Below are 99,103 nucleotides of genomic sequence, written 5' to 3' on the forward strand. Positions count from 1 at the left end.
GTGGCGATCTCGTCGGTGGAGGAGCGGGTTCGCTGGGCCAGGCCGCGCACCTCGTCGGCCACCACGGCGAAGCCGCGACCCGCTTCGCCCGCGCGGGCGGCCTCGATGGCGGCGTTGAGGGCCAGCAGATTGGTCTGGTCGGCCACGGCCTTGATCACGTCCAGGACGCCGCCAATGCGGTCGGCGTCCTGCCTGAGCGACGCCATGGTGTCCTGGGTGGTATCCACTTCCTGGGCCAGGTCCTCGATCTGGGTGACCACCTGGCCGACCGTCATGTCGCCCTCGCGGGTCTTGGACGCCGCTTCCCGTGCGGCTACCGAGGCCTGGCCGGCGTTGCGCGCCACCTCGCCGATGGTGGCGGTCATCTGGTGCATGGCCGTGGCGATCTGTTCGGTCTCGACCTTCTGCGCCATGGCGCCGGCCCGGGTCTGCTCGGTGATGGCGGAAAGCTCTTCGGCCGCGCTGGCCATCTGTACCACGCCGTCGCGGAGTTCGCGGATCAGCTCGCGCAGGTTTCCGGTCATGCGTTGCAGGGCGCTCTGGAGCACGCCGAGTTCGTCCTGGCGGTCGACCGCTACTTGCACACTCAGATCGCCGCTGGCGACCTGCTCGACCAGGCGTATCGTCTCGCGCAGGGGCGTCACGATGGAGCGGGTGATGATCCAGGCCGTGGCCAGGCTGAGGGCGATGATGGCGAGCAGCCAACCCAGCAGCGAGTGCTGGGCGCTGCTCATGTCGGCCTTGCGCAGTTGGCCTTGAACCGCCTTGAGTTCGTTGCTGATATCCGCCAGCGTCTGGGTGGTCTGGTCGAGGCCCTTGCCTGCCTCGACCGCCTTGGCCTGCAGTTCGACCATATGATCGAAGTACTGGGCGTAGCCTTGGATGCCACCTTGCAGCGCCTGGAACTGGTCCGTGGGCAGGAGGCTCTCCACCTCCTTCAGTTTGGCGCGGACCTGGTCCAGGCTCTGCCTGACGCGCTGCTCCTGGTTGGCGCTGGGGGCGGCCCGGTAGGAGCGCGATTCCAGCCGCATCCGCTGGCTGGCTGCGAAGAGTTCGCTGAGTTGCTGTTGGGCGGTCGGGTGTTCTGCCTCTTTCTGCGTCGCCGCCAGCGTCTTGAACCGTTCAGTCAGGTCGTCGCCGAGCTTGCCTCCGGCATCGCGGCTCTTGGTCTGTTCTGCCGAGAGGGCCACCCGGTCTCGCTGCAAGGCGCGATAACGCTGGAGCGACTCCTGCGCCTGCCGGGTGAGTTCCTGATTGCGCTTAACCTTGGAGGCGTTCGCGACACTCTCCAACTGGCCGGCGAAAAGATCGATGCTCTTCAGCCACTGGGTCGCCTGCTCCGGGGTATCGTCGAGCGCGAATGCCTGGCCCTGGATACGCATGTCTCGACTGTAGAAGCCCAGCAGGTCGATGGCCTCGACCCGCAGGCCGCGCCGATTCAGGGAGTCGATGCCATTCCAACCGCTGTAGGCGATTAACAGCGTGGGAATGATGAGCAGGATAAAGCCCAACAGCAGCTTCGAACGGACGCTGATATTTTTCAGTTGCATGACAAAACCCTGGCCGCGATGCCGCAGTCGATAGGAAGTAAAGAGGTAGGTGGGAATAAATAGGAAAGCGGCGAAGTGTGTCAATGTTTTTTGTTTTGCCATTATTGCCAAGTTGGCTTTCTAATTCGCCGAGCAATATCGAATTCTTGTCGAGACTCATTGTGGCGAGTTAGTTTGTATAGCTTTTTTCCTCTAACGATTCGTGATTAAAGTATTTCTATATAGATAAAGGTCCAATGAGCAGGATGCGCGGCTTGGATGGCGGGGCTTGCCAGGTAAATACCTGCAGAACTTCTGTTCATTCGATTACTATTGAGGCAGGGGCCTGTCCATGAACTAGGTGGATACCGGGTGCAGCCTGATAGAACCCTGGGATATCGTCAGACTCAATAGAGGTATTCCGCCTCGTCTCCGGCAAGGTCTTCAATGTCCGTCACTGATCGCCGCCATGCCTTCCTCCAGCATCCGGGCTTCTCGCGACTCTTCGCGCCGGGACGCCTGACCCTGGGTTTCCTGCTGCCCCTGGAAGGCTATCCCGACGATCCCATGCCGACCCTGCGCGACCATGCGCGCTTGGCGCGGCTGGCCGACCAGCTGGGCTTCGCCGCGCTCTGGGCGCGCGACGTGCCCTTCTACGATCCCGGTTTCAACGACGCCGGCCAGGTGTTCGAACCCTTCACCTATCTTGGCTATCTGGCTGGTATCACCCAGCACCTGACCCTGGCCACCGGCAGCGCCGTCATCACCCTGCGCCATCCCCTGCACCTGGCCAAGATGGCGGCCACGGTCGACCAGCTCAGCGAGGGTCGCCTGGTGCTGGGGGTGGCCTCCGGGGATCGGCCGGTGGAGTACCCGGCCTTTGGCCTGGAGAGCGAATTCGAGCGACGGGGCGAGCGCTTTCGCGATGCCTTCGAGATGTTCCGGCTGGCCGGCGAGACGAATTTCCCCTTGGGTGAATTTCGCCGCTTCGGTGATCTACAGGGCGTGGCCGATCTGGTGCCCAAACCGGTGCACGGCAGGATTCCGGCGCTGGTGACCGGACGCAGCCGGCAGACGGTGGACTGGATCGCCGCCAAGGCCGATGGCTGGTTCTACTACTTCGTGCCCGCTGAACACGTTCCGGCCCTGACCCGGGTGTGGCGCGAGGCGCTGGACGAGATCGGCGGGCGCGAGCTGTTCAAGCCCTTCGCCCAGGGGCTGTTCTTCGAGCTGGCCAGCGACCCGGCCCAACCACCGCGCCCGATCCATGCCGGGCTGTCCTGCGGTCGGCGGGCCCTGGTGGACTACCTCGGCCAGTTGCAGGAAGCCGGGGTCAATCACCTGGCTCTTAATCTGCGGCCTTCGCGGCGCCCGGCCAGCGAGGTCGTCCAGGAGCTGGGAGAATTCGTGCTGCCACATTTTCCGTCTCTCTCCTGACGCTCGGCACAAGACGCTGACCGAAGGTGTGAAGCCAGGTAACACTTGTCTGGCTAACGATCTGTCCTCGTCGCCTTTCGCCTGGCGGATTTCCTCGTGGCGGGGGTTCAACCCAGTAGCAACCCTTGGCCTGATCTCTGCATAGTCTTGCGATCTGTTACCTGGCTGCTGGTGCAACCAGATCGACGGTAGAACCTGTCGGGTTGCACTTGGTTGCACTTTTCTGTCGGGCGGCGCTAAGCTGCGCCGAATTTCGACGCCTTATTGCTTGAGGACCTGCGCATGGCCACCACCACCACCCTGGGCGTAAAGCTCGACGAAGCCACCCGCGATCGCCTCAAGGAAGCTGCGCGCCGTATCGACCGGACCCCGCACTGGTTGATCAAGCAGGCTATCTTTACCTACCTGGAAACCCTGGAAAGCGGTGCGACCCTGGCCGATCTGCAGGGTATCGCCCAGCGGCTGGCCGAGGGTGACAACGAGGCTGTCGAGGCCCTGGCCGATCCGGTCTACCAGCCGTTCCTGGAATTCGCCGAGAGCATCCTGCCGCAGTCGGTGCTGCGTTCGGCCATCACTGCCGCCTATCGCCGCCCGGAAGAAGAGCTGCTGCCGTTGCTGCTGGAACAGGCACGCCTGCCCGCAGCCCAGGCCAAGGCCACCCATGAGCTGGCCCATCGCATCGCCGAGAAGCTGCGCAACGCCAAGGGTGCAACCGGGCGCTCCGGAATGGTGCAGAGTCTGCTCCGCGAGTTCTCGCTGTCCTCCCAGGAAGGCGTGGCCCTGATGTGCCTGGCCGAAGCCCTGCTGCGCATCCCCGACAAGGGTACCCGTGATGCCTTGATCCGCGACAAGATCAGCACCGGCAACTGGCAGCCGCACCTGGGCAACAGCCCGTCGCTGTTCGTCAATGCCGCCACCTGGGGCCTGCTGCTGACCGGTCGCCTGGTGTCGACCCACAACGAAGCCGGCCTCACCAGCTCGCTCAACCGTCTCATCGGCAAGAGCGGCGAGCCGGTGATCCGCAAGGGCGTGGACATGGCCATGCGCCTGATGGGCGAGCAGTTCGTCACCGGCGAGACCATCGCCGAGGCCCTGGCCAACGCCAGCAAGTTCGAGGCGAAGGGCTTCCGCTACAGCTACGACATGCTAGGCGAAGCGGCCCTGACCGAGGCCGACGCCCGCCGCTACCTGGCCTCCTACGAGCAGGCCATCCACTCCATCGGCAAGGCCTCCCACGGTCGCGGCATCTACGAAGGCCCGGGCATCTCCATCAAGCTCTCGGCGCTGCATCCGCGCTACAGCCGCGCCCAGTACGACCGGGTGATGAGCGAGCTCTATCCGCGCCTGCTGGAGCTGACCCTGCTGGCCAAGCGCTACGACATCGGCCTGAACATCGACGCCGAGGAAGCCGATCGCCTGGAGATTTCCCTGGACCTGCTGGAGCGGCTGTCCTTCGAGCCGCAGCTGGCCGGCTGGAACGGCATCGGCTTCGTCATCCAGGCCTACCAGAAGCGCTGCCCGCTGGTGATCGACTACCTGATCGACCTGGCCAAGCGCAGCCGGCGCCGGCTGATGATCCGCCTGGTCAAGGGCGCCTACTGGGACAGCGAGATCAAGCGCGCCCAGGTGGAGGGGCTGGAGGGCTATCCGGTCTACACCCGCAAGGTCTACACCGACGTGGCCTACCTGGCCTGCGCCCGCAAGCTGCTGGCGGCGCCGGAATCCATCTATCCGCAATTCGCCACCCACAATGCCCACACCCTGGCGGCCATCTACCAGCTCGGCGGGCAGAACTACTACCCCGGCCAGTATGAATTCCAGTGCCTGCACGGCATGGGCGAGCCGCTGTACGAGCAGGTGGTGGGCAGCGTCAAGGACGGCAAGCTGGCACGGCCGTGCCGCATCTATGCCCCGGTGGGCACCCACGAGACGCTGCTGGCCTACCTGGTGCGCCGGTTGCTGGAAAACGGCGCCAACACCTCCTTCGTCAACCGCATCGCCGACCACTCCATTTCCCTGGACGAGCTGGTGGCCGATCCGGTGGTGCAGATCGAACAGCAATCCACCAGCGAAGGCGCCATCGGCCTGCCGCATCCGCGCATTCCCCACCCGAGCGCCCTGTATGGCGTCGAGCGGCGTAACTCCAGTGGCCTGGACCTCTCCAGCGAGCACCGCCTGGGTTCGCTGTCGGCCGCGCTGCTGGCCAGTGGCAACACCGCCTGGGAAGCTCGCCCGCTGCTGGGGCGCGCCAGCGAGCCGGCCATTCCGCAGCCGGTGCTCAATCCGGCCGATCGCCGCGATCGTGTCGGCCAGGTGAGCAACGCCACCCGCGTGGATGTCGACATCGCCCTGGAAGAGGCCCTGGCCGCCGCGCCCATCTGGCAATCCACCCCGCCCGAGCAGCGCGCCGCGGCCCTGGATCGCGCCGCCGAGCTGATGGAGGCGCAACTGCAGCCGCTGATGGGCCTGCTGGTGCGCGAAGCCGGCAAGACCTACGCCAACGCCATCGCCGAGGTGCGCGAAGCGGTGGACTTCCTGCGCTACTACGCCGCCCTGGTGCGCCGTGACTTCGCCAATGACAGCCATCGCCCGCTGGGCCCGGTAGTCTGCATCAGTCCCTGGAACTTCCCCCTGGCCATCTTCGCCGGCCAGATCGCCGCAGCCCTGGCCGCCGGCAACACCGTGCTGGCCAAGCCGGCCGAGCAGACCCCACTGATCGCTGCCCAGGCCGTGCGCCTGCTGCTGGAGGCCGGCATCCCCGAGGGCGTGCTGCAGTTGCTGCCAGGCGAGGGCGCCACCATCGGCGCCGCCCTGGTCAACGACGTGCGGGTCAAGGGCGTGATGTTCACCGGCTCCACCGAGGTGGCCCAGATCCTGGCGCGCAACATCGCCGGGCGCCTGGACGCCCAGGGCCGGCCGATCCCGCTGATCGCCGAGACCGGTGGCCAGAACGCCATGATCGTCGACTCCTCGGCGCTGGCCGAGCAGGTGGTGACCGATGTGGTCGCCTCCGCCTTCGACAGCGCCGGCCAGCGCTGCTCGGCCTTGCGCGTGCTCTGCGTGCAGGACGACGTGGCCGATCGCGTGCTGGAAATGCTCAAGGGCGCCATGGCCGAATGCCGGCTGGGCAACCCGGAGAACCTGGCCATCGACATCGGCCCGGTGATCGACGGTGAGGCCAAGGCCACCATCGACAAGCACATCCAGACCCTGAAAGGCAAAGGCCGCCGGGTGCACCAGGGCGGTCGCGTGGAAGGCGATGCCATCCACCGCGGCACCTTCGTCATGCCCACCCTGATCGAGCTGGAAAGCCTGGCCGAGCTGGGGCGCGAGGTCTTCGGGCCGGTGCTGCACGTGGTGCGCTATGCCCGCAAGGAGCTGGACAAGGTCATCGACCAGATCAACGCCACCGGCTACGGCCTGACCTTCGGCGTCCACACCCGCATCGACGAGACCATCGCCAAGGTGATCGAGCGGGCCCATGCCGGCAACCTCTACGTCAACCGCAACATGGTTGGCGCGGTGGTCGGGGTGCAGCCCTTCGGCGGCGAAGGCCTTTCCGGTACCGGTCCCAAGGCCGGCGGCCCGCTGTACCTCTATCGGCTGCTCAGCACCCGTCCTGATGGCGACCCGGCCGTGGCCCTGGCCAAGGGCAGCGCCGGTGACACCGAATGGCAGGTACGCGAGGCCCTGCGGCAACAGGCGGGCAATCCGCTCGCGGCGCTGCAGGACTGGGCCAGGCAGCAGGGGCTGGGCGAGCTGGAGCAGGCCTGCGTCCGCTTCGCCGAGGAATCCCTGAGCGGCCTGACCCGCCTGCTGCCGGGCCCCACCGGCGAGCGCAATAGCTACAGCCTGCTGCCGCGCAGCCGGGTGCTGTGCCTGGCGACGGACGAAAGCGACCTGCTGCTGCAACTGGCCGCGGCCATGGCGGTGGGCAGTACCGCCCTGGTCGAGGAGGGCCACAAGGCCACTCTCAATCGCCTGCCGCAAGCGGTGAGGGCGCGGGTGCAGGTGGCAGTCGACTGGCGCAAGGACGAGGTCGCCTTCGAAGCCGTGCTGCACCACGGCGACTCCGATCAGTTGCGCCAGGTCTGCCAACAGGTGGCCAAGCGCAACGGCCCTATCGTCGGCGTCCAGGGCCTGGCCCGCGGTGAGACCGCCATCCCGCTGGAGCGTCTGCTCATCGAGCGCGCCCTGAGCGTGAACACGGCGGCGGCGGGGGGCAATGCGAGTCTGATGACTATTGGATGAGGCGCACTGTCTAGACTTGAGGCGCGACGCTTACCTCCCGGACATGCGCTGAGTCCCACATGATCCCGGTCGTTCCCTTCCTGAAGGCGACTGGGATTTCTTTGCCAGTCCGCACTTATTTGATCGTCTTGGCAGCAGGTTGCAGGCGGTACTGTTAGAGTCGGAACGCGCTGGCTCTGCGCTTCGGTTTCCAGCTGGTATTTGCATGCACTACAACCATAAGACGGATCTCGAGCAGGCGCTGGCCGCGTGCAAGGGCAGCTTTCTAGCGGTCGGTTTCTTCAGCCTGTTCATCAATCTGCTACTGCTGGTGCCCGCGTTCTACATGCTGCAGGTGTATGACCGAGTGCTCACCAGCTATAGCATCACCACGCTGATCATGCTGACGCTGATCATGCTGCTGTTGATGGCGACCTATGGCGCTCTGGAGTGGGTGCGTTCGCGCATGCTGATCCGCGTATCCACCCGGCTCGACCTGTTGCTGAACCGCCGTTTCTACGAAGCGAGCTACCAGCAAGCCCTCTACAGCGGCGGTGCCCTGGCTTCGACGCAGGCGCTCAACGATCTGACCGGGTTGCGCCAATTCCTCACCGGTCCGGGACTGTTCGCCTTCTTCGACGTGCCCTGGCTGCCGCTCTACATCGCGGTGATGTTTTTCTTTCATCCATGGTTCGGCGTCTTCACCATCCTCGGTGCCTTGCTGCTGCTCGCCCTAGCCTTCGCCAACGAGCGACTGACCGGCCGTCACTTGGCCGAAGCCAACCAGGAACATGGCCGGGCTACGCAGTTCACCAGCAAGAACCTGCGTAACGCCGAGGTGGTGACGGCCATGGGCATGCTACCCAGTCTGTTCGAGCGCTGGCGCCAGCGTAACAACCGGGTACTGGCGCTGCAGGCGAACGCGAGCGAACGGGGCGGCGCCCTGAGCAACCTATCCAAGACCCTGCGCATGATCCTGCAATCGCTGATCCTTGGTTTGGGTGCCTGGCTGGTGATCGATCACCAGATCACCCCGGGTCTGATGACCGCGGGTTCCCTGCTGCTGGGTCGTGCCCTGGCGCCGATAGATCTCATGATCGGTAGCTGGAAGGGCTTCGTCACGGCGCGCGGCCAGTACGAACGCCTCAATGCCTTGCTGCGCCAGATACCGGCCGAGCCGCCACATATGCTCTTGCCCGATCCCGTCGGCCACCTGGCCGTAGAGCAGGTCTTCCTGACACCGCCGGGGGCCAGCCAACCCGTGCTTAAGGGGCTGAGTTTCAACGTGGTTGCGGGGGCATCGGTAGGTATCCTAGGTGCCAGTGCCTCCGGCAAGTCGACTCTGGCCAGGGCGCTGCTGGGCATTTGGCTGCCGCAGACCGGCAAGATTCGTCTCGACGGCGCCGACATCGCCCAGTGGCCACGACATGAGCTAGGTCCTCATCTCGGCTACCTGCCCCAGGACATCGAACTCTTCGAGGGGAGCATCAGCGACAATATCGCCCGTTTCGGCCCGGTTGATCCCAAGGCGGTGGTCGAGGCGGCCGAACTCGCTGGGGTGCACGAAATGATCCTGCGCCTACCCCAGGGGTACGATACGCTCATCGGCGCCCAAGGTGGGACCCTGTCCGGCGGTCAGCGGCAACGGCTTGGCCTGGCTCGTGCGGTGTACGGCAAGCCCCGGCTGGTGGTGCTGGACGAACCCAATTCGAACTTGGACGAACAGGGCGAACGCGCCCTGGGGATCGCCTTGGCCCGGCTCAAGCAAAGCCAGACCACCTTGCTCATCGTGACGCACCGGGTCAGTGCCCTGGCCTATGTCGATCATCTTCTGGTACTCAACGAGGGGCAGATCGCGCTGTCGGGGCAACGCGATCAGGTGCTGGCACGACTGCAGGGCCGTGCCGAGTCATCGGCGCCAGCCGCGCCGGAGGGGCTACCCGGTAGCGAAGCCCGCGAACCTGGACGGGAGGCATGAGGTGTTGAAGCATCCTGCCCTTATCCAAGCCGAAGCCGAGGGGCTCAAGGTATCCGACCGCTCCATCCGTTGGCTCGGTTTCGCTATCCTCTTCGTAGTATTCGGCCTCGGTGGGCTCTGGGCAGTCCTGGCGCCGCTGAGCAGTGCCGTGCTCGCGCAGGGCTCGGTGATCGTCAAGAGTTCGCGCAAGACCGTGCAACACCTGGAGGGCGGTATCCTGAAGGAGTTGCGGGTCAGCGACGGCGACCGGGTGCAGGCGGGCGAGGTGCTCATGCGGCTCGACGATACCCAGCCCCGTGCGCAGCTCGAGATGGCGCGGAGCCAACTGATCGCGGCCCAGGCGCTCGAAGCTCGACTGATCGCCGAGCGCGATGACCGGCCCGAGATCGCTTTCACCGACAGTGATTTCGCCATCGACGACAGGCGCGTGCGTGAAGCACGCAGCAGCGAGCTGCAGGTGTTCCAGGCGCGAAGGGCGGCTCGACTGGGTGAGATCGAGGTGCTGCGCAGTCGTGGTATCGAGCTTGATCAGCAGATCCTGGGACTCGAGGCGAATAGCCAAAGCAAGCTGGGCCTGGCGAAGTCCTACGCCAGCGAGATCAAGGATCTGAGCGAGCTGCTCAGGCAGGGATTCGTCAGTAACGAGCGGCTGCGCGATCAGGAACGCAGCCTGTCCCGACTGCAAGCGGAGATCGCCGACCAGCGTTCGGCCATTGCCCGTGCCCGAGTACAGCGGGGTGAAGCGCAACTGCAGATGCTGCAGATCACCCAGAAGTTCAGGTCCGAGGTCGCCAATCAACTGGCCGATACCCAATCCCGTATCTATGAGCTGCGTGAGCAACTGCGGGCCTTGCAGGACAGGCTCGACCGTACCCTGATCAGGGCACCTGTGGCTGGCCGGGTGATGGGGCTAGCCGTCCATACCCTGGGTGGGGTGATAGCCCCCGGTAGCCAGTTGCTGGACGTTGTTCCAGGTGGAGCGGACCTGCTGATCGAAGTGGAGATCCAGCCGAGCGATATCGATCGGATCGCCCTGGGCAAGCCTGTCGAGATTCGCTTCAGTGCGTTCAAGAGCGCGACTACGCCTATCCTGGAAGGAGAACTGGTCTATGTCTCCGCTGACCGATTCACCAATGAGAAGACCGGCGCACCCTATTATCTGGCACGGGTAGCCCTGACCGACCGTGGCCGCCAGGAGCTGGGGCGCCGCGAATTGATGCCCGGCATGCCGGCGGAAGTGCTCATCACCACCGGTGACCGTACCCTGCTCAACTATTTGCTCAAGCCTGCTCGCAACGCCATGGCGCGTTCGATGATCGAGGAATAGGGCGATGTTCCAGCGAACGTTGCTGCGATGGGGATTGGTCGTGTTCCTGCTATGCGCCGGACCGGCCGGTGCCGCCACGCCGGTCAATGATGCCGATGCCCTGGATATCTGGCAGCTGTATCAAGGGGCCGTTCAGTCCGATCCGCGCATCCTCGGGGCGGATGCGCAGATCCAGGCCGGGGCTGGTCAGGAGCGCAGTGCCCTGGGCCAATTGCTGCCGCAGCTCAGGGGAGGCGCCTCCACCAGCCGTATCAGCCGCGCCGAAGGCCCCCAGACGCTGCACTATGATGGCCAGACATACAACCTGAGCCTGACCCAGGCCCTTTACAACCCTGAGGCCTGGCGCGGCTTCAAGAAGTATGCGGAGCTCACTCGGCAGTACCGTTCTCAAGCGGAGGATGCGCGTATCCAGTCCGCTGCCGATCTTGTCCAGCGCTACTTCACGGTCTTGGCCGCGGAAGACGAGCTGGCGCTGGCCCAAGCCGAGCGTGAGGCGACACGCCGCAACCTCGAGCGGGTCTCGGCCTTGTTCGAGCGTCAGTTGGCGACCATCACCGACCAGTTGCAGTTGGCGGCACGGGTCGACAGCCTGGAAACCGAGGAAATCGAGGCCAGGAACCAGATTCAGGTCGCCCGCGAGGCACTGGCCGAGTTGTTCGGACGCGAGGTCTACCAACCACTCAAGAGGATCGATGAGCAAACCCTGTTCACTGCCCTGCCAGGTTCCGAGACGGACTGGGTAACGTCCGCGCTCGCCCACAATCCGGCGCTCAAGGCCCGGCAAAGCGCCCTGAACTCGGCCGAACAGGCCATCGATGAATCCAAGGCCGGCCATTTGCCCACCCTGAGCCTCGCCTTCGGCGCGCAACGCAGCGATTTCGCCTACGACAATGTCATCGCGCCCGACAAGGTCGATACCCTATCCGCCAGCCTGAATCTGCAGATTCCACTCTACAGTGGTGGATCGGTCAGTGCCCGCACCCGCGGGCTGTACGGTTCGCGGGATGTCGCCGAGCAGGACTACGAGGCACTACGCCGCCAGGTGGTCAAGGAGACCAAAACCGCCTATCTCAAGAGCAATGCCAATCTGCGGAAGATCACTTCAGCGCGCAAAGCATTGGAGTCGGCAGTCAAATCCAGGGAAGTGACCGAGAAGTCCTTCGCCTATGGCACCGTCACGGCGGTCGATGTCCTCAACGCCGTGCGCCAGGAGTATCTCGCTCGGCGCGATTATCTGCGGGCGCAGTACGACTTCGTTACCAACCAGCTAGTATTGCTGCGTTGGAGTGGCGATTTTTCCACGGTGGATATTCAAAGAATCAACAGCTGGCTGGCCTCACCAGTCCTGGCGAGCAAGCGCGCGGAAGGGCCATGACCGAACGTCATCATGGCCGTTGTTACACGCCGCCTGCGTTCGCTATCTAGGCCCCATACCCTTCCGGCTCTACCGGAAAGCTGTCAGCGTTCACCGCGATCAGCTTGTTCAAGCGCACGGGAATGGCCTTGGCCGCCGGCACCTTGCTGCCTTCGGCATGGTGCCAGAGCGGGATCAGGGCGTTGCATTCCGGGTAGTAGCCGCCGCAGGCGCCTTCCGGGATGTTGTAGGGGGTGACCCGCAGCGGTCCCACCTCGCGGCGCACGCCATCATCGGCCACCGTCGCCACCTGCACCTTGTCGCCTTCGGTCAGGCCCAGGCGTTCGATGTCGTTGCGATTCATGAAGAGCACCGCCCTTGTACCCTTCACGCCGCGGAAACGATCGTGGTAGCCATAGATGGTGGTGTTGAACTGGTCGTTGCTGCGCAGCGTCATCAGGGTCAGGACGTCACGCCCGCTCGCGGGCATGTCCGGATCTTCTTCCAGGCTGCGTGGCACGATGAGATTGGCCTTGCCGGTCTCGGTCTTCCACTCGCGCTTGGCCGCCGGCAGCGGGCGATGGAAACCACCCACCTCCCACATCCTGGCATTGAAGTCGTGGAAGATCTCTGGGAAGGAGCGGGCGATCTCGTCGCGGATCAGCCCGTAGTCGGCGACCCAGGCATCCCAGGTGACCTGGGGATTGTCCGGCAGGGTGGCCTTGGCCAGCCCGGCGACGATGGCTGGCTCGGACAGCAAGTCACCTTCCGGCGGTTCGGCCGCACCGCGCCAGCCGTGGATGCAGCCGGTGCTGTCCTCGGTGCTGTGGGCCTGCTCCACGCCGTGTTGGCGGTCGATCTCGGTACGGCCGAGGCAGGGCAGCAGGTAGGCCTTGTCCGCCGGCACCAGATGATTGCGATTGAGCTTGGTGGCGATCTGCACCGACAGGCGCAGGGTGCGCCAGGCCGGTTCCATCAGGCTGGTCTCGGGGATGGCGCGCAGGAAGTTGCCGCCCAGACCGATGAAAGCCTTTACCGAGCCATCGAGGATGCCTTCACAGGCCTCCACGGTATTGCGGCCCTTGTCGCGCGGTGGGGTGAAGCCGAAACGTTCGCCGAGCTGATCGAGCGGCGCCAGCTCCGGCTTCTCGGTGATACCCACGGTACGCTGACCCTGGACGTTGGAGTGCCCGCGCACGGGGCAGATGCCGGCGCCCGGCTTGCCGATGTTGCCACGCAGCAGCAGCAGATTGGCCAGCATCTGGATGGTTTCCACCCCATGGCGATGCTGGGTCAGGCCCATGCCATAGATGCCGATGACCTTCTGGCAGCGGGCATAGACGGCGGCGGCCGCTTCCAGGGCGCTGCGAGTCAGCCCCGACTGCCGCTCCAGCTGTGGCCACTCCTGGCGTTGCAGCCAGTCGCAGAAGTCGGCGAAGCCATGGCAGTGCTCGGCGATGAAGGCATGGTCGAGCACGGCTGGGCGGCCCTGTTTGCGCGCCTCGTCATCGGCGGCCAACAAGGCCTTGCACAGACCGGCGAGGGCGGCGGTATCGCCACCTGGCTTGAGCTGGTGGTACTGGGTACTGATCTGGGTCGGGTGGTCGGTCAGCATCTCCACCGGCGACTGCGGATTGACGAAGGTTTCCAGGCCGCGCTCGCGCAAGGGATTGAAGGTGATGATGGGCGCGCCGCGCTTTCGCGCCTCCTGCAGGTCGTGCAGCATCCGCGGACTGTTGCTGCCGGGATTCTGGCCGAAGAACAGCAGGCCGTCGGCTTGGGCGAAGTCGTCCAGGGTCACCGTGCCCACGGTCACGCCGATGCTCTTGGGCAGGGCCACCGAGGTGCTCTCGTGGCACATGTTGGAACTGTCCGGCAGATTGTTGGTGCCGTACAGGCGGGCATAGAGCTGATAGAGGTAGGAGGTCTCCAGCGCCGCCCGCCCCGAGGCGTAGAAGATCACCGAATCAGGATCCAGCGCCTTGAGTTCGGCGCCGATGTCGGCGAAGGCCTCGGCCCAGCTCACCGGGCGATAGCGGTCACTGGCGGCATCGTAGCGTAGCGGATGGGTCAGGCGGCCGACCTCTTCCAAGTCATAGTCGCGCCATCCACGCAACTCACTGAGCGAATGCTGGGCGAAGAATTCCGGTCCGCATCTCTTGCTGGTCACTTCCCAGGCGGTGGCCTTGGCGCCGTTCTCGCAGAATTCCAGCGGATGGGGCTTGCCGGGCTTGGCCCAGGCGCAGCTGACGCAGGCGAAGCCACCGTGCTTGTTCTGCTTGGCCAGCAAGGCGCCGGATTTGAGCGGTACCCGCTCGCGCAAGACGATTTCGGTCACCGAGCGGGCCGAGCCCCAGCCCCCGGAAGGGGCGTCATAGCGTTCAACCCTGGGTTTGCCGATCTTGCTCATGGTGCGCCTCACATGACGGTCTGGCGATGTGCCTGTAGGTCATGGGACGACGCCTCTAGCAGGAAGGTTCTGGCCGTCAGCCCGGCGGTGCGGCGAAGCCCAGCTGGCGCCAGCCTTCGTAGACCGCCACCGCCACGGTGTTGGACAGATTGAGGCTGCGGCGATTGGGCAGCATCGGCAGGCGCAGCCACTGTTCGGATGGCAGCGACTCCAGCACCTCGGCCGGCAGCCCGCGACTTTCCGGACCGAACAGCAGGGCGTCGCCCGGCGCATAGGCGATCTCGGTGAACGGGTGGCTGGCCTTGGTGGTGAAGGCCAGCAGTCGGGGCGGCTGCAAATCTGCTATACAGGCCGCAAGGCTGGCATGGGTCCGCACGCTGGACCACTCGTGGTAGTCCAAGCCCGCGCGACGCAATTTCTTGTCGTCCAGCGCGAAGCCCAGCGGCTCGATCAGGTGCAGGCGGCAGCCGGTGATGGCGCACAGGCGAATGACGTTGCCGGTGTTGGGTGGAATTTCCGGTTGGTAGAGGATGATGTCGAACATGAAGGGCTGGGCGCCTGGCAAAGCGCCTATGGTACTGCGCCGTGGGCGTGCCGTCGCGAGCGGGGCGGGACGGTGAGTCTCTGGCGCCGGCTGGTCGATGGGCTGTTGCGCGAGCGGCGCGCCCGTCAGGAAGAACTCGCGCGGGTGGAAGATCCCGACCTGCTCAAGGCCGAATGGCGCGCACAGCGCCAGCGGCTGACCCTCTGGCTGGCCTCGGCGGCGCTGGGCGCCGGCCTGTTCGGCATGATCATCGGCCAGTTGGTGTACCAGCGCACCCATCCCGATCCCTGGTCGGCCGAGGCGCGCCGTCCGGTCATCCTGGGCGTGGACTCCCGCCAAGACGCGGCGCGCTTCGAGTTGCTGATTACCGCCGACCGCTCGCTGTTCTACGAACGCTATCGCCCCGACGGTGCCCTCAGCCTGCGCCTGCCCCGGGCGCGCTGGGACGGTGGCGACCGCCAGGGCCGGGTGGGGCGACCGGGTGGCAGCTTTTCCTGGACGGTGCGTCAAGACGGCCAGGACCTGAAGGTGCTGCTGGTGGGGGTCGGTGGCGGACTGCAGGCCAGTGATCGTCTGGTGGAAGAGGGCGAGGATTGGGTACTGCACATTGAGGTCCCGCTGACGCCCTGAAATGCCCCGTTATCAGGCAAAAGCCGGCGAGGCTGCACCAGAGCTGAACGCGCTGTGGTACTGGGTGCGATGGGCGGCGAACCTTCCTTGATCGGCCTCGGTTGTCTCTGAAACTCGCCAAAAGAGCTCTAGCGCTGGGTTTCCGGCTTTTCGCGGGCAAAAAAGAGGCCATCACGTTCAGTGATGGCCTCAAGAAGAAAAGAGGGGATTCCCCAGCCTGCCTGTACCGAGGTCCCCAAAAGGGTAGTTATCTAGGATATTGCAGGAGGTGTGCCAAGTTTTGGGTTGGGTGGTTTTGGGGGGATTTTGTAGGTTCGGTTGAGCGCTGGCGAAGCCCAACGTTCGGGGTTGGGCTTATCACTGCCTAAGCTGATCATCGCGGTTTGCTGATGGTTTTATTTCGCCCCGCCCGGGCGAGTCACTTTTGCCAATCGCGGCAAAAGTAACCAAAAACGCTGTCCCCACGCTTCGGCCCTCCGCTGCGCTCCGGGTCCCCTCGCTCCGGCGCCGCTCCAGGGGTACGGCACGAAGGGGCCTCCTGCCCCTCGCGCCTTGCTCGGCGTCCTGCCTCGCATCCCCTTCCGCGACGCCTGCACTCGGCCTCACTGACGGGGACGGGGCGCCAGCCTGAGGCCGCGGTGTTTACAGGCAAAGCCAGGGCGATTTGTAGCGTGGAAAACTGCGCGGCGTTTTCCATTGGCAGACCCTCAACTGCGAAGCCCAGCGCCCATAGTTGCAACTGTCTTTATCGAACTTTATCGCGGCCATGGGCCGCTCCTACAAAAGCATCACACCTTGTAGGAGCGGCCCATGGCCGCGATTCCAAAGGCGTAAGGTTCGTAGTGGCGTTTTCTACGGGTGAGCTTGATCGGGAACAGGGGACAAGGCTGCGCCGTTGTCCACGCTACAGGTTGTCCACGTCTCTTCAACCAAAACTTTCAGGCTGGCGAAATCGCCCCGTTCAGGAGGGCGAACGCCAGTGTCGTGGAGTGGGTCGAGCCGCATGGATGCGGCGAGAGGTCCAGATGGGCCATGGACGGCCCATCTGGACCGACCCCGGAACGACGCTGGTGTGAGCGAAACGTAGCGTAGCGAAGTAACAGCCGCAGGCTGGCCCGAAGGGCGAGCAATGCGAGTCACCCGGAGCGAAGCGTAGGGCCGGATGGTCGGGGCAAGCGTTTTTGCTTACTTTTTTCGCGACTGAAAAAAGTGAGTCGCCCGGGTGGGCGAAACAAAAACCTTCAAAGCGCTCGATAACCAGCCCTGGCACCCAATAGCACAAGCCTTGGGCTTCGCCATCGCTCAGCCCAACCTACGGCACGGTAGAGAACCCTCAGTCCTCCCCCTCCTCATCCGGACCATCCACCTTCATGCCCAACTCCTTGATCTTGCGGGTCAGGGTGTTGCGTCCCCAACCCAGCAGGACGGCGGCATCGCGGCGGCGGCCAGCGGTGTGCTTGAGGGCGGTCTCGATCATGATGCGTTCGAAGGCCGGCACGGCATTGTCCAGCAGGCTGGACTGGCCACGGGTAAGGGCCTGGTCGGCCCACTGGCGCAGGGCCTGTTCCCAGTTGGCGGCGGGGGCGGCGTCCTGGGGCTGGTTGAGCAGCTCCGGCGGCAGGTCGTCGATCAGCACCTCGCGGCTGGAGGCCATCACCGTGATCCAGCGGCAGGTGTTTTCCAACTGGCGCACGTTGCCCTGCCAGGGCAGGCCCTTCATGTATTCCTCGGTCTCGCCACGCAGGGTCTTGGGCTCCACGGCCAGTTCCTGGGCCGCGCGCGCCAGGAAGTGGCGGGCGAGGGCGGGGATGTCCTCGCGGCGGTCGGCCAGGCGCGGGATATGGATGCGGATGACATTGAGACGATGGAACAGGTCCTCACGGAACTTGCCCTCGCGCACCAGGCCTTCCAGGTTCTGGTGGGTGGCGGCGATGATGCGCACGTCGACCTTGACCGGGGTGTGGCCACCGACGCGATAGAACTCGCCATCGGCCAGCACCCGCAGCAGGCGGGTCTGGGTGTCGGCCGGCATGTCGCCGATCTCGTCGAGAAACAGGGTGCCGCCATCGGCCTGCTCGAAGCGACCGCGGCGCTGGGCCGCGGCACCGGTGAAGGCGCCTTTCTCGTGGCCGAACAGCTCGGATTCCATCAGGTCCTTGGGAATGGCGGCCATGTTCAGGGCGATGAAGGGCGCCGCCGCGCGCGGGCTGTGGCGGTGCAGGGCGTGGGCGACCAGTTCCTTGCCGGTGCCGGATTCACCGTTGATCAGCACCGTGATGTTGGAGTGTGAAAGGCGGCCGATGGCGCGGAACACCTCCTGCATCGCCGGCGCCTCGCCGATGATCTCGGGGGTGCGGGTCAGGTGCGCCGGCTCGGCGAAGCCCTGTTGCTCCTGGGCGTGCTGCCCGGCGCGCTTGACCAGGGCCACGGCTTCGTCGACATCGAAGGGCTTCGGCAGGTACTCGAAGGCGCCGCCCTGGTAGGAGGCCACGGCGCTGTCCAGGTCGGAATGGGCGGTCATGATGATCACCGGCAGCCGCGGATGCATCTCGCGGATACGCGACAGCAGGTCCAGGCCGCTGGTACCCGGCATGCGGATGTCCGAGATCACCACGTCCGGCTGCTGGCGCCCGAGGCGGGTCATGACGCTGTCGGCGCTGTCGAAGGCGACGGTGGTCATGCCTTCTTGTTGCAGGGCTTTTTCCAGGACCCAGCGGATGGAACGGTCGTCGTCGACGATCCAGACGGTCTCCGAACGGCTCATGCGTGCTCCTCGTTATTCCAGCGGCAGGAAGATGCTGAAGGCGGTGTGGCCCGGATGGCTTTCACACTCGATCAGACCCTGGTGCTGGGTGATGATGTTCTGGGTAATGGCGAGTCCCAGGCCGGTGCCGTCAGGACGGCCGCTGACCATGGGATAGAAGATGGTTTCCTGTAGGTCCTGGGGGATGCCCGGGCCGTTGTCGGTGATCTCCACCTTGCACACCAGGCGATGGCGGTGGTGGCCGATGGTGAATTGGCGCAGGGTGCGGGTTCTCAGGGTGACCCGGCCCAGGCGCAATTCGTTCTGCTGGGAGATGGCTTGCATGGCGTTGCGCACGATGTTGAGCACCGCCTGGATCATCTGCTCGCGATCGATCATCAGGTCGGGGATGCTCGGATCGTAGTCGCGCACCAGATTGATCAGCCCCTGGCTCTCCGCTTCCACCAGGCTGCAGACCCGCTCGAGCACCTCGTGCACGTTGGTGATGGCCAGCTTCGGCAGCTTGTTGGAGCCGAGCATGCGGTCGACCAGATTTCGCAGCCGGTCGGCTTCCTCGATGATGACGTTGGTATAGTCCTTGAGCGCCTCCTCGGGCAGCTCGCGGGCCAGCAACTGGGCCGCACCGCGGATACCGCCGAGGGGATTCTTGATCTCGTGGGCCAGGCCGCGCACCAGCAACTTGGTGGTCTCCTGCTTGGAGAGTTGTGCCTCTTCCTTGGTGATGCGCAGCAGTCGGTCGCGCGGATGGACTTCCAGCAGTAGCAGGGTGTTGTGGCGGTCCAGGATGGGGGTCACCGCATAGTCCACCGTGAGGCTGTTGCCCGAGGTGGAGACCAGCAGCGCCTCGCGCTTGGTGAAGGGATGGGCGTGGTCCACGGCCTGGCGCAGCGCCTGCAGGGCCTCGGGCGATTCGGTGAAGAGTTCGCTGATGAACTGGCCATGGCTGCGCTGACCGCTGATGGCCAGCAGCATCTCCGCGGCCGGGTTCATGTACTCCAGCCGCAACTCCGCATCCAGCAGGATGACCGCGGTCGTGAGGTTGTCGAGCAAGAGCCGGTGAATGACGTCGGTAGGCATGAGAGGCCACAGCGCTATAGGGACGATAGGAAAATGCAAGAAGCAAACCAAGACGCCCCGAGTTAGGGCAGATAGCTGTAACGTGCACTAACAGCCGCCGTCAGGCTCGGCGGCTTGGTCATGATTTGTATCAAGATGGTGCGGCGCAAAAAAACGCACCAAAAATATGCGCTACAGGAAGGGTAGCCAGGATTTCTTGGCTTCGGGCGGTTTCATGTCCAGCGGACACTCCGGACGCTTGCCCCAATCTCCCTCGGTACAGGGGTGCGCGCGGCGCTTCTGCTCAAGGGAGGGGCGGCGCAGATGGAAGGGCTGGGCCGGCGTACGCTCCAGCACGGTACCGTCGGCCGCGAGGATCTCTGCCACCAGCTGGTGGGTGCCGCGATCCAGGCCGCCCAGTGGGAATACCGGACTGCGGCCAGCCCCGGCTTCCTTGTCGTCCAGCAGCAGGCGATAGCTGTGGCCCGCCTGCAGCTCCGGCTCGCTGACCAAGCTGACGATGAGCTGGCCCTCCTGGTCGATCACGGTGGCATCGGGCTCGGGCACCAGGATGCGTAGCATCTGGTAGCGGAAGGGCGCTGCCTTGGGAGGCGGCACCGCCGCTGTGCTCGGCGTCGGGCTCAGTTTGCGGGTCGGTTGGCCCTGCTGATTGAGATTGTTGGTGGTCGTCACCGGCACCTTGGTGGCCTTCACACCTTTGGGTGGCTGATCGGTATAGACGCGATTGCCGTCCTTGTCGACGTAGCTGTAGACCGCCGCCTGGGCTGGCAGCAGGACGCAGAGCAGCAGGGCCAGGAGCAGGCGCATCAGCGGGCAGGACTGTTGACGCTGATGCGCTGCACGGTGACGGTCTTCTCGGCGCTGGTCTGGATCACCTCGCCCGTGCTAGAGAGCACCTGGGCCGCGAAGCGATGCTCGCCGCGCTCCAGGTTGGTCACGCCGAACCTCGTGCTCTGGCCAGGGCTGCCATAGGGCGCGCCATCCACCAGCAACTGCAGGCTCTGGCCCGGGCCCAGGGCCGGCTCCACGGATATCCCTACCGAGAAGGTGCCGTTGTTGGCGCGGATGGCCTCGTCGTCGGGCACATTGACCTCCAGCCGGTTGAAGGCCGGGCCGGCAGGTGTCGGAGCCGCAGGTGCAGTCGGCACGCTGGGGGCAGGGCGGGGGTTGCCGACGGTGTTGGTGGGCGCCACCTGCACCGGTTGAGCATTGGCCGAGGGCTGGTCGCTGAACACCGTGTTGCCTTCGGCATCGACCGACTTGTAGATCGCCGCCTGGGCAGAGCAGGCGAGGCAGAGCAGACAGCAGGCGAGCAGGCGAGGCATGGCGGAATCTCGGCCGGGCGATGATAGGCAAGGGTAGCAGGCGCGTGGCCGGCTCCGGTAGGCGGCGATGGCCCGCCGATCACGCTGCCACTTTTCGGTGCGTAATGAAAAAGGCCTCCCGAAGGAGGCCTCTTGGCGTTACCGCAGCGGGATCAGACGCTGTAGTACAGGTCGTATTCCAGCGGGTGCACGAAGGTACGCACCTTGATCTCTTCCTCGGACTTCAGCTCGATGTAGGCATCGATGAACTCGTCGGTGAAGACGCCGCCCTTGGTCAGGAACGCGCGACCGGCGTCCAGGGCTTCCAGGGCTTCCTTCAGGCTGCCGCAGACCTGCGGGATCTTCTTGCCTTCTTCCGGCGGCAGATCGTACAGGTTCTTGTCAGCGGCATCGCCGGGGTGAATCTTGTTCTGGATGCCGTCCAGGCCGGCCATCAGCAGGGCGGCGAAGCACAGGTAGGGGTTGGCAGCCGGATCCGGGAAGCGGGCTTCGATGCGGCGTGCCTTCGGGCTCGACACATAGGGGATACGGATGGAAGCGGAACGGTTACGGGCCGAGTAGGCCAGCATGACCGGGGCTTCGAAGCCGGGCACCAGACGCTTGTAGCTGTTGGTGGACGGGTTGGTGAAGCCGTTCAGCGCCTTACCGTGCTTGATGATGCCGCCGATGAAGTACAGGGCGGTATCGGACAGGCCAGCATAGCCTTCGCCGGCGAAGGTGTTCTTGCCATCCTTGGAGATGGACATGTGCACGTGCATGCCGGAGCCGTTGTCGCCGTACAGGGGCTTGGGCATGAAGGTGGCGGTCTTGCCGTAGGCATCGGCCACGTTGTGCACGACGTACTTCAGGGTCTGGGTCTCGTCGGCCTTCTTGACCAAGGTGTTGAACTGCACACCGATCTCGTTCTGGCCAGCGGTCGCCACTTCGTGGTGGTGGACTTCCACGACCAGGCCCATTTCTTCCAGGGCGTTGCACATGGCGGTACGGATTTCGTGGTCGTGATCGACCGGCGGGACCGGGAAGTAGCCGCCCTTGACGCCCGGACGGTGGCCCTTGTTGCCGCTTTCGAAGTCGGCGTCGGTGTTCCAGGAAGCCTGCTCGGAGAAGATCTTGAACATGGAGCCGGAGATGTCCGACTTGAACTTCACTTCGTCGAAGATGAAGAACTCGGGCTCCGGGCCGACGAACACGGTGTCGCCGATGCCGGTGGACTTCAGGTACTCCTCGGCGGCCTTGGCGATACCACGGGGGTCGCGCTCATAGGGCTGCATGGTGGAGGGTTCGATGATGTCGCAGACCAGGATCAGGGTCGGCTCTTCGGTGAAGGGGTCCAGGACGGCGGTGCTGTCGTCGGGCAGCAGGATCATGTCGGAGGCTTCGATGCCTTTCCAGCCGGCGATGGAGGAGCCGTCGAACATCTTGCCGTGGGCGAAGAAGTCTTCGTCCAGCGCGTCACGCGCCGGCATGGTGACGTGTTGCTGCTTGCCTTTGGTATCGGTGAAGCGCAGGTCTACCCACTTCACGTCGTTTTCTTTGATCAGTTGAACAGCCTTCGACATGGTTTCCTCCAGAGGAATTTCGGCCGGGAGCGGTTGGCAGTACTCCCGGTATCAGCTGTGCCCTTGAGGGGCGCTTCCGTACTGTCCGGTCGACGACCGGTAGGCGACGAAAAGCGCCCTATGCTGGCTCAGGGGCGGCTGCCTCACAAGAGAGCAAGTAGTATGCCAGTGCCCCTAAATGGGCTGGAGTGCGCTTCTGGTGTCTCTGACGCCGCTTTCAGGCCAGTCGATGTCGGATGTGTGCACTTTTTTGGTGCTAAAAATTGTCACATCGCACCTAAATAGAGCTGAGATGGATTTTGTCGGCTGGATTCGAGTGTGGGTCCATTTTCAGGTATGATCTTGGCCCTTTTCTTTCGCGTTACCCGCCTGCCGTCTCCGCTCATGAAGCTCATCATCAAGGTCTTTCCGGAAATCACCATCAAGAGTCGCCCGGTGCGCAAGAATTTCATTCGCCAGCTGGTGAAGAACATTCGTGTCGTGCTGCGTGATCTGGATCCGGACGTCCTGGTCGATGGCATCTGGGACAACGTCACCCTGGAAACCGCGGTCAGCGAGTCGCGTGCGCTGGCGGAGATGAAGCAGCGCCTGGCCTGCACCCCCGGCATCGGCCAGTTCCTCGAGGTGCACGAGTATCCGCTGGGCGACTTCGAGACCATCCTCGAGCTGTGCGAGCGCCATTTCGGCGAGCGGGTGCGCGGCAAGGTGTTCTCGGTACGCTGCAAGCGCGCCGGCCGGCACGACTTCTCCTCCATGGACGTGGAGCGCTACGTCGGCGGTGGTCTGCGCGAGCGCTGTGGCGGCGCCGGCATCGCGCTGAAGAATCCCGAGGTGAGTGTCCGCCTGGAGATCCGCGACCAGCGGTTGTTCATCATCGACGAGCACCATGAAGGCCTGGGCGGCTATCCGCTGGGCGCCCTGGAGCAGGTACTGGTGCTGATGTCCGGTGGCTTCGACTCCACCGTGGCCGCCTACCAGATGATGAGACGCGGCATGGTCAGCCATTTCTGCTTCTTCAATCTCGGCGGTCGTGCCCACGAATTGGGCGTGATGGAAGTGGCGCACTATCTGTGGGAGAAATTCGGTCGCTCCCAGCGCGTGCTGTTCATCAGCGTGCCCTTCGAGGAAGTGGTGGGGCAGATCCTCACCCAGTGCGACGACAGCCACATGGGCGTGATCCTCAAGCGCATGATGCTGCGCGCTGCCAGTCGCATCGCCGAGCAGTTGCAGATCGAGGCGCTGGTGACCGGCGAGGCCGTCTCCCAGGTCTCCAGCCAGACGCTGACCAACCTGGCGGTGATCGACAAGGCCACCGACACCCTGGTGCTGCGCCCGCTGCTGGCTAGCCACAAGCAGGACATCATCGACACCGCCCAGCGCATCGGCACCGCCGACTTCGCCAAGCACATGCCCGAGTACTGCGGCATCATCTCGGTGAATCCCACCACCAAGGCCAAGGCCTTGCGGGTGGAGCACGAGGAAGGCAAGTTCGACCTGGCGGTGCTCGACGCCGCCCTGGCGCGCGCTCGCTTCATCACCGTCGACAAGGTGATCGAGGAGCTGGGCAAGGACGTGCAGGTGGAAGAGCTGGCACAGCCCTTGCCAGGACAGATCGTGGTGGACATCCGTCATCCCGATGCCCAGGAAGAGGCGCCGCTGGAGCTGCCCGGCATCGAGGTGCAGGCCGTGCCGTTCTTCGCCCTGAACAGCCGTTTCAAGGAACTGGACGAGAGCCGCCAGTACCTTCTCTATTGCGACCGCGGTGTGATGAGCCGGCTGCACGCCCATCACCTGCTCACCGAAGGGCACGCCAATGTGCGCGTTTATCGTCCGGCCTAAGCAGCCGGGCCTGCTGGGTGGCAGTATCCGCCACCGCCCTCCCGACTCCTTCTAGCTCCCGGCTCCACGCCGGGCGCCGCGTTCGCGCCTTTGCAATCTCCGGCTGTCAGCCTCGTGGCTGAAGCTCCTTCATTTCTATACCGAGAACACCACTGTGATCGAGAATCTACGCAACATCGCCATCATCGCGCACGTCGACCATGGCAAGACCACCCTCGTCGACAAGCTGCTACGCCTGTCCGGTACCCTGGACCGCAAAGAAGCGGAAAACGAGCGGGTGATGGACAGCAACGACCAGGAAAAGGAACGTGGCATCACCATCCTGGCCAAGAACACCGCGCTGAAGTGGGGCGACTACAACATCAACATCGTCGACACCCCCGGCCACGCCGACTTCGGTGGCGAGGTGGAGCGCGTGATGTCCATGGTCGACTCCGTGCTGCTGGTGGTCGATGCCCAGGACGGCCCCATGCCGCAGACCCGCTTCGTGACCCAGAAGGCCTTCAAGGCCGGCCTGCGTCCGATCGTGGTGGTGAACAAGATCGACCGTCCCGGCGCGCGTCCGGACTGGGTCATCGACCAGATCTTCGACCTGTTCGACAACCTCGGCGCCACCGATGAGCAGCTGGACTTCCCGATCGTCTACGCCAGCGCCCTGAACGGCATCGCCGGCATGGACCACGAGAAGATGGACGACAACATGGATGCCCTGTTCCAGGCCATCGTCGACCACGTCCCGGCGCCCCAGGTCGATGTGAACGGTCCCTTCCAGATGCAGATCTCCCAGCTGGACTACAACAGCTTCCTGGGCGTGATCGGCATCGGCCGTATCGCCCGTGGCCGCATCAAGGCCAACACCCCGGTAGTGGCCATCAGCGACGACGGCAGCAAGCGCAATGGTCGTATCCTCAAGATCATGGGCCACTCCGGCCTGCAGCGCGTAGAAGTGGCCGAAGCCGAAGCCGGCGACATCGTCTGCGTCTCGGGCATGGACGAGCTGTTCATCTCCGACACCCTGTGCGATCCGCAGAACGTCGAAGCCCGTCCGCCGCTGACCGTCGACCAGCCCACCGTGAGCATGACCTTCCAGGTCAACGACTCGCCGTTCGCCGGTCGTGAAGGCAAGTTCGTCACCAGCCGCAACATCAAGGACCGTCTGGAGAAAGAGCTGCTGCACAACGTGGCCCTGCGCGTTGAGCCGGGCGAGTCGGCCGAGAAGTTCAAGGTCTCCGGTCGTGGCGAGCTGCACCTGTCGGTGCTGATCGAGAACATGCGCCGCGAAGGCTTCGAGATGGCCGTGGGTCGTCCGGAAGTGGTGATCATCGAGAAGGACGGCGAGAAGCAGGAGCCCTACGAGAACGTCACCATCGACATCGAAGAGCAGCACCAGGGCTCGGTGATGGAGCAGATGGGGCTGCGCAAGGGCGATCTGACCAACATGATCCCCGACGGCAAGGGCCGTATCCGTCTGGAATACACCATCCCGGCGCGTGGCCTGATCGGCTTCCGGAACAACTTCCTGACCCTGACCTCGGGCAGCGGCATCCTGACCTCGACCTTCAGCCACTACGGCCCGATCAAGGCCGGTGAAGTCAGCAACCGCCAGAATGGCGTGCTGGTCTCCATGGCCACCGGTACCGCGCTGACCTACTCGCTGGAAACCCTGCAGAGCCGCGGCAAGCTGTTCCTGGCGCCGGGCGACGAGATCTACGAAGGCCAGCTGTGCGGCATCAACAGCCGTGACAACGACCTGGTGCTCAACCCCACCAAGGGCAAGAAGCTGGACAACATGCGCGCCTCGGGCAAGGACGAAGTCATCGCCCTGGTGCCGCCGATCAAGTTCACCCTCGAGCAGGCGCTGGAATTCATCGCCGACGACGAGCTGGTGGAAGTGACGCCCAAGTCCATCCGTCTGCGCAAGAAGTACCTGAACGAGAACGACCGCAAGCGCTTCGAGCGCTCCAAGGTCTGATCGCCTTCCAGTAGTGCAGGAAAGCGCCTTCGGGCGCTTTTTTGTTGCCTGCGTGCCGGAGTCGACAGCCTCTTTATCGCGGCCCTGGTGGTCTGCCGATGCGGTCGTATCCCACGGATGCACGCTATACCTGCAGGAGCGACCGCCTCTATCGCGGCCATGGGCCGCTCCTATAGGTTCGATGTAGCTGTAGGAGCGGTCGCTACGGCGCACCGGCATGGCCGCGATGAAAGACGGTGTTCGGTAGCAGCTGTGTTTAGCGGGCGTTCCCTCACCCCAGCCCTCTCCCAGGGGGAGAGGGGGCAAAGCGGCCCTGTTGCCGCGATAGCCGCTCTGGGGTTGGCCTTGCTGCACTGCCATGAGCGTCACGCTCTTTTTGCGCGCGACGAGATACAGCGTCATAAAAACCGTCTAGCGTGAGGCTACGCGCTCTGACGCGTGCCCCAATAACAACAATCAAGGTGCAGGCATGACGCTTTCTCCCAAGCAACGCCTGCCGCTGGCCATCGCCCTGGCGACGGTCCTGGCGGCGACCGTACAGGCGGCTCCCAATCCCTACAGCGGCTTCACCGTGTTCGGCGACAGCCTGCTGGATGCCGGACAATTTCCCGATACGGCAGTGACTGGTGCCAGTCTCAGGTTCACCAATCGCGTCGGGCCCAGCTACAGCCCTGGAAGCGGCGCGGTGACCGGGCCGGTGTCGTCGATCCTGCTCGGCCAGCAGCTGGGCTTCGATGCCCGCACCCTGGATGCCTCGACTTCGCTGATCAATCGCCTGCTGGGCCTCAGCGACGGCGACAACTGGGCCACCGGCGGCTACACCACGGCGCAGATCCGCGACTCCATCACCGCCGCCAACGGCTCGGTGGTGGCGGCCAACGGCCTGACCCTGCGCACGCGCGACGGCTATCTGCCGGGCCTGGCCAGCCAGGGCCTGAGCCTGGATCCCAACACCCTGTTCTATATCAGCGGCGGTGGTAACGACTTCCTCCAGGGGCTGATCACCTCGCCGGCCACCGCGGCGGCGGCAGCCAATCGCCTGGCCGATGGCGTCGCCGCCCTGCAGCAGGCCGGGGCGCGCTATCTGGTGGTCTGGCTGCTGCCCGACATTGGCCAGACCCCGGCGCTGGCCGGCTCGCCGCAGCAGGCGGCCAGCTCGGCCTTGAGTCGGGTCTACAACCAGGCACTAGTCGCCCGGCTGGCCGGGATCGACGCCGAGATCATCGGCCTGAACGTGCCGCTATTACTCGCCGAAGTGGTGGCCGACCCGGCGCGTTATGGCCTGGCGACCGGGCAGAATCTTACCGGCACCTGCTTCAGCGGAGACAACTGCCCGCGTAATACCACCTATGGGCTGGGTGCGGCAGCGGCGGACCCGAGCCAATTGCTGTTCAACGATCGCGTCCACCCCACGATCACCGGTCAAAGATTGATCGCCGACTACGCCTATTCGCTGCTGGCCGCGCCCTGGGAGGTCAGCCTGCTGCCGGAGATGGCCCAGTCCACCCTGAAAGCCCATCAGGACGGCCTGCACCAGCGCTGGCTGGGCGACTGGCACGCCTGGCAGCCGGTGGGGCGCTGGCAGGGTTACGTGGATACCAGTGGCCGGCGGCTCGATGTCGACGACCAGCGCAGCACCGCGGGCGGCGATGGCAACGGCTACAGCCTGGACCTGGGCGGCAGCTATCGGCTCAGTGACGAGTGGCGGATCGGGATAGCGGCCGGAGTCGCACGCCAGCACCTGGAGACAGGTGCGGCCGATTCCGACTATCGCCTCAACAGCTACCTGCTCAGTGCCTTTGCCCAGTACCAGGGCGAGCGGCTCTGGGGCGATCTCACCGCCACCGGTGGCCGACTGGACTACGATGACCTGAGCCGCCGCTTCGCCCTTGGTCCGACCGTGCGTAGCGAGCAGGGCGATACCGACGGCGATCTGCGCGCCCTCTCGGCGCGGCTGGGCTACGACCTGGCGGCGAGCGGCAGTCCCTGGCACCTGAGCCCCTACCTGAGCGCCGACTATGCCCGGGTTCAGGTGGACGGCTACCGTGAACGTGGCAACGATGCCACGGCGCTGGCATTCGACGACCAGTCGAGTACCTCGCGACGCCTGGGCGTCGGCTTGCAAGGCCGCTGGCAACTTGCCCCGGCCACGGCGCTGTTCGCCGACGTGGGCCGCGAGCGGGAGTTCGCCGACCGCACCCGCGACGTGACCATGCGCCTGAACAGCGTCCCCGGGCTGGACTACACCCTTGACGGCTACCAGCCGGATCGCGACCGCACCCGGCTGAGTCTGGGCGTGGTGCAACAGCTGACGCCGGAGCTGACCCTGCGTGGCGGCTATACCTATGCCGGCGCCGGCGATGTGCGTCAGCAGGGGGTAGGACTGGGCCTGTCGCTGGACTTCTGACGCCCGTTCGGTCGAGCGACCGCCTGGCGTTGCGCCAGCCGGATTGGCCCCTCGCGACGGCTAGACCCGGCTAGGGTCGCCCAGGCGCTGGCGCTGCCAGTCGCGCAACTCGTCCAGGCGCCGCGGCGGGCAGACCAGGAAGCCTTGCAGGAGGTCGCAGCCGGCCTGTTGCAGGCAGAGTTGCTTGAGTTCGGTATCCACCCCTTCGGCGATGACCTGGGCGTCGCGGGCATGGCAGAAGGCGACGAGGGCGTCCAGGCTGGCCTGATTGCCAGGTTGGCTGAGGCGCTCGACGATGAGGCGGTCGAACTTGATGGTGTCGGCGGGATAGTCGGTGACCTGCTGGATGGAGGTGTAGCCCACACCGAAATCGTCGATGGCCACGCGAAAGCCCTCGGCCCGCAATTCATGCAGCAGCGCCAGGGTTCGCTCGTTCAGTTCGGCGGCGAAGGTCTCGGTGAACTCCAGTTCCAGACGCCCTGGGTCCACTCGGTGGTGACGTACCCGTTCGCAGAGGTAGGGCACGATATCGGCCTGCTCCAGTTGCGCGGACGACAGGTTGATGGACAGCACCAGGTCGTCGCCCAGGGCCTCCTGTAGCGCCGGATACTCACGGCAGGCCTGGTCCACCACCCAGCGGTCGATCCAGCGAAAATGCCCGTGGCGCTCGGCGATGGGAATGAACTCTGCCGGGGACACGGCGCCCAGGCGGGGCGAATTCCAGCGCAACAGGGTTTCGGCGGATCGCACCTGGCCGGCGCTGTCGACGGCCGGCATGTAGACGAGGTGAAATTCCTCGCCCGGATTCATCTGGCGCAGATGCTCGTCCAGCAGGTCCTGACGGCGTTGGCGCGCCGCCAGCTCCGCGGTGAAATGCACCAGGCGATTGCCACCTTCGCTCTTGGCCCGGTACAGGGCCAGGTCGGCCTGGGCGAGCAGGTCGGCCAGATCCAGCGGGGCCTCGGGGGCCGCCAGGCCGATGCTCAGGGTCACGGCATAGCGTCGTTCGCCGACCAGGGTGCCGCTGTCGTAGTGCCGTTGTAGCTGCTCGCCCAGGGCCAGGGCATCGTCGGCTGCCTTCCGGCCGCGCAGCAGGATGGCGAATTCGTCACCCGCCAGGCGGGTGAAGACCACCTCGTTGTCTTCCCGATAGGGGGTGACCACCAGTTGCGTCTGCTCGGCCACGGCCTGCAGCAATTCATCGCCCACCTCGTGGCCGAATCTGTCGTTCACCAACTTGAAATGATCCAGGCCGAAGTACAGTAGCGCGATGGTACGGCCATCCGGCTTTTCCCCCAGCCAGGACTCGCCCATCAGCTGGAAGTAGCGGCGGTTGCCGATCTGGGTGAGGACATCGGTACGCAGGGCCGTGCGCAACTGCGCCAGGATGCCCAGGTTGCTGTCGTGCAGGCGCTTCATGTTGGCGCCCAGGTGGCCGATCTCGCCGGGCTCACGGCTGTCTTCGAGCGCTTGGCGCTGGCCCTCCAGGACCTCGGTGAGCTGACTGTCCAGCCGGGCGATGGGTCGGGTGATATGCCGCCGAATCAGCACCACCAGGATCAGGATGCAGGCGAGGGTCACCAGCAGGCTGCCGCCGAAATAGACGATTGCCAGGCGCCCCAGCTGGTCGTTCAACCGTCGTGGGTCCGGAGTCAGGCGTACATAGACGTCTGGGGCCAGGCGCTGGACGGCGGTGGACCCGGTGGCCGGGGCGGGCGGCATACGGCTGAACTCCAGGGGCGCACCGTAGGTTTGCTCGAGGGTCCGGCGCAGCGCTTCCACCCGGTCAGGGCTGACCGCCAGTTGCAGCGTCATCGCCAGATCGCGCTGGCCGAGCAGTGGCGGACCGCTGGTGCTGGGTAGCAGCGAGGTGGTCGCCACGAGCAGCGACTGCCCCTGCTCATCGATGAGGTAGTCACGCCGCTCCAAGGCGCCATTCGGCTGACGGGCCAGGCGCTCGAGCAGTTGCCGCTGGGCCTTGCCCAGCTGCGCGAAGGGGTCGTCGCTGCGTTCGTAGTAGTAGACCAGGCTCAGGTCCGGGCGGACGATCGCCAGGGAAATCCGGGTGGGCGTATCGGTGCCGGCCAGTTGCTGGACGGCCAGTTGCAGCTGCGTCCCCAGGGCTTCGTTGCGATAGGGAACGTCCGGTTGCCGCAGGAAGTTGCCCAGCGCCGCGCTGTTGGACAGGGCATAGAGCAGGTTGCGGCTGAAGTGATCGTACTCGCGGTAGGTGGTTTCCAGCGCTGCCAGATCGTGGTTGAGCCGGGAGCGTTCGAGACCGATCACTGCTTCGCGCTGTACGGTGTAGCCCAGCCCGGCCAGCGTCAGGCAGCAGAGCAGCACGACCGGCAGGATCAGCAGCAGGGTGCGCCTATTCAGGTTCATGCCGACCTACCAGGGCGCTGCCGATTCGTTGCCGGGTCTGAAAGGTGTCGGGAGGCCCTTCGCTGAATATCTGGCTGCGGGCGAGCACCTCGCTGGGGGGGAACAGGCTGGGATCCTGGCGCAGCTCCGCGGGCAGCAGGCGCATGGCGCCGGCATTGGGCGTTGCCAGGTGCAGCTCCATGGGTGCCAGCACGGCGTTACGCGGCTCGTTGAGAAAGTCGATGAACCGCTCGGCGGCTGCCTGGTGGGCGGAGTTGCTGAGTATCGCCACGCAGTCCACCCAGAGCAGGCTGCCCTCGCGGGGCGTGGTGAAGCGCCAGGGCTGGCCCGGGGTTGCCGCATTGAGCAGGTGCTGGTCGCCGCTGTAGCCCAGTGCCAGGTCGATGCGATCGCTGTAGGCCGGGTTGTGTAGGGCGCTGACGACATACTGATAGGTGAGTACCGCCGATGCCTGGGCCTTGAGCAGGGCGAAACTGCGCCTGAGTAGTTCAGGATCGTCGCTGTTGATGGCGCCGCCCAGGGTGATCAGCGGGGCGACCAGCAGGTCGTCGTGGTCTTCGAGCATGGCGATGCGTCCCCGCAGGGCTGGCTCGGGCTGCAGCAGGGGTTGCCAGGAATCGGGTGCCTTGGCCAGGCGGTCGCTGCGATAGAGCAGGCCCAGGGTGCCCCAGACATAGGGCACGGCGTAGTCGCCGCAGCTGTGGCGCCAGCGGGGATCGAGCTCGGCCAGGTGCGGCAGGCGGCGTGGGTCGAGGCGAGTCAGCAGGCCGTCCTGGCCGAGGCGGGTGGCGCTGACCTCGTTGATCACCACCAGGTCGAGATCGGCATCACCCCGCGCCAGGGTGGCATCGCGCACATCGCTGCTGTCGAAATGGATCTCTTGCACGGCCGGATTGGCCTTGGCCCAGCGTTGCAGCAGGGTATCGCTGAAATAGCCTTCCCAGGTGTAGAGCCGCAAGGGTTCCGCATTCAGCTGGAGCGGCAGCCAGAGCAGCAACAGCAGCATCCGTCGTGGGCGCATCTTGGTCTTCCGGGCGATAGCGGGCGACAGTCGCGACGGGCCCCGCGCCTGGCGTGCACCGTCCTCCTATAACACTAGGAGCCTAGAAGAAAGTTTTTAGTTTATCGAAGAATAGACTTGGGTATGCAGATCGGCGCGGCTATAGGGACGCTCTCTGCCGGCGGCCAGGGTCCCCAGCTTTTGCATCAGGGTATGGGTTGGCGCGCGCTCGCCGTGCTGGACCAAGAGCAGGGGCAGCAACAGGCTGAAGACCACGGGCAGCTTCCATTTGAGTGACAGGTATGCCGGCTCTGGTAATAGGCGCAGACAGAGGGAAGCGACGGCCAGGCCGAGCACGGTCCCGGAGATGGCCTCGGAGAGTGAGTGATAGCCCAGCCTAACCCGCGAGTAGGACACCAGCACTGCTAGCACTGCGCCGAGGCAGAACGTCAGCCCGCGTTGTCCACGCTGGCCGAACACCAGCCAGGCCAGTGTCGGGAGTATGCTGGCGGCCTGCAGGGAATGGCCGCTGATACCGGTGAAGTCCAATTCGCGGCTGCCAATGCACCAGCCGAAGAAGGCGATCTTGGTAGCGGCGGTGAGCAGACAGGCACCGGCGAACAGGCTGAACCACAACAGCATGCCACGCACGCCGCTGCCCAGGGCCAGCAGGAGGCCGACGACCAGGGCGCCAGGTAGCATCAGGGTGGCGTCGCCGAAGTTGGTGATGAAGGGCCAGAGACTCATGCGCAGGGTTCTCACCCCAGGCGCGGGGGCGGCACCAGGGGACTACGGAGCAAACGAAGGCGCCCATGGTACTGCTCGTGCCGGCCCTGCGGCCACCGTCTGGCGGCGTTTCGCCCGCGGCTGGCCGTTTCAGTTCTGTAGCGGCGCCACCCCGGCGCGCTGGTGGGCGCGGGTCCAGGGGTTTTGCTCGTCGGCGAACTTCACCGCCAGGCGTTCCAGCACCCGTTGCGTCGGAGCGTTGGTGCCGTGCAGCAACAACAGCGGCAGGAGCAGCAGACTGGCGCCCAAGGCCGCCTGGCGCGGCTTGAGGACCACCTCCTGGCCGCGCAGCAGCCAGAGCAGGCTGGCGCTCGTGGCGTAGCCGATGGGCAGGCCGGTCACCACCTCGGAGACCGAGTGGTAGCCCAGTACCACCCGGGAGATGGCGATGAGCAGGGCGCAGACGGCACCCAGGGCGGCGGCAGTCAGGCGCAGCGCCGGGCTTGCCCGGCTGGCCAGCAGCCAGCCGAGGATCGGCAGGATGCTGCCCACCAGCATGGAGTGGCCGCTGAAGCCGGTGAAGTCCAGGTGCGGGATACCCAGGCCCCAGCCGAAGAAGGCGATCTTGGACAGGGCGACGCTAAGACTCGCGGCACCGAACAGGAGCAACCACAGCAGCGCCGCCCGCGCCGAGAGCCCGGCCAGCAGCCAGAGCGCGATGAGCAGGGCGCAGGGAAGCATCACCGAGGAATCGCCGAAATTGGTGATGAACAGCCACATAGATGAACGGCCTCCTGAAGCAGACGAGGCATTCTGACCCCCGCACACCCAGAGGTTGCATGCAGCGTGCCGAGCTGTGGACTGTCGCAAGAAAACGGCGGGACGTCTTTCGCAGTCCCAGCAAAAAGCCCCGGCACCTAAGGTGACCGGGGCTTTTTGCCGAGGGGGCGTATTACAGGCCGGCGGCGGCGCGCAGGGCGGCGGCGCGGTCGGTACGTTCCCAGGTGAAGGTGGTGAAGGTGTCGTCACCTACCGTGACTTCCTGCGGATGCCGGCCGAAGTGGCCGTAGGCCGCGGTGGCGCGGTACATCGGGTGGAGCAGGTCGAGCATGGTGGTGATGGCGTAGGGACGCAGGTCGAAGTGCTCGCGCACCAGCTGCACGATCTTCTCGTCGCTGACCTTGGCGGTGCCGAAGGTATTGATCGAGATGGAGGTGGGCTGGGCCACGCCGATGGCGTAGGACACCTGGATCTCGCAGCGATCGGCCAGGCCGGCGGCGACGATGTTCTTGGCCACGTAGCGACCGGCGTAGGCGGCGCTGCGGTCGACCTTGGACGGATCCTTGCCGGAGAAGGCGCCACCGCCGTGACGGGCCATGCCGCCGTAGCTGTCGACGATGATCTTGCGGCCGGTCAGGCCGCAGTCACCCACCGGGCCACCGATGATGAACTGGCCGGTCGGGTTGATGTGGAACTGGGTGTCCTTGTGCAGCAGTTCGGCGGGGATGACGTGCTTGACGACCAGCTCCATCACGGCTTCGCGCAGGTCGGCGTACTTGACCTCGGGATTGTGCTGGGTGGACAGCACGATGGCGTCGATGCCGACCACCTTGCCGCCTTCGTAGCGGCAGGTCACCTGGGACTTGGCATCCGGGCGCAACCAGGGCAGCAGGCCCGACTTGCGCGCCTCGGCCTGCCGCTCCACTAGGCGGTGGGAGAAGGTGATGGGGGCGGGCATCAGTACGTCGGTCTCATTGCAGGCGTAGCCGAACATCAGGCCCTGGTCGCCAGCACCCTGGTCTTCCGGCTTGCTGCGGTCGACGCCCTGGGCGATATCCACCGACTGCTTGCCGATGATGTTGACGATGCCGCAGGTAGCGCCGTCGAAGCCCACGTCCGAGCTGTCGTAGCCGATGTCGACGATGACGTCGCGCACCAGTTGCTCCAGGTCGACCCAGGCGGAGGTGGTCACCTCACCGGCGACGATGGCCACACCGGTCTTGACCAGGGTCTCGCAGGCCACGCGGGCGTGCTTGTCCTGGGTGATGATGGCGTCGAGCACGGCATCGGAGATCTGGTCGGCGATCTTGTCCGGATGGCCTTCGGAGACGGACTCGGAGGTGAACAGGGAATATTCGCTCATCGAACGGTTCCTAAATTACCAAGGGGTGGAGGCCCGAAGGCCGGTCGAGACAGCAGTTTGCTTGCTGGACATGACGCCCTTGGGCGCCGCTGTCCGCCCGCCACTGGCCGGTTGGCCTCATGACGGGGTGTTTCCCTGATCCGGGCGCGCGAATTGCCGCACCTGGATCTGAAAGCCGTTGCGCAGGCCGAGGTAGAGGCTTTCGCCGGCTACCAGGCCGGCGGCCTGGGCCCAGCGCGCCAGTTCGTCCTGGTCGAAGCCGAGCCAGAGATCGCCACAGGCGTCGCGCGCCCAGGCCTGGTCGTGGGGGCAGAGGTCGGTGATTACCAGGCTGCCACCGGGGACGATGCGGCTTGCCAGGCATTGCAGGGCCGCTGCCGGGGCGGCTAGGTGGTGCAGGACCATGTTGAGGACCACGCAGTCGGCCTGGGGCGTCGGCTCGGCCAGGGCATCGGCCAGGTGCAGTTCGACATTGCCGAGGCCGTCGCGCTGGCAACGCTGGCGGGCCAGTTCGAGCATCGCCGGGCTGTTGTCCACCGCCGCCACCCGGGCGAAGCGACGGGCCAGGTCCGGCAGGAAGGCGCCATCGCCTGGCCCCACTTCCAGGGCGCAACCGCGTGGGTCCAGGGCCAGGGCGTCCAGCAGGCTGAGCAGGCCGTCGCGATATTGCGGCAGGCTGGCGATGAGGTCCTGCTGGGCCTGGAATTTTTCCGCCACCCGGGCGAAGAAATCGCGACTCACCGAGGCACGCTGGGCATGCACCTCACCGATGCGCGCCTGGACGGCGGCGGGCAGCTCCAGGCTGTCCACCTCGTCGAGCAGAGCGGCGTGCAGCGCGCCGCCTACGCTGCCCGGGCGGGGCAGGGCGCGGCGATAGAAGATGGCGTTGCCTTCGCGGCGGGTGGCTACCAGATTAGCCTGGGCCAGCACCTTGAGGTGGTGGCTGATGCCGGACTGGCCGGTGGCGAAGATCTGCGCCAGTTCCAGCACGCCGAACGAGGCGCTGTGCAGGGCGCGCAGCACATTGAGGCGCAGGGGATCGCCGCCGGCCTTGCACAGGGCGGCGAGGGTGTCACCTGGGTCTCGGCCGAGCGCCGGTACACGTAGCTGCGTCATGGGGCGCTAGTCTAGAGACCCGTCCGGGCGCTCGCAAGAAAAGCATCAAAAAGTTTTGATACTTGTCTGACGAGGGTGGTGCGGACATACCTGCGAAGATGAAGGTAAGATGCCAACGCCATCCAGCTGGCGCCTAGCGTTTCCGTGCGGTAACTCCGGCAGCGCCAGCGCGTCAAAGATGCAAATTTCGTCCAGGGAGCGCCATCCAGGCCGTCTCATGTCCGTCCAGTCAGCGTCCTCTTCCGCGCCCGCACCCGGCATCCGCCTGGTGATCTGCGAGCACTGCGACTCGGTGCATCGCCTCGAACCCCTCGCGGCGGGCGAGCGGGCGCATTGCCTGCGCTGCGGCGCGCTGCTCTACCGCGCCAGCCGGCTCGACATCCAGGGGTTGCTGGCGCTGGCCGTCGCGGCGGCGGTGCTGTTCGTGGTCGCCAACGTCGGACCCATCCTGCAACTGAGCTTTCGCGGTCTGCACAGCGAGGCGACCCTGCTCGAATCCATCGTCGCCATGAGCAGCGGTTTCGCTGGGCCCATGGCCCTGGTGGTGGCCATGACCTTGTTCGTGGTGCCGCTGCTGCAGATCGGTCTGCTGCTCTGGGTGCTTGGTTTCGCCCAGGCCGGTCGCCGCGCGCCCGGCTTCACCACGGCCATGGTCACCCTGCATTACCTGCGGCCCTGGAGCATGATCGAGGTCTTCGTGCTCGGCGCCCTGGTGGCGGTGATCAAGCTGGCCGGCCTGCTGCACGTGGTGGTGGGCATGGGCCTGTTCGGCATGGTGGGGCTGATGGTGATCCTGCTGATCATTGCCAAGCGCGACCTGCATCCACTGTGGGACGCCGTCGGGGAGCGCCGCGCGTGACGGCGCCCCAACTGCCGCCGCGGGCGGACGAACTCGGCCTCTGCCTGTGCCACGTCTGCGGCAACGTCTGCGCGGCGCCGCACCGGCACAAGGCCGGCTGCCCGCGCTGCGGCTCGGCCCTGCACCGGCGCAAGCCGAACGTCTACGCCAAGACCTGGGCCTATCTCATCGCCGCGCTGATCCTCTATATCCCGGCCAATACCCTGCCGGTGATGTACACCGGTACTCTGGGCCGCGGTGCGGAAAGCACCATCCTCGAAGGGGTGATCGAATTCTGGCAGAACGGCTCCTGGGGCGTCGCCCTGGTGATCTTCATCGCCAGCGTGGCGGTGCCATCCATCAAGTTCCTGGTGCTCGGCACCCTGCTGGTGACCTGCCAGAGACACAGCGACTGGGCGATGGCCCAGCGTGCCCGGCTCTATCGCTTCGTCGAGCTGATCGGCTACTGGTCGATGCTCGACGTCATCGTGGTCGCCCTGGTGTCGGCCCTGGTGCATTTCGGTGCCCTGAGCTCGGCCGCGCCGCGCCTGGGCATCGTGTTCTTTGGTTTCGTGGTGGTGCTGACGATGCTCGCCGCGATGAGTTTCGATCCCCGCTTGATCTGGGATGCAGAGGTGAACGATGACGGACAGGCATGAACCCGACGCCCTGGCGCCTACCCCCGAGGTACGCCGCAGTCGCTGGAGCGTCTCGCTGATCTGGTTGGTGCCCATCGTGGCCGCCCTGATCGGGCTGTCCATGGTGGTGCACAGCTGGGCCTCGCGCGGGCCGACCATCAGCGTGACCTTCCTCACCGCGGAAGGCCTGGAAGCCGGCAAGACCCAGGTCAAGTACAAGAACGTGGTGATCGGAACGGTCAGCGACATCAAGCTGGCGCCGGATCGCAATCGCGTGATCACCACCATCGAGCTGGAAAAATCCGCCGAAGGCTTCGCGACCCAGGACGCCCGCTTCTGGGTAGTGCGCCCGCGCTTCGGCGTGAGTGGCGTCTCGGGTGTCGACACCCTGCTGTCAGGGGCTTTCATTGGTGCCGACATCGGCGATTCCACCGAGTCGCGCCGCGACTTCCGTGGTTTGGAGCAGCCTCCCGCGCTGATCCACGGCGCCTCCGGCCGGAGGTTCATCGTCACGGCCGACGACATCGGCTCGCTGGACGTGGGCTCGCCGGTCTATTACCGCCGTATCCAGGTCGGTCGGGTGGTGTCCTTCCATCTCAACCCGGATGGCAAGGGCGTCAGTGCGCAGATCTTCGTCGACTCGCCCTATGACCGCTTCGTGACCGTCAACACCCGCTTCTGGAACGCCAGCGGAGTGGATGTCTCGCTCAGCGCCGCCGGCCTCAAGCTCAATACCCAGTCGCTGGCCACCGTAGTGGCAGGTGGTATCGCCTTCGTCACGCCGGAATGGCCCAGGGATCCGCAGGAGGCCCAGGAAGACCAGAGCTTCACCCTGTTCGACGACCAGACCAGCGCCCTGGCGCCGCCGGATGGCGAGCCCTTCTATGTGCGGATGAGATTCCAGCAGTCGTTGCGGGGGCTGTCGACCGGCGCGCCGGTGGAGTTCCTCGGCATGAACGTCGGCCGGGTGGTCTCCCTGACCCCCGACTACGAAGACGCCCAGGACCGCTTCTCGCTGATCGTCGGCGCGGTCATCTATCCGCAGCGCCTGGGTGACGTCGGCAAGCGCATCGAGGCCAAGGATCGCGACGGCAAGCTGTTCGCCGGCTGGGTGGCCCGGGGCCTGCGCGCCCAGGCGCGGACCGGCAACCTGCTGACCGGGCAGCTGTACATCTCCATCGACTTCGTGCCCAGCGCGCCCAAGGTGGCCTTCGATCCCCAGGCCAAGCCGCTGGTGATCCCCACCGTCACCGGCAGCTTCGACCGCCTGCAGGAGCAGATGGCGGGCATCGTCAACAAGATCGACAAGATCCCCTTCGACTCCATCGGCAAGAATCTCGACAACAGCCTGGCGCAGCTCAACGGTACCCTCAAGCAGCTCAACGCCGGCGTCCTGCCGCAGCTGACCACCACCCTGATGGGTGTGCAGCAGCTCACCGGCAGCGCCAGCCAGAGTCTGGGCGCCGATTCGCCGGTACAGCAGAACCTGACCCAGACCCTGGAAGAGATGCAGCGCATGGCGCGCTCCCTGCGCGTGTTCGGCGACTACCTCGGCCGCCATCCCGAATCCCTGATCCGCGGCCTGGTGACCGATCCGCCGCCCAAGCTCGAGCCGGGCTCCCGCGATCCCGCCAAAGGAAAACTGCCATGAAGCGCCTGACCTGCCTGGCCCTGCCCCTGTTGTTGGCCGCCTGCGCCGCCAAGGCGCCGCTCAACTACCACACCCTGACCAGTGCGGCCGAACCGGAATCGGGTGGGCGCGCGGCGACCTTCCGCTTCGCCCTGCAGGGCGTCTCGGTACCGCCCCAGGTCGACCAGCCGCAACTGGTGATCCGCCAGGGCGATGGCATCGCCCTGCTGGAGAACGAGCGCTGGATTGCGCCGCTGGCCGATGAGATCCGCAGTGCCCTGTCCACCGATCTGTCCGCGGACCTGGGCACCCTGGACCTGGGCGACGCCCCGCGCGGCGCGGGCGCCCCGGTGCTGCGCATCAAGGTGGACGTGCAGCGCTTCGAGTCGATACCGGGACGGCGGGTGCAGCAGGACGCGCTCTGGACGCTGCGCCTGGCCGAACCCGCGGGCGAGCGGGTGCTCACCTGCGGCAGTCGCATCCAGCAGCCGGCGGGGACCTCCTACACCGAGGTGGTGCTCGCCCATCGCCAGGCGCTGGCGCAACTGGCCAGGCGGATCGAGCCGGTGGCACGCGCCTTCGTCGCCGACGGCGATACGGTCTGCCCGGCCGGCTGAGCGCCTGTTCAAAGTCGCGCGAGCTAGCGACAAGCAAGGCGAAAAGGCCTGAGGAAGCGGAGTTTACGAGTGGTAAATGAGCATTCCGAAGGCATTTTCAACGCCGCTTGGCCGACGCGCAGCAGCCTTTGAACAGGCTATGAGGCGACAGCGTCGATTGCTGGAAGTGCCCTGGCTGGGCCAGAATGACGGCCCCTTCGCTCTGCCTCTGCCAGGAGACACCGCAATGCCCAGCCGTCGTGATCGAGCCAACGCCATCCGCGCCCTCAGCATGGATGCCGTGCAAAAAGCCAACAGCGGCCACCCCGGCGCGCCCATGGGCATGGCCGACATCGCCGAGGTGCTCTGGCACGATCAGCTCAAGCACAACCCGGGTAATCCCAAGTGGGCCGACCGCGACCGCTTCGTGCTGTCCAACGGGCACGGCTCCATGCTCATCTATTCGCTGCTGCACCTGTCGGGTTACGACCTGTCCATCGACGATCTGAAGAACTTCCGCCAGTTGCACAGCAAGACCCCAGGCCATCCCGAGTACGGCTACGCCCCCGGCATCGAGACCACCACCGGTCCGCTGGGCCAGGGCATCGCCAACGCCGTGGGTTTCGCCCTGGCGGAAAAGGTCCTGGCCGCCCAGTTCAACCGTGACGGCCACAAAATCGTCGACCACCACACCTACGCCTTTCTCGGCGACGGCTGCATGATGGAGGGCGTCTCCCACGAAGCCTGCTCCCTGGCCGGCACCCTGGGCCTGTCCAAGCTGATCGCCTTCTACGACGACAACGGCATCTCCATCGATGGCGAGGTCGAGGGCTGGTTCACCGACGACACCCCCAAGCGCTTCGAGAGCTACGGCTGGCAGGTGATCCGCAACGTCGACGGCCATGACGCCGACGAGATCAAGACCGCCCTGGACACCGCGCGCAAGAGCGACCAGCCGACCCTGATCTGCTGCAAGACCGTGATCGGCTACGGCGCCCCGCACAAGCAGGGCAAGGAAGAGTGCCACGGCGCCCCCCTGGGTAACGATGAGATCCAAGGCGCCCGTGAACTGCTCGGCTGGCCCCATGCGCCCTTCGAGATTCCCGCCGACATCTACGCCGAGTGGAGCGCCAAGGAGCGCGGTGCCGCTGCCGAGGCCGAGTGGAACAAGCGCTTCGCCGCCTACGCCGCTGCCCATCCGCAACTGGCCGCCGAGTTCAAGCGCCGCATGGCCGGTGACCTGCCCGCCGACTTCGCCGAGCGCGCCGCCGCCTTCATCCAGGAAGTCGCCGCCAAGGGCGAGACCATCGCCAGCCGCAAGGCCAGCCAGAACGCCTTGCAATTCTTCGGCCCGCTGTTGCCCGAGCTGCTTGGCGGCTCCGCCGACCTCGCCGGTTCCAACCTCACCCTGTGGAAGGGCGCCAAGGGCGTCACCGCCGAGGATGCCAGCGGCAACTACGTGCACTACGGCGTGCGTGAATTCGGCATGAGCGCCATCATGAACGGCGTCGCCCTGCACGGGGGCCTGGTGCCCTACGGCGCTACCTTCCTGATGTTCATGGAATACGCCCGCAACGCGGTGCGCATGTCCGCCCTGATGAAGCAGCGGGTGCTCTACGTCTTCACCCACGACTCCATCGGCCTCGGCGAAGACGGCCCCACCCACCAGCCGGTGGAGCAGCTGGCCTCGCTGCGCTACACCCCCAACCTGGACACCTGGCGCCCGGCCGACGCGGTGGAGTCCGCCATCGCCTGGACCGCCGCCCTGGAGCGTCGTGACGGCCCCAGCGCGCTGATCTTCTCCCGCCAGAACCTGGCCCACAACCTGCGCGACGAAGCCACGCTGGGCAACGCCGCCCGTGGCGGCTACGTACTCAAGGATTGCGTGGGCGAGCCCGAACTGATCTTCATCGCCACCGGCTCCGAAGTGGGCCTGGCCGTGCAGGCCTACGAGCGCCTGACCGCCGAGGGGCGCAATGTGCGCGTGGTCTCCATGCCCAGCACCAGCGTCTTCGACCGCCAGAGCCCCGAGTATCGCCAGCAGGTCCTGCCGGTGGAAGTCGGCGCCCGCATCGCCATCGAAGCCGGCATCGCCGACTTCTGGTACAAGTACGTCGGTCTCGACGGCCGCATCATCGGCATGCACACCTATGGCGAATCCGCCCCGGCCGCCGCGCTCTTCGAGCATTTCGGCTTCACCCTGGACAACGTCCTGGCGGTGGCCGGCGAGTTGCTGGAGGACTAAGGCTCGCGGGTTGCAGTGCAAGAAGCCACGCTGATGCGTGGCTTTTTTATGGCTGACGTTCAGCGGAGGGATAGTTCGCGGTCCTCAGAACCTGTTCACGATCTCGCGAGCTAGAGCCAAACAAGGCCTAGGCGGCCCCACGAAAACACCTGAGGAAGCGGATCGGACCCGCGCCCGGGTTTGCGAGTGGTAAATGAGCATTGCGATGGGGCCGCCCAGGCGGGGCTGGCCTTCCAAGGTCTTTTCAACGCCGTTTGGCCGACGCGCAGCAGATCGTGAACAGGCTCTCAGGGATTCACCCTGATGTTCGCTCCCATCAGGGTGACGCCGCCCGCATCCAGCTGGACGAAGCTGCCGCCGGCCTTGAGGGTGAGATGGGCGCCGGCTTCCAGGACGATCTTCTGCCCGGACTGGCGCTGGATCTCACGGCCGGCTTCGACGAACAGGCCGGTGCCCAGACGCAGGTGTTGGCTGTCGCCGATGTTCAGGTGGTCGTCGGCGCGGATCTCGGTGCGGCGCTCGCCGTGGGTGATGCGGTGTTCCTCGGCGTGGAATTCGCTGTAGCTGGTGCCGCCGATGCGCTGGTGCCGCTCGTGGCCGATCTCGCTGCGGTGGTCGTGGCGGATGCGTTCGTCCCAGTCTCGCTGGGCATGGACGTGGATCTCCTCCTGGCCCTGGCGATCCTCGATGCGTACTTCGTTGTAGCCGCCACCGCCAGGGCTGCTCAAGGTCTTGAAAGAGCTACGGGTCTGGTCCTTGGGCAGGTCCAGCGGTGGACGGTGCTCGGCGTGGTAGAGGCAGCCGGTGACCAGGGGCTGGTCCGGATCGCCTTCGAGAAAGCCCACTAGCACCTCCATGCCGACCCGCGGCATGGCCAGGGCGCCGTAGCCATTGCCGGCCCAGCCGCTGGCGACCCGCAGCCAGCAACTGGTGCGCTCGTCGGCTTGGCCTGCGCGGTCCCAGTGGAATTGCACCTTGACCCGACCGAGGGCGTCGCAGTGGATCTCCTCGCCGGCCGGGCCGGTGACCACGGCGCTCTGGGCGCCGAACAGGCGCGGCTTGGGATGGCGCAGGGGCAGGCGGAAGGGCGCGCTCCAGGGGATGGCGGTGAAGGTGTTGCGATAGCCCTGGCGGAAGCCATCGTCCGGCAGCAGGCTGTCGTCGCTGCTGATGCGCTCTTCGAGCACCTGGGGCTGCCGGCCCTGGTGCCGGATCTCGGTCAGCAGCCAGAGCTGGTTCCAGTCGCCGCGGGGATGGCGTTCCAGGGGCAGGAAATGCCCACTCACCAGGCTGGGCTGGTCGCTGGTGCCGCTGGCCTGGTGGGCGTCGGCCCTCAGGCTTTCCAGGCGCCGGCCAGTCAGGCGCTTGCCGGTGTCGCGGTCGCTGAAGCGGCCGGGAAAACCGTAGTGCTCCAGGGCGGGCGCCAGGCTGGCGTGGGCGCTGCTTTCCAGGCGCAGGCGCGGTTGCCGGAAGTCATGATCGCGCAGGGTGGCGGCGCTGCTGCGGGTCCGCAGGCCGACGTCGAAGCGGCGGATGACGGGTTCGTCCGCCACCAGGCCGCTGCCAGGCAGATAGCGGGTGGCGCCCAGGCGGGGGAAGCCGGTGGCGTCGTCGCCGAACACCAGCACATGGCCGTCGGGGCGGTGTTCGTGGTGATAGTGCAGGCCTTCTTCCTCGCACAGGCGATTGAGGAAGGCCAGATCGCTTTCGCCGTACTGCACGCAGTAGTCGCGTGGCGGATAGACCGTGGGGCCGACGGCGAAGCGGTGGTCACCCTCGAGAATACCGTGCTCTGCGAGCAGTTGGGCGAGGATCTGCGGGACGCTGCGCTGCTGGAAGATGCGCGAATTGACGCGGTGGGCGAGGTAGGCGAGCCGCGGTACCAGGTCGAGGCGATAGCGGGTGAGGCGCTGGCCGGAATCACCCTGGGCGACGGCGGCGATCTGGCCATGGATGCCAGCGCCCGGGGTCAAGCCCAGGTAGGCGCGGCGGTGCAGCAACTGCTCCAGTGGCCAGTCGGGTCTTTCGCTGACCAGGTCGAGCTGGAAGCGGTAGGGCTGGCCGATGGCTTCGCTGCCGTCGAAGGCGAGAATCTGGAAATCGTGAGCGACGCCTTCCAGCGTCAGGGTGAAGGGCGGAGCATTGGCCGGGCTGAACATCGCATCGCATCCTTGCGAATCGAAAGCCCGGATTCTGCTCAGCGACTGGGCACCGCTTCAAGCGCTGGATGGCGCATTCTAGAGCGGTTTCACAGGCGAGTTCTTGCGCAGTGGCGGTCTAGAGTGCGGCGAACAGGTCACGCGGCGGCGGTAGCGCTCCTTCCAATTCCAGTAGGAGCTGCTTGGTCGGCAGGCCGCCCCCGAAACCGGTGAGAGCGCCGGATGCGCCGATCACCCGGTGACAGGGCAGCACGATGGGCAAGGGATTGCGGCCATTGGCGGCGCCTACCGCACGCATCGCCTGAGGTCGCCCGAGATGGCTGGCCAGCTGGCCGTAGCTCCAGGTCTGGCCATGGGGAATCCGCGCCAGGGCTTGCCAGACTTCCAGCTGGAAGGGAGTGCCGCGTGGCGCCAGCGGCAGCTCGAAGCGCTGACGACGCCCAGCGAAATACTCACCGAGTTGCTGGCGGGTCAGCTCCAGGATCGGATGGTCGCTGGCGATCCAATTGGCATCACGCTTGGCCAGATAGCGATTCTCGGGGAATTCCACCACGCGCAGGCCGCTGTCGTCGGCGGCCAGGGTGAGGGTGCCGATGGGGCTGTCCAGCAGGCAGTAGGCGATCATCAGGGCGACTCCTTGGCGAGGCGGGTGGGGACGGGTTCGGCAGGGGCATCGGCGGGTGCCTTCCAGGTGGCTTCGCGCCAGACCTGCATCACGCCGTAGGCGCGCCAGGGCCGCCAGGCTTCGGCGCGGGCATGGAGGGCCTTGGCGGTGAGGCGTTCGCCCGGCGGTGCCAGCCGTTTCTGCAGGACCAGGTCTTCCACCGGGCAGGCGTCGGGATGGGCGAGGGCGCGCAAGGCGATGTACTGCGCGGTCCAGGGCCCAATGCCCTTGAGCGCGATCCAGCGGCGGGCGAAGTCGTCGAGGGTGCGCCCGCTGTCGAAGTCCACCTCGCCGGCGCGCAAGGCCCGGGCTACGGTGCCCAGGGTGCCGGCGCGGGCGCGGATCAGGCCGAGACCGGTGAGGTCTTCCAGGGCGGCGTCGGCCAGGGCCTCTACGGTAGGAAAGAAGTGGTGCAGGCCCGCTGGCGGGCGGCTGGCGTCGCTGGCAGGTTCGCCCCAGGGGCGACCAAAACGCTGCACCACCCGGGCGGTCATGGTGGTGGCCGCCACCACGCTGACCTGCTGGCCGATGACGGCGCGTACGGCGATCTCGAAGCCATCCCAGCCGCTGGGCAGGCGCAGGCCGGGGCGCCGGGCCACCAACTCGGCCAGGGTCGGATCGACGGCGAGTCCGGCGGCGATGGCCTGGGGATCGGCGTCCAGATCGAACATGCGGCGGATGCGGGCCACCGCGGCCTGTAATTCGCCGGGGGCGGCGCCGTGGAGTTCCAGGCGTAGCGCCGGACTGCTGGCGTCCCAGGCCGAAACGCGCAGCCAGCCCGGTTGTTCGGGCGTGCCTATCACCCGGGCATAGCTATGATCATCCAGCACCTCGACGCCGGGCAGGGCATGGCCGCGGAGGAAATCCAGCTGGGCGCCGAAGTCGTAGGGCGGCCGATAGGCCAGGCGCAGGACCAGCACCGGCGAAGCCGCGGCCTGACCCTTGCGCAGCTGGCTGGGTGCCAGGCCGTAGGCGTCGCGAAAGGCGGCGTTGAAGCGTCTCAGGCTGCCGAAGCCGGCGGCCAGGGCCACCTCGGTGATGGGCAGGCGGGTCTCGCTGAGCAACTGCTTGGCGAACAGCAGCCGGCGGGTGGTGAGCACCGCCAGGGGCGCGGCGCCCAGGCGCTCGACGAAGAGCCGGCGCAACTGGCGTTCGCCGAGGTCGAGGCGGGCGGCGAGGGCGGGCAGGCCGCCTTCATCCAGGCCTTCGTCCATCAGCCGCAGGGCGCGGGCCAGGGTGGCATCGCCGCGTTGCCAATGGCCGCCGGCGGGGGAGAGTTCGGGACGGCACCTCAGGCAGGGGCGATAGCCGGCGGCTTCGGCGGCCGCGGCGCTGGGGTAGTAGTTGACGTTCTCCGGGCGCGGCGGCTGGGCCGGGCACACCGGCCGGCAGTAGATGCCGGTGGTGAGCACCGCGGTGTAGAACAGGCCGTCGAAACGCGGGTCGCGAGCGAGGCGAGCGCGTTCGAAGGCGGGAATGTCGGGGAAGGCGTTCATGGCGGCAGGTTAGCACCGCCCGGGAGAGGTGACTGGCCGTTTTCGGACGGGGTCGCTGAGGTAGAGGATTGGATTATCGCGGCCATGGGCCGCTCCTACGGGTGCATCGTGTTTCTGTAGGAGCGGCCGCATCGGCGGATCGCCATGGCCGCGATCAGGGATCAGCTCCGTAGTGTGGAAAACGGCGCAGCCTTTTCCACTGAGGACTTCGTCACGAGGGGCGCCCTCACCCCAACCCTCTCCCAGGGGGATAGGGGGCTTGCCGGAGCAGAGGGTTGGCTCAGAAATCCCAATCCTCATCCTCGGTGCTCACCGCCTTGCCGATGACATAGGACGAACCCGAGCCGGAGAAGAAGTCGTGGTTCTCGTCGGCGCTGGGCGACAGGGCCGCCAGGATCGCCGGGCTGACGTCGGTCATGCTGCTGGGGAACAACGCCTCGAAGCCCAGGTTCATCAGCGCCTTGTTGGCGTTGTAGTGGAGGAATTTCTTCACGTCCTCGCTCCAGCCGACGCTGTCGTAGAGGTCCTCGGTGTAGGCCACCTCGTTGTCGTAGAGGTCTTGCAGCAGCTCGTAGGCGAAGTCCTTGACCTGCTGGCGGCGCTCCAGGCTTTCCTTGGCCAGGGCCTGCTGGAATTTGTAGCCGATGTAGTAGCCGTGCACCGCCTCGTCGCGAATGATCAGGCGGATCAGGTCGGCGGTATTGGTCAGCTTGGCGCGGCTGGACCAGTACATCGGCAGGTAGAAGCCCGAATAGAAGAGGAAGGATTCCAGGAAGACGCTGGCCACCTTGCGCAGTAGCGGATCGTCCGCATGGTAGCGCTCGAGGATGAGGTCGGCCTTGGTCTGCAGATAGGGATTCTCCTCACTCCAGCGATAGGCTTCGTCCACGTCCGGCGTCGAGCAGAGGGTGGAAAAGATCGAGCTGTAGGAGCGCGCATGCACCGCTTCCATGAAGCCGATGTTGGCGATCACCGCCTCTTCGTGGGGCGTGACGGCATCGGCCAGCAGGGTCGGGGCGCCCACGGCGTTCTGGATGGTGTCCAGCAGGGTCAGTCCGGTGAAGACGCGGATGGTCAGCTGCTGCTCCTTGGGCGTCAGGGTCGCCCAGGAGGGGATGTCGTTGGACAGCGGGATCTTTTCCGGCAGCCAGAAGTTGCCGGTCAGGCGATTCCACACCTCCAAGTCCTTGTCGTCCTGGAGGCGGTTCCAGTTGATGGCGTTGATGAGCTTCAGGCGCGGCGCTTTGACGGGTGCGTTCATGATGATTTCCTCACAGGCTGCAGGACACGCAGCCCTGCACCTCGGTGCCTTCCAGGGCGGCCTGGCGCAGGCGGATGTAATAGAGCGTCTTGATGCCCTTCTTCCAGGCATAGATCTGCGCCCGGTTGATGTCGCGGGTGGTGGCGGTGTCGCGGAAGAACAGCGTCAGCGACAGCCCCTGGTCGACATGGCGGGTGGCCTCGGCATAGGTGTCGATGATCCTTTCCGGACCGATCTCGTAGGCATCCTGGTAATACTCCTGGTTATCGTCGGCCAGGTAGGGCGCCGGATAGTAGACGCGACCCAGCTTGCCTTCCTTGCGGATCTCCACCTTGGCGACGATGGGGTGGATGCTCGAGGTGGAGTGGTTGATATAGGAGATCGAGCCGGTGGGCGGGATGGCCTGGAGGTTGCGGTTGAACAGCCCGTGCTGCATCACCGAGGCCTTGAGTTCCTGCCAGTTGGCGCGGGTCGGCAGGCGGATGCCGGCGACCTCGAACAACTCGGCCACCCGGGGGGTACGGGGGGTGAAGTCGCCCTCGGTGTACTGGTCGAAATAGGCGCCGCTGGCGTACTTGGAGTCGGCGAAGCCCTGGAAGCTCTGGCCACGCTCGATGGCCAGGCGATTGGAAGCACGCACCGCATGGTAGGTCACGGTGTAGAAGTACAGGTTGGTGAAATCCAGACCTTCCGCCGAGCCGTAGTGGATGTGCTCCCGGGCCAGGTAGCCGTGCAGGTTCATCTGGCCCAGGCCGATGGCGTGGGAGGCGGCGTTGCCGGCGGCCACCGAGGGCACGCAGCGAATGTCGCTCATTTCCGAGACCGCGGTGAGGCCGCGGATGGCGGTCTCCACGGTGTGGCCCAGGTCCGGCGAATCCATGGTGCGGGCGATGTTCAGCGAGCCCAGGTTGCAGGAGATGTCCTGGCCGATGTGCTCATAGCCCAGGTCTTCGTCGAAGCGGCTGGGGGTGTTGACCTGGAGGATCTCCGAGCAGAGGTTGCTCATGTTGATGCGCCCGGCGATGGGATTGGCGCGATTCACCGTGTCTTCGAACATCAGGTAGGGATAGCCGGATTCGAACTGGATCTCCGCCAGGGTCTGGAAGAATTCCCGGGCATTGATCTTGCGCTTGCGGATGCGCGCGTCGGCCACCATCTCGGCGTACTTGTCACTCACGCTGATGTCGGCGAAGGGCACGCCATAGACCCGCTCCACGTCGTAGGGCGAGAACAGGTACATGTCGGCGTTGCGCTTGGCCAGCTCGAAGGTGATGTCCGGGATGACCACGCCGAGGGACAGGGTCTTGATGCGGATCTTCTCGTCGGCGTTCTCGCGCTTGGTGTCGAGGAACCTGAGGATGTCCGGGTGGTGGGCATTGAGGTAGACGGCCCCGGCGCCCTGGCGCGAACCCAGCTGGTTGGCGTAGGAGAAGGCGTCTTCCAAGAGCTTCATGATCGGGATGATGCCGGAGGACTGGTTCTCGATGCGCTTGATCGGCGCCCCGACCTCGCGCACGTTGCTCAGCAGGAAGGCCACGCCACCGCCACGCTTGGACAGCTGCAGCGCCGAATTCACCGCGCGCCCGATGGACTCCATGTTGTCTTCGATGCGCAGCAGGAAGCAGGACACCAACTCGCCGCGCTGGCGCTTGCCGGCGTTGAGGAAGGTGGGGGTGGCCGGCTGGAAGCGGCCGCTGATCATCTCGTCCACCAGGGACTCGGCCAGGCGCTCGTCACCGCGGGCCAGGCTCAGGGCGACCATGCACACCCGGTCCTCGTAGCGTTCCAGGTAGCGCTGGCCGTCGAAGGTCTTGAGGGTGTAGCTGGTGTAGTACTTGAAGGCGCCGAGGAAGCTCTGGAAGCGGAATTTGTAGGCGTAGGCACGCTCGAACAGCGCCTTGACGAAGGCCGGGGCGTATTGCTCCAGCACCGCCGCTTCGTAGTAGCCCTTGTCCACCAGGTAGCCGAGTTTTTCGTCCAGGTTATGGAAGAACACGGTGTTCTGGTTGACGTGCTGCAGGAAGTACTGCCGTGCCGCCTGGCGGTCCTTGTCCAGTTGCAGCTCGCCGTTGGGACCGTAGAGATTGAGCATGGCGTTGAGCGCGTGGTAGTCCGCGTCGCTGCCGGTCGGGGTCAGGCCTGACGTTGCCAAAAGTCGTTCACTCCCGTGCGCACCCGGTCGACGTCCTCCGTCGTGCCGAGCAATTCGAATTGGTAGAGCAGGGGCACCGCGCATTTCTGGGCGACGATGCGGCCGCCCAGGCAGTAACCCTCGCCGAAATTGGTATTGCCCGCGGCGATGACGCCGCGGATCAGCGCCCGGTTGTGCGGATCGTTGAGAAAGTGGATTACCGGCTTGGGCACCGCACCCTTGCTGCCGCCACCGCCATAGGTGGGCAGCACCAGGATGTAAGGCTCGCGGGCTTTCAGCGGTTCGGCGGCCGGGTCCTGGGGGATGCGCCGCGCCGGCAGACCGAGCTTCTCGACGAATCTGCGGGTGTTCTCCGAGGTGCTGGAGAAATACAGCAGCTCACCCATGGCCCTGGCCTCAGGCCACCAACTGGCCGAGCTTGTCCGGGCGGAAGCCGGCCCAGTGGTCGTCACCGGCTACCACCACCGGCACCTGGCGATAGCCCAGGGACTCCACGGTCTGGCGCGCCTGGGCATCCTGCTCGATGTCCACCACCTGGTAGGCGATCCCCTGACGGTCCAGGGCGCGGTAGGTGGCGTTGCATTGCACGCAGGCGGGCTTGCTGTAGATGGTGATGGTCATGGCTGACTCCTGTCGGTAGTGGGGCGAGCTCAAAGGAAAAAGCCTGTCGCCAGCAGGCGTTTGCCGGGGCGTCACGGGTCTTTTCCTTCGAGCGCGGCTTGGGCCTCAAGTTCGGTCCAGATACTACATATGGTGTTTTGTAATTTCTACAACACAACAAGTAGGGTTTTTGATCTGGGTCATGCCTTTGATCTATCGCCCTCGGATGACGGTTTTTGCCAGGCCATGGGCGAAGCGTCAGGTAGCCCCGCAACCCCTGGGACTACCTATAGGGCTTCCCTGCAGACCGCGATCCGTTGTCGCTGCGGCAGGCATGCCAGGCCAGGCGGCGAATTTCTTTCCTGTCTGCCAAGGAGAGCGCCTTTTTGTAGTGCGAAAGTCGACCTGACTACCCTGGCGACTCCCATTCGTCGCCGAACGCCCGCATAATCGGCCTTTCGCTAGCGCTCGAGTCCGGCCACGCATGAGTTCTGCCCGCTATCGCCTCGCTCTCAACGGCTACGGTCGCATCGGTCGTTGCGTCCTGCGTGCCCTGCACGAACGCGGTGCGGCGACGGAGCTGGCCATCGTCGCCCTCAACGACCTGGCTGATCGGCCCAGCCTCGAATACCTGACGCGCTTCGATTCCACCCATGGCCGCTTTCCCGGGCGGGTGGCGCTGGACGGCGAGCGTCTGCGCATCGGCGACCAGGCCCTGGAGATCCGCCGCGAAGCCGAGCCGGAACGGGTGGACTGGCAGGCGCTGGATGTCGATCTGGTGCTGGAATGCTCCGGCGCCTTCAGCACCCGCGCCGAGGCCGGGCGCTTTCTCGCCGCGGGCGCCCCCCGGGTGCTGTTCTCCCAGCCCATGGTCAGCGAGACGGATGTGGACGCCACCGTGGTTTACGGGGTCAACCAGCAGGCCCTGCGCGGCGATGAGACGCTGGTCTCGAATGCGTCCTGCACCACCAACTGCAGCGTGCCGGTGCTGAAACTTTTGCACGAGACCCTGGGTCTGGAGTACGTCTCCATCACCACGATCCACTCGGCCATGAACGACCAGCCCGTGATCGACGCCTACCATGCCGAAGATCTGCGGCGGACGCGCTCGGCGTTCCAGTCGATCATCCCGGTGGCGACCGGCTTGGCCCGAGGCATCGAGCGCCTGCTGCCCGAGCTGAGCGGCCGCATTCAGGCCCGCGCCGTGCGGGTACCCACGGTGAACGTCTCCTGCCTGGACATCACCTGCATCGTCGGCCAGGACACCACGGCCCCCGCGCTCAACGCCCTGTTGCGTGACGCCGCCCAAAGCGGGCCGCTGGTGGGTTTGATCGACTACACCGAATTGCCCCACGCCTCCTGCGATTTCAACCACGATCCCCACTCGGCCATCGTCGATGGCAGCCAGACCCGCGTCTCCGGTCCCCGGCTGGTCAACCTACTGGTCTGGTTCGACAATGAATGGGGCTTCGCCAACCGCATGCTCGACGTCGCCGGCCACTGGCTGCGCATCGCCAAGCCCACCTGAACCAAGCACAACTAAGGGATTGCCTGTATGTCCGTGTTGAAAATGAGCGACCTCGATCTGAAGGGTAAGCGCGTCCTGATCCGCGAAGACCTCAACGTCCCGGTAAAGGAAGGCCAGATCAAGAGCGATGCCCGTCTGGTCGCCGCCTTGCCGACCCTCAAGCTGGCGCTGGAGAAGGGCGCCGCGGTGATCGTCTGCTCGCACCTGGGCCGTCCTACCGAAGGCGAATTCAGCGAAGAGAACAGCCTGGCACCGGTAGCCGCCTACCTGAGCAAGGCCTTGGGCCGCGAGGTCCCGCTGGTGAAGGATTACCTGGACGGCGTCCAGGTCGAGCCGGGCCAGTTGGTGCTGCTGGAGAACGTGCGTTTCAACACGGGCGAGAAAAAGAACGCCGATGAGTTGGCGAAGAAGTACGCCGCCCTGTGCGACATCTTCGTCATGGACGCCTTCGGCACCGCCCACCGCGCCGAGGGCTCGACCCATGGCGTGGCCAAGTTCGCCAAGGTCGCCGCGGCCGGTCCGCTGCTGGCCGCCGAGCTGGATGCCCTGGGCAAGGCGCTGGGCAATCCGGCCCGTCCGATGGCGGCCATCGTCGCCGGCTCCAAGGTCTCCACCAAGCTGGACGTGCTGAACTCCCTGGCGCAGATCTGCGACCAGCTAATCGTCGGCGGCGGCATCGCCAACACCTTCCTCGCCGCGGCCGGCTACAAGGTCGGCAAGTCGCTCTATGAAGCCGACCTGGTGGACACCGCCAAGGCCATCGCCGCCAAGGTCAGCGTGCCGTTGCCGGTGGACGTGGTGGTCGCCAAGGAATTCGCCGAGACCGCCCAGGCCACCACCAAGTCGATCAAGGACGTGGCCGACGATGACATGATCCTCGACATCGGTCCGGTCAGCGCCCAGCAATTCGCCGACCTGCTCAAGTCAGCCAAGACGATCCTCTGGAACGGTCCGGTCGGCGTCTTCGAATTCGACCAGTTCGGTGAGGGTACCCGTACCCTGGCCCAGGCCATCGCCGACAGCGACGCCTTCTCCATCGCCGGTGGTGGTGACACCCTGGCCGCCATCGACAAGTACGGTATCGGTGAGAAGGTCTCCTATATCTCCACCGGCGGCGGTGCCTTCCTCGAATTCGTCGAGGGCAAGGTGCTGCCGGCCGTGGAAGTTCTTCAGCAACGCGCCCAGGAGTGATCGCCATGCGTACGCCGCTGCTCGTCTGCTCCGCTGTCCTGATGCTGGCCGGTTGCGCCGGTGGCAATGCCGACAAGGCCTGCGCGGTCTTCGCGCCACCGCCCGCGGCGGCGGCCACGCCCACGGCGCAGAACAGCGAGCGCGTCGATACGCTCAACGGCAACGCCAGTCGTCCCACCAGCGGTTGCGCCCAATGAAAGGGCGCTTCCTCATCCTCGGCCTGTTGAGCGCTACGCTGCTGGCCGGTTGTGCCGGGCGCGGTGGCCAGCAGACCGGCGGCTGGACCCACTGGGTTTGCGATTCCAAGGCGGCCTTCGATTGGCGCTACGTGGATCGCAGCCAGTCCATCGTCGACCTCAGGCTGGAAGGCGATGGCCTGATCCGCCACCTCAATCGTGAACCGGCCACCGACGGCCAGTCCTACACCGACGGGCTGGTGGCTTTCCATATCCGCGGCGACCAGGGACTCGTCTACTGGATCGCCGGCAATGACCTCATCGGTCGTGGCTGCCGGACGCCTTGAACGGGCGAATGTCTGCTGAACCGATTAATCCACGGCGGCCAGGGGTCGGCCGCTTGAACCCTGCCGGCCGCTCATGCAGGCTGGCGCCACCACCGCCTTTGTAGGGAGATAATCACCAATGGCACTCGTCAGCATGCGTCAGCTGCTGGATCACGCCGCCGAATTCGGCTACGGCGTCCCGGCCTTCAACGTCAATAACCTGGAGCAGATGCGCGCCATCATGGAAGCCGCCGACAAGACCGATTCCCCGGTCATCGTCCAGGCCTCCGCCGGTGCCCGCAAGTACGCCGGTGCTCCCTTCCTGCGGCACCTGATCCTGGCCGCCGTGGAAGAATTCCCGCACATCCCGGTGGTCATGCACCAGGACCACGGCACCAGCCCCGACGTCTGCCAGCGTTCCATCCAGCTGGGCTTTTCCTCGGTGATGATGGACGGCTCGCTCAAGTCCGATGGCAAGACGCCTTCCGACTACGACTACAACGTGCGCGTCACCCAGCAGACCGTGGCCTTCGCCCATGCCTGCGGCGTGTCCGTGGAAGGCGAACTGGGTTGCCTGGGCAGCCTGGAAACCGGCATGGCCGGTGAAGAGGACGGCGTCGGCGCCGAAGGCACCCTGGATCACAGCCAGTTGCTGACCGATCCGGAAGAAGCCGCCCAATTCGTCAAGGCCACCAAGGTCGACGCCCTGGCGATCGCCATCGGCACCAGCCACGGCGCCTACAAGTTCACCAAGCCGCCGACCGGGGACACCCTGTCGATCCAGCGCATCAAGGAAATCCATGCGCGCATCCCGGACACCCACCTGGTCATGCACGGCTCCAGCTCGGTGCCCCAGGAGTGGCTGAAGATCATCAACGAGTACGGTGGTGACATCAAGGAAACCTACGGCGTGCCGGTCGAAGAGATCGTCGAAGGCATCAAGTACGGTGTCCGCAAGGTCAACATCGACACCGACCTGCGTCTGGCCTCCACCGGTGCCATCCGCGAGTTCATGGCCAAGAATCGCAGCGAGTTCGACCCGCGCAAGTACCTGGCCAAGACCGTGACCGCCATGCGTGACGTCTGCATCGCCCGTTACGAAGCCTTCGGCACCGCCGGCCAGGCCTCCAAGATCAAGCCGATCTCTCTGGACGCCATGTTCGAGCGCTATGCCCGCGGCGAGCTGGACCCCAAGGTCAACTGATCCTGAGTCGCAAAAAAGCCCCGTTCGGGGCTTTTTTTTTGGGCCAGGGAAAGGCCTCAGGCCGACCGGCGCAGCGAGGGCTCGGCGGTGCCGGCGTCGGCCTCGGCCTGCAGACACCAGCGCGCCAGGTGCAGCCAGGCACGCTGGTGCAGCTCGCTCAGCGCCGGCAACAGGCCCGAGGTATGGCGATACACCGCGGAGAGCGAATCCTCGGCCAGATCCAGTCGTGGGCAGTGTCGCTGCAGGTGTTCGCCCAGGCTGACCTCGGCGATGGACGCCGGCAGGCGCAGCGGCGATTGCAGCCAGAACGTCACCCGGCGCTGGTGATCCTGCTTGGCGAAATCGCACAATTCGTTGATGCGTGGCGAGCCCTGCAACTGCCGTTGCAGGGTACGGTATTCCTTCACCAGCAGGCGTGCCTCGCGCAGGCGCTCCACTTCTGGATAGTGCTCGGCGAGGGTGACGAGCAACCGGTAGCACTCGCGTGCCTGTACCTGTGCCTGGCCGGGCAGATGCCGGGCGAGGGCCAGCTCGATGCGCTGGCGATACAGCGGCGCCAGCTGCTGCAACTGCTGCCGGGAAGGGGTCTGCCAGGTATCGATGGCGCGGTAGTCCTGCAGATGCTGTTGGTTGAATTCGCCCTCGCCGCGTACCGCCTGGGCCAGGCCGTGGATGTGCAGCTCCTCGTAGAAGGCCAGCAGGCAGCGGCGTTGAGCTTCCTTTTCCGCCTCCTGCCAGGCACGAGACATCTGCTCGGCCAGGCGCTGCAGACGCTCGCGAACGGCATTCGCGGCGAGGGCACGGGTCGGGCGATCCAGCGGCAGGTGCAGCGGCAACCAAGGCGAATCGGGCCAGGCGTGACCGCTCCACAGTTCGAGCTCCTCGCCGGCATCCCGCTCCAGCTCCGGTACCAGGTCGGCTACCGTGGCGCTCCGCTGGCCAGCCGCGGCGTAGCCCGCCTGGCGATACACCGCCTGGGTGAGGGCCAGCCCGTGGGACTCGTAGTGGTCCAGCAGCATCTGGGCCGGGCGTCGGTCATCCAGCAGCGGCGACTGCGCGAGGGCGTTCACCCAGCTGACCCGCTGCTGATCCGCCGGATGGCGCTGCCAGTAGCGACTGGCCTTGGGCGGGGTGAGCGAGTAACGCTCGGACTGCCTGGCCAACAGGGCTTCCACCAGTGCCAGCAGGTTCTCGGCGAGGCCCTGCTCTTGCCGCGCGGCGAGACTGCGGCGACGAGCCTCACGCCAGGCCTGGCTGGCACCGCGGCGGCGCAGTGCGGTCTGGCGAAAGTCGTCGCTGCCGCCGAGCCGGGCTTCGTAGTGATCGGCCCGGGCTTCCCGGCGTTGGCTCGCGGCCTGGGTGAGGCGCCGCGCCGCAACGAACAGCAGTCGCGCCCAGCCTCGCGCCAACCGCGGGTAGCGGCGCGCCGAACGGGCAGGGCGTGTCTCCTGCCCCAGGCGCTCCAGCCAGGCGAGACTGGTATTGAGCAGGCCACCGCCGAGGGCATCCAGCCAATGGACCTGGTGTCCGAGTGCATGGGCGAGGCTGGCCAGGTACTGGCGGATGGTCAAGGCGGGCAACAGCGGCAGGCCCAGGTACAGGGTGCGACCAGCCCCGCCGAGGCGGATATCCGCCTCGGCGCTGAGCAGGATGCGTCGAGGCGGGCGCACGCCCATGGCTTGGCAGAGGGATTCGACCATCCGCCACAGGCCCGGCTCCTGCGCTGCCGTCAGCGGCAAGGTGGCCGCTGCTTCTTCGCGCCGGCGCAGGAGCGGCAACAGGAAATCGGCAGTCAGCCAGGCACCCAGCAGGGCGGTCGGCAAGGCGAGGGTGCAGGCGATCAGGACATCCTGGTGCAGCAGGCCGACGAAGGCGTGCAGCGCAGCCAGGGCCAGCAGGAGGCCGAGCAGGCCGGGCAGCAGATAGAGGAGAGACAGCAGCACTGCGGTGCCGACGGCTGCCAGCAGTTGCAGCCGGTGTCCGAACGGGAAGGCCGGGCGTGGCAGTCCAGACGTCCGCAAGGCGGCCAGCCGCGCCTGCAGATCGAGATCCTGGGCGAGCGGCGGTGCTCCCTCGCGCTCTTCCAGGTGCACCTCGAGTCCGGCGTCGGTCAGGCGCTCGAGCCAGTCGTGGGCCTCCGCGGCGGACAGATCACGCTTGAGGATGCCCGTCGCCGGTGGAAGCAGTCGCTCGGCCTGTTCCGGGGTAAGCTTCAGGTGATAGAGCAGCCTGATCCTCAGGGTGTCGGCCGGGACATCGGGACGGCAACCGCCGCTGAGGTGGAGATCGTAGCGAGCCATGGGCAATCCTTTGCATGGTCGTCCGCCGGGGACGAGGTAGAAAACACCAGGGGTTTCTACCTGACTCCTGCAACGATTTTGCGTGCACAGCTCGCACTTATTCGGCTGGCGGAGGCTCTGGCGCGGTCCTTTTGCCGATTCGTGACCGATTAGGCGTTCGTGTCGGTCAAGACTTCCTCCATCCAGGCAACCATCCCCGGTCCGTCCATGTCCAGGCAGACCGTCACCAGCGGATTGCCGGACCAGCGCCCATCCTGATAGGCACGACCTTCCGGGGCGAAGAAGGTCTGGCCTTCCGCGAGTCCTTCGGTACCGACGCTCAGATGGCCACGGGCGGTGCGGAACAATTCTGGCCGGCGCAGGAAGGCGAGGGCGCAGCTGTCATGGGGATGGCAGCCGTCGATGTCCTTCACGCTGCGATAGAAATCGGCATAGAAGTCGTAGCTCTTGGCGAGTACCTCGCCCAGGGCCCCCTGGTGCGCGGCGATCCGCTGCAGGCGTGGCGGGTCGAGCACGGCGCGGTGGGTGGCATCCAGGCCAACCAGCGTCAGCGGCCAGGGCGCGGCGAAGACCCGGGCGGCAGCATGGGGGTCGGAGAAGATGTTGGCTTCCGCCACGGGCGTGACGTTGCCCGGCTCGACGATGGCGCCGCCCATCACCACTACCTGGCGGATGCGCTGGGCGACTTCCGGGTCCAGCGCCAGGGCGAGCGCCAGATTGCCGAGGGGGCCGACCGCCACCAGGGTGATCTCGCCCGGGCGCAGACGGCTCTGCTCGACGATGAAGCGCGCGGCATCCAGGGCTTGGGGCGTCCGGCTCGGCGCCGGCAACGCCTGATTGCCCAGGCCATCCTGGCCGTGCACGTGCAGGGCGTGGTTGCCCGCCGGCTTGACCAGGGGTTCGGCGACCCCGGCGGCGACCGGGACGTCGCGTCCGGCCAGCTCGGCGAGGAGCAGGGCGTTACGGGTCGCGGTGGACACCGGTACGTTGCCGAAGGTAGTGGTCAGGCCGATCACCTCGAAGGCGGGATCGGCGAACAGCAAGGCGATGGCCTGGGCGTCATCCACGCCAGGATCGGTGTCGAAGATGATGGGAAGGGACAAGGGATTTTCTCCGGCTCGAATCTTGTCCCAGGCTACCCGAGCCAAGGTGACGCCGGCCAGACCCGGACGGAAGGCACCAGGCGACCCAGGTCGAATCGAGCGAAGGTGAAGTGGCCTATTCAGGCTGCACGGCCGGCGCGGGCCAGCGGCCATGTATCACCTCACCCGAGCCGAGTCTTGCCGACGGCGAACGCGGGTGACGCGGCATACCTTCGCGCAGGGGCCTGGTGCGGCGAGCGTCACTCGGGCAGATCGAGCTCGCCCAGCGCATCCGGCTGATTGCGAAAGGCCCGGGCGAAGACTTCCCGGTTGCGGGCCATGAACAGACCCAGGTCTTCACATTGTTTCTCGGCAAGACCAGGTACGGCCTTGTCCAGCACGCTGGCGAGGGACTCGGCCAGCTCCAGCATCTTGTCGTGACGATCGGCTTCGGCTTTATCCATGAACAGGCGCTCCGGATCTCGGCTACTGCGATACAACACTTCGACGGCCATGCGTCACCTCGTATCCTGTATCTGTTTATATATACAGTATTCGGCTTTGTTCGGGATTGCAACCACGACCGTTCGGCGGGCACCGCCCGGGCACTCATGGCAATTTGCCAATCGTTCGACATTTCCACGCGGCAGCGAAATAGTCAGGGGAAACTTAAGGGCGCAAGCTGGTCTCTGAGTCTGGACTGAACGGGCATCCACGCCCGCCTTTTCCGGATCATCTCCGGCTCACGGAACGAGACCGCCCATGCCCAGCCGCCTTCGCCCTTCGCCCTCTGCCCTGTTCGGCCGGCACCTGCCCAACGAGGTGCAGGCGTGAGTTCGACCGTCATCATCCTGGCCATCACCGTCGCCAGCTTCCTGCTGGGTTTCCTGCGTGACCTGCTGATCGCCCGCCAATTCGGCGTGAGCTGGGAGGCCGACCTCATCTTCGTCGCGCTGATCCTGCCGGTATTCTTCGAAAGCTTCTTCGGCCTCGCCCTGCGCGACGCCATGATTCCCTATCTACAGCGCATCCGTGACCGCTGCAACGCCCAGTACGAGCAGGTGGGGCGCTGGCTGTACTGGCGCATCGGCCTGTTCGGCCTCTTGCTGTCGGTGATCGGGGTGCTGGCCAGTCCCTGGCTGATGCACGCCCTGGCGCCTGGCTGGAGCGATGAGCAGGTCGAGGCGGGCAAGCTGGTGTTCGCCGTCGGCACCCTGCTGATCTGCGTACAGGCCATCCTCTATTGCCAGGGCGCACTGCTCAACCTGGATCGTATCTTCATCCTGCCGATGACCCGGACGCTGATGCTGAACCTCGGCGCCATCCTGGCCATCGTCATCCTGCAGCCGAGCGGCATCAGCCTGTTCATCGGCATGCTGCTGCCCCAGGTGCTGCTGATTGTCATCCAGCACCGGCGCCTGGGCTACCTCGGCCAGCGCTCGGTGGCGATGGAAAAGCCCGAGGGCAGTCCCTTCGCGCTGACCTTCGCCCCGGTACTGCTCGCCGCCGGTGCCCAGCAAGGCTGCATGCTGGCGGAGCGCTTCTTCGCCTCGCTGCTGGCGGAGGGCAACATCACCATGCTGTCCTTCTCCTATCGCATCGTCACCATCCCGCTCACGCTCTATGCGCTGTCGATCCTGGCGATGATCTTCCCCGAGCTGACCCGCAGCTGGAATGAGGGCAACACCGACAAGTACGGCGCGCTGATGCGCAAGGCGCTGCTGGGCACCCTGCTGTTCCTGGTGCCGGCAGCGGTGGTGCTGTTCGGCTACGCCGAGCCGGTGGTCAAGGTGTTGCTGGAGCGCGGTGCCTTCGGTGCCGAGCAGAGCGCGGCGACCGCCACCCTGGTGGTGGCCTACGCCCTGGGCCTGCCCTGGATGGGGCTGGCGCTGCTCTGGGGGCGGGCGCTGCTCTCGCAGCAGCGGGCACGAACCTTCCTCTACGCCACCTTGGCCAGTTCGCTGATCACAGTGGCCCTGGATGCCTGCCTCTACAAACCCTTCGGTGCCCAGGGCCTGGCCTATTCCTTCACTACCGGGGCCTTCCTGCAGGCGCTGTTCATGGCGCTGGCGCTGTATCGCCACTCCCTGGGCGGTCTGCATCTGACCCTGCTGTTGCGCTGGTTCGGCGCCGGCAGCGCAGTGGCCCTCTTGAGTATCTGGTTGCCCAAGCCGGTCGGCCTGCTGGAGCTGATCGTCGGTATCGGCGTGGCCATGCTGGTGTTCGTGCTGTTGCTGCTGGCCCTGGGTGAGCGCGATCTGTTCCGTCGTGCCTACTGGGCCCGGGGCGTCAGTGGACCGGAGGGTGCCGAGCCTTCCAGATAGACGAGTTAAAAGTGGCGATCTGCAGCCATTGGTCGCTAAATGTCACGAAGTCTTGAATTTTTGAGGTGGCTTCGAGTCGCACGGAAAGAGTGATCCCAGTCAATAGAATTTCTGCTGGAAGCGTTGTTGTTCCATGTGCAAGAGATCGGACACGCAGTTGGGGTCGGCACTTCGCAAGGTGGCCTTGGTCGCCACCATCATTCTCTTAGAAAGGAATCGATCCTATGTCCTCCCCTACACCCGTCACCCGCATCGGTATCGTCGGTACCGGCATGATTTCTCGCTGCCTCGCGCGCCTGATCAGCCGTCACTACGACGACATGACCGTCACCCGCGTCCTGACCCGCCGTCCCATTGCCACGGTCACCGACTATCCGTTGCCCGAGGCGCTGACCCTGTCGGTGAACGAACTCATCGACCAGTGCGACCTGTTGGTGGAGTGCAGTGGCGACCCCTACCACGGCACCGAGATCATCGAGCGCGCCTTCGAGGCTGGCATCAAGGTGGTCACCATCAATGCCGAGCTGCAGGTGACGACGGGCTCCTACCTGGCGGGCAAGGGCTTCCTCACCGAGGCCGAAGGCGACCAACCCGGTTCGCTGGCCGCACTGCACGAGGAAGCGGTGCAGATGGGCTTCAAGCCGCTGGTGTACGGCAACATGAAGGGCTACCTGAACCATAATCCGACCCCGGAAGACATGGCCTACTGGTCCGCGCGCCAGGGTACCAGTGTCGACCAGACCACCTCCTTCACCGATGGTACCAAGGTGCAGATAGAGCAAGTCGTGGTGGGCAACCACTATGGCGCGACCATCACCCGCCAGGGCCTGGAAGGACTGAATTCGACCAACCTGCAGGACAGCGCGAACATCCTCGCGCAGATGGCCGAGCAACTGGGCAAGCCCATCGTCGACTACGTGATCCCGAGCGGCTACTCCGCGGGCGGCGTTTTCGTGGTCGGTCGCCATGACGAGGATCAGGCCGGCGCCATCGAGTACTTCAAGCTGGGCAAGGGCCCGTACTACGTGCTGGTGCGCCCCTTCCACCTGTGCTCCCTGGAAGTCGGCAAGACCCTGCGCCGCGTCATCGCCGGCGGCAAGGTCCTGCTCAACAACTCGCCCACGCCGACCCTGAGCGTGGCGGCGATCATGAAGAAGCCCATGGCCGTGGGCGAGGTCATCGAGCGTGGTATCGGTGGCTACAGCGTGCGCGGCGAAGCGGTGAAGATCGCGGAGTGTCCCGACCACCTGCCGATCGGCCTGCTCAAGCACAGCGTGCTCAAGCGGGCGATGGAGCCTGGGCAGATCGTCACCTTCGACGACGTCGAGCTGACGCCCAGCCGCGCCCTGGATATCGTGCTGCAACAGCATCGCGAGGCGATCCACCGGCAGGTGCTGGAAACCCAGCTCGGCGAGCCGGCCTGGAGCGCCGTGGCTGGTCTGGCCTCGGCCGCCGCTCTGCCCAAGGTGGCTGGCTCGGTGCTGTCCTGAGTCACGCGATGCAGTGAAACGAAGAAGGGGCCGCTCGGCCCCTTCTTTCATTGGGCGCTGTTGGCCGCCTCCCGCAGGCGCTCCACCGTGGCGGGTAGCTCGTCCATGTGGGCGATCAGCGCGGTCACTCCCAGCTTGGTCAAGGTCTCGCCGTGGGTCGGCGGGATATGGCTGGCACCGGTGAAGCCGATGACCCGCATCCCGGCGGCCAGGGCCGCGCGTACGCCGGTGGCGCTGTCTTCGATCACCAGGCAGCGCTCCGGGGTGACGCCCATCGTCCTGGCGGCGAGCAGGTAGACGTCGGGCGCCGGCTTGGGGCGCTCGACCATGTCGGCACTGAAGATATGCCCCGCCACCCGTTCGACCAGGCCGGCCCGGCGCACCGAGGCCTCGACGCCGTGCCTGAGGCTGTTGGAGGCCACCGCCAACGGCAGATCGATGCTTTCCAGGGCACGCTTCACCCCGGGGATGGGTTCGACACTGGTAACGATGAGGGTTTCGGCCTGGGCGCGCAGCTCGCTGAACAACTGCGGTGGCAGGGTGATGCCGAAGCGTTGCTCGACCAGGGCGAAGATGTCGCGGGTGGTCAGGCCGAAGGTGCCGTGCAGCAGGGCTTGCAGTTCGGCACGGGGTGCATGGGCGGCGAGGCCGTCGAGAACGACGCGCTCGGCGAGGATTTCGCTGTCGACCAGTACGCCATCGCAGTCGCTGATCAGCAGTTCCACAGGGGTGACAGTCATCGGTATTCCTTGCAGGGGGATTTCAGGATCTGGGCAGCGAGTCCCGCGTCGCTCGCCAGGGTGCTCGGGGCTGTTGGAAAGGGGCGGTTTCGCCGGTCACGGCAGGCGTGTCCAACCGGTCGAAAACGGGCCCGGCAGTGCCTTTCAGCGGGGTCGGCGGGGCTCGCCATGCAAAACGAATTCGACCTCTGGAGGGTAATCGCTTTTCCGAAAAATATGGCGTAGAGTTCGAGAACTGTGTTTGCTTGGGTCGCCGTCGATCGTGACCTGAGGCGGTAGGATCCATGTCCACCCCTTGCTGCTCGATTCTTGTTACTCCTTGCAACTCAGTCCCGGGCGCATGGTCTATGCAACGCATTGCCGCGCCAGCACCTGTCATAACAAACCCGTTATTCCAAGGAGCAACACCCGTCATGTCGAATCGTCAGAACGGCACCGTCAAATGGTTCAACGAAACCAAAGGCTACGGCTTCATTACTCCCGAGAGCGGTCCGGACGTGTTCGTGCACTTCCGCGCAATCGAAGGCAAAGGTTTCAAGACCCTGGCTGAAGGCCAGAAGGTCAGCTTCGAAGTCGTGCAAGGCCAGAAGGGCATGCAGGCAGAGCACGTACAGGTCATCTGACACCTGGCGTCGCCCGAAGCTCATGAAAAACCCCGGCCAGGCCGGGGTTTTTCATTTCCGGCGCCCGAAAGAGTCCTCCCAGGCGCCCTGCCGCCCGTCACTCCACGTTCTGGGCGCTCTTCTCGGGCTCCGTGGCCAGGGGCTTGACCCGGCGACCGGTTTCCCGCGAGGCCTGCAGGAAGATCCCGGCGGCCAGCATCGATAGGACACCGACGCTGATGAAGGTGGCGCGGAAGGCGGAGAGTACCTCGGCGTCGCCGTAGTCGTCCTGGAAACCGCCCAGCAGCGCCGCGGCGCAGGCCACCCCGAAGCTCATGGCCAGTTGCATCACCACCGACAGCAGGCTGTTGCCGCTGGCCGCCTGCTGGTCGTGCAGGTCGATGAGGGTAATGGTGTTCATGGCGGTGAACTGCAGCGAATTCACCGCGCCGAGGATGCCCAGGTGGATGAGCAGCCAGACGAAGGGCGTGGAAGGGCCGAGCAGGGCGAGGCTGGCGATCAGGCAGCCCAGCAGCAGGGTGTTGCCGACCAGCAGACGGCGATAGCCGAGGCGACCGATCAGCGGTCCCGCGATGGGCTTGGCCAGCATCGCCGACAGCGCCAGGGGCATCATCAGCAGGCCGGCCTGGGCTGGCGGATAGCCCAGGCCCACCTGGAACAGCAGCGGGATGAGAAAGGGCAGGGCGCCGCTGCCGAGGCGGGCGAAGAGGTTGCCGAAGATGCCCACCGCGAAGCTACGGATGCGGAACAGGTCGGGTGAAAACAGCGGCTGGTCGTGGTGCAGGGCGCGCAGCCAGTAGGCGACCATGCAGGCCATGCCGCCCATCAGCAGCAGCACCACCCGTACGTGGGGCAGGTGCAGTTCGCCGAGGCCTTCCAGGGCGACGCTGATCAGGACCATGGCGCTGCCGAACAGCAGGAAGCCCAGGCCGTCGAAGCGCTGCGGCAGTGGGCTGTGCAGATCGGGCAGCAGCCGACGGGTCGCCAGGCAGCCGAGGACCCCCACCGGCAGGTTGATCAGGAAGATCCAGTGCCAGGACACGGCCTCCACCAGCCAGCCGCCCAGCGCCGGGCCGGCCAGCGGGCCGATGAGACCGGGAATGGTGATGAAGCTGAGGATGCGCACCAGCTCGCTGCGCGGATAGACCCGCAGGATCACCAGGCGCCCTACCGGCAGCATCAGCGATCCGCCCAGGCCCTGGATGACACGCGCGGCGATCAGCAGGTTGAGGCTGGGCGCCAGGGCGCAGAGCAGCGAGCCGAAGGTGAAGAGGGCGATGGCGGTGAAGAAGGTTCGGCGACTGCCGAAGCGGTCGGAGATCCAGCCCGAGGCCGGGATCAGCAGCGCAACGGTGAGCAGGTAGGCGATCACCACCCCTTGCATGCGCAGGGGGTTCTCGCCAAGGTCGGCGGCCATGCGCGGCAGGGCGGTGTTGACGATGGTCGCGTCTAGCGACTGCATGAAGAAGGCGACGGCGATCAGCCAGGGGAGCCAGCGGGCCGTGGTGGAATCCAGGGTCGGGGTGGGCATGGTGGGTCCTTGTCGAGACGTCCGACTACCCGCACTCTGACTGCCGGCAGGCGCCAGGGTGCCCCGCGCCGACCGTCATTTCGCGGACTGCAGCAGCGCCTCGATCCGCTGGTCCTTTTCGGCCCAGAGCTGGCTGACCCACTGCTGGAAGTCCGCCCGGAAGTCGGCGTCTTCGCTGTAGTCACCCGCCCAGCGCGCAGGCTCCAGCGGTCGCGCGCGGATGTCGATGATAACGCGTTTCACCCGTCCGCAGATCAGGTCCCAGAAGCCGGGGACGCGACCGTCGGGATAGACCAGGGTGACGTCCAGCAGGGTGTCCAGCTGGTCGCCCATGGCGGCGAGGACGAAGGCCATGCCGCCGGCCTTGGGCTTGAGCAGGTGGCGATACGGCGAACCTTGCTCGGCATGCTTGGCGGCGGTGAAGCGGGTGCCTTCCAGGTAGTTGACGATGGTCACCGGCTGGCGGCGGAATTTCTCGCAGGCGCGCCGGGTGATGGCGAGGTCCGTGCCCTTGAGCTCCGGCCGGCGGGCGAGCTGCGCCTTGGTGTATCTCTTCATGAAGGGGTAGTCCAGCCCCCACCAGGCGAGCCCGAGGAAGGGCACCCAGATCAGCTCCTTCTTCAGGAAGAACTTGAAATAGGGCACCTTGCGATTGAAGGTCTCGATCAGTGCGGGGATGTCCACCCAGGACTGGTGGTTACAGATCACCAGGTAGGAGCGCTCTTGGCGCAGCACCTCGGCACCGCGGATGTCCCAGACGGTCGGCGTCAGGCGGGCGAAGATCAGCTTGTTGATCTCCGCCCAGCCCTCGGCGATGTTCATCACCAGCCGCGAGCAGAGATCGCGCAGTGACGTGATGGGCAGCAGCTTGATCAGCGCGAACAGCATCAACGGACCGATGAGGACGAGAGTGTTGAGCAGGAGCAGGAGGGAGACGGTGATACCGGTGAGGAGGTGCATGAAGGCTCTCGTCTAGAACTTGGGGCAATAGTCTTTAGCGTGACATGACGTTTTGCCATTATCGCACCGACGGGTGGCTACTGCCTGGACGCTACGAAGTGAACGCCATGCTGAAAAAGATTACCAGTGACCAGGTTTGCCTCGGCATGTACATCCATGGCTTCGAAGGAAGCTGGATCGACCATCCGTTCTGGAAGGCGCGCTTTCTGCTGCAGAACCCCCGCGACCTGGACAAGATCCGTGACAGCGCGGTAACGGCGGTCTGGATCGACAGCAGCAAGGGCCTCGATTACCGCTCGGCAGCGCCTGTCGGGGCGAGCGAGTCCCCCGTCTCGCCGGCGGCGACGCCCGCCGTGAGCTCGGCCGTAGCCGCGGCCGCTCCAGTAGCCGCCCCCCTTGCCGCAGCGCCCGCCGCGGTCCGTCTGGGCAGTTGCCAGCAGGAGCTGGCCCAGGCCGCCGAGGTCAGTACCCACGCCAAGTACCAGGTGGCGCGCCTGTTCCAGGATGCCCGGCTGGGCAAGGCCATCGACCTGGGCGAGATGGACGCGGTGGTCGAGCAGATATCGGCGTCCGTCCTGCGACATCCCTCGGCGATGATCAGCCTCACGCGGTTGCGCACGGCGGATGAATACACCTACATCCATTCGGTCTCGGTGTGCGCGCTGATGACCGCGGTGGCCCGGCAGATGGGGCTGTCCGCCGCCGAGGTCCAGGCCGCGGGTACCGCGGGCCTGCTGCACGACGTGGGCAAGCTGCTGACGCCGCCCGAGGTGCTCAACAAGCCGGGTCGGCTGACCGACGAGGAATTCTCGGTGATGAAGCGCCATCCCGAGCAGGGCGTCGCCCTGCTGCAGGAGTGGCAGGCCTCGGTGGAGACCATCGATGTCTGCCGGCACCATCACGAGAAGTTCGATGGCAGCGGCTATCCCGATGGCCTCGCCGGCACCCATATCAGCCTGCTCTCGCGGATCGCGGCGGTGTGCGACGTCTACGACGCCATCTCCTCGACCCGCCCCTACAAGACGGCCTGGAGTCCCGCCGAGTCGATTCGGCGCATGGCGGAGTGGACGGGGCACTTCGATCCCCAGGTGTTCCAGGCCTTCGTCAAGACCCTGGGTATCTATCCGATCGGCTCCCTGGTGCGCCTGAGCACCGAGCAGTTGGCGGTGGTCGTCGATCAGCATCCGGACAATCTGCTGACGCCCACGGTGCGGGTGTTCTTTTCCTCCCGCTCGCGGACGCCGCTGCCGCAGCGTCTGCTGGATCTCTCCCGCGCGCCGGCGGGTGAACGCATTCTGCGGCGGGAGCTGCCCGAGGACTGGGGCTTTCGCAATCTGGAGCGCCTCTGGCAGCAGGCCTAGCGCTTTCTCAGGGGCGGGTGGCCTGCAGCGACGGCCGGTCGCCATTGCGCGAGTACCAGGCGGCGATGCGCGGACAGTCGCTGCGCCAGGCCCAGGTGGGAATACGGAAGTCCAGGTAGCCGAGCAGGCAGGCCATGCCGATACCGGCGACGTCGAACTCGCCTTCCAGCTCGCCGATGGCGCCTCGCTCGAAGTAGTCCAGGGCGCGAGCGATCTTTTCCTGCTGGTTGTCCAGCCAGAGCTTCCATTGCATGCCCGGCGGCCGCATGAAGCTTTCGTAGCGGATCTGCACGGCGGCTTCCATCATGGCGTCGCACAGCGAGGCCAGGGTCAGTCGGCGCCAGCGTTCGGGGCCTTCGCGGGGGATCAGGGGCGCCCGCCCGTGCAGGGTATCCAGGTAGTCGAGGATGACCCGACTGTCGTGGAGGCAGGTGCCGTCGGCCAGGCGCAGGGCAGGGATCTTGCCAGCGGGATTGGTATCTATGACGTCCCGATTGGGATTGAGGGGCGTCTGCTGGACGATTTCCACCTCGACCTGCTCGATCAGGTCCGTCTCGTGGAGCATGACCACGACTTTGCGACCGAAGGGCGAGGCGGGGGTGTGGTACAGGATCATGGACATGGCCGGGCTCTCCAGGTTGCGGACTCTAGGCGCTGTCCGACAAGTGTCTGCGCTCGGTGATGCTTCGTTGAAAAAGGCTCCGGAATGCTCATTTACCGTCCGTAAACTCCGCTTCCTCGACCTTTTTCACCGCGCCTGACCTTCGCTCGACGACTTTTCGTACAGAACCGAACCCCGCCACTGTAAGCCTTCGGCCGCCGTGGGTGAAAGATGGGCTTGGTTTGAGTCGCTCGCTGACCGCGGTGTGCTCAGGCGCTGCCGGGCAGCTCGATATAGACGCCCAGGCCGCGCCCCTGCAGGCCTTCGCCCAGTTGCAGGCCGCCGCCATGGATCTCGACGATGCGCTTGACGATGGGCAGGCCGAGGCCGCTGCCGCCGTTCTGGCCGGCACCTTCGCAGCGATAGAAACGGGTGAAGATCATCTCGCGCTCTTCCGCGGTGACGCCTGGACCGCTGTCGCAGACGTCGATCCGCACCCGGCCCGGCGCACCGGCCCCGACCCGCACCAGCACCTGGCCGCCGCTGGGGGTGTAGCGGATGGCGTTGCCGACCAGGTTGGTGAGCAATACGCCGAGCCAGGTGGGAATGCCGCAGAGGCGGGCATCCTGGTCTTCCAGAACCAACTCGATGTTCTTGTCGATGGCCAGGGGCGCCAGTTCCGAAAGGGTATCCGCTGCCAGGGCACCGAGCTGGACCGGCACGAACTGTTCCTGCAGGGCACCGCTGTCCAGCCGGGCCAGCAGCAGGATCTGCTCCATCAACTGGCTGATGCGCTCGGCGCTGCGGCGGACCTGGACCAGGCCGCGGGCGTGGGCCTGGGGATCGCTGGATCTCAGGGCCACCTGAGTGTGGGTCAGCAGGCTGGCCAGGGGCGTGCGAATCTCGTGGGCGGCATCGCTGGTGAGTCGCCGCTCGGCCTCCAGGGCACCATCCAGGCGTTGCAGCAGGGCATTGATTTCCTCGACCAGCACCGCCGCTTCCTGGGGCACCCGGGCTAGCGGCAGGGGTTCCAGGCGCTGGGCGGAGCGCTGCTTGATCTGCGCCGCCAGTTGCCGCAGAGGTTCGAGGCCGCGGGTGACGCCGAGCCAGATGAGCGCGGCCAGGACCGGCAGGGCCAGGGCCAGGGGAAACAGGGAGCCGAGCAGCAGAAGGTTGATGGCGCCGCGGCGGTCGGCGAGGTTCTCGTAGATCCAGATGCGTCCGTCACCGCTGGTCAGGCGCAGGACCCGCCAGTGCTGTCCGGCGGCTGTCAGGCTGCTGAAACCGGGAGGTTGATCGGCCAGTCCGGGAGGCGCGCCCGGGGTGCCGAGACGCTGATCACCCGCCTCCAGCAGATAGCCCAGGGCATTGCGGCGTTTGAACAGCGGTAGGTCGGCGATGGCCGTGCGACTGCGCTCCAGCATGCGCGCCGCCGGCGGCAGGGTGTGATCGCTGTCTTCGCTGAGGGTAGCCAGGTGCAGGGCCGCCGCGCCGAAGTCGAGCATGTCTTCGTCGGCCAGGCGGTTCACCTGGCGCAGGACCAACTGGTAGGTCACCAGCGCCGCGATCAGCCAGCAGGCGAAGATCCCGCAGAGCAGCAGGGTCAGCAGCCGTCGGCGCAGCGAAGCGGCGGGGCTGTCGCTCATGCCGGGGGGCGCTCGGGCTGGTCGATGCCGTAGCCGATGCCACGGACAGTGCGGATCAGGCTGCTGCCGAGCTTGCGTCTGAGGTGGTGGATATGGACCTCGATGGCATTGCTCTCGACGTCGCCGTCCCAGCCATAGAGCGCCTGTTCCAGGCGGTTGCGCGAGAGCACCTTGCCCATGTTCTCCAGTAGCAGGCGCAGCAGGGCGTATTCCCGCGGCGCCAGTTCGACCGGCTGGCCGGCGAGGGTGACGCGGTGGGTGGCCGGATCGACCCGCAGGTCATTGTGCTCCAGCTGCGGCTGGGCCCGACCGGCACTGCGCCGGGTCAGGGCACGGACGCGGGCGAGCAGCTCGTCGAGATCGAAGGGCTTGGTCAGGTAGTCGTCGGCGCCGGTATCCAGGCCGGTGACCCGGTCGGTGACCTTGTCGCGGGCGGTGAGGATCAGCACCGGGGTGGCATCGCCACGCTTGCGCAGGCTGGCCAGGACTTCGAGCCCGGAGCGCCGGGGCAGACCTATGTCGAGCACCACCAGGTCGAAGGGATCGGTCTCCAGCGCGGCCTGGGCCGCCTGGCCGTCGGTGACCCAGTCGACGGTGTCGCCTTCCAGGGCCAGGCCGGCGCGGATGCCATCGCCCAGCAGCATGTCGTCTTCGGCCAGCAGTATTCTCATCGCGTTTTCCCAGGCGGTGGTGCGGTTTTACCGCTCCGGGCCTGCCGCGGCAAGAGCGGTGACCACCTGCGGCGGTCAGGTTCAGACTAGGCCGGAGCGCTTAAGGACGGATTAACGCTGGCGCGCTTCAACGGTGCTGGGCGCTGACGCGCCAGATGGTGTTGCCGACGTCGTCGGCCACCAGCAAGGCGCCCCGGCCGTCGTTGACCACGCCGACCGGTCGGCCCTGGGCCTCCTCCTTGGCGTTGAGGAAACCGGTCAGCAGATCGCGTGGCGGACCGCTCGGCTGGCCGTCCTGGAAAGGCACGAAGATCACCTTGTAGCCGCTCTTGGGATCGCGGTTCCAAGAGCCGTGCTGACCGACGAACAGGCCCTGGCGGAAGGCCTCCGGTAGCTGGGTGTCGGGGCTGGCGAAGGCCAGGCCCAAGGAGGCGGTGTGGGTACCCAGGGCGTAGTCGGGGGTGAGTGCCTTGGCCACCAGGTCCGGGCGCGGTGGCTGGACGCGGTTGTCGACGTGCTTGCCCCAGTAGCTGTAGGGCCAGCCGTAGAAGCCGCCGTCCTGCACCGAGGTGGCGTAGTCGGGTACGAGGTCGCTGCCGATCTCGTCGCGCTCGTTGACCACCGTCCACAGCTTGCCGGTGGTGGGCTCCCAGTCCAGGCCGTTGGGGTTGCGCAGGCCGGTGGCGAACAGGCGCTTCTCGCCACTGGCGCGGTCCAGCTCCCAGATGGCAGCACGGCCCTGTTCGATGTCCAGCCCGTTTTCGCCGACGTTGCTGTTGGAGCCGACGGTGAGGTAGAGCTTCTTGCCGTCACGACTGGCGATGACGTTCTTGGTCCAGTGGTGATTGATGCCCGCCGGCAACTCGGTGACTGTCACCGGCTGGCCGTCCAGGTGGGTGGCGCCGGGACGATAGGTGAAGCGCACCAGGGCATCGGCGTTGGCGACATAGAAGTCGTTGCCCACCAGCGCCATGCCGAAGGGCGAGTGCAGGTGCTCGGCGAACACCGTGCGGGTCTCGGCCACGCCATCGCCATCGGCGTCGCGCAGCAGGGTGATGCGATCGGCGCTGGGGACGCCGGCGCCGGCTTTCTTCATGAACAGGCCGGCGATCCAGTTCTTGAGGCCAGGAAAGTCGTCGCGCTTGGGCGCATTGCTTTCCGCCACCAGCACGTCGCCATTGGGCAGCACATAGAGCCAGCGCGGATGGTCGAGGCCGCTGGCGAAGGCCTTGACCTGGGTGCCGGCCGCCGCGGTAGGTGTCGCGCCCTGGGGCCAACCCACCGCATTCGCCACGTTGATCGTGGGCATGAAGGTCTGGTGCGGTTCCGGCAACGTCGGCGCGGGACCGAAGCTGGCCCCTTGCTGCAGTCGGGCGTGCTCGCCGCAGCCGAGCAGGGCGCTGGCGGCCAATGTCAGGCCCAGGGTACGAAACGCGAAGGGGGCGCGCAGGATCATGGCAGAGGCTCTCGCAAGGGATCGCAGGGTAGAGCCTGGTCCGGGGCGAACGTTCCGGAGGACCGTGCCCGGCCCATTTCACGGCGTATCAACCTGACCAGGCCTGTAGCAACAGGTTACAACTTGACCCGCAGAGAAGCTCGGGTCTCTTTTCGTTCGCAACCGTTTCGCTCGACCACCAGCGGTCGCAGAAAACCATGACTGGTCAGGAGGTTAGCTGGCCTGCCTCGCTCCAGGACGGGAGATGCCAGTAATCTGACGCAAAAGGCTTGGTTAAATTACTGTTTTTAAAGAGAAAAATTCATTCAAGCCAGGAGTTCGCGCGCCGATAGCTGCGTCAACAATGACGACGAAGTCGCGCCACGCGGCGCCGCAGGAGGACGCGGCCGCCTGAGCTCGCCCACGCCAGAGCCCGCTAGGTTGCGGGGGCGGGGATCCTTTTTCCCATAGGTGCAGTCATGCAATCCCTTACCCGGCGCTTGCGCCACTTTTCTCTGCGTCTTGCCGGTACCCTGGCACTGACCAGCGCGCTGTTCGGTTCGGCCCAGGCGGTCGAGCTGGTCGGTCTCAACTTCTCCGGTGCCGGCTTCGCCAGCCAGGTGCTGCCCGGCATGAACAACCGCAACTATGTCTTTCCCAGCGAACAGCACTTCAAGGACTGGAGCGCCAAGGGCATCAAGCTGGTGCGCTTCCCGATCATCTGGGAACGTATCCAGCCCAAGCTGAATTCGATGCTGGACCCGGACTATGGCGCCCTGGTCACCCAGACCCTCAACTATGCCCAGAAGTACGGTGTGCAGGTGATCCTCGATCTGCACAACTACGCCCGCTATCGCGGCGAGGTGATCGGCGCCGGTAAGGTCACCTACTTCAACTACTGGGACGTGATGTACCGTCTGGCCTTCCGCTTCGGCAAGCACCCGGCGCTCTATGGCTATGACATCATGAACGAGCCCCATGACGCCGTGGCCTTCTGGCCGACCGCGGCCCAGTACGGCATCAATGGCATCCGTACCGTGGACAACGTGCATCCGATCATCGTCGAGGGCAACGGCTGGTCCAGCGCTTCGCGTTGGCCGCAGTGGAACGATCCGCTGCTGGCGCTCAAGGATCCGGCGGACAAGCTGATCTTTTCCGCCCATGTCTATTTCGACGATGACGGTGGTGGTCAATACGCGAGCAAGGACATGAGTGGCTTCGATCCTCAGGTGGGGGTGAACCGGGTCAAGCCCTTCGTCGACTGGCTGAAGAAGAACGGCAAGCAGGGCTACATCGGCGAGTTCGGTGTGCCGGACGACGATCCGCGCTGGTTGGTGGCCATGGACAACATGCTGGCCTATCTGAAGCAGAACTGCATTCCGGCCAGCTACTGGGCCGCCGGCCCGGGCTGGGGCACCTACAACCTGGCGGTGGAACCCATCAACGGCGTGGACCGGCCGCAGTGGGCGACGCTGAAGAAGTACGTCGACAACACCAGCTGCCTACGCATCGGCCCCAATTAGCCGCTGCTGACCATGGCGGTCCCCCGGGTCGGCAGGCTACCCTTCGCTTTTAGAACGGCTCCCAACCTACTGCGCGTCCGCCAGACGGGCGCGTGCAGTGCTCGGAATCCCCATGTACCGCCTGTACATTGCGGTTCCTGCGCGCCGCGCGTATCCGTCTGACAGCCGCTCGCTACGTTTGCTGAGAGCCTGTTCATAATCTAGCGAGCTAAAGCCAAACAAGGCGAAAAGGGCTGAGGAAGCGGAGTTTACGAGTGGTAAATGAGCATTCCGAAGCCATTTTCAACGCCGTTTGGCCGACGCGCAGCAGATTTTGAACAGGCTCTTATCCGCTCTCTCAACCGTGCCAATCCCGAGGACCCCTCATGAGCCAGATACCCGCCGACCTGCGTTACGCCGCCAGCCACGAATGGGCGCGGCTGGAAGCCGACGGTAGCGTCACCGTCGGCATTTCCGACCATGCCCAGGAAGCCCTGGGCGATGTGGTGTTCATCGAACTGCCGGAAGTCGGCAAGCTCCTCGCCGCGGGGGATCAGGCGGGGGTGGTGGAGTCGGTCAAGGCCGCGTCCGACATCTATGCACCAGTGGGCGGTGAGGTGATCGCCGTCAACGAGGGCCTGGCGGATGCGCCCGAGCAGGTCAACGGCGAGCCCTATGGTGCCTGGTTCTTCAAGCTCAAGCCGCAGGATGCGACCGAGCTGGACAAGCTGCTGGACGCCGACGGCTATCGCCAGGCCAGCGAAAGCTGATCGACCCGCCCGGCAGCTGGGCGGTCAGTCAAAAAGAAACCCCGCGCGGCATGGCCGGCGGGGTTCTTTTTTTGCCTGCCCTTATTGGGTCAGGATGCGCATGGCCAGGTCACCATCGCTGGCCTTGAGGCCCGGCTCGGCGGCGCGCATGTCGCGCAGGGCCGCTTCCAGGTAGGGGCCGCGGATCTGGCCATTGCTGGCCAGGTAGGAGCTGGCATCGTCCTGGGTCGCAGCGACGATCTTGTGGTCGTCACGGCTGGTGGTATAGAACGAGCCGGAGGTGGCCCCCAGGGTTGCGGCATGGCGCCAGAACTCGGCATCCGCATGGGCGGCGGTGGCCGCGAACAGCGGCAGGCAGGCAAGGGGGACCAGGGCTAGCTTCTTCAGGCGCATGGATGAAATCTCCTTCTTGAGGTGTCCGTTAGAGAGCGAAGAGGTCCGACGAGTTCCAAGCCTTCATCGTCTCGCTAGCCCTGGATCATGCTGTGGATGCGTCGGGCCAGGGCGTCGATGTCGAAGGGCTTGATCAGCATGTCCATGTTCTCGCCGAGGAATTCGCCGCGTACCTTGGCGTTCTTGGCGTAGCCGGTGATGAACAGCACCTTGAGCTCGGGGCGCCGGCCGCGGGCGACCTCGGCCAACTGGCGGCCGTTCATGCCGGGCAGGCCGACGTCGCTGATGAGCAGGTCCAGCCGTTGCTCGCTCTCTATGATCGGCAGGGCGCCGTCGGCGTCGCTGGCCTCCAGCGCGGTGTAGCCCAGTTCGGCGAGCACCTCCAGCACGATCATGCGCACCGCGTACTCGTCTTCCACCACCAGCACGGTCTGGCCGGCTTCGGCGCGGGGGGCGGTCTTGCTCTCCGCTTGCTCGCTGGTCACCGGGCCGGTCTCGGGATGCCGCGGCAGATAGAGACTGATGGTGGTGCCCTGGCCCTGCTCGGTGTCGATGCGGGCGGTGCCGCCCGACTGCTTGACGAAGCCGTAGATCATCGACAGCCCGAGTCCGGTGCCCTGGCCGGCCGGCTTGGTGGTGAAGAAGGGTTCGAAGGCCTTGGCCTTGACCTCCGGCGGCATGCCGGTGCCGGTGTCGGCCACGCTCAGGCGGACATAGTCTCCTGGCGTCAGGGATTCGCGGGCAGCTGCTTCGGCATCCAGGCCGAGGTTGGCGGTGGCGATACGTAGCTCACCGCCGACAGGCATGGCGTCGCGCCCGTTGATCACCAGGTTGAGCAGGGCGTTCTCCAGCTGGTGGGCATCGCTGTGGGCGAGCCAGGCCACTGGGGCCAGGTCCAGGCGCAGGGCGACGTTCTCGCCCACGGTGCGCACCAGCAGGTCTTCCAGGGACCGGATCAGCTGGTGCACGTCCACCGGCTGAGGATCCAGGGTCTGCCGCCGGGCGAAGGCCAGCAGGCGGTGGGTGAGGGCGGCGGCGCGATCGGCCGAGTTGACCGCGGCATTGATGTAGCGATCCAGGTCCTGGGTGCGGCCGTTGGCGATGCGCAGGCGGATCAGGTCGAGGGCGCCGACGATGCCGGTGAGCATGTTGTTGAAGTCATGGGCAATGCCGCCGGTGAGCTGGCCGATGGCTTCCATCTTCTGCGACTGGCGCAGCGCTTCCTCGGTCCTTTCACGTTCGTAGATCTCGGCGATCAGGCGGGCATGGCTGCGACCCAGTTCCTGGGTACGCTCGACGATCCGCTGCTCCAACTGGTCGGTGGTCTGGCGTGCCTCGGTGATGTCCACGCCGCAACCGACCAAGCCGTGGAAGTCGCCGTCGACATCCAGCCGCGGCGTACCCTCCAGGCGCAGCCAGCGCCATTCGCCCTGGGCGTTGCGTACCCGCACCTCGGCGCGTAGGGCACTGTGGGTGGCGATGGCTTGGTTGAAGGCGCCTTCGAACGCCGGGCATTCCGCCTCCGGCAGCAGGGCGCTCCAGCCCTGGCCGCGCAGGTCGGCATCGTGCAGGTCGAATTCGCTGGCGAAGCGCTGGTTGACGAACTGCAACTGGCCCTCGGCATCGCAGGCCCAGATCAACACCGGGGCGCTGTCGGCCATCAGGCGGAAACGGCCCTCGCTCTCGCGTTGGGCGTCCTGGGAGCGTTGTCGGCAGATGGCCGACCAGAGCCGGTCGGTGACGTCGCGCAGGAATTGCACCTCGCCTTCCGTCCACAGCCGGGCGCGCTGGTCGTGGGCGACGAAGAGGGCGCGCAGGCGGCCATCCTCGTAGAGCGGGATGTCGACCAGCGCGGCGATCTCCAGGTCGAGCAGGTGCTGGGCATTGGCCTGGGCGCGGGGATCCTGGTTGACGTCCTCGATGACCAGCGGCGCCTCGCCATCCTCGTTGCCGAGGCTGTCGGGAGCGAGCAGCGGATAGGCCAGTGCCTGATCGAAACTACCGTTGGGTGTCCACACCTGCTGCAGGACGAAGGTGCCGCGGCTTTCGTCGAGCAGGGCATAACCGACCCGGCGCAGGCCGAGGCGTGCCCCCACCAGCTCCAGGGCGGCGGCCACCCCGGTGGTTTGCGGATCGCCTTCGCGCAAGCGGTCGCCCAGTTCGATGAGGGCATGCTGGCGGGCTTCCGCTTCGCGTCGCTCTTCGATCTGCCGGCGCAGCTGCCGGTTGGTTTCGCTGATGCGATCAGCATCCTGGCGCTCGCGGGTGATGTCGCGGGCGATGCCGAGCAGCCGCCGGTGCCCTCCCGGCTCCTGGCGCTCGCGTCCGCGGATGCTCAGCCAGACCGGCTCGCCCTGCCGCGGATTGCGCACGCGGAAGGTCAGGCGCAGGTCGTAGCCGCTCCCCTGGCTCTGGATGGCGGCGCTCACGTAGGCGCGTACCCGCGGCGCGTCGGCTGGATGCAGGGCGCGCAGCAGGGCTGCCCCGCGCAGGGTACGGCGCCGCTCCGGGGCGCCGACCAGATGGGCCAGGCGGGCGTCCCAGCTGATCAGGTCGCGGTCGATGTCGTAGTCCCAGACGCCCAGGTCGGCGACGTCCATGGCCAGGGCGATGCGCTGCTCGGCCAGGCGGAGGGCATCGGCCGCGGCGGTGCGCTCGATGACGATGCGGATGCGCTCGGCCACCTCGCGCACCAGGGCCACGTCGCCGATGGTCCAGTGGCGGGGCGTGTCGGCATAGAGGAACAGCAGCCCCACCAGCTTTTCGTCGGCCAGCAGCGGCACCACCAGGCCGGCGCGCACGCCGTGCTCCACCAGCAGCTCGCGCATCTCGCCCAGGCGCTGGTCCTGGGCGCTGTCCTCCACGCTGACGATGATGCCGCGGCGTAGTTCGCCCACCGCCGAGGTGTGCCAGTGCGCCAGGCTGGGCAGGTTGAGGCGGCGCGTGCGGTCGCCGGCGAGCCAGTCGCTGTCGATGATCAGACTGCCATCACGACCGACCCGGGCATAGCCGATGCGCTGCACGCCCAGCAGGTGGCCTAGGCTGTCGCCCAGCACCGAGGCCACCTCGCCGGTATGGGTCACACCATGCAGCAGGTCGCCCAGCTCCAGCAGGAACCGCTGGCGGTCGTGGCTGCGGATGCGCTCGCTGAGGTCGACGAAGGTGCAGATGGCGCCCTGTACCTCGCCGTCGCGCCAGAGTGGTTGGGCGCGCCACTCCACCGGGAGCAGACTGCCGTCTTCGCGCAGCAGGGCGTCGGCGGACAGGTGCAGGGTCTCGCCCTGGCGGGCCACGCGGCGCAACGCCTGCGCGCCGTCCTCGCTGCGCGCCGAGCCGAGGCGGGTGGTCAGGGGTTCGTCCAGGCCGTCGCGATCCTCGGCCAGGCCGAGCATCTGGCGGAAGGCGCGGTTGCACAACGTGGTGTGCCCTTCGCGATCCAGGGCGCAGAAGCCTTCGTGGGTGGATTCGAGCAGCAGGTGGGCGAAGGCTTCGCTTTCCTGCAGCGCCGTCTCGGCCCGCTTGCGACTGTCGATGTCCTGGGCCACGCCGACCCAGTGCTCGATCTCGCCGCTGGCGTTGGTGAAAGGCATGGTGCGGGTTTCGAACCAGCGATAGTGCCCCTGGGCATCGCGCAGCTGCAGTTCCAGGCTGCCGGCGACGCGCTGCTGGCGTACCTCGTTCCAGCGCCGTAGCAACTGCTGGCGCTGCTCGGGATGGATGGCGCCGGCCCAGAGATCGGGGTCGGCCGCCGTACGCTCGGGGCTCAGGCCGCTGTATTCGTACCAGTAGCGATTGGCGTACTCGAAGGTGCCGTCGGGGCGCGCGAACCAGATGATCTGCGGATTGACGTCCATCAGCGCCCGGTAGTGGGTTTCATCCAGGGTGCTGTGGCGTGCCGGAGGCAGCATCGCGCGGCGCGCTTCGAACAGTCGCAGCACCTGCCGCGCGAGACGCTCCAGGCCTTCCAGGCGCGCCGCGCTCAACTCCCGCGGCTGCCAGTCGAAGACGCAGAGGCTACCGAGGAGGATACCCTCGGCGGTGCGCAACGGGGCGTCGGCATAGAACCTCAGGCCCGCCGGATCGGCCACCAGCGGATTGTCGGCGAAGCAGGGATCCTGGCTGAGATCGACGATCTGCCGGGCTTCCTCGGTGGCGTGCCCTGGCTGGCAGAAGGACAGCGCCAGCGGCATGGTCGCGATGCCCAGCCCGCGCTCGGCCTTGAACAGCTGCTGGTGCTCGCCCAGCAGATTGACGGCGGCGATGGGTGTTTCGCAGAGGGTGGCGGCGACCTCCACCAAGTCATCCAGCGCCGGGTCCGGCTCGCCGTCGAGCAGGCCGTAGGCGGCCAGCGCCTCCAGCCGGCGACGGCTCAGCGCTGCCTCGTCGGCACCCTCTGCCGGGGTGTTCTCCAGGGTTGTCTGCACGGCTCGCTATCCTTGTTCCGCTCGCGGGGCGCTGATGAGGCGCTAACGTTCACTCTGGGGCGTGACGCGCAATACTTCTTCCACGGTAGTGAGACCGGCGGCGATCTTCTGCGCGCCCGACAACCTCAGGCTGCGCATGCCCTCCTTGAACGCCTGGCGGCGCAGGGCGGTGATGTCGGTATCGCCCGTCACCAGTTCGCGCAGACTATCCGAGAGGGTGAGGATTTCGTAGACCCCGGCGCGCCCCCGGTAACCGGTGTCGCGACATTCCGGACAGCCCACCGGCTGCATCGCGCCGGTAGGCAGCGGCGCGTTCCAGGGCTTGGTCAGTTCCTGCCAGGTGGCCGGGTCCAGCTCGGTGGGTGTCTTGCACGCCGGGCAGAGGGTCCGCACCAGGCGCTGGGCCATGACCCCGAGTACCGTGGCGCGGATCAGGTAGTAGGGCACCCCCAGTTCGATCAGGCGGCTCACCGAGCTGGGCGCATCGTTGGTGTGCAGGGTGGAGAGCACCAGGTGACCGGTGAGCGCTGCCTGAATGGCCATCTCGGCGGTCTCCAGGTCGCGGATCTCACCGATCATGATGATGTCCGGGTCCTGCCGCATCAGTGCCCGCACGCCGCTAGCGAAGGTCACCTCGATGTTGGGCTGCACCTGCATCTGGTTGAAGGCGTCCTCCACCATCTCGATGGGGTCCTCGATGGTGCAGACGTTCACCTCGGACGTGGCCAGCTGCTTGAGGGTGGTGTAGAGCGTGGTGGTCTTGCCCGAACCGGTGGGGCCGGTGACCAGGATGATGCCGTTGGGCTGGCCGGTCATGCCGGCCCAGCGCTTCAGGTCGTCGGCGGAGAAGCCGAGCTGGTCGAAGCTCTTGAGCAGCACGTCCGGGTCGAAGATCCGCATCACCAGCTTCTCGCCAAAGGCGGTGGGCATGGTCGACAGGCGCAGCTCCACTTCCTTGTCACCGGCCATGCGCGTCTTGATCCGCCCGTCCTGGGGCTTGCGCTTCTCGGCCACGTTCATGCGCCCGAGGTTCTTGATCCGGCTGACCACCGCCAGGGTGACCTGGGCCGGGAACTGGTAGACGGTGTGCAGCACGCCATCGATGCGGAAACGCACCGCCCCCTGCTCACGGCGCGGTTCGACGTGGATATCGCTGGCGCGCTGCTGGAAGGCGTACTGGAACAGCCAGTCGACGATGTTGACGATATGGGCATCGTTGGCGTCCGGCTCGCTGTCGCTGGCGCCCAGGTTGACCAACTGCTCGAAGTTGCCGACCCCGCTGGTCTTCTGCTCCACCGCCGAGGCACCGGTGACCGAGCGCGCCAGGCGAAAGAATTCCTGGGTGTAGCGGGTGATGTCGGCGGGATTGGCCACCACGCGCTTGATCGGCCGCTGCAGCACATGGGTGAGGTTGCTCTCCCAGCTGTGCACGAAGGGTTGGGCGCTGGCCACCGTCACCTCGTCCGGGCTCACCGCCACGGCGAGGATCTTGTTGCGCTGAGCGAAGGCGTAGGACATCAGCGGAGTGACCGAGGCCACGTCCACCTTGAGCGGATCGATGCGGTAGAAAGGCTGGCCGGAGTATTCGGCCAGCCAGCGGGTCAGGCTGTCCAGATCCAGCTTGCGCCCGGGGCGGGCGAGATCGTCCACGCTCTGCGCCGCCAGGAATTCCAGCGGATGCTGCTGCGGATTGGCGGAGCCCCGGCGCAGCAGCAGGCACTGTTCAGCGGTCTGCTGGTCGATCCGCTGCTGGCTGACCAGCTCGCGCAGGATATCGCTCAGATCGAGCCAACGGTCGGCGGAGGGAGAGGCTATGGCGGACATCTGGACTCCTGATTAAAGGTGGTCGCACTCGGGTTACGCCCGGTAATTGACCGGGGACGGCCACCCTGCCGTACCTTCAGGATGGCCATCGCCTCCAGCATAGCGACTTTACTTTAAGGAATCGCTCGCGGCCTTGTGCCATCAAGATGGACGGCTCGGAACGCCTGGCGTTCCTGCCGTCCGGCAGCTCAGACCAGGGCTTTCCAGGGTGCCAGGCCATGGACCAGGCGGGCCTGTTCGGCCACACCGGCGAGGTCGCCATGGGCGCTCAGCGGCGCCAGCTTGCCCAGCTCGCCATACAGGCGGTCGGCCTCGGGCAGCTCCAGGGCGCCACGCGCCAGGTGCAGCCACACCTGCATCCGCTCCAGGCGCGGCAACTGCTGCTGGATCAGCTCGGGCTCGGTGATGGCGCGCAGCAGCGGCAGCTCGGCGGCCTCCTGGGCCAACAGCCGCGGCAGCCACTGACCGAGAGCCGTAGCGCCCTGGCGCTCGCCACGACCGGTGCGACCCTGGGTCCAGGCGCGCTCATGCAGCCAGCGCGCGGCGCGCAGGGAGAACAGCCCCCAGCGCGGCTGCTCCAGCTCGGCGGCGAAGCGCTGCGGCGCCTGGCGGCGGGCGTCCTCGTCGTCCTGGCCGATCACGGCCAGCGGGCGCCACTCGGTGAGCAGCTCGTCGAGCGTCTGGCGCAGGTCGCGGCTGGTAGCCCGCGGGGCGGCCTGGCCGAGGCTGCCGAGCAGGGCGCGCAGATCGATCAGCTGATGCACCCAGTCCACCAGCAGGCGCCAGTGACCGTTCCAGCGATATTGCTCGGCCAGCCGCTGGCTGCCCGCCAGCAGGTGCCAGCCGAGGCGGGCGACGGCGTCGTCGAGTGGCGTTTCGGCGCCCAGTTCCGGCGCCGGCAGATACAGGGTGTAGCTCGAGGCATCGTGCAGGCGGTAGCCGCGCTCGGCCTTGCTGATGTCGCAGGGCATCAGCGGTAGCTCGGCCGCCAGTTGCTCGGCCAGCTCCAGCAGCGCCGCCGGTTCGCCCTGGCGCAATTCCAGTTCCACCTCGGCGATGGCGTCGCGCTGTTCGCCCGCACGTACCTCGCCCAGATCCAGTGCCACCTCGATGAGGGTGCGGGCCTTGCCGCGACCCCAGGCGATCTCCGCCGCGTCACGGACGAAATCGGTGTCGAACACTGGCTGCAGGCGGCGCAGGTCCAGCTCGGCCAGCTCCGCGGGCCAACAGCTGGCATCGAACAGCGAGGTGTCCAGGGTGGCGTCGGCCAGCGGCCATTCCCACTCGTTGCGCTCGGACAGCCCCGCCACGCTCTGGCCACGGCTCTTGAGCGTCTGGATGTAGCGGTCACCGTCACGCCGCACCCGCAGGGCGACCTTGGCATGGGCCAGGTCGCGGGTGTCGGTGTCGTAGTAGCAGTTGGACAGCTCGTGGCGCTGCCAGCCGTCCTTGCAACGCTTCTTGAGCAGCGGGTGGGCGCGCAGGGCGTCGAGGGTGGCCGCACTGGCGCGCAGCTTGATTTCGGTTTCTTTGGCCATTGGAGGATCCTGGCGCCGGAAGAGAACGGTCCGGCTCCGTGCCGAGCGCGTCATGACGACGGAAGGCGAGAACGTGGGCGCTAGTTTAGCCCGTCCCGGCCCCCGGGCGCATGAAGGTTTCATCCCAAAGCGGATGGCGCCATGATGGAGCCGTGTCCAGGAGACCCCCATGACCCTGCCTGCCCTCAAGTCGCTGTTCGCCACCCTGATCGCCGAGCCCTCGGTGAGCTGCACCCAGCCAGCGCTGGACCAGTCCAACGCCGGGGTGGTCACTCGCCTGGCCGACTGGTTCGGCGCCCTGGGCTTCGCTTGCGAGACCCAGGAGGTGAGCCCGGGCAAGTTCAACCTGATCGCCACGCTGGGCAGTGGTCCGGGAGGGCTGGTGCTGGCTGGCCACACCGATACCGTGCCCTACGACGAAGCGCTCTGGCAGGGCGATCCCCTGCGGCTGCGCGAGGCCGACGACCGCTGGTACGGCCTCGGCAGCTGCGACATGAAGGGCTTCTTCGCGCTGATCCTCGAAGCCGTGCGCGACCTCGATCCACGCCAACTGCGCCAGCCGCTGATCGTGCTGGCCACCTGCGATGAAGAATCCTCCATGGACGGCGCCCGCGCGCTGGCCGAGGCCGGTCGCCCCCTGGGCCGCGCCGCGGTGATCGGCGAGCCGACCGGCCTGAAGCCGATCCGCCTGCACAAAGGCATCCTCATGGAGCGCATCGATATCCTCGGCCAGAGCGGTCATTCCTCCGATCCGACCCTGGGCCACAGCGCCCTGGAAGCCATGCAGGCGGTGATGGGGGAGCTGCTCGAGCTGCGCACCCAGTGGCAGCGCGAATACCGCAACCCGTTGTTCCTGGTACCCCAGCCGACCCTCAACCTGGGCTGCATCCACGGCGGCGACAACCCTAACCGCATCTGCGGCCAGTGCGCCCTGGAATTCGACCTGCGCCCGCTGCCGGGCATGCAGCCGGACGCCCTGCGCGCTGTCATCCGCGGGCGGCTGCTGCCGCTGGCCGAGCGCTTCGGCGTGCGGATCGACTACCAGCCGCTGTTTCCCGCGGTGCCGCCCTTCGAACAAGCGACCGAGGCCGAGCTGGTGCGCCTGGCCGAGCGTCTCACCGGCCACCGCGCCGATGCCGTGGCCTTCGCCACCGAGGCGCCCTATCTGCAGGCGATCACCCAGGAGGTGCTGGTGCTCGGGCCCGGCGACATCAGCTGCGCGCACCAACCCGAGGAACACCTGGACCTGGCGCGGATCGCGCCGACCGTGAGTCTGCTGCAAGCCTTGATCCGCCACTACTGCCTGAGCGATGCGGTGGTCGCCCGATGAATTGGTCGGTCGCCCGGCGTGACTTTTTGTAAACTCCAGGTGGTCTACTGACGCCGATTGTCCATCTCTTGTCGAGGAACCTCCGTGCTGCGACGACGCTGAACGCCCTGCCTGCCTTCGTTCACCCTCACGCCCATCCACCAAGGGTCTTCGTCTCGATGCACGACTACGTCAACTGGCTCCGCCACGCCTCGCCCTACATCAACGCCCACCGCGACGCCACCTTCGTCGTCATGCTGCCCGGTGACGGCGTCGACCATCCCAACTTCGGCAATATCGTCCACGACCTGGTGCTGCTGCACAGCCTGGGCGTGCGCCTGGTGCTGGTGCACGGCTCGCGCCCGCAGATCGAATCGCGCCTGGTCGCCCGCGGCATCGAGCCGCGCTTCTACAACGACCTGCGCATCACCGACGGCCCGACCCTGGAAGCGGTGATCGATGCCGTCGGCAGCCTGCGCATCGCCATCGAGGCGCGGCTGTCCATGGACATGGCCGCCTCGCCGATGCAGGGCTCGCGCCTGCGAGTCGCCAGCGGCAACCTGGTCACCGCGCGCCCGGTCGGGGTGCAGGACGGCGTCGACTTCCACCACACCGGCGAGGTCCGCCGCATCGATCGCCGCGGCATCGGCCGGCTGCTCGACGAGCGCACCATCGTGTTGCTCTCGCCGCTGGGTTATTCCCCCACCGGCGAGACCTTCAACCTGGCCTGCGAAGACGTCGCCATGCGCGCGGCCATCGACCTGGGTGCCGACAAGCTGGTGCTCTATGGCGCCGAGCCGGGCTTGCTGGACGAACACGGCGCCCTGATCCGCGAGATCGGCCCACAGCAGATCGCCAGTCACTTGAAGCGTCTCGGCAGCTCCTACCAGGCCGAGCTGCTGGACGCCGCCGCCCAGGCGACCCTGGGCGGCGTGCGCCGTTGCCATATCGTCGGCTACGCCGAGGACGGTGCCCTGCTCACCGAACTCTTCACCCGCGCCGGCAGCGGCACCTTGGTGGCCCAGGAGCCCTTCGAGACCCTGCGCGAGGCGACCATCGCCGACGTCGGCGGCCTGATGGAACTGATCCGTCCGCTGGAAGAGCAAGGCATCCTGGTGCGTCGCTCCCGCGAGGTGCTGGAGCGGGAGATCGAGCAATTCAGCATCGTCGAGCGCGAAGGCCTGATCATCGCCTGCGCCGCGCTCTATCCCATCGCCGACTCGGCGGCGGGCGAACTGGCCTGCCTGGCGGTGAATCCCGACTACCGCCACGGCGGCCGCGGCGATGCCCTGCTGGCGCGCATCGAACAACGCGCCCGCGAGCGCGGTCTCGACACCCTGTTCGTCCTCACCACCAAGACCGCCCACTGGTTCCGTGAACGCGGCTTCGAGCCCAGCGGCGTGGAGCGCCTACCAGCGGCACGGGCGTCGCTGTACAACTTCCAGCGTAATTCGAAGATCTTCGAGAAGAGTTTGTAGGGCGGGCGTAGGTTGGGCTGAGACGCACCATCGTCGAAGCCCAACGCTTTTTGGCCTATCGGTGGTTTAACTGATTACCGAGTTCTGCGGATGCTCTTTGTTTCGCCCACCCGGGGAGTTACTTTTTGCAGTCACCAAAAAAGTAACCCAAAACGCTTGCCCCGATCATCCGGCCCTCCGCTGCGCTCCGGGTGACTCGCGTTGCTCGCCCTTCGGGTCAGCCTACGGTTGTTACTTCGCTGCGCTACGTTTCACTCACGCCAGCGCCGTTCCGGGGTCGGCCTACACGGGCCGTCCAGGGCCCGTTAGGCTCTTGCCGCATCCCTGCGGCTCGACCCACTTCACGACACTGGCGCTCGCCCTCCTGAACGGGGCAATTCGCCAGCCTGAAAGTTTTGATTGAATAACCCGTAGCGTGGACAAGGACGCAGCCTTGTCCACAGGGATCAGCGTTACGCACCAGTGGAAAACGCTGCGCGGTTTTCCACGCTACAAGGGTGTAAGCACCGAGTATCAGGCTGGCGCCCCGCCCCGTCAGTGAGGCCGAGTGCAGGTGTTGCAGAGGGGATGCGAGGCAGGACGCCGAGCAAGGCGCGAGGGGCAGGAGGCCCCTTCGTGCCGTGCCCCTGGAGCGGCGCCGGAGCGAGGGGACCCGGAGCGCAGCGGAGGGCCAAACTGTCGGGGTGTGCTTTCTTTTGCTTACTTTTCTTTGCACAAGCAAAGAAAAGTGAGTCGCCGGCCAGGCGAAACAAGGGCCATCAAAAAACCTCGATAACTGGCTGAGGCACCCAAATCTACAGCACCGTCGGGTTCCGACAATGGAGCCGTCTCAACCCAACCTACGTGCCTAAACCCCAATCGTCGCCAAGATACTCGCCTGATACGCCGCCACGAAGGTGTCGAAATCCCCCTGGGGCGCCGCCTCGATCTCCGCCTGTTCTTCCAGCGACTGCCGCGCCATCTGAGCGTAGCCTTCCCGCTCGCCGTCGTTCAGCGGATGGGCGGCGAAGTAGGCGGCATGGGCTTCGCTCTGACGCAGGCCGAACTCGGCGAAGCTCTCGCCGCGCTCGCGCAGTTCCTGCAGCACCCGCGCCGAAGGCGTGAGGCGGACGTCGGCGAATTTCTGCCGCTGCACGGCCACGGCCTGGCGATGGGCATCGCCGCCCAGGCTGGCGTCCAGGGTCTCGGCGCAGCGCTCGATCTGGTCGAGCATCTCCGCCGCCCAGTCGATCATGGTCACCGAGGCGCCGTGACGTTGCAGACGCAGGCCCGGCTTGCGGCCCTCGCGCACCACGCTGGTGAAGTTGTCGGTGCATTCGCTGCACTCGCCGTTGAGCGGCGGACTGCCTTCCAGGGCGCAATAGAGCAGGAAGGCGTCGAGGAAAAGGGCGGCGGTGGTATCGATGCCCAGCGGCAGGAAGGGGTCGATATCCAGGCAGCGCACCTCGATGTACTGCACGCCGCGCGCCATCAGCGCCTGCACCGGCCGCTCGCCGCTACGGGTGACCCGCTTCGGGCGGATGGTGGCGTAGTACTCGTTCTCGATCTGCAGGATGTTGGTGTTGAGCTGCACCCACTCGCCGTTCTGGTGGGTACCGATCTCCGCATAGGGCGGGTAGGGCGTGCCCACCGCGCGCCTGAGGCTCTCGGTGTAGGTGGTCAGGTCGTTGTAGTCCGGCGTCAGGCTGGCCTGGGCGTTGCTCTGGTAGCCCAGGTCGCTCATGCGCAGGCTGGTCGCATAGGGCAGGTACAGCGTCCGCTCGTCCAGGGTCTGCAACTGGTGCGGTCGGCCACGCAGGAAGCCCGCGTCCAGCGCCGGCGAGGCGCCGAACAGATACATCAGCAGCCAGCTGTAGCGCCGGAAGTTGCGGATCAGGGCGATATAGCGCGCCGACTGATAGTCACGGGCATCGCGCGTGTCGCCTTCGCTCCGGCGCAGCAGCTCCCAGGCTGACTCCGGCAGCGAGAAATTGTAATGGATGCCAGCGATGCACTGCATGGTGCGGCTGTAGCGCAGTGCTAGGCCGCGACGGTAGACGTGCTTGAGCCGGCCGATGTTGGAGCTGCCGTAGTCGGCGATGGGAATCTCGTCCTCGGCCGGCAGGGCGCAGGGCATGGAGCCGCTCCACAGCCGCTCGCCGTCGAGCTGGGCGACCGCGGCGCGATGCACGCGGTCCAGCGCCGCCAGTACTTCAGGAGTGTGGGTGCCGGTAGGGGTGATGAATTCCAGCAGCGCCTCGGAGTAGTCCGTGGTGATCTGCGGATGGGTCAGGGCCGAACCCAGGGCCTGGGGATGAGGCCGCCGGGACAGCTGACCGCGGACGTCGACACGCAGGGCCTCGCGCTCGATGCCGTGCAGGCATTCGGTGAGAAGACGGGAATCAGCGCCGAGCAGCGCCAGGCGGCGGGACAGGATATCGCTCAAGTTGACTTCCTTTGGCGGTACTCGCCCCGGGCAGGGTAGAAACCGACTGAAATGTGGAGATCGGCCAGGGCCGACGCAGGGCGGCAGCAGTCACTGCCGCGGTCAGGGTTCAAGCCTCAGACCGCAACCCGTTCAGTTGGCTCCCAGCGTAGCTCAGGCGGCGGCAAAGGGCGATACGCGCCGCTGCGCCACTGCCCGAGCGGGCCGGTTACAGGCAGGCGAAGGTCGCCTGGGCCAGGGCGATCAGCTTGTCGCCCTGATGCACCTGGGCTTCCAGCACATGGGTCTTGCGACCCGGGTGGATCACCCGGGCGCGGCAGACCAGTTCGCCCTCGCTCACGCCACGCACGTAGTTGACCTTGCACTCCAGGGTCACGCTGCCGGCACGGCCGTCGAACAGGCTGTGGCTGGCCTGGCCCAGGGTGGTGTCGATCAGCGAGAAGATGGCGCCGCCGTGCAGCTTGCCGTGCAGGTTGATGAGCTTGTCCTGCACGCTCATGCGTACCTCGGCCTCGCCGTGTTCGGCCTTGTGGATGGTCATGCCCAGCAGGGTGCTGAAGGCGCTGTCCTTGCCTACGAGAGAACCGCTCATGCTCACTTCCTCAGTTGCTTGGCATTGGCGAACAAGGACGCCATGGCATTATTGGCCGGAGCCGCTTGGGTCTGCCGTGGCGCGCCCTTGTCGGTGCGGGGCTTGCCGCCGTTACCGCGCGCCTGGCCGCCAGGCTTGCCGTCGACCTTCTCACCGGGCGTATCGCCCATGCGCATGGACAGCCCCACACGATTGCGCGGCACGTCCACCTCCATCACCTTGACCTTGACGATGTCACCCGCCTTGACCACCTCGTAGGGATCCTTGACGAACTTCTCCGACAGGGCGCTGATGTGCACCAGGCCATCCTGGTGCACGCCGATGTCGACGAAGGCCCCGAAGTTGGTGACGTTGGTGATGACGCCCTCCAGCACCATGCCGGGCTTGAGGTCGGAGAGTTTCTCCACGCCGTCCTGGAACACCGCGGTCTTGAACTCCGGCCGCGGGTCGCGGCCCGGCTTGTCCAGTTCCTGGAGGATGTCGGTCACCGTCGGCAGGCCGAAGGTCTCGTCGGTGAATTTCTTCGGATCCAGGCGCTTGAGGAAGCCCGAGTCGCCGATCAGCGAGCGAATGTCGCGGCCGGTATCGGCAGCGATGCGCTGCACCAGCGGATAGGTCTCCGGGTGCACCGCCGAGGCGTCCAGCGGATTGGCACCGTTCATCACGCGCAGGAAGCCAGCGGCCTGCTCGAAGGTCTTGTCGCCCAGCCGCGGTACCTGCTTCAGGGCGTCACGGGTGGGGAAGGCGCCATTGGCATCGCGGAATTGCACGATGTTCTGCGCCAGGGTGGCGTTGAGGCCGGAAATCCGCGCCAGCAGGGCGGCGGACGCGGTGTTCACATCCACGCCCACGGCGTTCACGCAGTCTTCCACCACGGCATCCAGGCTGCGCGCCAGCTTGAGCTGGGAGACGTCGTGCTGGTACTGGCCAACGCCGATGGACTTGGGCTCGATCTTCACCAGCTCGGCCAGCGGATCCTGCAAGCGACGGGCGATGGACACGGCACCGCGGAGGGAGACATCCAGGTCGGGGAATTCCCGGGCGGCCAGTTCCGAGGCGGAATACACCGAGGCGCCGGCTTCGCTGACCATCACCTTGGTCAGGCCCAGGCCCGGGTACTTGCTGATCAGCTCGCCAGCCAGCTTGTCGGTCTCGCGGCTGGCGGTGCCGTTGCCGATGGCGATCAGGTCGACGCCATGCTTGGTGCAGAGCACGCCCAGGGTGGCCAGGGTCTGGTCCCACTGGTTCTTCGGTGCGTGCGGGTAGACGGTGTCGGTGGCCAGCAGCTTGCCGGTGGCATCCACCACGGCGACCTTGCAACCGGTACGCAGGCCCGGGTCCAGCGCCAGGGTGGTACGCGGACCGGCCGGCGCGGCCAGCAACAGGTCATGCAGGTTGCGGGCGAACACGGCGATGGCCTCGTCCTCGGCCTTCTCGCGCAGCTCGCCGAGCAGATCGGTTTCCAGGGAGGTGTAGAGCTTGACCTTCCAGGTCCAGCGCACCACCTCGGCCAGCCACTTGTCCGCGGCGCGGCCTGCGTTCTTCAGGCCGAAGTGGGCGGCGATCAGGCCCTCGCAGGGATGGGTGATGCCCGGGCCTTCTTCGCCGAGCTTGAGCGCGGCGCTGAGGATGCCCTCGTTGCGCCCGCGGAAGATCGCCAGGGCGCGGTGCGAGGGCACGGCCTTGAAGGGCTCGTCGTGCTCGAAATAATCGCTGAACTTGGCGCCCTCGTTCTCCTTGCCGGGAATCAGGCGGGCGCTGAGGATGGCGTCCTGCTGCAGCACACCACGCAGCCGCGCCAGCAGATCGGCGTCCTCGGCGAAACGCTCCATGAGGATGTACTTGGCGCCTTCCAGGGCGGCCTTGACGTCCGCCACGCCCTTGTCCGCGTCGACGTAGGCGGCTGCCTCCGTTTCCGGCGTCAGGGTCGGGTCCTGCAGCAGCGCCTCGGCCAGTGGGCCGAGGCCGGCTTCCAGGGCGATCTGGCCCTTGGTGCGGCGCTTCTGCTTGTAGGGCAGGTAGAGGTCTTCCAGGCGCGTCTTGGTATCGGCCAGGTTGATCTCGCGGGCCAGCTCGGCGGTCAGCTTGCCCTGTTCCTCGATACTGGCCAGCACCGCCGCGCGACGGTCTTCCAGCTCGCGCAGATAGCGCAGGCGTTCCTCGAGATGCCGCAGCTGGGTATCGTCCAGACTGCCGGTCACTTCCTTGCGGTAACGGGCGATGAAGGGCACGGTCGACCCTTCGTCGAGCAGGGCCACGGCGGCGGCGACCTGTTGCGGGCGGGCGCCGAGCTCCTCGGCGATACGGCTATTGATATCCATCGGGCTACCTGGCTGGCACAAGAAAAAGCGGGCGGCAGTATACCCGAGCCCGCCGGTTCGCCGCGTCCCACCCACCCTTGCCGGCCGTGATGGGGCAAAATCTGCTAACAATGGCCTAACGCCGCTGTCGGATGGCCTACGGCATAATCCAGTGCTAGATCACAAGGAGCTATTATGAGCACCACCGCTGCCCCGGAAGGTGAAAAGATCCTGGTCGTCGACGACGACGCCCGGCTACGCCGCCTCTTGGAGCGTTTTCTCGCCGAACAAGGCTATCGCGTGCGCACCGTCGAAAGCGCCGAGCAGATGGACCGCCTGCTGGCCCGAGAAGTCTTCAACCTGGTCGTCCTCGACCTGATGATGCCCGGCGAAGACGGCCTGTCCGCTTGCGGCCGCCTGCGTGAAAGCGGCAACCGCATCCCCATCATCATGCTGACCGCCAAGGGCGACGAAGGCAGCCGTATCCAGGGCCTCGACCAGGGCGCCGACGACTACCTGGCCAAGCCCTTCAATCCGCTGGAACTGGTGGCCCGCATCAAGGCTGTGCTGCGCCGCCAGGCCCCCGTGGTGCCCGGCGCCCCCGCCGGTACCGACGAGGTGGTGACCTTCGGCGACTATGCCCTGCACCTAGCGACCCGCGAGCTCAAGCGCGGCGAAGAGACCCATATGCTTACCACCGGTGAATTCGCCGTGCTCAAGGCGCTGGTCGACCATGCCCGTGAGCCCCTGACCCGCGACAAGCTGATGAACCTGGCCCGCGGTCGCGAGTGGGATGCCCTGGAGCGCTCCATCGACGTCCAGATCTCCCGCCTGCGCCGGATGATCGAGCCCGACCCGTCCAAGCCGCGCTACATCCAGACCGTCTGGGGCGTCGGCTACGTCTTCGTGCCGGACGGCGCCGGCAAGTAGGGCAGGTAGCCGGGGCGTCGCGCCCCGGCCAGGCAGTGGCTCAGGCGAACAATCCCTGGTGCACGCCCACCAGCAGGAAAATTCCCAGCAGCGCGCGATAGATGATGAAGGGCCAGGTCGAGAAGCGTTCGAGAAAGCGCATCAGACCCCAGATCGCCGCGAAGGCCGACAGACTCGCCACCACCAAACCCACCAGCAGCAGCGACCAGGCCTCGACCGGGATATGCGCGTGCCAGAGCACCACCAGCTCCTTGAGGCCGGCCAGGGCGATGGCCGGCAGGCCGAGCAGGAAGGAAAAACGGGCGGCTTCTTCACGACGCAGATTAAGGAACATGGCAGCGGTCAGGGTCGAGCCTGAGCGGGACACGCCCGGAATCAGCGCACCGACCTGGGCGATCCCCACGATCAGCGCATCGCGCAGGCGCATCTGCGAAATATCCCGATTGTGTCGGCAAAGACGTTCCGCCAGGGCGAGCAGCACGGCCATGCCCAGGCAGGCATAACCGATCACGCTGAGACCGCGCAGCGGCGAGTCACAGGCGTTGAGCAGGGGGGCCAGCAAGAGTCCGGCGATGCAGATGGGAATGGTCGCCAGCACGATCATCACCGCCAGTAGGAAATCCGGGCTGTTGAAGTCGCGCTGGCGAACCGCCGTCAGGCTACCGCGGGTGACGCCGCTGACATCGCGCCAGAAATAGCTGATCACCGCCGCCAGGGCCGCCATCTGCATGGCCGCGGAAAAGGCCGAACCGGGATCGCGCCAGCCGAGCAGGGCCGGCACCACCCGCATGTGCGCGGTGGACGAAATGGGCAGCAGCTCGGTGATACCCTGCACCACCCCGAGAAAGGCGATCTGGGCGTAGCTGAGCGAGGCGAAGCCGATGTCCAGGCCGGTCTGGCAGATGTCGGACACGAGAGAACTCCAGGTCGAAGGAAAGGAATGGGCGAGCAAATGTATCCGAATATTTCCATCTCTGGCTGTCTATCTGGGCCCTGCAACGCCAGAGGTTGTGATGGCTTTCGCGCCCTTTTGCGGCGGAAGTTGGCTCGATGAAGGCGCCTAGCTGGTTTCCCCAGAGTTTCTTCGCTCGCTCGCTGTGGATGGTCCTGCTCGCGGTGCTCTTCTCCAAGGCATTGACGCTGGTCTATCTGCTGCTCAACGAAGACGTCCTGGTCGACCGCCAGTACAGCCACGGCGCTGCCCTGACACTCAGGGCCTATTGGGCCACCCCGGAGGCCGAGCGGCCGCGCATCGCCCAGGCCGCCGGCCTGCGCTACGAGTCGCCGGAAACCGTACCGGCCGGCGAATATCACTGGCCCTACAGCGAGATCTTCGAACGCCAGATGAAGCAGGAGCTGGGTGAGGACACCGAGGTGCGGGTGCGTGTCCAGCATGGTCCGGCCATGTGGGTTCTGGCGCCAACCCTTGGTCCTGACTGGATCAAGATTCCGCTGATGGCCCATCCCCTGCGTGGCCAGCACATCTGGAGCGTGCTTGGCTGGTTCCTGGCCATCGGACTGCTGTCCACGCTCGCCGCCTGGGTCTTCGTCCGCCAGCTCAACCAACCCCTGCGGCGTCTGGTGAATGCCGCGCGCGAGCTGGGCAAGGGCCGCAGCGTGCGCTTGCCCGAGACCGATGCTCCCAGCGAAATTCAGGACGTCTACCACGCCTTCAACCAGATGGCCGAGGACGTCGAACAGGCCGGTCGCGAGCGCGAGCTGATGCTGGCCGGGGTCTCCCACGACCTGCGCACGCCCCTGACCCGGCTACGCCTAGCGGTGGAGCTGATGCCTCCGGCCGAGCGCGAAGAGGCCGAGGACATGATTCGTGACATCGAGGACATGAACGCCATCCTCGATCAATTCCTTGCCTTCGTCCGCGACGGCCGTGACGAACCCCAGGAGCTCACCAATATCAATGAGCTGGCCCGTCAGGTAGTGGCGCCCTACAACCAGGAAACGGAGCGGGTACGGCTGATGCTGGACGTCCTGCCGCCCCTGCCGGTGCGGCGCATTTCCTTCAAGCGACTGCTGACCAACCTGGTGGAAAACGCCCTGCGCCATGGCGGTGGTGGTGCTATCGAGGTAGTCGGCCAGGTGGCCGGTTCGGCGACGGCGCCCTATGTGGCGCTGAGCGTGATGGACCGTGGCCCCGGCATCGACCCCAAGGACCTGCAGGACATCTTCAATCCCTTCACTCGCGGCAATCGCGCCCGCACCGTCAGCGGTTCGGGGCTGGGGCTGGCCATCGTCAAGCGTATCGCTGCCCAGCACGGCGGCAGCGCCGAACTGCGCAATCGTGAAGGGGGAGGGGTGGAAGCCCGGGTGCTGCTCCCCCTGGGCCTGCTGCTGCCCCGCAGTGCCAGCTGAGCTTTACTCCCGATCGCGGCCATGGGCCGCTCCTACGGTTATGCCGGAGGCTGTAGGAGCGGCCCATGGCCGCGATAACGCGAATGCCCAACCCACCCCTGGAGCAAATACCTCACCCCTTGCCCTTGGTCCGTGTCAGCCCCGGCTCGGCGTTCTTCTCCAGGTACTCGATGATGATCCCGGCCACGTCCTTGCCGGTGGTCTGCTCGATGCCTTCCAGGCCGGGCGAGGAATTCACCTCCATCACCAGCGGGCCGTGATTGGATCTGAGGATGTCCACCCCTGCCACGCTCAGGCCCATGGCCTTGGCGGCGCGCAGGGCGGTCATGCGTTCCTCGGGGGTAATCTTGATCAGGCTGGCGGTGCCACCCCGGTGCAGGTTCGAACGGAACTCCCCCGGCGCCGCCTGGCGCTTCATCGCCGCGATCACCTTGTCGCCGACCACGAAGCAGCGAATGTCCGCGCCGCCTGCCTCGCGGATGTACTCCTGCACCATGATGTTCTGCTTGAGCCCCATGAAAGCCTCGATCACCGATTCGGCCGCTTTCTCTGTCTCGCACAGCACCACTCCGATACCCTGGGTACCCTCCAGCACCTTGATCACCAGCGGCGCGCCGCCGACCATCTGGATCAGGTCCGGGACGTCGTCCGGCGAGTGGGCGAAGCCCGTCACGGGCAGGCCAATGCCCTTGCGCGAGAGCAGTTGCAGGGAGCGCAGCTTGTCCCGCGAACGGCTGATGGCCACGCTCTCGTTCAGCGGGAAGACGCCCTGCATCTCGAACTGGCGCAGTACCGCGCAGCCATAGAAGGTGACCGAGGCGCCGATGCGCGGGATGACCGCGTCGAAGCCTTCCAGGGGCTTGCCACGATAATGGATCTGCGGCTTGTGACTGGCGATGTTCATGTACGCGCGCAAGGTATCGACCACCACCACCTCGTGGCCGCGGCTGACGCCGGCTTCGACCAGGCGCCGGGTGGAGTACAGGTTGGGATTACGCGAGAGAACGGCGATTTTCATGGGGCACCGGAGGCCGGAGTGAGGGACAACTGGGGTTTGTCTTGCGCATAGGAGACGGCCGGATTCACCAGCAGGCCACCCTCGATCAAGGCTTTCGAACCGAGCAGCATGCGATAACGCATGTTCTTGCGACAGGCCAGGGTGAACTCCACCGGCCACTGCCGCTGGCCGAGGGCGAGGTGCGTGCGGATCACGTAACGGGTCTGGGCGATGCCGTTGGAGCTGCGAATGGTCTTCTTGGCCACCAGGGGCGCCTCGCAGTGTCGATGGCGGGACTGGACCAGGGTGCCCAGGTGCACGGTGAACCTCACCCAGCGCTGCTTGCCGCGCATGAACGGCTGGACTTCGGTGGCGTGCAGCGCCGAGGTGCTAGCGCCGGTATCGATCTTCGCGCGCAGACCCACCACGCCCAGATCGGGCAGGGCCACCCATTCGCTCAGGCCGATAACGGCCAGTTCGGCAGAATTGCTCATCGAAGCTCCTTGAAATCAGTGCCCTCCGCCTAAATGTTGCGGATCGACGAGCTGTTTGAAAGCGGGTTTGGCGAACAGATAGCCTTGCATCAGGTCGATGCCCAAGTCTCTCAGGCAATCCCGCTCGGCGATCGTTTCCACGCCCTCGGCCACTACCCGTGTGCCCAATTCGTCGCACATGCCGATCACATGGCGCACGATGGTGCGGCGAACGCGGTCCTGGTCGATGTTGCGGATGAGTGCCATGTCGAGCTTGACCAGGTCCGGCTGGAATTCGGCCAGCAGCGTCAGCCCGGAATGACCAGCGCCGAAGTCGTCGATGGCGGTCTTGAAGCCGAATTGCTGGTACTCGCGCAGGATGCTGGTGAGATGGTCGCTGGACACGTGCTCCGTCTCCACCGTCTCGAAGATCAGCCGCTCCAGGGGAAAGGCATGTTCACGGGCGGCGGCCAGGGTGCTGCGAATGCACAGCTCCGGGCGATAGACGGCATTGGGCAGGAAATTGATCGACAGATGTTCCTGCAGTCCCAGGGCGGCCGCGGTAGCGATGGCCTTGGTCCGGCAGAGTTGGTCGAAGCGGTACCTGTTGTTGTCGGTCACCTGGCTGAGCACCGACATCGCGCCTTCGCCGGTCGGTCCGCGCACCAGGGCCTCCCGGGCGAAGACTTCGGCCTTGCTCAGGTCCACGATCGGCTGGTAGGCGAAATCGAAGTCGAACCCAAGGGGTTCCGACTGCTGGCAGCCCGCACAGCGAGTCTGGCCGGTCAGATCGGAAGGAAAGAAGGTGGTCATGGCTCTCCAGAGACGCGCTTGCAGCGACGATCCGATGGTTTAGAGTGCTTGGAAGAGTCTAAGACTCGATAGGGGACCTTTTATTCGATGCATGCAGTAGATCACATAGAAGAACGGATGCGCCTTGATAAATGGCTCTGGGCGGCCCGTTTTTTCAAGACCCGCGCCCTGGCCAAGGCCGCTCTGGAAGGAGGCAAGGTCCAGTGCCGTGGCGAGCGCTGCAAGCCCAGCAAGGAGCCCAGGGTCGGCGACGTCCTCACCATCCGCCAGGGCTATGACGACAAGACGGTCGTCATCCTTGCCCTGTCGCAGAATCGACGTGGTGCCCCCGAGGCCCAGCAGCTCTATGAGGAGACGCCGGAAAGCATCAAGGCTCGCGAGCAGGCCGCCGCGGCGCGCCAGGCCGGCAATCTCGGCGTACAAACCGACGGGCGGCCTACCAAGAAACAGCGCCGACAAATCCATCAATTCCGCGACTACGTCCACCCCTTCAACGACTGACCCCTTCGCGGGGCGTTGGATTTTTCCAACGGCGAGGCGGCTGTCGCAGCCTCGCCCGGTGCTGCGAACGGCTTCGTTTGTACCCTCTTCCTTTATATAGGTTGTGCATGACTTCCCACGATTTCACCCAACGTTTCCTGTTCGACGAGACCGACGTCCGCGGCGAATTGGCCACCCTGGAGCGCAGCTACGCCGAGGTGCTGGCCAAGCATCCCTATCCCGAGCCGGTCGCCCAGTTGCTCGGCGAGATGCTCGCCGCGGCGGCCCTGCTGTGTGGCACCCTCAAGTTCGAAGGGCTGCTGGTGCTCCAGGCGCGGTCCAGCGGTCCCATCCCGCTGCTCATGGTCGAATGCTCCAGCGAGCGTGAGGTGCGCGGCATCGCGCGCTATGAGGAGAGCGGGATCGACGCGGCCGCTTCCCTTGCGGAACTCATGCCCGATGGCGTCCTGGCGTTGACCATCGATCCCCGCCATGGCCAGCGCTACCAGGGCATCGTACCGCTGGAGGGTGCCAGTCTAGCCGACTGCCTGTCTGGCTACTTCGCCACTTCCGAGCAACTGCCCACCCGTTTCTGGCTCAATGCCGACGGCCGCCGTGCCCGCGGCCTGCTGCTTCAGCAGCTGCCGCCGGCGCGGGTCAAGGACGCCCAGGCGCGCCAGGAGAGCTGGGAACACGTCGTTGCCCTGGCCGACACCCTCACGGCGGAAGAGCTACTGGGGCTGGACAACGAAGTCATCCTGCACCGCCTGTTCCATGAAGAGAGCGTGCGCCTGTTCGACGAACAGGGCGTGGCCTTCAACTGCAGTTGCTCCCGTGATCGCGCCGCCAATGCCCTGGTCAGCATGGGCCGTCCGGACGTGGAATCGCTGCTCGATGAACAGCAGGGGCGAATTCTGGTCGATTGTCAGTTTTGCAACGAGCAACAGGTCTTCGACGCCGCCGATATCGCGCAGATTTTTGCGGGTGGTGGCACGCAAACGCCCGGAAATACCCGCCACTAGCCGTTGCAATTGCCCAAAGGCTTTCTGGCATAATCCGGCAACGTGTAGTTCTGTCGCGTAAGAGCTACAAGCATGAGGAACGGCCCAGGGCCATGGGGAACGAAATGACGAAAGCCAACGTGTATACCGATATCAGCGTCGCGCAGCTTGTGGAAGAGTCTCTGCGCCGTGGCGAGGGAGAGCTGGCCGATAACGGCTCGCTGGTCGTCAGGACCGGACATCGCACGGGGCGTTCGCCGGTTGATCGCTTCATCGTCGAGGAAGCTTCCACGCGCGATGCCATCCACTGGGGGCCGATCAACCGGCCGTTCCCGGAAGACAAGTTCGCTCCGCTGTGGGAGCGCGTCAGCGCCTACCTGGACGAGCGCGATCAGTTCGTCTCCCATGTGCATGTAGGTGCCGATGTCGAGCACTACCTGCCGGTGATCATGCGTACCGAGACCGCCTGGCACAACCTGTTCGGTCGTTGCCTGTTCATCAACCCGGCGCAGTACGATCCCCAGTCCAAGCCGGCTTGGGAAATCATCAACGCGCCGGGCTTCGTCTGCGAGCCCGAGCGGGATGGCACCAATTCCGACGGTACCGTCATCATCAACTTCGCCGCGCGCAAGGTGCTGATCGCCGGCATGCGCTACGCGGGCGAGATGAAGAAGGCCATGTTCTCCGTGCAGAACTTCCTGCTGCCGGAAAAGGACGTACTGCCGATGCACTGCGCCGCCAACGTCGGCGAGGACGGTGACGTCACCCTGTTCTTCGGTCTGTCCGGTACCGGCAAGACCACCCTGTCCGCCGACCAGAGCCGCTACCTCATCGGTGACGACGAGCACGGTTGGGGCGTGGGCACCGTCTTCAACATGGAAGGTGGCTGCTATGCCAAGTGCATCGACCTGTCCGAGAAGAACGAGCCCGTCATCTGGAAGGCCATCCAGTTCGGTGCGGTGCTGGAAAACGTGGTGCTCGACGAGCAGACCCGTACGCCCAACTACGCCGACGACAGCCTGACCCAGAACAGCCGGGCGGCCTATCCCCGCGAGCTGATCGACAAGCGCGCCGAGCACAACCTGGGCGGCGAGCCCAATGCGGTCATCTTCCTGACCTGCGACCTCACTGGCGTGCTGCCGCCGGTTTCCATCCTGAATAACGAACAGGCGGCCTACCACTTCCTGTCCGGTTACACCGCCCTGGTCGGCTCGACCGAAATGGGCTCTGGCCCCGGCATCAAGTCCACCTTCTCCACCTGCTTCGGTGCGCCTTTCTTCCCGCGTCCCGCGGCAGAGTATGCCGAGCTGCTGATCAAGCGTATCCAGGGCTTCGGCTCCAAGGTGTACCTGGTCAACACCGGCTGGACCGGCGGCGGCTACGGTGTGGGCAAGCGCTTCAACATTCCCACCACCCGCGCGGTGATCGCTGCCATCCAGAGTGGCGCGCTCATCGATACCGAGACCCGCCACGTGCCGGTGATCAACCTCGACGTACCGGTCGCGGTACCGGGCGTCGATACCGTCCTGCTCAACCCGCGCGACACCTGGCAGGATGGCGAGTCCTACGACGCCGCGGCGCGTGAGCTGGCGGGCAAGTTCATCGAGAACTTCAAGAAGTTCTCTGGCATCTCCGACGCCATCCGTGCGGCAGGTCCCCAGCTGTAATAGGGGGCTGCTGGATGCAGGCAAAGGCCGCCGCTATGGCGGCCTTTGTTTTTTAAGCTTTTTTTGCATTCCGGGGTTGCATAGCCCCGCTGGGTTGCATAAACTGCGCCCGCTTTCGCCGATAACGCCAGCGCGCGAAGCGAAAGCACTGATTGTTAAGGAGATTTTGAAAAATCCCTTGACAGGAGGAGGGCAGATGAGCAAAATGCCGCCTCACTTTGGAGGGGTTCCCGAGTGGCCAAAGGGATCAGACTGTAAATCTGACGTCGCAGACTTCGAAGGTTCGAATCCTTCCCCCTCCACCAGATTGCTAGAGCGCTTAGGCTCTGCGGGTATAGTTCAGTGGTAGAACCTCAGCCTTCCAAGCTGATGATGCGGGTTCGATTCCCGCTACCCGCTCCAGTTTGACTGGCAAATGTTTCGCTCATGTAGCTCAGTTGGTAGAGCACACCCTTGGTAAGGGTGAGGTCAGCGGTTCAAATCCGCTCATGAGCTCCATCTTAAAAAGGCAGATATGAAAATATCTGCCTTTGTTTTAATGGCGGCATTGCTTTGCTCAATTCTTGAAGGGAGAGAGTGTCGATGGCTAAAGAAAAG

The 99,103-nt window shown here is 65.9% G+C and carries 74 protein-coding genes, 3 tRNA genes, 1 other RNA gene and 1 pseudogene (1 of these 79 cut by a window edge); 36 read left to right on the forward strand and 43 right to left on the reverse strand.

Annotated elements, in window-relative coordinates; genetic code table 11:
- On the reverse strand, positions 1–524 hold the 5' portion of the coding sequence (locus RND78_RS28310; protein WP_409457068.1) for a methyl-accepting chemotaxis protein. 343 nt of this gene lie to the left of the window's left edge; the window shows 524 of its 867 coding nt (coding positions 1–524); it begins with the start codon at positions 522–524; its stop codon lies off the left edge, out of view.
- Positions 516–1,652 (reverse strand): annotated as a pseudogene (locus RND78_RS28315) (methyl-accepting chemotaxis protein); the annotation flags it as partial. The pseudogene RND78_RS28315 and the gene RND78_RS28310, both read right to left, overlap by 9 nt.
- A 324-nt stretch (positions 1,653–1,976) precedes the next feature.
- Here RND78_RS28315 and RND78_RS16715 point away from each other — a divergent pair.
- From RND78_RS16715 to RND78_RS16735, 5 genes are all read left to right on the forward strand, one after another.
- Positions 1,977–2,966, forward strand: a complete 990-nt coding sequence (locus RND78_RS16715) for an LLM class oxidoreductase (protein WP_312730397.1) — start codon at positions 1,977–1,979, stop codon at positions 2,964–2,966.
- A gap of 282 nt (positions 2,967–3,248) precedes the next feature.
- Entirely contained in the window at positions 3,249–7,217 is a 3,969-nt protein-coding gene (gene putA / locus RND78_RS16720; protein ID WP_312730398.1) for a trifunctional transcriptional regulator/proline dehydrogenase/L-glutamate gamma-semialdehyde dehydrogenase, read from the forward strand.
- A gap of 205 nt (positions 7,218–7,422) precedes the next feature.
- Entirely contained in the window at positions 7,423–9,174 is a 1,752-nt protein-coding gene (locus RND78_RS16725) for a type I secretion system permease/ATPase (protein WP_312730399.1), read from the forward strand.
- Between the two features lies 1 nt (position 9,175).
- On the forward strand, positions 9,176–10,501 hold the full coding sequence (locus RND78_RS16730; RefSeq protein WP_312730400.1) for an HlyD family type I secretion periplasmic adaptor subunit: 1,326 nt from the start codon (positions 9,176–9,178) through the stop codon (positions 10,499–10,501).
- 40 nt (positions 10,502–10,541) lie between these two features.
- Positions 10,542–11,876, forward strand: coding sequence for a TolC family outer membrane protein (locus tag RND78_RS16735; protein ID WP_312730401.1), 1,335 nt, complete (start codon positions 10,542–10,544; stop codon positions 11,874–11,876).
- 46 nt (positions 11,877–11,922) lie between these two features.
- Here RND78_RS16735 and RND78_RS16740 read toward each other — a convergent pair whose 3' ends face one another.
- Entirely contained in the window at positions 11,923–14,265 is a 2,343-nt protein-coding gene (locus tag RND78_RS16740; RefSeq protein ID WP_409457065.1) for an FdhF/YdeP family oxidoreductase, read from the reverse strand.
- Positions 14,266–14,341: 76 nt separating this feature from the next.
- The gene (locus RND78_RS16745; RefSeq protein WP_312730402.1) at positions 14,342–14,809 is read right to left on the reverse strand and encodes a tRNA (cytidine(34)-2'-O)-methyltransferase; all 468 of its coding nucleotides are present in this window, start codon (positions 14,807–14,809) and stop codon (positions 14,342–14,344) included.
- A 72-nt stretch (positions 14,810–14,881) separates the two neighbouring features.
- Here RND78_RS16745 and RND78_RS16750 point away from each other — a divergent pair, with 72 nt between their 5' ends.
- Positions 14,882–15,439, forward strand: coding sequence for a hypothetical protein (locus RND78_RS16750; RefSeq protein WP_312730404.1), 558 nt, complete (start codon positions 14,882–14,884; stop codon positions 15,437–15,439).
- Positions 15,440–16,772: 1,333 nt separating this feature from the next.
- On the opposite strand, the gene ntrC is transcribed toward RND78_RS16750, so the two are convergent.
- The 5 genes from ntrC to glnA form a co-directional block, all read right to left on the reverse strand.
- On the reverse strand, positions 16,773–18,203 hold the full coding sequence (ntrC, locus tag RND78_RS16755) for a nitrogen regulation protein NR(I) (RefSeq protein WP_059230568.1): 1,431 nt from the start codon (positions 18,201–18,203) through the stop codon (positions 16,773–16,775).
- Positions 18,204–18,215: 12 nt separating this feature from the next.
- Positions 18,216–19,280, reverse strand: coding sequence for a nitrogen regulation protein NR(II) (glnL, locus tag RND78_RS16760; RefSeq protein ID WP_145011572.1), 1,065 nt, complete (start codon positions 19,278–19,280; stop codon positions 18,216–18,218).
- Between the two features lie 171 nt (positions 19,281–19,451).
- Positions 19,452–20,087, reverse strand: a complete 636-nt coding sequence (locus tag RND78_RS16765) for a DUF4124 domain-containing protein (RefSeq protein WP_312730408.1) — start codon at positions 20,085–20,087, stop codon at positions 19,452–19,454.
- The gene (locus RND78_RS16770) at positions 20,087–20,605 is read right to left on the reverse strand and encodes a DUF4124 domain-containing protein (RefSeq protein WP_312730409.1); all 519 of its coding nucleotides are present in this window, start codon (positions 20,603–20,605) and stop codon (positions 20,087–20,089) included. Before RND78_RS16770 ends, RND78_RS16765 begins: the two co-directional genes overlap by 1 nt.
- Positions 20,606–20,757: 152 nt before the next feature.
- Positions 20,758–22,164, reverse strand: coding sequence for a glutamate--ammonia ligase (glnA, locus tag RND78_RS16775; RefSeq protein ID WP_007161312.1), 1,407 nt, complete (start codon positions 22,162–22,164; stop codon positions 20,758–20,760).
- A 384-nt stretch (positions 22,165–22,548) separates the two neighbouring features.
- Here glnA and thiI point away from each other — a divergent pair, with 384 nt between their 5' ends.
- From thiI to RND78_RS16790, 3 genes are all read left to right on the forward strand, one after another.
- On the forward strand, positions 22,549–24,003 hold the full coding sequence (gene thiI / locus RND78_RS16780) for a tRNA uracil 4-sulfurtransferase ThiI (RefSeq protein ID WP_312730411.1): 1,455 nt from the start codon (positions 22,549–22,551) through the stop codon (positions 24,001–24,003).
- Positions 24,004–24,157: 154 nt separating this feature from the next.
- The gene (gene typA, locus RND78_RS16785) at positions 24,158–25,975 is read left to right on the forward strand and encodes a translational GTPase TypA (RefSeq protein WP_312730414.1); all 1,818 of its coding nucleotides are present in this window, start codon (positions 24,158–24,160) and stop codon (positions 25,973–25,975) included.
- Positions 25,976–26,444: 469 nt separating this feature from the next.
- The gene (locus RND78_RS16790; RefSeq protein WP_312730415.1) at positions 26,445–28,382 is read left to right on the forward strand and encodes an autotransporter domain-containing protein; all 1,938 of its coding nucleotides are present in this window, start codon (positions 26,445–26,447) and stop codon (positions 28,380–28,382) included.
- Between the two features lie 60 nt (positions 28,383–28,442).
- Here the strand turns inward: RND78_RS16790 and RND78_RS16795 are convergent, their stop codons facing one another.
- The 6 genes from RND78_RS16795 to RND78_RS16820 form a co-directional block, all read right to left on the reverse strand.
- Positions 28,443–30,767 carry an EAL domain-containing protein gene (locus tag RND78_RS16795; protein ID WP_312730416.1) on the reverse strand — a complete coding sequence of 775 codons (2,325 nt, stop codon included), beginning with the start codon at positions 30,765–30,767 and terminating at the stop codon, positions 28,443–28,445.
- Entirely contained in the window at positions 30,754–31,788 is a 1,035-nt protein-coding gene (locus RND78_RS16800) for a spermidine/putrescine ABC transporter substrate-binding protein (RefSeq protein ID WP_312730419.1), read from the reverse strand. Before RND78_RS16800 ends, RND78_RS16795 begins: the two co-directional genes overlap by 14 nt.
- 96 nt (positions 31,789–31,884) lie before the next feature.
- Entirely contained in the window at positions 31,885–32,514 is a 630-nt protein-coding gene (locus RND78_RS16805) for a phosphatase PAP2 family protein (RefSeq protein ID WP_312730421.1), read from the reverse strand.
- Between the two features lie 129 nt (positions 32,515–32,643).
- Positions 32,644–33,273: a phosphatase PAP2 family protein gene (locus RND78_RS16810; protein ID WP_312730424.1), complete on the reverse strand. Its 630-nt coding sequence runs from the start codon at positions 33,271–33,273 to the stop codon at positions 32,644–32,646.
- A 172-nt stretch (positions 33,274–33,445) separates the two neighbouring features.
- Positions 33,446–34,636 carry a methionine adenosyltransferase gene (gene metK, locus RND78_RS16815; protein ID WP_312730425.1) on the reverse strand — a complete coding sequence of 397 codons (1,191 nt, stop codon included), beginning with the start codon at positions 34,634–34,636 and terminating at the stop codon, positions 33,446–33,448.
- A gap of 117 nt (positions 34,637–34,753) precedes the next feature.
- A complete protein-coding gene (locus RND78_RS16820) occupies positions 34,754–35,752 on the reverse strand; it encodes a metalloregulator ArsR/SmtB family transcription factor (protein ID WP_312730427.1) in 999 nt (332 codons plus the stop codon).
- A gap of 217 nt (positions 35,753–35,969) precedes the next feature.
- On the opposite strand from RND78_RS16820, the gene RND78_RS16825 reads away from it, so the two are divergent.
- From RND78_RS16825 to tkt, 5 genes are all read left to right on the forward strand, one after another.
- Entirely contained in the window at positions 35,970–36,611 is a 642-nt protein-coding gene (locus tag RND78_RS16825) for a paraquat-inducible protein A (RefSeq protein WP_312730428.1), read from the forward strand.
- Entirely contained in the window at positions 36,608–37,249 is a 642-nt protein-coding gene (locus RND78_RS16830) for a paraquat-inducible protein A (RefSeq protein ID WP_409457066.1), read from the forward strand. The genes RND78_RS16825 and RND78_RS16830 overlap by 4 nt, the downstream gene beginning before the upstream one ends.
- Positions 37,233–38,879, forward strand: a complete 1,647-nt coding sequence (locus tag RND78_RS16835) for an MlaD family protein (protein ID WP_312730430.1) — start codon at positions 37,233–37,235, stop codon at positions 38,877–38,879. Before RND78_RS16830 ends, RND78_RS16835 begins: the two co-directional genes overlap by 17 nt.
- A complete protein-coding gene (locus tag RND78_RS16840; RefSeq protein ID WP_312730432.1) occupies positions 38,876–39,475 on the forward strand; it encodes a PqiC family protein in 600 nt (199 codons plus the stop codon). The genes RND78_RS16835 and RND78_RS16840 overlap by 4 nt, the downstream gene beginning before the upstream one ends.
- 226 nt (positions 39,476–39,701) lie before the next feature.
- On the forward strand, positions 39,702–41,699 hold the full coding sequence (tkt, locus tag RND78_RS16845) for a transketolase (RefSeq protein ID WP_312730434.1): 1,998 nt from the start codon (positions 39,702–39,704) through the stop codon (positions 41,697–41,699).
- Between the two features lie 287 nt (positions 41,700–41,986).
- Here tkt and RND78_RS16850 read toward each other — a convergent pair whose 3' ends face one another.
- From RND78_RS16850 to nrdH, 7 genes are all read right to left on the reverse strand, one after another.
- Complete coding sequence (locus RND78_RS16850; protein WP_312730435.1) at positions 41,987–43,858, reverse strand: type VI secretion system tip protein VgrG; 1,872 nt, start codon at positions 43,856–43,858, stop codon at positions 41,987–41,989.
- 118 nt (positions 43,859–43,976) lie between these two features.
- A complete protein-coding gene (locus RND78_RS16855) occupies positions 43,977–44,483 on the reverse strand; it encodes a methylated-DNA--[protein]-cysteine S-methyltransferase (RefSeq protein WP_312730437.1) in 507 nt (168 codons plus the stop codon).
- Entirely contained in the window at positions 44,483–46,018 is a 1,536-nt protein-coding gene (locus RND78_RS16860; protein WP_312730439.1) for an AlkA N-terminal domain-containing protein, read from the reverse strand. The genes RND78_RS16855 and RND78_RS16860 overlap by 1 nt, the downstream gene beginning before the upstream one ends.
- 280 nt (positions 46,019–46,298) lie before the next feature.
- Positions 46,299–47,279: a class 1b ribonucleoside-diphosphate reductase subunit beta gene (gene nrdF, locus RND78_RS16865; RefSeq protein ID WP_312730441.1), complete on the reverse strand. Its 981-nt coding sequence runs from the start codon at positions 47,277–47,279 to the stop codon at positions 46,299–46,301.
- Positions 47,280–47,289: 10 nt separating this feature from the next.
- Positions 47,290–49,431 (reverse strand): class 1b ribonucleoside-diphosphate reductase subunit alpha, encoded by a 2,142-nt coding sequence (gene nrdE, locus RND78_RS16870; protein ID WP_312730443.1) that lies wholly within the window; start codon positions 49,429–49,431, stop codon positions 47,290–47,292.
- Complete coding sequence (gene nrdI / locus RND78_RS16875; protein WP_312730445.1) at positions 49,413–49,817, reverse strand: class Ib ribonucleoside-diphosphate reductase assembly flavoprotein NrdI; 405 nt, start codon at positions 49,815–49,817, stop codon at positions 49,413–49,415. Before nrdI ends, nrdE begins: the two co-directional genes overlap by 19 nt.
- A gap of 10 nt (positions 49,818–49,827) precedes the next feature.
- The gene (nrdH, locus tag RND78_RS16880; RefSeq protein ID WP_058761494.1) at positions 49,828–50,052 is read right to left on the reverse strand and encodes a glutaredoxin-like protein NrdH; all 225 of its coding nucleotides are present in this window, start codon (positions 50,050–50,052) and stop codon (positions 49,828–49,830) included.
- Positions 50,053–50,515: 463 nt separating this feature from the next.
- Between nrdH and epd the strand changes: the two genes are divergently transcribed.
- The 5 genes from epd (at position 50,516) to fba (ending at position 54,456) form a co-directional block, all read left to right on the forward strand.
- Positions 50,516–51,559, forward strand: a complete 1,044-nt coding sequence (gene epd / locus RND78_RS16885; protein ID WP_312730449.1) for an erythrose-4-phosphate dehydrogenase — start codon at positions 50,516–50,518, stop codon at positions 51,557–51,559.
- A gap of 27 nt (positions 51,560–51,586) precedes the next feature.
- Positions 51,587–52,750: a phosphoglycerate kinase gene (locus tag RND78_RS16890; RefSeq protein ID WP_312730450.1), complete on the forward strand. Its 1,164-nt coding sequence runs from the start codon at positions 51,587–51,589 to the stop codon at positions 52,748–52,750.
- Between the two features lie 5 nt (positions 52,751–52,755).
- Positions 52,756–52,947: a hypothetical protein gene (locus RND78_RS16895; protein ID WP_312730452.1), complete on the forward strand. Its 192-nt coding sequence runs from the start codon at positions 52,756–52,758 to the stop codon at positions 52,945–52,947.
- Positions 52,944–53,273: an MliC family protein gene (locus tag RND78_RS16900; protein WP_312730454.1), complete on the forward strand. Its 330-nt coding sequence runs from the start codon at positions 52,944–52,946 to the stop codon at positions 53,271–53,273. Before RND78_RS16895 ends, RND78_RS16900 begins: the two co-directional genes overlap by 4 nt.
- A gap of 118 nt (positions 53,274–53,391) precedes the next feature.
- Positions 53,392–54,456: a class II fructose-bisphosphate aldolase gene (gene fba / locus RND78_RS16905; protein WP_058779550.1), complete on the forward strand. Its 1,065-nt coding sequence runs from the start codon at positions 53,392–53,394 to the stop codon at positions 54,454–54,456.
- A 56-nt stretch (positions 54,457–54,512) separates the two neighbouring features.
- Here the strand turns inward: fba and RND78_RS16910 are convergent, their stop codons facing one another.
- The 3 genes from RND78_RS16910 to RND78_RS16920 all read right to left on the reverse strand — a co-directional run bounded on the left by RND78_RS16910 (position 54,513) and on the right by RND78_RS16920 (position 58,353).
- Positions 54,513–56,756 (reverse strand): hypothetical protein, encoded by a 2,244-nt coding sequence (locus RND78_RS16910; RefSeq protein WP_312730456.1) that lies wholly within the window; start codon positions 56,754–56,756, stop codon positions 54,513–54,515.
- Between the two features lie 149 nt (positions 56,757–56,905).
- Positions 56,906–57,859: a nucleoside hydrolase gene (locus tag RND78_RS16915; protein ID WP_312730458.1), complete on the reverse strand. Its 954-nt coding sequence runs from the start codon at positions 57,857–57,859 to the stop codon at positions 56,906–56,908.
- A 239-nt stretch (positions 57,860–58,098) separates the two neighbouring features.
- Positions 58,099–58,353 (reverse strand): YebG family protein, encoded by a 255-nt coding sequence (locus RND78_RS16920; RefSeq protein WP_059230628.1) that lies wholly within the window; start codon positions 58,351–58,353, stop codon positions 58,099–58,101.
- Between the two features lie 315 nt (positions 58,354–58,668).
- Between RND78_RS16920 and RND78_RS16925 the strand changes: the two genes are divergently transcribed.
- Complete coding sequence (locus RND78_RS16925) at positions 58,669–60,162, forward strand: lipid II flippase MurJ (protein WP_312730462.1); 1,494 nt, start codon at positions 58,669–58,671, stop codon at positions 60,160–60,162.
- Between the two features lie 272 nt (positions 60,163–60,434).
- The gene (locus RND78_RS16930; RefSeq protein WP_236712102.1) at positions 60,435–61,652 is read left to right on the forward strand and encodes an NAD(P)-dependent oxidoreductase; all 1,218 of its coding nucleotides are present in this window, start codon (positions 60,435–60,437) and stop codon (positions 61,650–61,652) included.
- Positions 61,653–61,699: 47 nt separating this feature from the next.
- Here RND78_RS16930 and RND78_RS16935 read toward each other — a convergent pair whose 3' ends face one another.
- Entirely contained in the window at positions 61,700–62,392 is a 693-nt protein-coding gene (locus RND78_RS16935; RefSeq protein ID WP_312730464.1) for an HAD family hydrolase, read from the reverse strand.
- Between the two features lie 413 nt (positions 62,393–62,805).
- Here RND78_RS16935 and RND78_RS16940 point away from each other — a divergent pair, with 413 nt between their 5' ends.
- Complete coding sequence (locus tag RND78_RS16940; protein WP_007161279.1) at positions 62,806–63,015, forward strand: cold-shock protein; 210 nt, start codon at positions 62,806–62,808, stop codon at positions 63,013–63,015.
- A gap of 97 nt (positions 63,016–63,112) precedes the next feature.
- On the opposite strand, the gene mdtD is transcribed toward RND78_RS16940, so the two are convergent.
- Together mdtD and RND78_RS16950 are read right to left on the reverse strand one after the other, a co-directional pair.
- A complete protein-coding gene (gene mdtD, locus RND78_RS16945; protein ID WP_312730466.1) occupies positions 63,113–64,546 on the reverse strand; it encodes a multidrug transporter subunit MdtD in 1,434 nt (477 codons plus the stop codon).
- Between the two features lie 75 nt (positions 64,547–64,621).
- Positions 64,622–65,506 (reverse strand): acyltransferase, encoded by an 885-nt coding sequence (locus RND78_RS16950; protein ID WP_312730469.1) that lies wholly within the window; start codon positions 65,504–65,506, stop codon positions 64,622–64,624.
- Between the two features lie 107 nt (positions 65,507–65,613).
- Between RND78_RS16950 and RND78_RS16955 the strand changes: the two genes are divergently transcribed.
- Complete coding sequence (locus tag RND78_RS16955) at positions 65,614–66,867, forward strand: HD-GYP domain-containing protein (protein ID WP_312730471.1); 1,254 nt, start codon at positions 65,614–65,616, stop codon at positions 66,865–66,867.
- Between the two features lie 7 nt (positions 66,868–66,874).
- Here RND78_RS16955 and RND78_RS16960 read toward each other — a convergent pair whose 3' ends face one another.
- From RND78_RS16960 to RND78_RS16975, 4 genes are all read right to left on the reverse strand, one after another.
- On the reverse strand, positions 66,875–67,489 hold the full coding sequence (locus RND78_RS16960; RefSeq protein ID WP_312730473.1) for a glutathione S-transferase N-terminal domain-containing protein: 615 nt from the start codon (positions 67,487–67,489) through the stop codon (positions 66,875–66,877).
- Positions 67,490–67,737: 248 nt separating this feature from the next.
- Entirely contained in the window at positions 67,738–69,114 is a 1,377-nt protein-coding gene (locus RND78_RS16965; RefSeq protein ID WP_312730476.1) for an ATP-binding protein, read from the reverse strand.
- Complete coding sequence (locus tag RND78_RS16970; protein WP_059230644.1) at positions 69,111–69,785, reverse strand: response regulator; 675 nt, start codon at positions 69,783–69,785, stop codon at positions 69,111–69,113. The genes RND78_RS16965 and RND78_RS16970 overlap by 4 nt, the downstream gene beginning before the upstream one ends.
- 127 nt (positions 69,786–69,912) lie before the next feature.
- Positions 69,913–71,241 (reverse strand): sorbosone dehydrogenase family protein, encoded by a 1,329-nt coding sequence (locus tag RND78_RS16975; protein ID WP_312730479.1) that lies wholly within the window; start codon positions 71,239–71,241, stop codon positions 69,913–69,915.
- Between the two features lie 458 nt (positions 71,242–71,699).
- On the opposite strand from RND78_RS16975, the gene RND78_RS16980 reads away from it, so the two are divergent.
- The 3 genes from RND78_RS16980 (at position 71,700) to gcvH (ending at position 73,492) form a co-directional block, all read left to right on the forward strand.
- Entirely contained in the window at positions 71,700–72,743 is a 1,044-nt protein-coding gene (locus RND78_RS16980) for a glycoside hydrolase family 5 protein (RefSeq protein ID WP_312730480.1), read from the forward strand.
- A 112-nt stretch (positions 72,744–72,855) separates the two neighbouring features.
- Positions 72,856–72,933, forward strand: a non-coding RNA gene (locus RND78_RS16985) — sX9 sRNA.
- Positions 72,934–73,108: 175 nt separating this feature from the next.
- Positions 73,109–73,492 carry a glycine cleavage system protein GcvH gene (gene gcvH / locus RND78_RS16990; RefSeq protein ID WP_312730481.1) on the forward strand — a complete coding sequence of 128 codons (384 nt, stop codon included), beginning with the start codon at positions 73,109–73,111 and terminating at the stop codon, positions 73,490–73,492.
- Positions 73,493–73,573: 81 nt separating this feature from the next.
- Here the strand turns inward: gcvH and RND78_RS16995 are convergent, their stop codons facing one another.
- The 4 genes from RND78_RS16995 to RND78_RS17010 form a co-directional block, all read right to left on the reverse strand.
- A complete protein-coding gene (locus RND78_RS16995) occupies positions 73,574–73,885 on the reverse strand; it encodes a DUF2388 domain-containing protein (protein WP_312730484.1) in 312 nt (103 codons plus the stop codon).
- Between the two features lie 74 nt (positions 73,886–73,959).
- Positions 73,960–78,309: a PAS domain S-box protein gene (locus RND78_RS17000; RefSeq protein WP_312730486.1), complete on the reverse strand. Its 4,350-nt coding sequence runs from the start codon at positions 78,307–78,309 to the stop codon at positions 73,960–73,962.
- 42 nt (positions 78,310–78,351) lie between these two features.
- Positions 78,352–80,133: a GspE/PulE family protein gene (locus RND78_RS17005; RefSeq protein WP_312730487.1), complete on the reverse strand. Its 1,782-nt coding sequence runs from the start codon at positions 80,131–80,133 to the stop codon at positions 78,352–78,354.
- 188 nt (positions 80,134–80,321) lie between these two features.
- Entirely contained in the window at positions 80,322–81,671 is a 1,350-nt protein-coding gene (locus RND78_RS17010; RefSeq protein WP_312730488.1) for an inorganic triphosphatase, read from the reverse strand.
- Positions 81,672–81,840: 169 nt separating this feature from the next.
- Here RND78_RS17010 and argE point away from each other — a divergent pair, with 169 nt between their 5' ends.
- Both argE and argA read left to right on the forward strand, forming a co-directional pair.
- Positions 81,841–83,001 (forward strand): acetylornithine deacetylase, encoded by a 1,161-nt coding sequence (argE, locus tag RND78_RS17015; RefSeq protein ID WP_312730490.1) that lies wholly within the window; start codon positions 81,841–81,843, stop codon positions 82,999–83,001.
- 158 nt (positions 83,002–83,159) lie between these two features.
- Positions 83,160–84,458 carry an amino-acid N-acetyltransferase gene (argA, locus tag RND78_RS17020; RefSeq protein ID WP_312730492.1) on the forward strand — a complete coding sequence of 433 codons (1,299 nt, stop codon included), beginning with the start codon at positions 83,160–83,162 and terminating at the stop codon, positions 84,456–84,458.
- Between the two features lie 847 nt (positions 84,459–85,305).
- Here argA and gshA read toward each other — a convergent pair.
- The 3 genes from gshA to RND78_RS17035 form a co-directional block, all read right to left on the reverse strand.
- Positions 85,306–86,883, reverse strand: a complete 1,578-nt coding sequence (gene gshA, locus RND78_RS17025) for a glutamate--cysteine ligase (RefSeq protein WP_312730494.1) — start codon at positions 86,881–86,883, stop codon at positions 85,306–85,308.
- A gap of 208 nt (positions 86,884–87,091) precedes the next feature.
- Positions 87,092–87,475: a PaaI family thioesterase gene (locus RND78_RS17030; protein ID WP_312730496.1), complete on the reverse strand. Its 384-nt coding sequence runs from the start codon at positions 87,473–87,475 to the stop codon at positions 87,092–87,094.
- Between the two features lie 2 nt (positions 87,476–87,477).
- The gene (locus RND78_RS17035; RefSeq protein ID WP_312730497.1) at positions 87,478–89,796 is read right to left on the reverse strand and encodes a Tex family protein; all 2,319 of its coding nucleotides are present in this window, start codon (positions 89,794–89,796) and stop codon (positions 87,478–87,480) included.
- Positions 89,797–89,970: 174 nt separating this feature from the next.
- Between RND78_RS17035 and ompR the strand changes: the two genes are divergently transcribed.
- On the forward strand, positions 89,971–90,705 hold the full coding sequence (ompR, locus tag RND78_RS17040; RefSeq protein WP_058767818.1) for a two-component system response regulator OmpR: 735 nt from the start codon (positions 89,971–89,973) through the stop codon (positions 90,703–90,705).
- 40 nt (positions 90,706–90,745) lie between these two features.
- Here ompR and RND78_RS17045 read toward each other — a convergent pair whose 3' ends face one another.
- Positions 90,746–91,618 carry an undecaprenyl-diphosphate phosphatase gene (locus RND78_RS17045; protein ID WP_312730501.1) on the reverse strand — a complete coding sequence of 291 codons (873 nt, stop codon included), beginning with the start codon at positions 91,616–91,618 and terminating at the stop codon, positions 90,746–90,748.
- Positions 91,619–91,755: 137 nt separating this feature from the next.
- Between RND78_RS17045 and RND78_RS17050 the strand changes: the two genes are divergently transcribed.
- Complete coding sequence (locus RND78_RS17050; RefSeq protein ID WP_312730502.1) at positions 91,756–93,075, forward strand: ATP-binding protein; 1,320 nt, start codon at positions 91,756–91,758, stop codon at positions 93,073–93,075.
- Between the two features lie 112 nt (positions 93,076–93,187).
- Here the strand turns inward: RND78_RS17050 and rimK are convergent, their stop codons facing one another.
- Genes rimK through RND78_RS17065 form a run of 3 tightly spaced genes read right to left on the reverse strand, consistent with a single transcriptional unit; the run spans position 93,188 to position 95,358 of the window.
- Positions 93,188–94,093 (reverse strand): 30S ribosomal protein S6--L-glutamate ligase, encoded by a 906-nt coding sequence (gene rimK / locus RND78_RS17055; protein ID WP_059232167.1) that lies wholly within the window; start codon positions 94,091–94,093, stop codon positions 93,188–93,190.
- Positions 94,090–94,566 carry an ATP-dependent zinc protease gene (locus RND78_RS17060; protein WP_312730504.1) on the reverse strand — a complete coding sequence of 159 codons (477 nt, stop codon included), beginning with the start codon at positions 94,564–94,566 and terminating at the stop codon, positions 94,090–94,092. The genes rimK and RND78_RS17060 overlap by 4 nt, the downstream gene beginning before the upstream one ends.
- A 15-nt stretch (positions 94,567–94,581) precedes the next feature.
- On the reverse strand, positions 94,582–95,358 hold the full coding sequence (locus RND78_RS17065; RefSeq protein WP_312730505.1) for an EAL domain-containing protein: 777 nt from the start codon (positions 95,356–95,358) through the stop codon (positions 94,582–94,584).
- A gap of 117 nt (positions 95,359–95,475) precedes the next feature.
- Here RND78_RS17065 and RND78_RS17070 point away from each other — a divergent pair, with 117 nt between their 5' ends.
- The 6 genes from RND78_RS17070 (at position 95,476) to RND78_RS17095 (ending at position 99,004) form a co-directional block, all read left to right on the forward strand.
- Positions 95,476–95,859, forward strand: a complete 384-nt coding sequence (locus RND78_RS17070; RefSeq protein WP_409457067.1) for an RNA-binding S4 domain-containing protein — start codon at positions 95,476–95,478, stop codon at positions 95,857–95,859.
- Positions 95,860–95,966: 107 nt separating this feature from the next.
- On the forward strand, positions 95,967–96,860 hold the full coding sequence (gene hslO, locus RND78_RS17075; RefSeq protein ID WP_312730509.1) for an Hsp33 family molecular chaperone HslO: 894 nt from the start codon (positions 95,967–95,969) through the stop codon (positions 96,858–96,860).
- 104 nt (positions 96,861–96,964) lie between these two features.
- Entirely contained in the window at positions 96,965–98,506 is a 1,542-nt protein-coding gene (locus RND78_RS17080) for a phosphoenolpyruvate carboxykinase (RefSeq protein WP_312730511.1), read from the forward strand.
- Positions 98,507–98,726: 220 nt separating this feature from the next.
- Positions 98,727–98,811: transfer RNA gene (locus RND78_RS17085), tRNA-Tyr, on the forward strand.
- Positions 98,812–98,834: 23 nt separating this feature from the next.
- A tRNA-Gly gene (locus tag RND78_RS17090) sits at positions 98,835–98,908 on the forward strand.
- Positions 98,909–98,928: 20 nt separating this feature from the next.
- Positions 98,929–99,004, forward strand: a tRNA-Thr gene (locus RND78_RS17095).
- Positions 99,005–99,103 lie beyond the last annotated feature (99 nt).

It is taken from the genome of Pseudomonas oryzihabitans (genome assembly GCF_032027545.1).
GTDB lineage: Bacteria > Pseudomonadota > Gammaproteobacteria > Pseudomonadales > Pseudomonadaceae > Chryseomonas > Chryseomonas oryzihabitans_F.

Coding starts and splice junctions, on each gene's coding strand:
- RND78_RS16715 (WP_312730397.1), top strand. CDS start 1,977: ATGTCCGTCACTGATCGCCGCCATGCCTTCCTCCAGCATCCGGGCTTC.
- putA (WP_312730398.1), top strand. CDS start 3,249: ATGGCCACCACCACCACCCTGGGCGTAAAGCTCGACGAAGCCACCCGC.
- RND78_RS16725 (WP_312730399.1), top strand. CDS start 7,423: ATGCACTACAACCATAAGACGGATCTCGAGCAGGCGCTGGCCGCGTGC.
- RND78_RS16740 (WP_409457065.1), bottom strand. CDS start 14,265: ATGAGCAAGATCGGCAAACCCAGGGTTGAACGCTATGACGCCCCTTCC.
- RND78_RS16745 (WP_312730402.1), bottom strand. CDS start 14,809: ATGTTCGACATCATCCTCTACCAACCGGAAATTCCACCCAACACCGGC.
- ntrC (WP_059230568.1), bottom strand. CDS start 18,203: ATGAGCCGTTCGGAGACCGTCTGGATCGTCGACGACGACCGTTCCATC.
- glnL (WP_145011572.1), bottom strand. CDS start 19,280: ATGCCTACCGACGTCATTCACCGGCTCTTGCTCGACAACCTCACGACC.
- RND78_RS16765 (WP_312730408.1), bottom strand. CDS start 20,087: ATGCGCCTGCTCCTGGCCCTGCTGCTCTGCGTCCTGCTGCCAGCCCAG.
- RND78_RS16770 (WP_312730409.1), bottom strand. CDS start 20,605: ATGCCTCGCCTGCTCGCCTGCTGTCTGCTCTGCCTCGCCTGCTCTGCC.
- glnA (WP_007161312.1), bottom strand. CDS start 22,164: ATGTCGAAGGCTGTTCAACTGATCAAAGAAAACGACGTGAAGTGGGTA.
- thiI (WP_312730411.1), top strand. CDS start 22,549: ATGAAGCTCATCATCAAGGTCTTTCCGGAAATCACCATCAAGAGTCGC.
- RND78_RS16790 (WP_312730415.1), top strand. CDS start 26,445: ATGACGCTTTCTCCCAAGCAACGCCTGCCGCTGGCCATCGCCCTGGCG.
- RND78_RS16795 (WP_312730416.1), bottom strand. CDS start 30,767: ATGAACCTGAATAGGCGCACCCTGCTGCTGATCCTGCCGGTCGTGCTG.
- RND78_RS16800 (WP_312730419.1), bottom strand. CDS start 31,788: ATGCGCCCACGACGGATGCTGCTGTTGCTGCTCTGGCTGCCGCTCCAG.
- RND78_RS16805 (WP_312730421.1), bottom strand. CDS start 32,514: ATGAGTCTCTGGCCCTTCATCACCAACTTCGGCGACGCCACCCTGATG.
- RND78_RS16810 (WP_312730424.1), bottom strand. CDS start 33,273: ATGTGGCTGTTCATCACCAATTTCGGCGATTCCTCGGTGATGCTTCCC.
- metK (WP_312730425.1), bottom strand. CDS start 34,636: ATGAGCGAATATTCCCTGTTCACCTCCGAGTCCGTCTCCGAAGGCCAT.
- RND78_RS16820 (WP_312730427.1), bottom strand. CDS start 35,752: ATGACGCAGCTACGTGTACCGGCGCTCGGCCGAGACCCAGGTGACACC.
- RND78_RS16825 (WP_312730428.1), top strand. CDS start 35,970: ATGTCCGTCCAGTCAGCGTCCTCTTCCGCGCCCGCACCCGGCATCCGC.
- RND78_RS16835 (WP_312730430.1), top strand. CDS start 37,233: ATGACGGACAGGCATGAACCCGACGCCCTGGCGCCTACCCCCGAGGTA.
- RND78_RS16840 (WP_312730432.1), top strand. CDS start 38,876: ATGAAGCGCCTGACCTGCCTGGCCCTGCCCCTGTTGTTGGCCGCCTGC.
- tkt (WP_312730434.1), top strand. CDS start 39,702: ATGCCCAGCCGTCGTGATCGAGCCAACGCCATCCGCGCCCTCAGCATG.
- RND78_RS16850 (WP_312730435.1), bottom strand. CDS start 43,858: ATGTTCAGCCCGGCCAATGCTCCGCCCTTCACCCTGACGCTGGAAGGC.
- RND78_RS16855 (WP_312730437.1), bottom strand. CDS start 44,483: ATGATCGCCTACTGCCTGCTGGACAGCCCCATCGGCACCCTCACCCTG.
- RND78_RS16860 (WP_312730439.1), bottom strand. CDS start 46,018: ATGAACGCCTTCCCCGACATTCCCGCCTTCGAACGCGCTCGCCTCGCT.
- nrdF (WP_312730441.1), bottom strand. CDS start 47,279: ATGAACGCACCCGTCAAAGCGCCGCGCCTGAAGCTCATCAACGCCATC.
- nrdI (WP_312730445.1), bottom strand. CDS start 49,817: ATGGGTGAGCTGCTGTATTTCTCCAGCACCTCGGAGAACACCCGCAGA.
- nrdH (WP_058761494.1), bottom strand. CDS start 50,052: ATGACCATCACCATCTACAGCAAGCCCGCCTGCGTGCAATGCAACGCC.
- epd (WP_312730449.1), top strand. CDS start 50,516: ATGAGTTCTGCCCGCTATCGCCTCGCTCTCAACGGCTACGGTCGCATC.
- RND78_RS16890 (WP_312730450.1), top strand. CDS start 51,587: ATGTCCGTGTTGAAAATGAGCGACCTCGATCTGAAGGGTAAGCGCGTC.
- RND78_RS16895 (WP_312730452.1), top strand. CDS start 52,756: ATGCGTACGCCGCTGCTCGTCTGCTCCGCTGTCCTGATGCTGGCCGGT.
- RND78_RS16900 (WP_312730454.1), top strand. CDS start 52,944: ATGAAAGGGCGCTTCCTCATCCTCGGCCTGTTGAGCGCTACGCTGCTG.
- fba (WP_058779550.1), top strand. CDS start 53,392: ATGGCACTCGTCAGCATGCGTCAGCTGCTGGATCACGCCGCCGAATTC.
- RND78_RS16910 (WP_312730456.1), bottom strand. CDS start 56,756: ATGGCTCGCTACGATCTCCACCTCAGCGGCGGTTGCCGTCCCGATGTC.
- RND78_RS16920 (WP_059230628.1), bottom strand. CDS start 58,353: ATGGCCGTCGAAGTGTTGTATCGCAGTAGCCGAGATCCGGAGCGCCTG.
- RND78_RS16930 (WP_236712102.1), top strand. CDS start 60,435: ATGATTTCTCGCTGCCTCGCGCGCCTGATCAGCCGTCACTACGACGAC.
- RND78_RS16935 (WP_312730464.1), bottom strand. CDS start 62,392: ATGACTGTCACCCCTGTGGAACTGCTGATCAGCGACTGCGATGGCGTA.
- RND78_RS16940 (WP_007161279.1), top strand. CDS start 62,806: ATGTCGAATCGTCAGAACGGCACCGTCAAATGGTTCAACGAAACCAAA.
- mdtD (WP_312730466.1), bottom strand. CDS start 64,546: ATGCCCACCCCGACCCTGGATTCCACCACGGCCCGCTGGCTCCCCTGG.
- RND78_RS16950 (WP_312730469.1), bottom strand. CDS start 65,506: ATGCACCTCCTCACCGGTATCACCGTCTCCCTCCTGCTCCTGCTCAAC.
- RND78_RS16955 (WP_312730471.1), top strand. CDS start 65,614: ATGCTGAAAAAGATTACCAGTGACCAGGTTTGCCTCGGCATGTACATC.
- RND78_RS16960 (WP_312730473.1), bottom strand. CDS start 67,489: ATGTCCATGATCCTGTACCACACCCCCGCCTCGCCCTTCGGTCGCAAA.
- RND78_RS16965 (WP_312730476.1), bottom strand. CDS start 69,114: ATGAGCGACAGCCCCGCCGCTTCGCTGCGCCGACGGCTGCTGACCCTG.
- RND78_RS16970 (WP_059230644.1), bottom strand. CDS start 69,785: ATGAGAATACTGCTGGCCGAAGACGACATGCTGCTGGGCGATGGCATC.
- RND78_RS16975 (WP_312730479.1), bottom strand. CDS start 71,241: ATGATCCTGCGCGCCCCCTTCGCGTTTCGTACCCTGGGCCTGACATTG.
- RND78_RS16980 (WP_312730480.1), top strand. CDS start 71,700: ATGCAATCCCTTACCCGGCGCTTGCGCCACTTTTCTCTGCGTCTTGCC.
- gcvH (WP_312730481.1), top strand. CDS start 73,109: ATGAGCCAGATACCCGCCGACCTGCGTTACGCCGCCAGCCACGAATGG.
- RND78_RS16995 (WP_312730484.1), bottom strand. CDS start 73,885: ATGCGCCTGAAGAAGCTAGCCCTGGTCCCCCTTGCCTGCCTGCCGCTG.
- RND78_RS17005 (WP_312730487.1), bottom strand. CDS start 80,133: ATGTCCGCCATAGCCTCTCCCTCCGCCGACCGTTGGCTCGATCTGAGC.
- RND78_RS17010 (WP_312730488.1), bottom strand. CDS start 81,671: ATGGCCAAAGAAACCGAAATCAAGCTGCGCGCCAGTGCGGCCACCCTC.
- argE (WP_312730490.1), top strand. CDS start 81,841: ATGACCCTGCCTGCCCTCAAGTCGCTGTTCGCCACCCTGATCGCCGAG.
- argA (WP_312730492.1), top strand. CDS start 83,160: ATGCACGACTACGTCAACTGGCTCCGCCACGCCTCGCCCTACATCAAC.
- RND78_RS17030 (WP_312730496.1), bottom strand. CDS start 87,475: ATGAGCGGTTCTCTCGTAGGCAAGGACAGCGCCTTCAGCACCCTGCTG.
- RND78_RS17035 (WP_312730497.1), bottom strand. CDS start 89,796: ATGGATATCAATAGCCGTATCGCCGAGGAGCTCGGCGCCCGCCCGCAA.
- ompR (WP_058767818.1), top strand. CDS start 89,971: ATGAGCACCACCGCTGCCCCGGAAGGTGAAAAGATCCTGGTCGTCGAC.
- RND78_RS17050 (WP_312730502.1), top strand. CDS start 91,756: ATGAAGGCGCCTAGCTGGTTTCCCCAGAGTTTCTTCGCTCGCTCGCTG.
- rimK (WP_059232167.1), bottom strand. CDS start 94,093: ATGAAAATCGCCGTTCTCTCGCGTAATCCCAACCTGTACTCCACCCGG.
- RND78_RS17060 (WP_312730504.1), bottom strand. CDS start 94,566: ATGAGCAATTCTGCCGAACTGGCCGTTATCGGCCTGAGCGAATGGGTG.
- RND78_RS17065 (WP_312730505.1), bottom strand. CDS start 95,358: ATGACCACCTTCTTTCCTTCCGATCTGACCGGCCAGACTCGCTGTGCG.
- RND78_RS17070 (WP_409457067.1), top strand. CDS start 95,476: ATGCGCCTTGATAAATGGCTCTGGGCGGCCCGTTTTTTCAAGACCCGC.
- hslO (WP_312730509.1), top strand. CDS start 95,967: ATGACTTCCCACGATTTCACCCAACGTTTCCTGTTCGACGAGACCGAC.
- RND78_RS17080 (WP_312730511.1), top strand. CDS start 96,965: ATGACGAAAGCCAACGTGTATACCGATATCAGCGTCGCGCAGCTTGTG.